This window comes from Methylophilus sp. E2MeOHC9 (genome assembly GCF_058744375.1).
Genome location: NZ_CP196024.1, coordinates 2,470,830 through 2,586,172 on the forward strand (window position 1 = coordinate 2,470,830; position 115,343 = coordinate 2,586,172).

Sequence of the window (115,343 nt, forward strand, 5' to 3'; positions counted from 1 at the left end):
AGCCTTCAGTGTATTGCCATTTTGTCGCGCCCACTTCCAGCACAGATCGCAGCTTGGCAGCATTCACTTCGGTTTTATCTTTCCAATAGGCTTTGATCGGCTCCCAAAATGGATTATCTATGCCTTCTTGGTAAGCGTTGCCATTTTGCACCACAATGGCGGTGATTTTCTCGGGATGTGCGGCCGCCAGGCGATAGCCAACCGGCGCGCCATAATCCTGCACATAGATGGCATATTGCGTTAAACCAAGCTCGGCGGTCAATTTATCGACCACGGATGCCAGGTTGTCAAAGCTATACTTAAATTTATCCATTGCGGGCTGCTCACTTTGGCCATAGCCAGGATAATCCGGCGCAATCACGTGGTAACGATCAGCCAGTTGCGGTATCAGGTTCCTGAACATATGTGACGATGTCGGGAAGCCATGCAGAAGCAACACGGTAGGTGCATTTTTAGGGCCTGCTTCGCGATAGAATACTTTGACGCCATCGATCACGACCGTGTGATAAGAGACAGCCGTTTCACTCTGTGCGGTTTGTGGTGCAGTTGTCGCCGCAGTTGCTTCATACACCGGCATGACGAATGTAGTCATTAGCGCAGCCAGTAAAACAGGCATTTGTACAGCGACCTTAAATTTTGTGTAGTTCATCATTTATCCTTTGTCATTGATATCGATCACCGAAAATTCGGTATGACACAATGTAACCGGATGCAGATTTAAGTAGCACTACTGGCAACTCAATTCACTGTTTCGCACAGTGTAATAATGATGGTTGAGACTAGCGAATAAAGCATAATCAGGGTCAATGGCTGATTAGAAATCCGACTTACAAGAAGGTTGCTGAATCGGCTTACACACCGGATAGATGCAAAACAACAAAACTGGCTGAATGGAAAGGAATCTATGCCGTTTATGACTGCCTCTCAGCTGCAGACCAGGAAGCAGTATAAAGAACCGGTCCTATTACCATTGGAGGAGTATGGCGCCATGGTTGATGAAAGCAAAGCCTAGGCGCTAAGCCTTAACTACAATCAGGCCGTTTGTTGCCCATACAGGCGCTGGTAAACACTGCCCACCTGATTGACCAATGTCTCGTGCTGACCTTCCTCGATAATACGCCCGGCATCAAACACCAATACACGGTCTGCTTCCTTCACAGCCGATAAGCGGTGGGCGATGATAATGGTGGTACGGCCACGCAAAAATGTGTGCATGGCGGCATGCAGCAACGATTCAGTATGCGTATCCAGCATGGAAGTCGCCTCATCCAGGATCACCACTTGCGGCTGCTTGAGCATGATGCGCGCAATCGCCAGCCGCTGGCGCTGGCCACCAGACAGCCGCACACCGCTACGCCCTAGCTGCGAGTCCAGCCCATCGGGTAGATCGCGGATAAACTGGGCTAGTTGCGCCACTTCCAATACCTGCCACAACGCGTCATCCGTATAAGGTTGTTGCATGGCCAGGTTCTGCCGCACGCTATCGTTAAACAGCATGGGGTGTTGCAGTACTACACCCACATGTTCGCGTATCTGCGCATAACCTAACTGTTCTATCGATTGCCCGTTAAACAGGATCTGGCCTTGATTGGGCGCATATAATCCTAGTAACAATTGCACCAAGGTAGATTTACCTGCGCCGGAAACCCCGACCAGTGCCACTTGCTCACCCGGTGCGATATCCAGGCTGACCTGATCAAGGATAGGGTCACCTTCGCCATATGAGAAAGTCACCTGCTTTAACGCGATGGCTGCTGGCTGCTGGTCATTAAAGCCTTGGATCAACGCCGGGTAATGTGGCTCTTCTTCGGCTTCAAGCACCTGGTTGATCCGCGCCAGCGCGGCTTTGGCGGCGTAATAAGAAAATTGCACGGTCAGTAGTTCCTGCACCGGCCCCATCATGAACCACAAGTAGCCGAATACCGCGATCATTTGCCCGACCGATAGATCAGAGAACACCACCATCAGCATGGCGACGGCGCGGAAAATCTCAAAGCCGAACAGGAAGACACCGAATGACAAACGCGATAAAGCATCTGATTTCCAGCCAGAAGCAGTCGCTGCTTCCCGCACAGCCTCAGCAGCCTGTTTGGCTTTTTCCAGGAAGCGCTTGTCGCTATTGCTGGCACGCAGTTGCTGCATGACTTCCAGGGTTTCGCTGACCGATTGGGAGAGTACTTCAAATGCGTTATTTTCGCGTTGCTTCCAAAGTTTGACCTTTTTGCCCAGCACCATGGTGAGCGCGATCACAAACGGATTTAGCAACAGGATAATCAGCGCCAGTTGCCAGTGCATCCATAGCAACACCACCGCCACACCGATCACGCTGAGTACGGCCACCAGCACCTTGGCGATGGTTTCACCCAGGAATTTATCCAGCGTTTCAATATCGGTGAGCAGGCGCGCTGTGATCTGCCCTGCCCCCAGGCTTTCATAGACTTGCATGCGGATACGCGAAAGCTTGTCTAACAGGGTTTGCCGCACCCCCAGGGTCACCTGCTTGGATAAACCGACAAAAATGCGCGTTGTAGCGACGCCGAGCAACACGCTGCCAAGGCGCAAACTAATAGTGAGCAAAGTGACGCAGGCAATGATGGCAATCGGCCCCATCCAATCCGCTGGCAACAAAAGCGCCATGGTTTGCGTGAGTTTACCGGGCTGCTTTAACAGGACCTCATCTACCAGCAATGGCATCAGCAACGGGATAGGCACCGCCACGGCAGCGCCGAAAAATGCCAGCCATTGCCCTAACCACAAGCGTTTTGACTGTAGCCTTAACTGCTGCCACAGGCCTGATAAAGTGATCATACGTCTGAAAGTTTATTTCTGTGCAGTAGTCAATACGCGCTGACGGCGGATTTCGTATAAAGCAATGCCGCTGGCGACACTGACATTCATGCTTTGTACCGAGCCAAACATCGGGATAGTGATCAATGCATCACAGGTTTCCTGCGTCAGGCGGCGCAAACCGTCACCTTCAGCACCCATCACCAGCGCGATAGGCCCTTCCAGCTTGGTATTGTGCAGTTCACTTGGGGCATCCATGGTGGTGCCGACCACAAACACGCCCGCCTCTTTCAGTTCGCGCATGGTGCGCGCAAGATTGGTCACTGAAATAAACGGCACGGTTTCAGCCGCACCACTGGCCACTTTACGCACTGTGCCATTCAGGCCAACGGATCTATCTTTGGGCGCAATAATGGCATGTACACCCATGGCATCCGCCACACGCAGGCAAGCGCCCAGGTTGTGCGGGTCCTGCACACCATCGAGGATCAAAAAGAACGGTGGTTCGTCGAGGTCAGAGTCAAGGATATCGTGGATATCTTTGTAAGGCATGGGCGTTTCTACCACCCTGGCAATCACGCCCTGATGGCGGCCATGCGCGCCTATAAAGCCATCCAGGCGGTTACGCTCGGATTGGATGACACGGATATTGTGTGATTTTGCCATCTCGAGCAAATCACGCATACGCGCATCTACCCGGTCTTGATCAATGATAATTTCCTGTATGCTGCTGCCATGCTGACGCATGCGACTCAACACCGCATGAAAACCAAACAGAATGCGGGTTTCTGACATAGTAACTCCTAATTAATTTTATTCTGAATTCAAACGCCAAGCACCGCGCAGAGGTGTTTCACGCGCGGAGGGAGTTGAATATTTCGCAAGGTTAAAGCACTAGCAATCACCTTGCGAAATGTACACAGGCGATATTATCGGGCTTTCGCCTTAGGTTTGCCTTTATTTTTTTGCACCGAGCGACGATTTTTTTCTTTTGCCGTGCGCGGTTTTCCAGCACCGTCTTTGCCTGAGCTTGTAGATGCTGCCGCTGGCCTGGCTTTGGGCGCCCCTTTACTACTGGCCCCTTTGCCCGATTTACTACCCGTATTAAAAGGGCTGGCAGGCCTGGCTCTGGCTTCTGACACCTGTGATCTTCTCAATGTAGAGGTTCCGGCTTCTGTCGGAGTATCACTTTCAGCAGCCTCACCAGATGCATCAGTTTTACCAGCCAGCGTAAAGTCGATGCGGGCGGTTTCCAGGTCTACACGGACGACTTTTACCGTCAGGCGGTCACCCAAGCGATAGCGCACACCAGTGCGTTCGCCCACCATCTCATGCCTGGCTTTGTCGTGGATAAAGTAATCATTACCTAAATCGGTGACGTGTAATAAGCCTTCCACATACACCTCATCCAGCGCTACAAACAGGCCAAAACTGGTTACACCAGCCACAGTGCCCGCAAACACTTCGCCGACTTTATCCTGCATGTAAAAACATTTCAGCCAGTTGGTGACATCACGCGTGGCATCATCGGCCCTGCGTTCCGTCATGGAGCAATGTGTACCCAATTGGTGCCAGTCTTTGGCCTGGTAACGTTTGCCCTCCACGACGGCCTTGATGGCGCGGTGCACCAGCAAGTCAGGGTAACGGCGGATAGGCGAAGTAAAATGCGTATACGCATCATAGGCCAGGCCAAAATGGCCGACATTATCCGGGCTATACACCGCCTGTTGCATAGAGCGCAGCATCACGGTTTGCAATAATTGCGCATCCGGGCGCGATTTAATGCGCTGCATCAGTTTGGCGTAATCCTTGGCCTGCGGCTTTTCACCACCGCCCACACCAAAGCCGAACTCGCCCATAAACAGGCGCAGCGCTTCCAGTTTTTCCGGTGTCGGGCCTTCATGGATACGGTACAAACATGTCTGCTCATTTTTCAGTAAAAAGTCGGCCGCGCAGACGTTGGCTGCCAGCATGCACTCTTCAATCAGCTTGTGTGCGTCGTTACGTACTACCGGCACAATCTTGTCTATCTTGCCGTTGTCATTAAACACCATCATGGTTTCGGTGGATTCAAACTCGACAGCACCGCGCTTTTCACGCTGCGTCAGCATCAATTTGAACACGCCGTTCAGGTTATTCAAATGCGGCAGCAACCATTGGTATTCTGCGGTCAGCGCAGGATCCTCTTCGTGTAGCAAGGCAGACACCTTGGTATACGTCATGCGCGCTTTGGATAGCATCACTGACGGGTAGAACTGGTATTGCTTGACCACGCCCAGCCCATCGATCTGCATGTCACAGACCATACACAAACGCTCGACCTCAGGGTTCAGTGAGCACAAGCCATTGGATAAAGCCTCTGGCAACATCGGGATCACGCGGCGTGGAAAATAGACAGAATTACCCCGGTCAAACGCTTCTTTATCCAGCGCATCGCCAGGCTGCACATAAAAACTGACATCGGCAATCGCGACTACCAGACGCCAGCCTTTGCCTTGCGGCTCGGCAAACACAGCATCGTCAAAGTCACGGGCGGTTTCACCATCGATGGTGATCAGCGCTAAATCCCGTAGATCCTTGCGGCCTTTGTAATCTTTGGGCTGGACCGTTCTTGGAAAATCTTCAGCCTGTTTAACTGCGGCCGGATTGAATTGATGCGGCAAATGGTGTTTGCGCAGGGCAATCTCAATTTCCATACCACTGTCGGCGTAGTTACCCAAAATCTCCACCACTTTACCCATAGGGCGGGAGTGTGAAGAAGGGTATTCGGTTAACTCAATCGTGACCACCTGGCCAACCTGGGCATCCATATCCAGGTGGTAAGGGATCAGGATATCCTGGCTGATACGTTTATCTTCCGCAGCGACTATGGTCACGCCCTGCGCGCGAATGACACGACCTACCAGGGTTTTATTGGCACGTTCCAATACTTCGACCAGCTTGCCTTCTGGGCGGCCTCTTCTATCCAGCCCGGCCAGTCGCACCATGGCGCGGTCCCCATGCATGACCATGGTCATTTCTTTAGGGCCCAGGAAAATATCTTCAGGGTGTTTGGTTTTATCGTCCGGCACCAAAAAGCCGAAACCATCGGTATGGCCGAACACCGTACCAGCGATCAAATGTATTTTATCCGGCAGGCAAAACGCGCCCTTGCGGTTGCGCATCAGTTGCCCGTCACGCTCCATCGCGCCCAGGCGGCGGTTAAAGTTATCCCGTTCATCATGGCTGATGTCGAGTAACAGGTAGATCTGGTCTGCACTCAGCGGAACGCCCTGATCAGACAGAAGTTGCAGCACTAGCTCACGGCTAGGTAACGGGGTTTGGTATAACTCTGCTTCACGTTGCGCCTGCGGATCGGTTGCCCGCAGAGGCGTTTTAGTTTTTCTGGTTGACAATATTAATTCTTCCTTTAAAATGCACAGCTTCTTTAGCCCAGGTGGCGGAATTGGTAGACGCGCTAGTTTCAGGTATTAGTGTTTAACGACGTGGAGGTTCGAGTCCTCTCTTGGGCACCATAAAGAACAAAACAATCCTTTGTTAGCAATAACTTAGGATTTTTTTGTTTTATGCTACCCGCAAAACTGTACGCATAAATTTCATTCCAACTGATTTGGTACAACATAAGCTCAGTTTATCACCATTTAGTTTTGAAGCAGATTTAACTTTCCAATTCCCGGCATTTCAGATATCTGCACCCAGCACTTTCATCGCATAATTATTTTTCGGTACTGGTACAGGTTAGAAAATAATGCAGCCGATTTCTGCTACAACATCCGGCGTCAGCGTAAATCAATTTTAATTAAATGTTCCTACATTAAACACGCTTTAAAAACGCTACAATTCACGCGCATGATTCCAGTGATTGTTAGCTAACCATGGACGATGTGTCTGCACGGCGCATTGCACATATCGATATGGATGCATTCTTTGCCTCCTGCGAATTATCGCAATACCCGGAATTGCGCGGTTTGCCTGTCGTCGTTGGTGGCCGTGCTTCTGATACACCGCAATTAAATGAAGATGGTACGCATGCTTTCTCACGATTGCGGGATTATGTCGGCCGCGGTGTGTTAACCACCGCCACTTATGAAGCCCGCGCGCTGGGCTTGCATTCGGCCATGCCCACCATGCGCGCTGCCAAGCTGGCACCAGATGCCATTCTGTTGCCGGTAAATTTCAATTTGTACCGTCGTTATTCCCGGTTATTTAAAGAAGCCATCCGCTCTGTCAGCCCGGTGATCCAGGATATAGGCATTGATGAGGTCTATGTGGACCTCGCTATGTTGCAAGAAGATTCGTTGACCATTGCGCAAAAGCTCAAGGCCGTCGTGTATGAGGCCACCAGCCTGACTTGTTCAGTGGGGATCGCCCCTAACAAGCTGCTGGCCAAGCTGTGTTCAGATATACAAAAGCCAGATGGCATTACCATTATCAGCATGGACGACCTGCCCACCCGCATCTGGCCGATGCCAGCGCGCAAGATCAATGGCATAGGCCCCAAGGCGAGCGCCAAGCTCGAGTCTCTGGGCATACAGACCATAGGCGAGATCGCCACACTGCATGAAGCATGGCTCACCCAGCATTTTGGGCAAAGTTACGGCAAATGGTTGTATCGGGTATCACGCGGGTTGGACGACAGGCCAGTGGTGACTGAAAGCGAACCTGTTTCCATGAGCCGCGAAACAACGTTTGAACGTAATTTGCACGCTGTGCGCGATAAACAGGCCTTGGGTGAGGCATTCACCCATTTGTGCGAACGGGTTGCCGATGATTTGCAGCGTAAAGGTTATGTATGCCGCAAAATAGGCATCAAGCTGCGCTTTGATGACTTTAAAACGGTCACCCGCGACCTTACCTTGCCTAAACCGGTGACAGATGCACAATCGATACGCCGCGCAGCGGGCAAATGTTTAACACGCATTGAGCTTGACCGCAGCATACGCTTGCTAGGGGTGAAAGCCAGCGGCCTGGAGCGGCCTGATGCGCAGCCCAGTAAAGCCTCTGAACAGTACGCGTTTAATTTTGATTAACCGGGATATTTCAAACACGCAGGCCTGTCTTTGCAATCACACCAGCCATACTTCAATGTGGCAAACCTTACCTTTTTAAACACCATTCTTTTATGCAACCGTTCTGGAGAACACCATGAAGTACTGGCTTTTTTTAGCAATCGCAATTATTTCCGAAATCACGGCTACATCCAGTTTAAAAGCCAGTGAAGGGTTTACCCGGGTGATCCCTTCCGTTGTGGTCGTCATCGGTTATGCACTGTCTTTCTATTTCCTGTCACTGACCTTGAAAGCGATTCCCATTGGTATTGCCTACGCGATTTGGGCCGGGCTAGGCATTGTGCTACTGGCGATTGTTGGCTGGGTATTTTATGGCCAGCAACTGGATTCTGCCGCCCTGATAGGCATCTCTTTTATCCTGACCGGCGTACTTATTATGAATTTATTTTCTAAAACAGTCTCTCATTCATAGAATAGCCACAAATCAACAATAACTTTTAAAGGAGAAATGAATGAAGGCACTATTCACATCATTTGTATTAATCGCTGGATTGATTCCTGCTGCCAGCCATGCAGCAGCAGAAACACTCAAACTGGAAGAGTCTGTCGAGATCAATGCCAAGGCAGAGACCGTCTGGGCCAATGTCAGCAACTTTGGCGACTTGGGCTTGTGGCATCCGGCCATTAAAACCACCCATATTGTGAGCGGCACCCCTAACCTGCCAGGCGCTATCCGTTTATTAACACTGCAGGATAATAGCCAGGTGAAAGAAGAGTTACTGACTTTTAGTCCGGCGCAAAAAACCTTTAGCTATAAAATATTAGAGGGCGTGTTGCCGGTAAGCAACTATCGTTCAACCATCACGGTGAAAGCGATATCAGACAGTAAAAGCAAAGTCACCTGGAATGGTGACTTCAAGCGCAAAGATCTTTCAGATAAGCCAGTCGCCAATCAAACGGATGATGACGCGATTAAAACCATGACTGTGGTTTACCGTTCTGGCCTGGATAATCTAAAGAAGATTTCTGAAGGCAGATAATCAGCTTTAGCTATTTTCATGGGCAAAACAAAACCCGGCAGATGTCTCTCTGCCGGGTTTTTCATATCTACAAAGCTAATGACAATTACAGGCCTAATTCACTCAAACCAGGATGGTCATCCGGACGTCGTCCCATTGGCCAGCGGAACAACCGCTCGCTTTCTTTGATTGGCAGGTCATTGATAGAAGCAAAGCGATTGATCATCAAGCCATCCGGGCCGAACTCCCAGTTTTCGTTACCATAAGCGCGAAACCAGTTGCCTGAATCATCTTTAGATTCATAGGCATATCGCACCGCAATACGGTTCTCAGTAAAAGCCCATAGCTCCTTGATCAAGCGATACTCCAGCTCCTTGTTCCATTTTCGCTCAAGAAATTGCTGTGCCTGCTCACGGCCTTTGACAAATTCAGCCCGGTTTCGCCATTGGGTATCCACAGAGTAAGCCAGTGCCACTTTGGCAGCATCGCGTGAATTCCAGCCATCTTCAGCCAGCCGCACTTTTTGGATGGCAGTTTCGCGGGTAAACGGCGGTACCGGTGGACGAATGGACGGGGTCGATGTCATATCTCTCTCCTAAAAATTAAATATCGTGTAACCCTGCGCTGACAGCTGCGCAATACTTGGCAAGCCCGAGGTGCCAGGCACACGGTTATCAGTGATCAGTTCAAAACCATGTTTCTCAGCGGCTTCGCGCGCACCGAATACATCGGCACAACCGCATGATACGCCAGCAACAGTGTCAGAAACAGCACTATACAAAGCATGCAAGGCATGGTCTTTCTGGCTGATCACCCCTGCCCAACGCGTAGCGGCACCCTGGAAATAGACCGCGACTTCGGTGCCTGTTTGCTTGAAATCATAGGCGGCGGCTAAACCGTTAAATGCACGTCCTAACGCTTCTTCCCCGCCATGGGTCGGGTCTGACAAAATAATAATGGCTGCTTTCATGTGGCTCTCCTGATTAACGGGTTGTATGCAATGTCGTTTGTTTGACGATTGCATTTTACAAACCCGCTCAGGCGCGAAAAACTACCCGCTGAGAAATTGATTATTTCGTTGGGCGCAACATAGCTATTTCAAACAATGTAGCTATTTCAAATTAGGGTGGTTGCGCAAGTCATGCACAATGCCATCAATAAAGGCACGCACTTTTGAAGAACCTAACTTATCTTCGCGGTGGACGACATGGATAGGCCACGGCGGCTCTTCGTATTCCTCCAGTATCAGGGTCAACGCGCCACGCTCGACCTCACTTTTCACTTGGTAAGAGAGTAAACGTGTGATGCCCAGCCCGCCGATGGCAGCGGCAAGGGCGGCGTCATTGCTGGATACAATCAGTTTTGGCTCCATGCGCAATTTTTCTGAGGTTTCTGCAGTGCCAAAACGCCATTCGATTTTAGTCGAGAGCGCGTTAGCCGAAATAATGGCGTGCGTGCGTAAATCCTCAGGCTGTTGCGGCACGCCATGTTTTTCAAGATAGGCGGGAGATGCGCAGAACACCTGGCGGACTTGACCCACTTTATTGGCACGTAAGGATGAATCCGGCAATTCGCCAATACGGATGGCGACATCGATGCCCTCTTCCACCAGATTGGTGACGCGATCCACAAAATGCGCGATGACCTTCACTTTGGGGTACTTTTGCATGTAAGCGATGATGCTGGGCATGACATATAAACGCCCAAACAACACGGATGCCGTCACCGTGAGCGTGCCGTGTGGTTCCGCATTGGCACCTGACACCGCCTCATTGGCTAACGCCAGACTGGCGAGGATGGCTTTGCTATCCTCATAATACTGGTGGCCGGCATCGGTTAAACGGATATTGCGCGTGGTGCGCTGGATCAGTTTCACGCCTAACAGTTCTTCTAGCGCCACAATGGCACGCGTGACCGCAGCAGGGGAAATATCCAGTTTTCGCGAAGCGGCGGCAAAGCCACCCTCTTCTTCCACCGTGACAAACACGCGCATAAGGTGAATCTGGTCTATGACTTTCTCCTGAGGGATGAATGTATTACGGGTTGGGTGTGCTCTTCGCTTTTGATTATTTCATAGAATGCAGCCATCAACAACGAAACGCGGCGAGCACGGCCCTGAGCATGACTGAGGTGTTTCATTCAACGCTGGCTTCGCACATAAAAAGACCAGCCACACATGCTGGCTTGAGCGCCATGCGTGACTGGTCGATGGTACATCTTGAGTATTAGAGCTGCTTTTAAAAACCGATGGAATAACCCACGTAACCCATGGGTTGAAAACGTGTTTTCACGATCGGGCTATCCGCCTGCTGGTTACCCAGACGGTTGGCAATCAGCCCGAAAAATACCGCCTGATCCGCACTGACACTGTAAATACCATTCACGCCGAGCTGTAGCTGAGTACCCGCTTTTGCCTGGTATGCCGGGCGATCTGGCCGTGCTTCATCGGCATCTACGCCAAAGTAATAATCATTGAATTTGCGGTTGTTCCATTGCACACCTACCAGGCCATTCACGCGGAAACGTTCTGACCTATAGAGGCTGCGGATAAATTGCAGCTGCACGTTTTGGCCGTTGCTGGCACCGCCAGCATCGAATCCCCACTGGGCATTGATAGTGCCCAACTCGGTCTGCCAGCGCAGCACTGGGCCAACGTCAACAGAAAAGTCCCTGTCATGCATGCCCTTGGTACGGCTGCTATCGCTGGCGTCCCAACCAAACCTGGCATCGGCGGACAAACCCAGGCGCAGGCGTTTGTCATCAGATTCCAGTAACCAGACACCGGCCTGCAAACCATTGATGTAAAAACGCTCGCCATAATTGGCATTGATCACCGGCAAAATCAATGCCCGCTGGTCTTTGGAACCTGAGGTTTTCGGGATCACGCCTACGCCTATGCCATACATATTTTTCTGCCGCGGCATGGCGGTTTCTGTTTGCCGGTCTATATTGCTTTCTGCCATCACACTGGTATTCATCAGTGCCATGCTGAAAATCCCCATGGCATGGGTAAATGATTTGATTGTTTTTTTACCTAACATGTTTAACGCCTTTTTGCTTTTAGATAGAGGATGACTGTCATTGTTTGATGGAGGCTGCTATACAGGTTTTGCCTGCCTGGATAAGCTGAAACTGTATAGCCATAAAATAACCTATACAAATGACGGTTTTGAGATGAAGAAGTTGCCTTTATTGATTAAGTGCATTAAAAAATATGGCAAAGATTAAGGTTGCTTGATAGCTTGCAGCAAATGACATTCGGAAAACAACTCGGCTATCCACTCGATAAATGCACGTACCTTGGATGAAAGATGCCGGTTTTGCGGATACAGCGCATTCATGGGAAAACCCTCTGCGACATAGTCTGCCAGCACGCTTTCCATCTCACCACTAGCTAAAAAGCCCTGCACCATAAAAGCGGGCAACTGGCAGATGCCCAGACCTGCCAGACAGGCAGAGACCATCGCATCCCCATTATTAATCGCCAGTTTACGGATGGTGGCGATCTCTTGGGTCACACCGTTGTGCGTGAGCAAAAATGGATACACTTTGCCAGTTTTTGAAGAAAAGAAATGCACGCCGTGATGTCGCGGCAAATCCTCTGGGCTGGCTGGTCTGCCGGAAGTATCAAGGTATTCAGGCGTGGCCACCAGCATGAATTGCATGGTACCCACGCGCCGGGCGACCAGGGTTGAATCCAGGGGGTTGCCTATGCGGATCACACAATCAACGCCCTCTTCCAGTAAATCGATGGGCCGGTCATCACAACCGATCTCCAGCTCGATATCCGGATAGCGTTTAAAGAAATCCGGCAAGGCAGGAATAATCACCAGCCGCCCTAGCGGTGCCGGCACATCCACCCGCAAGCGCCCTTTGGCATTCACCGTCGCCTGGTTCAAGGCCGCTTCTGTTTCTTCCAGCTCATTTAATAACCGGATGGCGCGCTCGTAGTAAGCCGCACCATCAGTGGTCACGCTAATGCGTCGCGTGGTTCTGTGTAGCAGTTTGACACGCAGGCGTTTCTCCAACGCCAGTACCTGTGCAGAAACGGTGGTCTTAGGCAGGTTTAATGACAGCGCGGCTTTAGTAAAGCTTTCCAGCTCTACCACGCGCGTGAATGCCAGCATAGTGTCAAAACGGTCCATAAATAGGCTTTTGTATTGGCTTGATTGTGCAATAAATTAACACAGTGATTGCATATTTAGGTTATTTATCTCAATTTTATATGCATTTATAGTGTTCATCAGATTGAAACAAACTTTCATTACAGACATTTAGGAGATTCTCATGAGCACAAAATTAGCAGGTAAAGTAGCTGTCGTCACAGGCGCATCCAAAGGCATAGGCGCAGAAATTGCAAAACGCTTCGCAAGAGATGGCGCTTCAGTGGTGGTTAATTATTTATCCAGCAAACAATGCGCTGAAAAAGTCGTTGCGGAGATTATCCAGGCTGGTGGCAAAGCGGTTGCGGTTGGCGGCAATGTGAGTGAAGCTGGCGAGGCGCAAGGCATTATAGACGCAGCCATCAATCACTTCGGCAAGCTGGATATCCTGGTCAACAACTCCGGCATCTATGAATTCGCTGCCATAGAAGAAATCACCCCGGAGCACTTCCACAAACAATTCGATATCAATGTCCTCGGCTTGTTATTAACGACCCAGGCCGCAGTGAAACATTTAGGCGAAGGCGCCAGCATTATCAACATCGGCTCTGTCATTAGCCGCTTAACGCCACCCGGCGCGGCTGTATACACCGCGACCAAGGGCGCTGTAGATGCCATTACCGGTGTCCTTGCGCGTGAACTGGGCCCACGCAAAATCCGCGTCAACGCTTTAAACCCTGGCCTGGTTGAAACAGAAGGCACACACACTGCGGGCGTCATCGGCTCAGAAGCTGAAACTGGCTATATCTCACAAACCCCATTGGGTCGTAGCGGCCAACCGAATGACATTGCCTCAATTGCTGCTTTCCTGGCGTCTGATGATTCGTACTGGCTGACTGGTGAGCAACTGCTTGCTGGCGGTGGCTTACGCTAATCAATAGAAAAACCATATAGAAAGACACACTGATGATCAACTTATATACATGGGCGACACCGAATGGCCGAAAAATCTCCATCATGCTTGAGGAGCTCGGCATCGATTATGCGGTGAGCCCGGTTGATCTGGGCAAGCTGGCACAATTTTCCGCAGAATTCAGTGCCATTTCGCCTAACAATAAGATCCCGGCTATTGTGGATACTGCGACAGAAAACGCGCCACTGGCTATTTTTGAAAGTGGCGCCATCCTGACTTACCTGGCGGATAAAAGCGGACAGTTTTTAGCAACACATGGCCAGGCGCGTTACAACGCGCTTGCGTGGCTGCATTGGCAGACTAGCAGTCTGGGGCCTATGTTTGGCCAATTAGGTTTTTTTGCTGTCAGAAGCCAGGAAAAAGCACCTCTAGCCATTACACGATTCACTGAAGAAGCGGATCGATTGCTGACCGTGCTGGAGACCCAGTTAGCAAGTCATTCTTATGTGGCGGGTGAGGATTACTCTATCGCGGATATCGCTTGTTATGCCTGGGTACTGGCTGCCACAACGTATCTTAAAACGGTGCTTGAGGATTCGCTAGCAACGAAACCCTCGATACAGCGCTGGTTGCAAGTGGTGGGTGATCGGCCAGCGGTGAAGCGTGGCATGGCTATCCCCAAACTTGAATAGTTTGCATGCTAGCTGCCATGTGGACGACCACCTTTCAATATTCAAAAACCCGGCAAGCCATTGCACTGCATGTGTTTGGCAAGCAGGAAGCCAAACTTCAAACACCCGTGGTGATTTATTTCCACGGCGGGCTGTTTAACTGCGGCAAGGTGGAAGACGCTTACGCGATGGCGAATGCCCTTTCTGAGCAAGCGGTGGTCTTATGTGTGGATTATCCATTGGCACCCTGTGTGCATTTTCCCGACACGATAGAAGTCGCCTTTGAAGCGCTGACCTGGGTCGCCAAGCATGCGCACGAGATAGGTGCCGATATGAAACGTGTGTTTGTTGCTGGCGAGCAAGCCGGCGGCAACCTGGCTGCAGTGGTGTCTATGTTATTTCGCGACAGAGGGATAAGTAGTATGCGCTTGTCTGGCCAAATACTGATTAACCCCATGCTGGATGCCTTGCAAACTTCCAAGTCTATGGGCGCCACCATGGACTCGCCTTGTAGGCGTGCCTGGGCAGACTATATTCAAGTGACCAGTAATGCCACGCACCCGTATGCCTCGCCAGTGAATTCGTGCAGGCTGGCGGGGCTGGCGCCGGCGCTGGTGATCACCAGTCATGAAAATCCCCTGCGGGACGAGGCGGAAGCTTATGCAGCAAAGCTATTGTTGGCTGGTGTGCCAGTGCAAGTGCAACGGCTGGACGATGGTGCTCAACGCCTGACGGCGGATGTACCCCCGGCTTTTCATGCCAGCTGCCAATTGATCAGGCATTTTATTAAAGGCTAAGGTGTTGATATTTAATTAGAAGATCAATGCATCAATACGCTTCTTGTACGAATATTCCTACAAGACTTTCAGAAAAAGCTGTATGGAGCAGCATTTGAGAAGCCAGCATTATTGAGCTTACATTAAATGCATTGCTACAAATTAAAAATGAGGGAGGATTAACCATGACACAATTCAAAGGATCGAACATCCAGGAACGGGCCAAAGGTAGCATTGCGATATCCTTGGCCGCCATTACCGCGGGTGCAGTTGCGGCCGCGCTGGTGATTATGTCGATTGGCTCAATTGTGACGATTATTTCTATCGGCACCTCTATCAACCCTGGCATGCAAGCCGCGACACCTTTAATAGAGACGACTCACGTCGCAGTGCTCACTACAAAAATGGATGTTGCTAATCAGGGGCATTTCCAGCAAGTTAAGAAATTGACCAAAAGAAATGAAAAGAGTTTCTATCTTGATGCAGTCCTGCGTGAAGACTCTCATCACATGCCTACGCCAACCAGTGAGCAACCCATACAGCAGCCTAAGCTGACCATCAAAGGCAATCACGTTTTTGCTTAAGTATTGAATATCTCAAAGGCTAACCCGGTGCAAAGGCTAGCGTCTTTAGTTTTAATGATCAGTTGCCTGTTAATGGCAGAAAGCCTGGTCGCGGGCGAAGTCAGCAAAACACCGCATGTCGCCTTTTCAAGCAAATTCCGTAGTGTCGATTACTTTTTTACTGACCGCGCTGAAACCGCAGCCATCGCCGATGGCGCCACTTATGACGTCGCTATCCGTGAAGTGGGTTGGGACCTGATTTCAGCCGTAGGCCGCGCCTGTAGCTCGGTCAAAAATATCCAGGCTATTTTTATTGACCGCATCAACTTCAAGGAACGTCATTCATTTGTAGTGCTGGGGGTATTGGCAGATCTTGAGTTTCTGGCATTTAATATTGATAGTGCCTTGCCTAACACCACCCTGAAAGAACTCATCAGCGCTTTCGAGCGTGAACATATTTCCGTCATCCGCCTGGCTGAAGCCAGCAGCGTCGAGCTGTTGATCGCAAACAAATAACTACACTTTTTGAACCCAGCCTAGATCGCATAGATATTAATCAGGCTGCGCTCTTGCGTATGTTCGCAGGTCTGGAAATGGATAAAGTAAGTTTGCCCAACCCTGATAAATTTAGTCGCATCTACCAGATCATCCAGCGTCAATATCGGGTTATCCCCCATGTGCGTCGGAATAGTGACAGTGGCATTAGACAAACTGAAGGTGATGCTTTCGGTGGTAATGCCACTCTCGCTGCGCTGCACGCTTTTGATTTTTGTTTTGGCGATCTGCTGCTGGCAATCCGGCATCACCTCTTCGAGATTGATCAAGGCAATCACAGACGATTTATCGGCTGCTGTTTTGGCAGGCTTGCCAGGCATTTTCTCAACATGCGTGCTGATGACACGAGCACTATCACTGGCAGCGGTTGTTAATGTGGCTACACTTAAAAGAGATAGGCATAAAGCGAATCTCTTTAAACGATGATGCTGAAGACCCGAGGAAAATACCATGGTTAAACCTTTTTTATCATTATTGTGATGTGTTGCAATTGAGCGCCACAGAGCATTTTTACTACGCTTATTCTCAGCTTCAATTTCCCATCAAGAGTTTACAATAAACACTTTAAAATTGTATGTGTAGCAATAATTTCTTCTGCCTGGAAGCAAGCTCAAAAGCCCTGAAATGGTGCAAAGTGCTTGAGTCATGAAGACTTTTAAGGCATTGTGGGCGATTAAATGCAATTGGTATGATCCAAATACATTGGGACAAATGAATGAGCAGCACGTATCACTCCGGAAAAGCATGTATTGAGCGAAAAAATACATCGTTCAGCAGAGGAGGCAGCACCTCCTTGCAATCAGCTTTTTTTCAAACAGGCATCATGGAAATCGGCAAACTGAATATTGTATTGATCGGTTTGATTTTCGTGATACTGATCGCCCTGATTTCAAAGGAAGAAGCCTCACCGCTAGCGAACCAGGCTGTACGAGTACAAACGGTCACCACGCCAGAAATCGCGGTGCTTGACCCGCAAGACACCATGCCTGAGGCGACAGCACAGATCGACCCACCTAAATCTGAATTTAAAGCGCCTTCCAAACCGCATAAAAAACATGAAACAACGGCCCCGGTAGTCGAACATCACAAGCAAACAGAACTAGTGGCGGGAAACCCTTCTACCAATGCAGAGCCTGCCCCTGACAATAGCACCAGGCAGGACACTGACCGCCCGTTGCAAAAAGAACCTTCCAAGAATATCCTGGTGTTTAATATCTGGAGTCTGTCTGAACTGAGGTTACGCAGCACTTTTACAAAGTTGATCAATGATGGCTCGGCGCCACCGGCGATTGTAGATTCCAGAAAAAGGGAATACCTGAATTTTGTGAATAAACGCACACACAAATGCGGCGAACTGCACAACAAGTTTGCCAGCAATATCAATACGGTAGAAAAACTGAATTTTAAAGACAAAGATGTAGAAGTACTGGAATGCCATACCTCGGAAAACATCACCGAATTGAATAAGTTAAACGATTCCGCACCCTACGACTCTTGAGTCTTGGGCAATACGCTTGCGCTAGCGTTCAAGTTTAAACGCGACACCCCACTTGTAAGCCTAGATTTTCTCGTGAAAGTTGGCCGCGCCTTTTTTCCAGTAAGCGGCGGCTTTCATGTGCTCTTTCGCTTGCCCTTTCTGCAGCAGGATATCCCTGGCCTGCAATGCAAACACATGCTCGCCAGCTACCCAACTAAATCCTTCACCCGCTGGCAATTCCAGTGCTTCTATCAGTCCAATGGCCTGCTGATGCGTCTCTACCCAAGTGATTTCGTGATGGTTTGCGGTTTCAAAGCGGCGACGGTCACTTTCATCATCGACCTGGATAAAAGCAATGACGTGCGCTTCTTTCGGCAGTTCATCTATCCTGCGTGCCAGCGCCGGCAGGCTGGAGGAATCTGCGACCAATAAATGCCAATCAAAATCTTTCGGGATCACCATCGAACCTTTGGGCCCTGCAATCACGGCGGTATCGCCTGGTTGCGCATTTTTAGCCCAATCCGAAGCATCGCCATGGGCATGCAATGCAAACTCAATGGTTAATTCTTGTGTCGCCGTATTAAAGCTGCGCGGCGTGTAATCTCGCCTGACTGTTTCACCTGCCACGTTGGTGAAAATGAATTTGATATGGTCATCAAACGACAGGCTATTGAACTGGGCAAGTAAAGGCCCGGTAAACACAATGGTTATAAACCCCTCACTGGTTTTTTCTACGTGCGACACCACTACCGGCCTTTGTTGCAGCTCAAACCTGACTCTTTCAAAGTTGCGTTCTTTCATGACAGTTTCCATAGCGTGTTATTTAGTTGATAATATCAACTATGATGAATAAAAAAGTAGACAAAGTCAACCATAATCCGGATGATAAGCACCAGGTGTTTGAAACCATCCATCGCCTGATGCATCACTTCCGTGCGCGCCAATACCGGTTTATCCAGGAAAGCGGCGTGGACCTGACGCATATGCAACATAAGGTGCTGGGATTTTTTGCCCGTCGTCCTGCAGCGACACTCAGCGATATGGTGTCGTATACAGGCAAAGACAAAGCGCAAATCGCCAGATTGATTACAGAAGTACGTAGTAAAGGATTGCTGGATGCCACACCGGATGCGTCTGATAAAAGAATATCCAGACTAAGCCTGACGCCTGAAGGCAACAAGGTGTTTGAGAGCCTTAAAACTTCAGAAAAGGAATTGTCTGAATTGGCTGTACAAGGATTATCTGAAGAAGAATACAAAACGTTGCTGATTCTGCTGGCAAAAATCAAAAGCAATATCGCAACCAATTAAAACTGGCCGCCCTCTTCAGCTACTTTGTCTTTCGCCGCTTTAAAAGCCATCCGTCCTGCGCTTCAGCAACAAGAAATACTTTCTCACCAACTGCTGAAAAATCAACACCTGGCAAACAGCTAATGTATTTGCATCAACATTTAGTCCCCGCCGTAAAGCTTGGCCACATTGATTTCATTCAGGAAAAACATGGCACGAAGTTTGATAAAGCTAACGGTTGGATTAGGGACAACCCTTTTCATTGAAGTAGTTTGAAAGAGAAATCATTTATGAAAAACGTATGGCGTGCCATTCAGTTTATTCCCGAATATAAAGGGAAAGTCGTTGGTGTCATTCTGGTGGGCACCGCGCTTGGATTTATCAATACCGCCACACCTTATATCTACAAATTTATCGTGGATGTCATTTCACGTATGTTTTCCGGGGCAATCACTCAGGCAGAAGCCACCTGGAGCGTGACTGTTTTACTCGGCGTGTTTTTCGCCTTGCGTCTGGGCGTCGTTATTTTTGGTGCGATTCAAAACAAACAGGCGGATGACCTGTGGCTGGACACCGTCAGCACCTTCCGCCAGCGCGTATTCGACAATATGACGCAAAAATCTATCGACTATTTCGAGAAGACCCGTGTCGGCGAAATCATGGACCGCTTTGGCACGATTACCAGCATTACCATGTGGCTATCGTCGCTCACTGAAGGCACGCTGTCAGGCCTTCTGCAAATGCTGTTTATCCTGACCGTTTTAGTGATTAAAGCACCGGTGATTGGCCTGATCATGACCGTGGTGCTGGGCATCAACTTCTGGATTTCATACCGGACAGTAGGCTGGACGCATAAACACCGCCGCGGCTGGCAAGCATTAGCGGGCCGGATGACAGGTTTACTGGCAGAAATGGTCGGCAATATCGCCACAGTCAGGAGCTTTGGCGGTGAGCCAGCAGTGAAACAACGCTATGACAACACACAAGCAGAGTGGCGCATCGTGCGCGACAACCTGCATAAAACGCAGTGGAAGTCTGAACAGGGCTTGAATGTCGTCAATACTTTTGGCGTATTTGCCGCCGTGGCACTGACAGTGAATGGCGCCCTGAAAGGCGCTTATACCACTGGTGACATTTTATTGGTATTAACCCTGAGCCAGAACCTGATCAGCACCATCGCCCCTATCTCACGCCAGGTAAACCAGGCCAGTGAAATCGAGAGCAGCGCCGAACGTTTGATAGAACTGCTGGATGTCGAGGCTGAACATCACGACAAACCTGATGCTATCGTCCTCAAGCAGCTGGAAACCATCACTTTCGAGAATGTCACCTTCCGTTACCCGGGCAAAGAGATCAGCGCCCTGCAGCAGGTGTCATTCCACATATCGGCCGGACAAACGCTAGCGTTGGTCGGCACCAGTGGCAGTGGCAAAACCACCATAGTCAAACTGCTGATGCGTTTTTACGACCCAACAGAAGGCCGCATACTGATCAACGGCATTGATTTGCGGGATTACCAGCAGCGCAGCATACGCGCTGTGATGGGCGTTGTGCTGCAAGATGTCGCCTTATTCAACGACAGCATAGGTGAAAACATCGCCTTTGCCCGCCCTAGCGCTACGACAGATGAAGTGATTGCCGCGGCCAAAGCGGCGCATGCTGATGAGTTTATCCTGCACCTGGACCACCAATACGAAACCCTGGTCGGTGAGCGTGGCATCAAGCTTTCAGGCGGCGAAAAGCAACGCGTCGCCATTGCCCGCGCCATCCTCAAAGACCCGCAACTGATCATCCTCGATGAAGCCACCAGCGCGCTGGATTCCGAATCTGAACACTTGGTCCAGCAAGGGCTGGAACAACTGGTTTCAGGCCGCAGCTCAGTGATTATTGCGCACAGACTCAGCACCGTGATGAACGCAGACATCATCCTGGTGCTGCAATATGGCCACGTGATCGAGAGAGGCGCGCATGCTGAGTTGCTCGCTGCCCAAGGCCTGTATGCCCGATTATTTTCCCTGCAATCCAAAAGCCATCTGGCAGTCGCCTAGGCCTTACTTCAACTTTAACTACGAATGGTGATCTCAATATGAGTATTTCTCTTTATCAAGTATCTGTCCCGGTATTTATCAAATTTCTCGGCAATCTATCCCTGATCCTGGATAAAGCTACTACCTTTGCCGCCGAGAAAAAAATAGAACAAAGCGTGTTACTCGAAACTCGCCTCTACCCGAACATGTTTACCTTTGGCCGTCAGTTACAACGCGTGGCTGACCACGCCACCAGCTATTCCGCCAGGTTGGCCGGACTTCCGCCGCCTGTATTTGACCTGCCATTAGCCAGCATTGCCGACTACCAAGCGTTGATCAAAGCCTCGATCGAGTTTTTGTCAGGCCTGGAAGCCAGCCAGATTGATGACCAGGAGCTCCGTGAAATCTCCATTCCACGTGGTACCGAGGTCAGAGTCGTGCAAGGCCAGACTCATCTGCTCAACAACATCTTGCCTAACTTCTATTTCCACCTGACCACGGCTTATGCGGTGTTGCGGAATATTGGAGTGGATGTGGGCAAACAGGACTTCTTGGGCAGATCTTAATCTGCAATTCCTCAGGCAAGCGCGCACTAAGGCACGCTTGCCCTGTCAGACATTCATATTGCGACTTGTGCTCAAGGGCCCGGTATGAAAACAGACAAAGCAGCTGATGATAAGCATGGACTGGCAAGAGCCATAGTACTTGCTGTTGTTTTTATATGGTTTTTCATTGGCGGCATTGCCCATTTTGTATTCACTGAGCTTGAGATGAAAATCGTGCCGCCCTGGCTGCCTGAGCATCGGCTGCTAGTGCTCATGAGCGGAGTATTCGAGTTAATAGGTGCAGTAGGGATTTTATTTACCCGCACGCGCCGTATTGCTGGCTGGGGGCTGATTGTTTTAACCATTGCTGTCACGCCTGCCAATATCTACATGTGGCAAAACCCCGGCCAGTTTCCCGAGGTGCCTTACTGGGCGCTCACCCTGCGCTTGCCATTGCAGTTAGTACTATTAACCTGCATCTGGTGGTCAACACGCGCTCCTGAAAACAGGGTGAGTGCCTAAAACGCCCCTATCAAAATACGTCTTTAAAAATTGGTAGGCCGACGGATTACTTTCTTATCTTAAATGCGCATTAAAAAAGGCAATGCTGCGTTGCCAGGCCAGTGTTGCAGCAGCTTCATCGAATCTTGGTGTCGTATCATTATTAAACCCGTGCTGTGTGCCTGGATAGATATGCGCTTCATAGGGAATATTGGCAGCCTTTAGCGCCTGCTCATAAGGTGGCCAGCTGGCATTTACCCTTTCGTCATTTTCGGCAAAATGGATTAACAGAGGCGACTTGATATTTGGCACTAATTCCAGCGGCGGTGCGCTGCCGTAAAATGGTACAGCGGCGGCCAGATTAAGCAAGCGCGTCGCCAAAAGATTAGAGATTCCGCCACCATAGCAGAAACCAATCACACCGACTTTACCATTGCTTTCAGGCAGCTGTTTCAACCAGTGGAAAGCAGCCACAAAATCTTCATGGGCTTTGGGTTGTTCCAGTTGCTTAAATAATTCACGCGCTGCGTCTTCATCACCAGGGTAACCACCGAGTGGAAACAAGGCATCGGGCGCAAATACAATAAAGTTTTCCAGCGCAATCCGGCGCGCGATATCTTCAATATGCGGGTTCAGGCCACGGTTTTCGTGAATTACCAACACCACGGGCAGTGTACCTTTTACCTCGGCCGGCTTGACCAGGTAGCCTTTGGCTTTGCCATAACCTTTGGGCGAATCAATCTCTACATAATGGGATTGCAGGCGTACGTCCTGGCTACCGACCTTCTGTGCATGTGCAAATTTCGGGTTCAATGCTTCCAGCAAGCCCACGGCGGTAAATGCACCCGCAAACCGCGTGGCTTTTGAGATGAATTCACGCCTGTCGATATCGCCGTGCACCAGCTTGTCGAACAAGCGCAGCACTTCAGGATGGAAGTCGTTTGCGGTGTATTTGAGGCTATTCGTCATTTAAGTGCTCCTTGATATCAAATCCATTATTTTCGGTATAAAGCAATGCCATAGAAATCAAGTTTTCAAACTGACCATTTCTTTTTTCGGCATTCACATGCAAGCCTTCTTTTACAAATCCAAAGCGCTCATACAGCCTGATGGCACGATAGTTGTGCTCCCTGACTGTAAGCTGGACTCTGGATAAACCTTTGTTCTTTGCCGCATCGAGTGCCGTCTGTATTAAACGCTTTCCCAGGCCCTGATTTCGGTGTGTTTCTATGATGCCTATCCCGAGTACGCCAACGTGCGCATAAATCGACCGATCCAAAGGGGTAATATCACACCAGCCAACCACTGTTTGCTTCTCGAGCAATACATAATGCGGCCAATGCCCGTTGATATTCCTTAGTACAAAGTCGCGTGTCATTTCAGCAGTAGGCGGCTCATTGAATGAGAGGTATTGTTGCTCCCTCACTACGCTGGAAACAGCCGCCGCAAAGCCTTCCAGGTGCTCTTCACTGATCGGTGAAATCAAATAGCGCATTGCATTAACATTGCCGATGATTGCTTATACATCTGCGGCTTCTATCTCAGACATGGTTAACAGTGTTCTCAATGTCACACCAGCCGCTTGCAGTGCAGCCGACCCGCCTGTCTCGCGATCAATCACGCATATGGCGTATTCCACCAACAATCCATCCGCATTCAGCAGTTTGATTGCATCCAAAATAGCGCCGCCACTGGAGACCACATCTTCTATCAAGACAAATCGCTTACCTTTTAATTCTGTGCCTTCTGCATAGCGGCATGTGCCGTACGCCTTGGCTTCTTTTCTGATGAATGCAGTGGGGAGCCCGGTCAACTGACTGAGTACGGTGACGATCGGAATTCCGCCTAACTCTAACCCTGCCAGCACTTCTGTATCAGCTGGAATCAGTGGCACTAGCGCTTGCGCGATGTCTTTCAGCAGCGTGGGATCGGCTTCGAACCTATATTTATCAAAATAGGTCTGGCTGCGTTTGCCTGACCTTAATAAAAAATCGCCGGATAATTGCGAGGTTTGTTTAATACGGCTTGTCAGACTCATTGCGTTTCCAGATGGTCAATAAAAAGCCCTCATGAAGCATAGGTTTCATGAGGGCTGGTATAGAACACTTAACTACAAAACACTTTAACTTAGGCAACCGCGCGTAAATTACCCGCACCCGCTTTGCCGCGTACCAGTGGCAAGACTTCTTCACCCACGCGGTAAGCTTCTTCCAGATGTGGCGTACTGGCCAGAATGAAGGCATCCGTGCCCAGTTGCACCAGTTCATCCAACCTTGCGGCCACGTTTTCGTAGCTGCCGACGATACCCAGGGTTTGGCCGCCACGTAGCAAGCTGAATCCAGTCCAGATATTTGGGGCGAGGATAAAGTCTTTGTAGCTGTTGATGGTCTGTGGCCGCAAACCACGTTGACGGCTTGCACCGACGGAATCACCGGCATTTTGCGCTTTGTAACGCTCCAGCACTTCCCTTGGGAGGTTATCAAAGCCACGGCTGACTTCACGCCATGCTTCTTCTTCCGTCGGTCTAGCCACGATGTCTACGCGTATAGAGCACTTGATCTTGCGGCCAAGATGGTCAGTACGCTCTTTTACACGGGCAAACTTGTCTTTGATCTGCTCGAACGGTTCCAGCCATGTCAGGTAGTAATCTGCATGTTTGGAAGCCGAAGCCAGCGCCGCGTCAGAAGAACCTGAGAAATAGATCTCTGGATATTCTTCTTTAGACAGCGGATCTGGCAAGCCGGCATCTTCTACCTGGTAAAACTGGCCGTTGTAAGAGAACGGGCCACCTGCCCAGATGCCTTTTAATACATCCAGGAATTCAGTGGTGCGGCCATAGCGGTCGTCATGTTTTACAGGATCTCCCCACCACAATTGTGACGGGCCACCGCCACCGGTGATTACATTGTATAAAGCGCGGCCGCCGGTTGCACGTTGTAGGCTGGCGGTCATGCGTGCTGCGGTGACCGGGTTAAGGAAACCGGGCTGAAACGGAATCATGAAGCGGAAGTTCTTGGTCTCGCGCGCCAGGAAGGCTGAAATTACCCATGGCTCATCGGTATTAGGGAAGGAAGGAATCAACCCGCCCTGAAAACCGGAGATTTCTGCGGCACGCGCGATTTCTGCCAGGTAATCGATATAGGTGAAGCCATCATCGCCACCGCCGCTCAAACCGCTCAGGGTCTGGTTATCATTGCCGGGGAACCAGTCGCCACGGAAAGGTGAACGGGCCCGGTGTGATGTGGGCTCGCCGTGGGTTGGAATTCTCCAGAAAACATCTATTGTCATTTTTATCTCCTCATTAATCCTAGGCAGCCTGCTTTTGTGCCGGATTGGTTAACTGGCGCACCAATGGCAAGACATAGCTGCCCACGCGGTAGGCTTCTTCAAAGTGCGGCACGGCGGCTAATACAAACTGCGTCACACCCAGGTTGGCATAAGCCGCCAGCGCGGCTGCGACTTCATCGTAGCTGCCGATTAAGGAAGCCTTGGCGCCGGTGAAGCTTTCGGCAAACCCTGGCCATAGCACAGCAGCAGCATCATCTTTAGGGGCGGCTGCATCGGTTTGAACGAGGAAGCGCTTGGCATCTTCCAGGGCTTCTTCACGTGTTTCGCGCGCCAGCACATCAATGCGTAATGCGAACTCAGGGTTTCCTTGGGTTGCTTTCTGGTATTGCGCGATCTGTTGCGCGATCACCTGGTGATCGGCGGCTTCCAGCACGTGTACATCCGCGTGTTTGGCCGAAAGTGCGACTTGCTCAGGCGAGGTGCCACTCAGGTAAACGCGTGGCACTTCACGGTTAGATAATGGGCCTTGAAAGCCGCCATCCTGCACCTCAAAAAAGCGGCCAACAAAGTTGAACGGGTAAGTCGTCAACACACCCTTGGCGACGGTGATGAACTCATCGATGCGCGCCAGGATATCTTCTTTAGGCACAAAGTCACCCAGCTGTTTGCGCGTATGCTCATCGCTGGTTCCTTCGGTAATGTGCCAGGCAAAGCGGCCACCGGTGTAGCGTTGAAAGCTCACTGCATTTTTTGCTGCGTATACCGCTGAACCCCTGGAGGCATCAAATTGGGTCAACAGGCGCAGACGCTGTGTGCTTCTTGCAATATAACCCGCCACTATCCAGGGCTCTTCACCATCCGGATTGTCCGGAATAAACACACCGGTAAAGCCGGAGATATCCGCTGCCTTGGTGACCTGGTGGATATAGTCATAATAGTTGAATGCGTTCTGGCGCGGGTCAGTCACGCCACTTCCAAATACCGGGTAATGCGGGTCAGAAGCCTCTCCGCGGCGTTGTTTAGTGGCATCGCCATAGCGTGCATCGCCAGAGGTAGGAAGCTGCCAATAAAATTGATTAGCCATTGTTTTCTCCTTCATGATGTCAGCACAAGTCTGTGCTTTTCAATTACGGGCTAAAGCATTATTTGCATTTTTCGTGCCAATATCAGCCCATACTAATCACTTGAGAAAGTAAAAATAACCTAATGAATTTAAAGGTCTTTTTAAAAATTTAATTTGCGGAATAATCAATGCGACGCACAAGCTGTTGCCTGAGCAACAACGACACCATCAAAGGTGTTGGTGAAGCAACTTTAGGGTTGCTGATAATCACGGGGGGTTAAACTGACTTACGCGCCACCAGATAGGCATAATCGCCCTGCCCGATGCGGTAGCTGTCCGCCACCTGGGAGAAGGCGCCTGATTCAATATCGCACTGCAAGCGCTGCAAGCCTGCAGCAAGCTCTGTGTCAGGACACAGTGACGCGAAAGAAGACATATTGGCGCGCACTGCAGGGTCGAGATATAGCGCAGGCCGTGCTTTGCCGGCATACAGAAACAGGTCCTCCAAAGCGTTGGTTACACAAAAAGGCACAATGCGTTCTATCTCGAACCCGGCAGACTGTAATGCAGCCGTCACCGCGGCCTCTGTCGGCATCTGCTCTATGGCTCGTTTCATCATTTGCGGAAAGTAATGGCAAAGCCAGTAGCCACGCATCTGCTTGGGAAAAGCCGTAAACAGCACAAAGCGGCCCTGCTGCATGACGCGATAGACTTCGCGGAAGGATTGTTGCAAATCTGCAAAGTGATGTATCGCCAGCGTGCATACGACGCCATCAAAAACACCATTCGCGTATGGCAACGCATTCGCCTTGCCTAATTGCCATTGGGTACGAGGATGACGTGATTGCGCTTGCCATGATCGCTGTGCCCTGGCCTGCCGTATCATGGTTTCGGAGATATCAACGCCGTGCCATGTGCCTGCCAGCGCCGCCAATGCCTGGGTGTAGCTGCCGCTGCCGCACGCCAGGTCCAGGTAATTGCCTTGCGCTTGCACAGCCAGCAATTCTGCCAGCGTGGCAGTGATGGCGGCATCCGCACAACGGGTCTGGCTATAGTTCAGCCCTATCGTGTCATACAGCGGCTGCATATGAATTTCTGTGACGATTGATAGCCAGCTTTAACGCCTCGGCCTGCACTCTCGCCGCTTCAGCAAAGTCCGCCTGTGCACTGGCATACAAGATACTTCTGGAAGCACTGATGACCAGCCCGGTGCCATCTGCGGTTTGGCCCGCCTGTACGATACTGCCGACATCGCCGCCTTGCGCCCCGGCGCCAGGGACTAAAAATGGCATATCACCCACAACCCCCCTTACCTTGGCGACCTGTTCAGGCCAGGTCGCGCCCATCACCAGCAGGCAGTTGTGATTAAAATTCCATTCTTTAGCAACCAGCTGCGCGATATATTCATATACTGGCTCGCCATTTGAACCTGCCTGCTGCAACATGACTTCCTGCAGTTGTGTAGCCCCTTCATTAGAGGTTTTGCACAAAACAATGACGCCTTTGTCCTGATAGTCCAGAAATGGCTTCACCGAATCAAACCCCATATACGGATTCACCGTAACGGCATCTACCTGATAACGGACAAACGCCTCTTTGGCATATTGTGCTGCCGTGCTACCGATATCACCGCGCTTGGCATCCAGGATGACCGGGATATGTGGATAACTTGATTTAATATAGGCGATCGTCCTCTCCAGTTGCTGCTCGGCGCCCAGCGCAGCAAAATAGGCGATTTGCGGCTTGTATGCGCACACAAGATCGTGCGTGGCATCAATGATCGCCTGGTTAAACCTGAATATATTGTCATCGCCTGACGCCAACGACTTTGGAAAGCGCTCGATATCCGGGTCTAAACCGATACAAAGCAGAGAATCGCTACTTTGCCAGGATGCTTGAAGCTGTTTAATAAAGCTCATTGATATGCTCCGTTACGGCCTTCAAGCTGTGCCAGACGCATGAAATATTTCGCCAGGGAAGGCATGATGGCAACCTTTGAATTTGCACGCATGGCGCTCCCCTCCGGCTTTTTACGCACTTTGTGAGTTACTCGTTAAAACTAAAAGTGCCTTCTGCCACAAACTGCTCTATCGCTTTTCTTGGCGTTGGTTGCTCACGCTCATGAAAGTCCTCTGGCAATACAGATTTATCGGCCTGTTTGCCTACGGCAATCAAGATCTCTACCTGGTAGCCTTCAGGCACGCCCAATGCTGCAGGAGCTGCCTCACGGTTGAAACCACCTATGGCACGTGTGCGCCAGCCGGATTGGTAAGCTTGAAAAGCGAGGCTGGCCCACGCAGCGCCTGCATCCAGGGAATGGTTTTTTAACGGGGATGGCGCTGTTTCGCCCTGGCGTACATGTGTTTTTTTGGAGACCAGTGCGATCAGCACGGCGGCGCGGTTGACCCAGCGCTGGTTATTTTCATTGAGCAATGCGAACAACCCATCCCAATGCTCTGAACCATTTTTGGCATAGATAAAGCGCCATGGCTGCGAGTTATTGGCAGAAGGCGCCCATCTGGCAGCTTCAAACAGGCTGCGCAAGGTGGTGTCATCTATCGCTTCGCCGGTATAGGCGCGGGGTGACCAGCGGTCTATGAAAATAGGTTCTATGGTGTGTTGTGCGTTTCTGCTTGTCGCTTGTGTCATGTCATTCTCCTGATGATTAATGAGGTGTTTGTGGGTTTGGGCCACTATTGATGTTAAGAGTACTGCTCCAGCCACCGCCTATGGCCCTGATCAGTGCAACGCTGGCTTGCAGTTGCCGGCCGTGGATGGCGATCAGGTTGCGCTGGTTATTGAGGGTATTGGTCTGCCAGGTGATGACGTTCAGGTAATCCAGCGTGCCGGCTTTATAGCGGTTGGTGGATTCCTGCAAAGCGTCACTGGAAGCCTTGATCGCATCCTGCTGAAACCCGGCTTGCTCAGAGAGCAGGCTGATGGCCGCCAGTTGATCTTCGACTTCCTGAAAGGCAGTCAGCACCGTTTGCCGGTATTGGGCAACGGTGGCATCGTAGCCAGCAATGGCGGCGTTGGTTTGCGCCTTGCGCAAGCCGCCATCAAACACATTGAGTGCAATCAGCGGCCCGATTGACCAGATGCGGCTGGGCGTGGAAATCAGGTTGCTGAAAGCATTACTTTGATAGCCTGCGCCGGCTGTCAAATTCAATGAGGGAAAGTACGCTGTTTTGGCAATGCCTATCTCGGCATTGGCTGAAGCAACGCGGCGTTCTGCCGCAGCGATATCCGGGCGCCTCTCGAGCAATGCGGCAGGCAGGCTGGCCGGTACCGAAGGTGGCGTCAGTTGCGCCTGCATATTAAACGGGTTGGCGATGATGCTAAGCTCGGCGGGGGCTTTACCTAGCAACAAGGCAATCGCATGCTCGCTTTGCGCACGTTGCAGCCGTGTTTCAGCAGCAACGACCAGCGTGTTTTTGTGTAAGGCATCGGCCTGGTTGACGTCTGTTTTAGTGGCAACGCCGGCACGATAGCGGTTGATGGTGACCTGCTTGGATCTATCCAGCGCTTTCAGGGTGTCATCCAGTAACACCAGTTGGGTATCCAGCACCCTTAGCTGAAAGTATTCTTGTACCAGGCTGGCAATCAGCGAGAGCTTGGTGACTTCAATATCGGCTTTAGTTGCCTGCAACGTAGCGTCACCAGATTCGATCTGTTTACGGATGCGGCCCCAGATATCCGGCTCCCAGGAAGCATTCAGGCTCAGGTTATACGTCTCAAGGATAGGGTCACTGCCTATGCGGATGGCGTTAGTACTGCGTTTGGCACGTGTGGCGGAACCGTTGGCAGTCACCGTTGGCCATAGAGCCGAGCGGTTGACAGATGAGGCCGCTGCCGCACGGCGGAAATTGGCTTCGGCCAATACCAGGTTCTGGTTGGCGGAGATGGCTTGCGTGACCAGGCCATTGAGTTGTGCATCCTGGTAGCTCTCCCACCAGGCAGTGCGTAGTTGTTCATCTGCGGGCTGGCCGCTTTTCCAGCCATTGACTGCATTGGCTTGTTTAAAGATTTCCGGAATGGCAACCGCAGGCTTTTCATACTCAGGCCACAGCGAGCATGCGCTAAGCAATAAAAAAGGGATCAACCCGATACGTTGTAATGGATGTTGCATATCAAGCCTGCTTTAAATGCGAATAGGGTTTAAGGTTAAAACGACGGATAAAGTAATGCCGCATGCGGTCCAGCGCCAGGTAGACGGTGGGCGTGGTATACAGCGTCAGCAACTGGCTGAACACCAGCCCGCCGACGACAGAAATGCCTAATGGCTGGCGGATTTCTGCACCATCGCCAGAACCCAGGGCAAGTGGCAAGGCACCCAGCATGGCGGCCAGTGTGGTCATTAAAATCGGGCGAAAGCGCAACAGGCAGGCTTGCAGGATAGATTCATAAGGTGAAAAACCGGATTCGCGCTCCAGCTGCAAGGCGCAGTCAATCATCATGATGGCGTTTTTCATGACAATGCCGGTCAGCAAAATGACGCCAATCAGTGCGATGATCGAGAACTCGGTATCGCACACCATCAACGCCAGCAATGCGCCTATGCCTGCAGAAGGCAAAGTAGAAAGTATGGTCAGCGGGTGGATAAAACTCTCATACAGGATGCCGAGCACGATATACACGGTGAGTAGCCCCGCCAGGATTAACCACGGCTGGCTATCCAGCGAGGCTTTGAACATTTTGGCTGCGCCAGAAAAAGTACCGTTCACGTTGTCAGGTGCGCCAATATGCTGGAAGGCCTGCTCAATGGCGGCGGTGGCTTGTTCCAGTGCAAAGCCTTCTGCCACATTGAAAGAAATAGTCGCAGCGACAAACTGGCCCTGGTGATTGACAGCCAAAGGGGCGCTTTTCAGGTGCCAGCGACTGATAGAGGATAATGGCACGCGGGTATTGTTAAGCCCTGCCAGGTAAATCTGATCCAGCGCCTGCGGCCCTTTGGTGAATTCCGGCGACAGGGTTAGCACTACGTAATACTGGTTCAGCGGCTCATAAATGGTCGAAATCAGGCGCTGGCTAAACGCATTATTCAACGTGGCATCCAGCTGCGCCGCAGTAATCCCCAATTGTGCAGCCGCCTGGCGGTCAACCTCCAGTTGCAGTTGTAAACCCTGGGTCTGGAAATCCGTGTTGACGTCCGTCAGCTCCGGCAGGCGGTTCATTGCCCCGCGCAATTTTGGGGTGATTTTTTCCAGCGTGGCAATGTCATCCGCCAATAAAGTGTACTGAAACTGGGCACCGCCCTGCCTTGCACCTATGCTGAGCTCCTGTTGCGACATCACCATCAGCGACACGCCAGGCACTTTCATTAATTTTGGCCGCAAACGCGCCACCACATCGGCGGCGGTCGCTTCGCGTTCATCGGCAGGCCGCAGGCTGGCAAACATGGTGCCGGTATTGGTCTGCCCGCCCCCGGCGCCGCCGGTATACTCATAATAGGTTTTGATATCCGGGTCTTGGCTGACGATACTCATCAGGCGGTCTATGCGTTTGCGGATTTCAGCGAAAGAAAGGCTTTGATCACCCTGGAAAGAGCCCTGCAAACGCCCGGTATCCTGCTGCGGGAAAAACCCTTTGGGAATAATGCGGTACAGATGCACATTCAACACAATCACGCCCAGCAGCAATATCAGCATCAGCCAGCCATGACGTAGCGTCCAGCCCAGCGTACGCCGATAAACCCTGAAAGGTAGATCAGCAAGGGCGGCAAACCAGCTTGGGGAGTCATTGCTGCCTTTTGGTGGATGCGGCTTGAGGAATTTCGCGCACAACATCGGCGTGGCAGTCAATGATACTGCCAGTGAGATCAGTACCGCGACTGACAAGGTAACGGCAAATTCACGGAACAAGCGGCCCAGAATGCCATCCATAAACAGCAATGGCACAAACACGGCCACCAGCGACAGACTCATAGCCAGCACAGTAAAGCCGACTTCTTGCATGCCCCTGATGGCTGCTTCTACCGGCGTTTCGCCTTTTTCCAGGTGCTGTATGGTGTTTTCCACGACCACGATCGCATCATCCACCACAAAACTGGCAGAAATAATCAGCGCCATTAAAGAAAGGTTGTTCAGGCTGTAACCCAGCAAGTAGATCACCGCCAGCGTACCAAGTAGCGACACCGGGATGGCAATGGTCGGGATCAGGGTCGCGCGGCCATTGCGCAGAAAGATAAACGTCACCAGGATCACCAGGCCAATCGAGATATACAGCGTATGCTGCACTTCGGTGATGGATTTCCTGACAGTGGTACTTCTATCAATGATCACATCCAGGTCGATCGCACTTGGAATCAGGGTTTTCAGTTTAGGTAACATGCCATGAATGGCATCCACCGTTTCTATCACATTGGCGCCGGGCTGGCTGAGCACGACCAGCATGACAGTGGCTTTACCATTGGCAGACCCTGCATTGCGGACTTCCTGTACAGAATCTTTCACCGTGGCCACGTCGGATAAACGGATAGGCGACTGCCCGCGATAAGCCACGATCAGCTGTTGGTAATCCACGGCGCGCTTGGCCTGGTCGTTGACTTCGATCTGCCAGGCGCGAGTGTCATTTTGAATCTGGCCTTTGGGCCGGTTCTGGTTAGAAGCGGCAATGGCGGTACGCAACTGTTCGAGGCTGACGCCATACTGGTTCAAGGCATTCGGGTTCACCTCCACCCGCACCGAACGCAAGGCGCTGCCATTGATACTGACCTGCCCTACCCCTTTGACCTGGGAGATTTTCTGGCCAAGGATAGAAAATGCATAGTCATATAACTGCTCTTTGGTATGTGTCGGCGAGGTCAGTGAAATTGCCAAAATCGGCGCTGCAGAGGCATTGATACGTCTATAGCTGGGGTTGGAGGGAATATTGCGTGGCAGCAAGGCACGCGCGGCATTGATCGCGGCCTGCACATCCCTGGCGGCGCCATCAATGTCGCGGTCCAGTTCAAACTGCAGATTGATACGCGTTGCGCCCTGGGTATTGGTAGAGGTCATTTCCTCTACACCGGCGATCCTGCCGAACGCGCGTTCCAGCGGCGTGGCGACAGTTGCAGCCATGGTTTCCGGGCTGGCGCCTGGTAAATTGGCGGAGACGTTAATGGTTGGGTAATCCACTTGCGGCAAGGCGGCACGTGGCAAGGCATTAAAGGCCAGCACACCGGGCAAGGCGATCGCCAGCGTCAATAATGATGTCGCTACTGGTCGCCGGATAAATACCGTCAGGAAACTCATGATTTTTCCAGTGGCGCGGCAGCGCCAAGCGCTGCTGGCGGATGACGTTTAAAACGGCGCGCCAGGCGATCAAAGCTCAGGTAGATCACAGGTGTGGTATACAGCGTCAATACCTGGCTGAACAACAAACCACCGACCATGACGATGCCTAGCGGCTGACGCAGTTCTGAGCCAGTACCCTGGCTGAACATCAGCGGCAATGCGCTCAGTAGTGCGGCAAAGGTAGTCATCAGGATAGGCCGGAAGCGCAACAATGCCGCCTGGTAAATCGCCTGTGGCGCCTGGCTGCCGTGCTGCCGTTCGGCATCGAGCGCAAAATCAATCATCATGATGGCGTTCTTCTGCACTATGCCTATCAGCAACACGATGCCGATAATGGCAATAATGGTCAGCGAATGGCCGCTGATAAACAGGGCCAGCAAAGCGCCGACGCTGGCAGAAGGCAATGTAGAAAGGATGGTGAGCGGATGCACATAACTCTCATACAGCACGCCCAGCACGATATACATGGTGATGATCGCCGCAATGACCAGCAGTAATTCATTATCCAGTGCCGCCCTGAAAGCCAGTGCCGCACCCTGGAATCCTAGTTGCACGGTGGATGGCAACCCCAATTTGGCGGTGGCAGATTCGATTGCATTGACCGCCTCACCCAGTGACACGCCACTGGCAAGGTTAAAGTAGACCACGGCCGCCGGGAACTGGTCTTGCCGATGCACTACGAGACTGCCTGAACCTTCACTCAGACGCGCAATGACTGACAGCGGGATGGATTCACCTGCGGCATTGGTCACATATAACTGTTCCAGTGCATGCACGCCGGTATCCTGGCTAGGATTGGCTTCCAGCACTACCCTGTACTGGTTGGTCTGGGTAAATATGGTAGAAATAAAACGCTGGCCATAGGCGCTGTACAACACGTCATCAATCGCCGCCATGCTGATACCGAGTCGGCTGGCTGCGTCTCTATCCACTTCGACATAGGCTTTCAGGCCCGCTGTCTTGTCGCTACTAGCAACATCGCTGAGTGCCGGTGATTTCTCCAGCGCATCGACCAGTTTAGGAATGCTTTGATGCAATACCTCAACATCCAGGCTGACGGCAGTCAACTGGTAGCTGGTGGGCCCGGTGCGGGTTTCCACGGTCAGATCCTGCACCGGCTGCATGCTGATACTAAAACCCTGATCGTCAGGCACATGCTGCTGTATACGCTCGATGATTTCCCGCACACGGGCTTTGCGTTGATCTATGGGCTTGAGCGCAATCAGCAATCGGCTTTCGTTCAGCGTTCTATTGACACCATCGACGCCTACCACCGAAGACACATTCGCCACATCCGGGTCCTGCAGAATACTTTCTACCATCGCATGGTGCTTTTCCGATACCTGCCGGAATGACCAGCTTTGCGGCGCTTCAATCACCGCCTGTATCAGCCCGTTATCCTGCGTTGGGAAAAACCCTTTCGGGATCCACCATACCAGCAGGAAAGTCAGTACTACTGTGATCAGCGTGACCGCCAACGCCAGTGGCTGGTGCGCCAACACCCAGCTTAGCGAACGGCCATAGTTGTTGGTGAGTGCGTTAAAACGTTGTTCTATCCATTGTTGCCAGCCCTTGCTGCGATGCGGATCCACCGGCTTTAACAAACGGGCGCTCAACATCGGCGTTAGCGTCAATGACACGATGCCTGAGATCAGGATCGCGATGGCCAAGGTACTGGCGAACTCCCTGAACAGCCGTCCGACGACATCCTGCATAAACAGCAACGGGATCAGCACCGCGATCAGGGAAAAAGTCAGCGAGATAATGGTAAAACCGATTTCACGCGAGCCATCCAGCGCCGCTTGCATGGGGCTGGCGCCCTCTTCGATATGCCGTGAAATATTTTCTATCATCACGATGGCGTCATCGACCACAAAGCCGGTCGCAATCGTCAGTGCCATCAAGGTCAGGTTATTGACGCTGAATCCGGCAAAGTACATCACGCTGAACGTACCCAGCAGTGACAAAGGCACCGCCAGACTGGGAATCAGCGTGCCGGACAGCGTGCGCAGGAACAGGAAAATCACCATGATCACCAGGCCTATCGCCAGCATCAGTTCAAACTGCACGTCGTGGATGGCACTACGGATGCTGGTAGTCCTATCCGAAATCACATCGATCTGGATATCCGAAGCGATGGTGGCTTTTAAATCCGGCAGCAACGACTGTACCCTGTCGACTACATCGATCACATTGGCGCCCGGCTGGCGCTGGATACTGAGCAGTATCACCGGCCGTTGATTGACCCAGGCACCCAAATAAGGGTTTTCGACATCATCAGTCACCTCAGCCACATCGCTTAAACGCACCGGCGTGCCATTACGGATAGCGATGATCTGCGTACGGTATTCACTGGCTTTTTTCAGCTGACTATTGGCATCGAGCGCAATCGACAGGAAAGTCCCATCGATATTGCCTTTGGCCTGATTGGAGTTAGAGGCTGCAATCGCCAGGCGTAAGGCTTCAAAGCTGATGCCATAAGCAGCGAGCGCTTGCGGATAGGCGCGTACACGCACCGCCGGGCGGTTGCCGCCACCGACGCTGACCAGCCCTACCCCGCTGACTTGCGAGATTTTTTGCACCAGCCGCGTTTCGACCAGATCCTGTAAATCGGGTAAAGATAAAGTCTCATCACTCACCGCGAGTGTCAGCACGGCAGCATCGGCCGGGTTGACCTTATTGAACACCGGCGGTGCGGGCAAATCTGTAGGCAGGTAGTTATCGGCGGCATTGATCGAGGCCTGCACATACTGTTCCGCCTCATCCAGGCTTAAATGCAGCGCGAACTGCAAAGTGATCACAGAAGCTCCGGCCGAGCTGGAAGAAAACATCTGACTGAGCCCGGTCATGGAACCGAATTGGCGCTCCAGTGGTGCCGTGACCGCCGTCGCCATCACATCCGGGCTGGCACCAGGGTACATGGTGACGACCTGTATAGTCGGGTAATCGACTTGCGGCAGCGCGGATTGTGGCAATAGCCGATACGCCATCAGGCCGGACAGCAGAATGGCGAGCATGAACAGCAGGGTCGCTACCGGACGCTCAATAAAGATTCGGGAGGGATTCATGATTTATCCCGGTTTACGAATGACGTACTCTGGATTCACCGCTTTTCGAGTGCTCTTGCTTGCCTTTGCCCTTGCCAGCGCCGGCGACGATCACTTTGGCACCATCGCGCAACTTGTCCAGGCCGCTAACCACCACGCGGTCGCCGGCATTCACACCTTTCAGCACCGCCACGCTATCGCCATCGGCCGGGCCGGTGGTGACAGGCTGCACATGCAGCTTGTCTTGTGCATCTACCAGGTAGACGAAATGTCCCTGGCTACCATGCTGGATAGCTACTTGCGGCAACACATTCACCTGTTGCAGGGTATTCAGCAATATTTTGATATTCACAAACTGGTTGGGGAACAAGGCGCTATCGGCATTCGCGAATTGCGCTTTCAGTTTGATGGTGCCAGTGGCGGGGTCAATCTGGTTGTCCAACGTCAGCAACTTGCCTTCCGCCAGCAAGCGGGTATTGCCTTTGTCCAGCGCTTGCACTTGCAGGCCATTCACTGCTCGTTGATCAATTAAACGACTGATCTCCTGCGCCATGTTTTCCGGCAAGGTAAACGTCACCGCGATCGGCGATATCTGGTTGATCACCGCCACCGTGTCTGCGGTCGTGATATTGTTGCCCGCATCGATCTGCCTGAGGCCTATCCTGCCACTGACAGGCGCAACGATTTTGGTATACGCCACCTGCAACTGCGCATTTTCCACCGCGCCGCTGTCTGAGAGCACTGTGCCTTTATACTGCTGCACCAGCGACGCCTGCGCGTCCACCTGCTGGCCGGCGATAGAATCCTGTTTTAACAGCGTCTGGTAACGGTCGAGGTCAGCCACGGCGTTAGCCAGCAAGGCTTTGTCTTTGATGTGCTGCCCCTGGATTTGCGACAGCTGCGCTTCAAATGGCCTGGCATCTATCCTGGCCAGCACATCCCCGGCCCTGACCAATTGCCCTTCCCTAAAATTGATAGACGTCAGCTGGCCGTTGACGCGGCTTTTCACGGCCACGGTGGCAAATGACGTCACTGTGCCCAGCGCCTGGTGATAAACATGAATCGTGCCCGGCTTGACCTGCTCTACAGCCACGAATAAAGGCTTGCCGCCTTTTTTGCCTGGGCCTTTATCGCCAGAACTTTTATCTCCGGCGCCTTTTCCTCCCGGACCTTTATCCGGGCCAGCTTCTGCTTGTGCAGGAGCCCCTTGCTCCGGATTGTTATTGCGCAACTCGCTCCAGCCTTTGCCTATGCCGGCAAATAATACGACCCCTGCCAGCACGATGAATATTTTTTTCTGCAATCGCATCTGCATCACACTTAATTAGATTTAGAGTTTTTATGATCTGGTTGGCTATCCCACCAGTACGTCAGTGCCCATTCCTGTGCGCCGTAATATTTAGGCAGCACTTGCGGGCGCTGTAAGCGCTGGTGGTAGATCAGGTAATGCTGCGTCAGGTAGCGCCAGGGGATCACATAATGACTGTGGGCCAGCACACGATCCAACGCATGGGCGGCAACCTCCAGTTCGGCCTGGCTATCTGCATTGAGCAGTTTTTGGATCAATGCATCGATCACAGGCGATTTCACACCGATGAAATTCTCCGAGCCAGGCACATCTGCCGCCTTGCTGTTAAAACTGCGCCATAATTCAGCGCCAGGCATGCGGCCTTCACGCAGGGCAATGGTCGTATAGTCGTAATCAAAGTCTTTCAACTGGCTGCGTGCCGTGGCCGCATCCGAGACGCGCTTAACCACCACAATGCCAAGCTTGCTCATATTCAGGTAGATGGGGTCCATATACGGGTTCTGGCCGCGTGCTGTGGTCACTTCGATCACAAACGGCTCGCCCTTGGCATTACGCAATACGCCATCGCGGTTATGCCAGCCCGCTTGCGCGAACAGATCCAGTGCCTTGGTCAGGCTGTTGCGGATACTGCCCGGCGGCTTGGTATTCGGCTGCTCAAACATGGGGCCGAAAACTTCAGCAGGCAATTGCTGGCGATAAGGTTCCAGGATTGCCAGTTCTTCCGTGCTGGGCAAGCCTTTTGCTGCCAGCGGGCTATAGGCGAAATAGCTGTTGACGCGGTTGAACTCGTTATCAAAGATCTTCTGGTTCATAAACTCAAAATCCATGGCGTAATTCAGGGCCAGGCGCACGCGCGGGTCCTTAAATTTTTCACGGCGCAAGTTCACGATCCAGCCGTTCATGGCGACCGGGTTCTGGTGAGCCACTTTCTCCTTGATCAGCTCGCCTTCGTCAAAGCGCTTGCCGATGTACTGGCAGCACCAGTAGCGCATTTTGTTTTCACTGAGGAAATCGAAATCCCCTGCGCGCAATGCGGCCACCATGGTGTCGGTATCTTTATAAATCCGGTAGACCACCCGCTCAAAGTTATAACTGCCCACGCGTGAGGGCACTTGTGCGCCCCAATATTGCGGGTTTCTGCGGTAAGTCACCGCCTGGCCACTGACCGCACGGTCTATCAGGTAAGGGCCGGAGGTGACCGGCACTTCGAGGCCGATCTTGTTAAAAGGCACATGTGTGCCATCCGCTTTTAATCCCCATTTGGGCGAAAAGATAGGCAAACTGCCGGCAACAAACGACAAGTCACGGCCTTTGCGCTTGAATTCAAAATGCACGGTCTGTGCATCAATCACCGTCAGCGATTTGATCTCTGAGAAATAAGCTTTAAAGCGCGGATTGCCTTCTTTATTGGTCAGCGTATCAAAAGAGTACTTCACCTCTTTGGCGGTGACCGGGTCGCCATTGGAGAACTTGGCCAGCGGGTTGATATGGAATGTCACGGCGCTGAAGTCAGGCGCCAGCTTGATATCATCCGCCAGCAAACCATACTGGGTATTGATCTCGTCCAGGCTATAGACCGTCAGCGTTTCAAACATCTGTTCAATCAGGCCAGGTGCCGGTTTACCTTTCAGGCTGAAAGGATTGAATTTATCAAAGCCGCTGTTCTGGCTGATGATGGCAAACCTGATCTGGCCGCCCTTGGGTGCTGCCGGGTTCACATATTCAAAATGAGTGAAATCCGCCGGGTATTTTGGCTCGCCGAACTGGGCCACCGCATGCGCTGCCAGTGCACTTTGGCCGGGCCATAAGATGCCAGACACAAAGGATAAAACGATTAGGAGCAACCACGGGTACGCAGTAGGGTTAGCAGGTTTATTGTTGTAACGATTAGTCATGAGAGTTCACTAGAGAGAAGCTTGTACCAGGGCTTGGGTATAAGGGTGATTTGGTTGCTGTATCACTTGTTCGGTATCACCGGACTCAATGATTTCGCCATCTTTCAGCACATATACGCGATGCGCCAGTGCCTGGATCACGGTTAAATCATGGCTGATCAGCAAATAGCTGAGGCCGAACTTTTTCTGCAAGGACACCAGCAGTTCCAGCACCTGTTTCTGGATAGACACATCCAGCGCAGAAGTCGGCTCATCCAGGATCACCACTTTGGGTGACAATACAAAAGCACGCGCGATGGCGATCCTCTGCCGCTGGCCGCCAGAAAACTCGTGCGGGTAAGAGTCCAGCACATTGGCGCTCAAACCGACCTCAGACAGGATTTGCACAATGCGCTCATAGCGCTGTTCTGCGGTTAATTGCGGGAAATGCAGCTCCAGCCCTTCACCGACAATCTGGCGCACGGTTTGCCTTGGCGAAAGCGAACCGAACGGGTCTTGAAACACCACTTGCAGCCTGGCTCTCAACTCGCGTTGCAGCCGTTTGCTCAGGCTGTACACCGGCGCGCCCTCCACTTCGATCGCACCTGACTTGACCTTGATTAAATTGAGTACCGCCTGTGCCAGTGTCGATTTTCCAGAACCGGACTCACCGACGATGCCAACGGTTTCGCCTTCACGCAACACGACGTCCGCACCATGCAACGCAGTAAACGCGTGTGACTCGAATAAGCCGCGCCAACCTTTTCTTGGCAGCGGATACTCTACCCGCAGTTGTTTCGCCTCGAGCAAGGTTTTAGCGTCGCTGGCCACCGGCAGCACATTCCGGACCGGGATACTGTTGATTAATTTAATCGTGTAAGGATGTTTGGGCTGCTTGAACAAGGTCTGCGTATCGGCGGTTTCCACCAGTTTTCCACGCTCCATCACGGCCACGCGGTGGGCAAATTTGCGCACCAGGTTGAGGTCATGCGTGATCAGTAAAATCGCCATGCCCTGGGCGCCGTCTTTACGGACTTCTTCTTCCTGGATATCAATCAGCAATTTGACGATACGCGCACGTATGGTCAGGTCCAGCGCCGTGGTCGGCTCATCGGCGATCAGCAGTTTGGGTTTGCATGACAAAGCCATGGCGATCATGGCGCGCTGGCGTTGGCCGCCAGATAACTGGTGCGGATAACTATTGATATTTTTCTCTGGCTGGCGGATACCGGTGCGCGTCAGCAATTCCAGCGTTTTCAGCCTTGCTTCAGCGCGCGACAACGCTTGGTGCGCCACCAGCGTTTCGATGATTTGTTCACCGATGGTGAACAGCGGGTTCAGCGCTGTCATCGGTTCCTGGAAAATCATGGCGATATCGGCACCGCGCACGCGCTGTATCTCTTGTTCGGACTTTTGCAGCAAGTCTTCACCTTGGAAGATGATCTTTCCACTCAGCTTGGCCGCTTCTACCAGCTTTAAAATGGATAAAGCGGTGACCGTTTTACCTGAGCCTGATTCGCCCACCAGCGCCAGCCGTTCGCCGCTCTGTATGGTCAGGTTGAGCTGCTCAACCACCGTTTTGTTTTCAAAACTGGCCGAGAAATTTTCAATCGATAATAATGGCTGAGTCATTACAGTGCCCCGCCTTGTCTGGCATCAGAGATCCTGGTATCCAGCGCATTACGTAGCGCCTCCCCGGTAAACGTCAGTAGCAGCAAGGTCAATACCAGTACGCTGAATGCTGAGACCGCAATCCACCACGCATCCAGGTTTTCCTTACCTTGCAACAGCAACTGCCCCAGGCTAGGCGCAGGCGCGGTCACGCCCAGGCCAAGAAAATCCAGGCTGGCCAGCGCCATGATGGCGGCACTCATGCGGAAAGGTAAAAACGTGATCACTGGCGTCAGGCTGTTAGGCAGAATATGCCGCCAGATAATCTGGAAATTGGAAAGACCAAGCGCGCGGGCTGATTTCACATATTCCAGCTGGCGGTTACGCAAAAATTCAGCGCGCACGTAATCCGATAAGGTGATCCAGCCGAACAGCGCCAGCAGGCCGAATAACAGCAGCAGGCTATGATCAAAAATAGAGGCAAAAATGATCAGCAGGTAAAGCTCGGGCATAGAGCCCCAGATATCGATCAGCCGTTGGGTAAACAGATCGACCTTGCCAGCAAAATAGCCTTGAATAGAGCCGAAAAAGATACCCAGTACCACACCCACCACGGTCAGCCCCAGCGCAAAGGTCACCGACACCCGAAAACCATAAATCAGGCGCGCCAGAATGTCATACCCCGCGATATCGGTGCCAAGCACATTTTCGTCATCGGGCCGCCCAGGGTAATGCTCGGCCTTGGAGAAGTAATTCAGCGTATCGTAATAATAAGGATTAGGCGGATACAGCGCAAAATTGCCGGGTTTGGCTAATTGTGCCTTGATGAACGGGTCATGATAATCGGCCTTGATCGGCAGGTTACCGCCAAATACCGATTCAGGATAATCACTCAGCAAAGGGAAATACCATTGCTTTTCAAAGCGCACGACCAGCGGCTTGTCATTGGAAATCACTTCCCCCGCCAGGCTGATGACATATAACACCACAAACACGATCAGGCTCCAGTAACCCAGGCGGTTACGCTTGAAACGTTGCCAGTTGCGGCGCGCAGGAGAAAGATGGGGGATAACTTGACTCACTTATGACTCCTGAGCATCAAACTTGATTCGGGGATCGACCAGCACGTAGGCAAAATCGCCCAGCAACTTGATCAGCAACCCGATTAAGGTAAACAGGTACAGCGTGCCCAGCACCACCGGATAGTCACGACTGTTGATTGATTCGTAGGAAAGCAGGCCCAGCCCATCGAGCGAGAATAAGGTTTCAATCAGCAGGCTACCGGTGAAAAACGCCGTGATAAAAGTCGCCGGGAAGCCGGTGATCAGCGGCAGCAAGGCATTCCTGAACACATGCTTCCACAACACTTGTCGCTCAGACAAGCCTTTGGCGCGGGCGGTCAGTACATATTGGCGACGGATTTCTTCGAGAAAAGTATTCTTGGTCAGCAGTGTTTTAAAGGCGAAGGTGCTGACCACCGAGGCGGTCACCGGCAATGTGATATGCCACAGATAATCTGTGACCTTGCCAAAGGTACTCAACTCCGCCCAGTTATCTGAAGTCAGACCACGCAACGGGAACACATCCCAGAACGAACCGCCGCCAAACAACACGATCAGCAACACCCCCAATACAAAACCGGGAATCGCATAACCGATCAACACCACCAAACTGGTGACAAAATCAAAAGTCGTCCCTGCCCGCACAGCCTTGGCCACACCTAAGGGCACGGCAATCAGGTAAGTCAGGATAAACGTCCAGAAACCCAGCGCGATTGAGACGCCCAGCTTGTCTTTAATCAGCTCTAGTACGCTCTGGTTACGGAAGTAGCTTTCACCCAGGTCAAACTGGGCATACTGCGTGATCATCTGCCAGTAGCGCTCCAGCACGGGCTTGTCAAAACCGTACAATTCAGTCAACTGCTCAACCTGTTGAGTATCTATGCCCTGCCGGCCACTGTAGCTCCAGCCGCCCGAACCTGAAGAACCATCCGTGCCTGAGCGGCCATCCTGCGAATCCAGCTGCGCAATCGCACTGTCTACCGGGCCACCGGGCACAAACTGGGTCACCAGGAAAGTGAGGGTCATCACCCCGACCAGGGTGGGGATCATAATCAGGAGGCGCTTTAATAAGTAATGCCACATATTGTTTTATTTTTCAGGTTGATGAATCAATCTAACTAGCGAATGACGGCTTGGCATACCTAGCTAGCCTGCATTGCTGCTGGCGTAATACTGCAGATTCCGTACCAACTGTGTAAAAGCGCGGTTTTTTTAAGGTAAATATCATTTAAGTTATTAATATCAATGACTTAATAAAACCATTGCATGATTTACTTAAATAAAAATAGCGGGAAGTCTGATGCGGGAACAACAGCGAGCACTGGTCGCTGTTGCAGGAAGGACATTTAAGCAAACATTCAGCATTCAGCAATCAGCAATCAGCAATCAGCGAGCGGATATAGAATAGATAGATATAATTGGATGAGATGCGTACATGACGCAGATTACGATATAAGTGAGATTGTCTTTCGCCTCTAGGCGAGTTACTTTTCTTTGCTTGCCCAAAGAAAACGTAACCAAAAGAAATGCACCCTAGCTTCCGCTTGTTTCCTGCGTTGCTCGTCCTAGGACTTTCATCCGTAACCGGACTCTATGTGGGCGTCCAACGAAACTCGCCCTAGCGGCTTGCACACCCAGCATGCCACCGCGGAACTCGAACAGCCGCTGGCCGAATACTCCCTCGCTGACTGCGCTACTCGGCGCGTCAGATAGGGGCCCGTTTAAAACCACCACGATGAAACTTCAGTTAACTGCAATGGGTTGAGGGCGCTCAGCAGTTGTGTAATCTAAGAACAACCCGCCAACAATCTTTCTGCTTAGCTTTTGATTTGTTTTATTCGCTGGTCGAGCGGGATGCCATATTAAGAGTCTCACCTCACTCACCGCGCAGTGTCTTTTCGGGTCCCCTATCTGACGCGCCGAGTAGCGGAGTCAAAATAAGGAGGAAGGGAGCGACTGTCTGAGTTCCGCGGTGGCCTGCGTTCTGTGCAGGCCGCTAGGGCGAGTTTCGCGACCGCTTATTTTGACGAGCAACGCAGGAATCAAGCGGAAGCTAGGGTGCCCTTTCTTTTGGTGTCTTTTCTTTGGGCACGCAAAGAAAAGACACTCGCCTAGAGGCGAAATAAAATGCCGAAACAGATCACCTAACCATCCAAAGAAATACCGACTAGAAATTCACAGACAGTGCATCACTCACACGGTGAGGCCCGACAGTTTTGACAAGCAAGGAAAAGTGACTAGCCTACAGGCGAAAGGCAATCCCACAATCAGCAGCTATGCATTTAAGCAACACACAGCCGGTTACGCTGTGACAGCTTATTGCGCTACCCCAAACCATATCCTGCGGATCAAGCCATCTTTTTGCACAAACTGGTGCCAGGCAAAGGCTGCCACATGCAAAGCCAGCAACCCTGCCAGCACATAGGCGGTGACCCCATGCCAGCCCATGATGGCATGCGCCAATTCTTTATCCACCGCAAACAATGGCTCCCAGTGGAATACAAATAAATTAAAGCCATGATTGAACGAGCTGGCCAGCAGCCCTACCCCTGGCACCACAAGAATCAGGGCATAAATAAAAATATGCGCATAATGGGCTAGTTTTACCTGCAATGGCGAGCCGGGCACATGCTCTGGCACAGCGGAACTCAGCCGCCAGTAGATCCTGAACAGCACCAGCGAGAACACGATTAAACCGAAGGATTTATGCGTGTTGTAAATCAGTTTGCGCAGCGGCGTCTTGGGTAAATCGGGCATGAAATAACCGATGATCAATAGCCCGATAATTAAAATCGCCAATGCCCAGTGCAGCAGGATGGCGGTGTTGTTATAACGTTGTGGTTTTGTATCAGACATGCATGGATCCTTTATCAAATGAAGGAAACACGTCAGTAATGTCTAGTCGGGCGAATTGCTGGGTTGCATTTCACCGCGCTCAGTCACTTAACTCCGTGTTTACTAAATACTCAGTGAGTGCTTTTTGTATATCAGGCATTGCTTTAAACACTTGCAAGGCCCCGGCTTCAGTCAATGCCTGTTCAGAAGTCGTGGCGGAATAGCCTATGACCTTCATACCAGCCGCAACCCCTGCCCTGACACCGGTTGCTGTATCTTCAATCACCAGGCAATCCGCCAGGTTCACCTCAAACTGCGCGGCGATTTTCAAGTAAATATCCGGTGCTGGTTTGGGTTTACCCAGGTCAGCAGCGCTGAAGATACGCCCATCAAAGTATGGAAGCAGCCCGGTTAAACTGAGCATTTTCTCTACCTTGCTGGCTTCGCTATTCGAGGCGACACAATATGGCACGGTTAACTGCCTGATGACATCCTCTACGCCCGCAATCGCCTTGATTTCTGCTGCCAATGCGACATCGCGTAACACTCTATAGGCGATTAAAAAATTCTCGTCCAGCAAGGTACCGTACTTCTGGTTAATCAGGGCCAAGCCTTGCGCTAGCGAAAGCCCGACATAGTTTTCAAACAACTCGCTGAGGGTAATCGGCACGCCCGCCTGATTCAGTGCCTCCATGAATACACGGTTTGAAATCGGCTCGCTATCAACTAATACGCCGTCGCAATCGAATATGACGAACGCTATCGTGTGTTTGGCTGCTGATTTCATCATTTGCTATTCGGGTTGGCTGGACGGTTCAATCCAAGATTATCTCTATAGGTGCCCTGCTGGTATTCTTTGCGGAAAATACCCCGGCGCTGTAATTCAGGCACTACTAGTCGGGTGAAGTCTTCAAACCCTTGTGGCAGCAAAGGCGGCACAACGTTAAAGCCGTCCGCGCCTTTTTCAACAAACCACTCTTCTATCAGGTCGGCAACCGATTTTACCGAACCGATGGCTTGCAAATGCCCACGCGCTACGCGGAACTTAAGCACCAGTTGGCGTATGGTCAGGTTTTCCCGGCGTGCCAGTTCCAGTTGTTGCAGGAAACGGCCTTTGCCGTTTTCAGAAGGCTGGTATGGTAAATCGGGCAAAGGCTCATCGAGCGGATACTGGCTTAAATCATAACCACCGAATTCAATATGACTGAAATCGACAGCCGATTGCAATTCGCCAAACTTATCCTGCGCCTCTTGGTCAGACTCGCCGACAACGACAGACAATCCTGGGGAAATCTTCAATTGATCAGGGTCACGGCCATATTTCGCCATTCGTCCTTTGACATCGGCATAGTATTCCTGTGCTACTTTGAGTGAGGTGGCAGAACAATATGTCATTTCTGCATGTTGGGCAGCAAATTCACGCCCGGTATCAGAGTTGCCTGCTTGCACAAAGACCGGATAGCCCTGGATAGGCCGTGGAAAATCCAGCAAACCTTCCGATTTGTAATACACGCCCTGCTTGTTGACCGGGTGGGCAGTTTCCGGCTGGAAATAGACGCCGGTTTGCTGGTCTGGGGCATCAAAAGCATCATCATCCCAACTATCCCACAACGCTTTAGTCAGGTCCAGGAACTCTGCCGCCCTTGCGTATCTTTCGTCATGCCCACGTGCGGCGGCAATGCCGAAGTTTTTGGCAGTGGCTTCGTTAAATGAAGACACGATATTCCAACCTGCACGGCCACCGCTTAAATGATCCAGCGAAGTGAATTCACGCGCGATGTTATAGGGATCAGAAAAGTTGATATTGACGGTGCCAACCAGGCCGATATGTTGTGTATGCGTGGCAATGGCAGACAGCAGGGTTAACGGCTCGAACTGGTAGCTAAGGCCACTGCGGCCGGTTTGCTGATCTACCGCTGCCGAGCGCCCGATAAAATCGGCGAGGAAAAAAGTATGGAACTTGGCATCTTCGGCCAGCCTGGCGGCGCGCAGCCACCAGGCAAGGTTAGGCCTGCCATCATCTTTGGAGCTAGGGTGGCGCCATCCGGCAGGATGGTGCCCGAACCGTTGGAAAAAGACATTTAAAATAAGTTGGCGGGGAGTGCTGGCCATGGTTGTTCCTGATGTAGTTTTAATTTATATGGGTATTCATGCAGACTGGCTGGATGGTAACTGATTGATGGCATTGATGGCCTGGCCCAGGCGCGCCTGAACAGAGATATCCTGCTCAAGCCGTAATACCGGGCAGGTGCGCCTGGCTAGCCACGCTTCATGTTTGGCCAGGCTGCGTCCTTCGGCGGGGCCTTCATCATATTGTGCCGCCCAAGCTAGAAATTCGGGATTGACCGCGCCATACATAGTGATTTCACGCTGGCGCAGCCGTTCAATGCGAATGCTCGCCGGGAGGTACAAAAACACAATCAGATCGAATGCATCTTCAATCTCCTGCCCCCAACCAACTACAGAACCGGATACCACAACGTCAGGTGCGGACTGCATATCTGCATTCAACAACGCCAGCCTGTCGGCTTGGGCACGTTTTTCCTGATACGGTGGCGTAGTCGGTTGCCAGAAATAGTGATCTGCATCCAGATGGCGCGAGGAAAGTGCCTGCGCTAACGCCTGCCCAAGGGTAGTCGTTCCACTGCCTGAAGCACCAGTGATATGCACTTTCATCGCGTCAGAGACATCGCGTTAAAGACTTAAGTCAGATGGATCAAGAACCTGTTTTGAGCTTGCCCGCAACAGGCGTATTCGGGTTTTGCGGCCGATTCAAGCCAAGGTTCTCGCGGTAGGTTTTGCCTTCATATTCTTTGCGGAATATGCGGCGGCGTTGCAACTCAGGCACTACCAGGCGAGTAAAGTCTTCCAGGCCTTTGATAGAGTATGGCGGTACCACGTTAAAGCCATCAGCCCCTTTTTCCACAAACCATTGCTCTATGGTATCGGCCACCGATTTCGCAGAGCCAATCGCTTGCAAATGGCCACGCGCCACGCGGAATTTAAGTACCAGCTGGCGTATAGTCAGGTTTTCGCGTCTGGCGAGTTCGAGTTGTTGCTGGAAACGGCCACGGCCATTTTCGCCCGGGTCATAATCCAGGTCAGGCAATGGGCCATCCAGTGGATACTTGGTCAAATCCTGCCCGCCGAATTCCAGCTCAGAGAAATCGACCAGGGCTTGCAGCTCGCCGTATTTGTCCTGTGCTTCCTGATCAGTCTCGGCGACCACCACATTGAGGCCAGGGGTGATCTTCAGTTGGTCTTCGTCCCTGCCATATTTCGCCATGCGTGATTTCACGTCGGCGTAATAAGCTTTAGCGACGTCAAGTGACGTAGCGGAGCTATAAGTCATCTCGGCTTCACGCGCAGCAAATTCACGCCCCGTTTCCGAGTTGCCTGCCTGTACAAATACCGGGTAGCCCTGGATAGGTCTAGGGAAATCCAACAGGCCTTCTGATTTGAAGTATTCACCTTTGAAATCGACCGGATGCCCAGAAGCCGGGTCATAAAACTGGCCGCTCTGGCGGTTAGGATGATCGAAAGCATCGTCATCCCAGCTATCCCACAGCGCTTTGGTCAACTGGATAAATTCGCTGGCACGCTCATAGCGTTCTTCATGGGTGATAGGAGCTTCGATACCAAAGTTTTTGGCTGTCACTAGATTGAGGGATGAGACCACATTCCAACCGGCACGGCCGCCACTCAAATGATCCAGCGAAGTGAATTGGCGTGCGACATTGTAAGGGTCAGAAAAATTGGTATTCACCGTGGCTACCAGGCCAATATCCTTGGTTTGCGCAGCAATGGCTGAAAGCAGTGTGAACGGCTCAAAATGAAAGTTGTTCGGATTTTTGACTGATTGTTTATCGATCACGCCTGAACGGCCGATAAAGTCAGCCACAAAAAAAGTATCAAACTTAGCCGCCTCGGCAATTTTTGCTGCACGTATCCACCATTGCAGGTCAGGACGCCCGTTTTCAGTCCAGGTCGGGTGTAACCAGCCCGCCGGGTGGTGTCCATAACGTAACAAAAATACATTCAGGGCTAATTGTCTTTTTTTGCTTTGACTCATCATCAACACTTTCAATAAAAAGTCGGGCGCAAGAAAAACTTGCCCCGACATAAGGTAAAAACTTCACCAACGTATGGCGTTAAGCTGCCTTTTGTTTGTCTTCTGTTTTTAACAGATCAGCAATAAAACGGCCTGTGTACTGCTTGGCTTTTTCTACCAGGCCAGTACGTTTCCACTGCACTTCCAGTGCGCCAGGCGTGTAGTCTTTGGCACCGCCAACTTGTTCAGCCAATGACTGGAAGCGTGCCGCTTCTTCGATCAGCAACACCAGTTGTGAGGTGCCGATAATGCCTTTACCCCAGATATTGGCGCCGCCGTTTGATTCCAGCAATGCTGGCGGTGGTGCCAGTTCAGGGTGGTTATCCAGGCGCTCGGAAATAATAGACAGGATGCTGCGGGTGCGATCCAGGTGGTTAGGGATCTCGCGAGCCAGCAAATGACGTTGTGCAGCCACGTACAGGATAGGGAAATTGATTTGTGCCAGTGACCACGCCGCCAGGTATGGCGTGTGTGCGTGGATCACGGTATCCGCATCAATGCGTGACTCTTGCAAGATATGGTCTTTCTTTTCAGAGAAAGTATCGATGCTGACCACCGGGTCACGTGATCTTTCCCATGGCCATGGGAAACGGATGTTCAGCAGCTTGTCCTGGCCTGGGATCTTATGTGTGATGTGGTAAGTCCAGGTGGCAGACAAAGTGCCGGTTTCTTTCAAAAAGTTGAAGGAATGCAAAGCATCGGCCTTAGCCTGCTCCACATACTTCACTAATTCTGCTTCGGTAAAAGTATCGCTCATGATAAGTCTCCTTTTTAAGATGGTTATGCAGCTTGCGCTGCCGCAAAAACGGTAAATTCGGGTTGTTGCTTGACCAGTTGTGCTGCCCTGGCCAGCGGTGCCGGGTCTATCCAGTCCTGGATATCAAAATCCTGTTTCACATAGCCCCAGTCACGCAGGAAATTCTTCTGGATCTCCAGCCCTTTGACATACTGGTTGCTCAGCGCAGGTGTAAACGACAGGTGTACATTGGCACCGTGAGAGGCAATCACTTCGGCTTCACTGCTACTCTGGTTTTCTGGTGCCAGCAGTTGCACCACTTCTTGCGGATGGGTGGCTGCCCAGGCGGCAGTACGCAACAATACCGCCAGGTAACGATCCACCACATCCGGATGTTTCTGCAGGAAAGCGCGATCAACAGTGACGGGCCTTGGCGTGCCATTGTTGACGCGTACAAACGGGTCATGATGCTCATTAATATTGATCAGCTGACGGTAGCCAGGCGTATTCGCCAGGCGCACACCGCGGGCAAAGCGCACAAAAATCGCATCGACGCGGCCATCATTCAGCGCTTCGAGTTCAACATGCTTGTATTCGGAGCGCTCACGTCTTGGGCCGTCGGTCAGGTCATAGCTTGGGGCAGCGATATCTACCCATTTCGCATCGGCAGGCACCAGGCCATACAATTCAAAGGCAGTCGCAAACCCGTGCTGCGCGGCACCGCGCTGGAAATCAATCACGGCATCCGCATGGTTAGGGATACCAACGCGCTTGCCTTTAAGATCCGTGACGGAATGAATGCCACTGTCTTCGCGCACAATGATGCCCTGATATTCATCCAGCCAGGTGATGCCCACCACCACGGTATCGTGCCCCTGGCCTTTAGCCCAGATAGGCGGAATATTGCCGCCTTCCCTGAACATGCCGGACTGTTTGTGGTGGAAATGCGAATTCCTGACTTCCAGGCTTTCAGAATCACGCAATGAATGCAACTGCGTGCCATTGCCTGCGAATTCCTGCTGTAACCATTGTTGACGGATAGCCAGTGCGGAAGCCGTTGCCGCGCCGCAGCGGGTGTACCATAAATTGACTGACTGATTCGAGACTGAAGAATGTTGACTCATACCCTACCCCTTTAATCTTGCCTGAATGTGAACTGTATAAACATCAATACATTGGCAAACGGCATGCCAACTCTTTTGTAGCCGTTTTTACCCAGGCTGATGCATCAGGTATGTGATTGATATTTAATGAATATTGCTGGCTGGCAGCTCTCTGTCTTGAATGAAAAAGCAAGCGTATGCATCAACATCTTGCTGCTGGCCTGGCAACAGCAAGCGCCTGTTTTGTTGCTGCCGCAACAAAAAACCCGGTAAACAGGCTGGTATGCCATTTGCTCACACCCTTCCACAAACTCAATCTCAATCCACAGAAAGAATCGCCATGCCAGCACTCGCAGAAAACACCCTGAAACAACTGTTCACCGAAGCACACACTGAACATCACTTTAGTAATGCCAGTGTTTCAGATGAAGTCATCCATCAGTTATACGAGTTAGCCAAACTTGGCCCGACCGGCTTTAACGCACAGCCGGCCAGGTACCTGTTTATTCGCAGCCAGGCACAAAAAGAGAAACTGGTCGCGCATGTGTCTTCCGCCAATCGCGAGAAAACCCTGGCAGCGCCGATCAACCTGATCGTGGCCTATGACACGCAGTTTCATCATGAACTGACCGAGCAGTTTCCTGCCTATGATGCGCGCAGCTTTTTTGAGAAATCCCCGGCCTGGATAGAACCAACCGCTAAACTCAACGCGGCACTACAAGCCGGCTACCTGATTATCGCAGCGCGCGCACTCGGATTATCGGTCGGCCCCATGTCCGGTTTTAACCCTGACCAGATCGATGCGACGTTTTTCCCCGACGGTCAATACAAGGCTTTTTTGCTGTTGAATATCGGCTATCTTGATCAGGAATCGACCCAGAAACGCGGGCCGAGATTGTCGTTTGAAAAAGCCGTAAACATTTCTTAAAAGTGTTTATTCAGCAACATTCCGGCAAAACAGTTATCCCGTGTAATGTTGCTGACAAAACAATTCATCGTTTACAAACCATTGCTGATTAATTTATAAAATTCATTTAAATCATATAGTTAACAAACTATATTTTGATTGGCATGATTCATGCCCTTGAGCTTGCAACACTTTTATAAGTGCTTCATCTCAAACTCAAGGGAACATTATGAAAAGAACGAGTCACAGTATCGGCGCAGAACAGCCGAGAAATCTATGGAAATTAAGAACGGTTAAAGTCGCCGTGCTGAGTGCCTTTGCAGGGTCACTGGCACTGAACCCGGCCTGGGCTGCCGAAGAGGAAAAAGTCGTTGAAGGCCAGGAAGCGCAAGTTTCAGAAACTGCAGTCAGTGCTGAATCCAACAAACCTGCTGAAGAAACCCAGGCACAAGAATCTTCACTCGGTAGTGTGACCGTGACTGCAAACAGACGTAAAGAAAACGCGCAAAAGATCGCCACACCGATCACGGTGCTCAAGGGCAAAGACTTACTGCAACAAGGCGTAGGCCGTTCATCACAAGAGATCTTCAACTATGTGCCAAACGCGACTGCGGTCGGTCAACAGCACGGCCGTCCACGCTGGTGGATACGTGGTATCGGCGCAGGTCAACAACAACAGGATCTGGCCAGCCCTATCGGTTTCTACCTGGATGATGTGTATATCAGTAACGCCAACGCGACTGGTTTCCCGCTGTTTGACCTCGAGCGCGTAGAAGTGTTGCGTGGCCCACAAGGCACCAAATACGGAAAGAACACCACTGGTGGTGCAGTGAATATCATCTCGCAAAAACCTTCATTGAAAGAAGGCAAGACAGATGATTACGTCAAAGCTGAATATGCTTCTTACAATGACAAGATTGTTCAGGGTGGCGTCAATATTCCTTTGGTCGACGATAGACTGGGTGCACGTATCTCTTTCTATAACGAAGATACCGATGGCCGTTTCCGCAATCTGTACAAAGGCACTAAAGATGGCGGCCTGCAAGATGGCGCATTACGCGGCCAGTTGCTGGGCAAGATCACCGATGACTTTGAAGCATTGCTGAACGTACATTACCGCAAATATAAAACCGATGGTGCTATCACTAACACCAACAGCTACCGAGCAGATGGCGTGTTGCGTGGTACTTACAGGCCCAGCACAGGTTATAGCGATGTCAGCACCAACGCCGATAACTGGACTGATTCCTCACAAACGGGCGCAAACCTGAACCTGAAATGGAATGTGGGTAAACTGGCCTTTACTTCTATTACAGGTTTCGAAGGCTTTAAGAACGAAGGTTTAAGTGACGGTGATAACTCACCACTTGAATTTTCCCGTAGCCACACAGATAGTCAATCACGCCAGGTTTCACAGGAGTTCCGCATTACTTCGCCGCGTGAAGACCAATGGAACTGGCTGGGTGGCGTGCACTTGTTTAAAGAGACGCTAGACTTATCTAGCCAGAATGCAAAATTGCCATCCGGACTAGTTGCAAACTCAAATACAGCCGACTCTGGCACGTCAGTGACCTACAATGAAACAGATCTTAAGCATGAAACAACCAGTTTCTCAATATTCGGCAACACGACATATAACTGGACCGATGACTTTGCAACTTCGGCAGGTTTAAGCTGGAGCCGCGAGAAAAAAGACTATGATTTAAACCGCAGAGGTACTGCTCCTGGTGGTATTAATGGTAGCTTCTCAAACCTGGCTCAGTGGTGGAACACATTTATCCCATCTGGTGCAGGATTTACGCCAGCAGGTACATTAGCCTCAGGCACGTTTAACACCAGCGACTCAGCCACATGGAATCGCTGGAGTTATGACTTTACGCCTGAATACAAGTTAAGCCCAAGTGACCGCGTTTTCTTCAAATATGCGCACGGTATCAAATCCGGCGGCTTCAACACCGCTGCGACCAACCTGGCCGCTGTCAACACGGTGAAACCGGAAGAACTTGATTCCTATGAAGTGGGTTACAAGTCCGAGTGGTTAGCTGGTCGCCTTAACTTTAACGCGACTGCGTTCTACTATGACTATCAAGATGTTCAAGTCAATGTGGTTGGGCAGAATGCTTTGGCTGGTCAAACTGTGTCTTACCTGCAAAACGTGGACAAGGCCAAGACTTACGGTCTGGAACTGGAAATTCAGGCATTGCCAACCAATGACTGGTTTATCAGTGGCAGCCTGGGCTTATTAAGCACTAAGTATGAAGATGCCGAAATCCTGAATAACGGTGGTAACTTTGATGGTAACCGTCTGGTACGCTCACCTAACGTGACAGCTAACATCCTGACTAACTACACTTTCCACGTGGATAACGGTGCCAAAGTTGTCTTAGGCGCAGATGCACGTTACGTTTCTCAACAGTATTACTATGTAACGCCACAAGGATTCGATGCTCAAGGCGTTAACCGTACTGGATTAGAGCAAGGTGGCTTCACCATCGTCAATGCACGTGTTTCATATGTCACACCAGGCAACAAGTACACGCTGACAGCGTATGCCAACAACCTGTTCGACAAAGAATACTTGCAGCACTCAACACCGTCATACAGCACAACCCAAAACATCTTTGGCGACAACGTCATCCAGGGCGGGGTCAGAATTGTCGGTGCTTCATTCACCGCTGCATTCTAATCGCTTTACCCTAGTGATAGCGCCAGGGCACCTCGTGTGTTCTGGCGTTTTTTGATATAGACCATTCTTAAAGGAGCGCCTGTTGAAGTCCTACATAGAGACCGAAATCGAGGGGCAGACGCAAGCCGCGTCACGCTTTGCTCATTTCCAGCGCACACACCCACTCATACGATGCCTGACACTGTACGCGTACATGCCATGGCAATTCAGCATCACTGCCCTGCTATTCATTTTGGTGAATGCCGGCATGGCCTGGCAATTATGGCTGGTTGGCCAGGTGATCCAATCGATACATATCGGCGAATTCATTACGCGTAATGCCCAGGGCATACTCGACTTTTCTAACGCCCGCTATTGGCTCACGCTGTTGATCGGCGTCGCTATTGGCCGGGCGGTATTGCAATACATAGGCGGCGTGATGTCGCTGATCATCGGCCAGGAACTACTGTACATATTGCGTGAGCGCATTCTGTATCAGGTGCAAAGGCTGGACCTCGCCTATCACTGGCAACATGGCATAGGCGAGATCGTCACGCGTACCACTCGCGATGCCGACAAAGTGCGCGATGCGCTGATTAACTTCTGGCGCCAGGTGTTCGAAGCCACCATCTGGGTATTGATCTCGGTGACCGTGCTCAGTATTTACCACCCGCTGATAGGCATAGGCACGCTGCTGCTGGTCGTCGCCGGCATGCTGCTGTTTATCAAGCACACCAATGCACTGGTGTTGCTTGATCGTGAAGTGGGCAACGCCTATGACCAGGTCAACCAGGAGCTCAGCGAAGGGGTGAACGGCATCCGCGTGATCAAGGCTTTTGGCCTGGAAACACAACGCACACTGCATTTTACCGGCCTGGTGAATACCTTTGTCACGCATGCACGCGCCGCATTGGCTTACGCCGCAAAAAGAATCCCCTTACCGCAGATTGTGATCGGCTTCAGCCAGGTATGGATCTTAGCCCTGGGCGCTTACCTGGTCAGCAAAGGCGCATTGAATGTCGGCCAGCTGGTGGCTGCATTATTGATCGCCAACGCGCTGGTATTCAGGGTGGAAGGCATAGGCAGGGTCATGCAGGTATTTGCCGATGCACGTGCGTCCGCCGCCAGAATCTGGGAACTGCTGGATGAACAACCGAAAATCCTTTCCGGCAAGGTAGAGATACAACCACAGGCACTGGGCTTTCGCTTGCTGGATATCACCACCAAAGCGCCCAACAGCGACAAAGCGATCCTCCAGCATTGCAGCCTGGAAGTCAGCCCCGGCGAAACCATCGCCATCGTCGGTGCCACCGGTGCCGGCAAAAGCTCGCTGGCAGGCTTACTCCCGCGCCTGCTGGATGCCGCACAAGGCAGCGTCGAAATCGGCTCCGCCTGGGCTGGCTGGCATGATGTGAAGACGCTGGACCTGCATCAACTACGCAAACTGGTACATGTGGTGCCGCAGGAAAGCTTTTTGTTTTCTGACACGCTGGCTGCCAATTTACGCCTGGCAAAACCAAACGCGACCGATGAAGAACTGCTAGAAGCGCTGCACCTTGCCGCTGCTGGCGAAGTGCTGGAAAAGCTCAGTGATGGCCTGCACACCAAGATTGGTGATCGCGGCATTACCCTGTCTGGTGGCCAACGCCAGCGCATCAGCCTGGCGAGGGCATTTTTGTCTGAGCCTTCTATCCTGGTGCTGGATGATTCCACCAGTGCGCTGGATGCGATCACCGAACGCACGGTATTAGACAATATCCGCCATTTGCGCGAGCACACCGGTAAAAACATCACCGTGCTGATCATCGCCAGCAAACTTTCCACCATTCTGCTGGCCGACCGTGTCGCCATGCTTTCTGAAGGAAAGATTATTGCAGAAGGCACGCATGAGTCGCTGATCAAGGCAGACTCTTCTTCTGGCGCTAGCTGGGCTTACCGGGATTTAGTTGGAGTTCAACATGGCTGAAAAGTTAAGACAAGAACGCGCACTCAATGATATCGAGCTCGAACAGGCGCTCGCAAAAAAAAGCCTGGACCGCAATATGTTCTGGCGCCTGTTACCGCTGTTAAAGCAGGTATGGAAACAAGTCTCCACCGTTATTTTGCTTGAAGCGGTACTGGTGGGCGTGATTTTCATCCGGCCGTGGTTTTTGCGCGAGGTGATAGACAACGGTTTTATCCAGACGGCGCAAGGCGTGCTGCTCAATACGCCATTGCTGACCTGGATGAGCATAGGCATGGCCGTGAGCTGGATAGTGCGTTTTGGTATTTCCGGGCTATCGCAATACCTGTCCGGCAGTGCCGCGGTGCACATCCTCAACAGCTTGCGCGTGCAGGTGTTCGCGCACCTGCAACACCTGAGCATGCGCTATTTTGACCAAACCAAAGCGGGCCGTATTATCTCGCGTGCTGACCGCGATATCGACGCACTGGAGCCATTGCTGATCCAGGGGCCACCAGAGCTATTATCTGCCCTGCTACGCTTTGTCGTAGCGGCCGTCGCCTTATGGTGGATTTCACCCAAGCTGCTACTCGCTTTAGCGAGCATCGTGCCGGCCTTGTTTGCCGCCACATGGTTATTCAAACGCATCTCAGAAAAAAACTGGGCCAAAGTCGCTGAAGCCAGGGCGCGATTTACCGCACACCTGGTGGAAACCGTCTCTGGTGTGCGCATCATCAAGCAAACCGTGACCGAAGCGGATAACGCGCACCGTTACCGCAGCCTGTTGCATGACTTCAACACCACGCTGATCAAAGGCAACATCCGCACCAGCTGGTTTTTGCCCTTCACCCAGATATTGAGCACTGTAGGCATGGCGTTTTTGCTTGGCACTGGCGCGCTTGGTATTGTCGAACAGGAATTAACCGTTGGCCAGATTGCGCAAAGCCTGTTTTACGTGCAATTGTTCTTAGGCCCGTTGCAGGAGTTGAATGACTTGTTTGAACGTTATTCCACCGGCGCATCTTCAGCGCAGCGTATCTTTTTGCTGCTGGACACCGAGCCTGAGATTGTTGACCCGCCGCAGCCACAGCTGCCACCAGTGAGTGGACATGTCGCATTCAACAATGTGCATTTCAAATACAACCCGGATGCCGCCAAACTGGTGATACAGGGGCTAAACCTTGAGATTCCGGCAGGCCAGGTATTGGCGATCGTCGGCCCGACCGGTCATGGCAAAAGTACCATCGTCCAGTTATTAACGCGTTTTTATGAAGTCAACCAAGGTGAAGTGCTGGTCGATGGTGTCAACGTCAAAGATTACCAGCAAACCGTGTTACGCCGTAAGGTAGGCCTGGTGTTACAGGATAACGTACTGTTCAGTGGCAGCGTGCTGGATAACCTGCGCCTGGCCGCGCCTGAAGCCTCAGACGAAACACTGATTCAAGCGGTAAAAGAACTAGGTGCTGATGAGATCCTGGAAAGATTGCCACAAGGTTATTACACCGAAGTCGGCCCGTTGGGTGCTTTCCTGAGCCATGGTCAACGGCAACTGGTGTGCATCGTCAGGGCATACCTGGCTGACCCGGCCATTCTGGTGCTGGACGAAGCCACTTCTGCGGTGGACCTGCACACGGAAAGAAAGATCCAGAACGCATTCAGGCGATTAAGTGAAGGCCGCACTGCCATCATCATCGCCCACAGGCTGTCGACTATCCGCGATGCCGATGCGATTGCCGTGATCAGGGATGGCCAGATCGTTGAAAAAGGCTCGCATAGCGAACTGATTGCGCTGCATGGCCATTATTCCGGATTGTATAAAGCCTACCAGGAAGCCTCGGAGGCGAGCGTGACTGCCTGATGCTGGCAGAACAACAGTTGCCCTGGGACGGATGTTGCTGGATAAACAAGAAACTGGCTTGCAGGAAGTCAAAAATAGCCTATCTCATTGATTATTAATAATGAAATAGACTGGCATGCTTCCTGCAATATAGCTAGTTCCAAACTAATTTAACTCATCAGGAGAGATGATATGTCTGCACAAGACAAGATTGATAGCATTTGGTACACACGCTGCCCGGTGCCTACCCCATTGGGACTGGCTGCACGTGAAGGCTGGATCAGCCAGGAATTTGCACAAGATGGTATTACCATCAACACCTTGCAAGAAACGCAAGACCCGGAATTGCTGGAGTCACATTACGATCACCGCTTGCCACACTCTTTCCGCCAGGGCGGTAACGTACCGGCCATCTGGGCAAAATCCAGAGGCACGGATACTAAAGTGATCGGTTTGAACTGGGTAGATGAAGCGCAACTGATCGTCACCCTGCCAAACTCAGGCATTACCACACCAGCTGACCTGAAAGGCAAACGCATTGCGGTGCCAAAACACGTGATCAGCATTGACCATCAACGTGCCAGCGCTTTGCGTGGCATTGTGGTGACGCTGGAAGTCGGTGGCCTGACACCTAAAGATGTCGAGCTGGTTGATGTTGCAGTTGAAAAACAACCACCAACCATAGGCTGGCAATCAGGCAAGCGTGCTGCTTACGCTGCGGAATATGCCGCCCTGAAAAACGGCGAGGTAGATGCGATTTTCGTTAAAGGTGCCCGCGGTTATGAAAGCGCCAATGAGCATGGCGTGACGATTGTCTACGATGTGCGTCAGCATCCGGACCCAAAAGTCCGCGCCAACAATGGCGCGCCACGCCCAATCACAGTGGATGCCGCTTTGCTGCGTGACCGCCCTGACCTGGTAGTGCGTTTCTTAAGCCAGATCGTAGAAGTGTCTGACTGGGCTGCCAAGCATGAAGCGGAAACCGTGGCTTACATTGCCAAAGAATCCGGTTCTACTGATGAATGGGTACGTAAAGCCTATGGCCAGGACGTGCATCTGCACCAGGGCACAGACCTGAACCCTGAATCCATCGCAGCGCTGGAAGGTTATAAAAACTTCCTGCTGGAATGGGGCTTCATCAAGGAAGATTTTGATGTTCAGGCCTGGATAGACCCATCAGCATTGGCTGAAGTGCAACGCCTGAATAAAAAAGCTGCTTAATTTTTAGCACTCATGTGGCAGTTGCTCAAGGTGCGCCTTGGCACCTGCCACTTTTACTTTTAACAGACAAAGAATGATACAGATCCCCAGCCCTATCGATTTAAAAGACCCTGCCACTGCTGCAGACTGGGCACAGTCTGCCCTGGCCAAACGCCCATGGCGTCCCGAATTTTTCCAGGCTTTTGCCGACACTATCCTCAAGCATTTCCCGACTGGCGCCGTACGTATTCTCGAACTAGGTTCAGGGCCAGGCTTTCTTGCCGATTTTTTATTGCAGGCATTGCCGAAAAGCCAATACGTGGCGCTGGATTTTTCTGCCGCCATGCATGCGCTGGCCAGGAAACGCGTGGGCCTGGGTAGTGAACATATCCATTTTCTGGAAAGAGACTTTCTCACACCCGACTGGTCGCAAGGGTTAGGCGTGTTTGATATCGTTGTCACCATGCAAGCCGTGCATGAATTGCGCCACAAAACCCGCGCCAGCACCTTGCACCAACAGGTAAAAAGCCTGTTACAGAGCGATGGTTATTATTTACTCTGCGACCACCATACCGATGACGGTGGCATGCAGAACACTGAGCTTTATATGTCCGTCGCTGAGCAACAATCCGCCTTGATCGCTGGCGGGTTCAGCCATGTCGAGCTGATCCTGAACAAGGGTGGCCTGGCATTGCACCAGGCGCACTGTCATGCCTAAGCAACGGCATCCCCATTCATACAAAAAACTACATTCTAAGGAGCATTACGATGAGTTTAAGATTAGGTGATATCGCCCCTGATTTCACACAAGATTCCAGCATAGGCCCGCTCTCATTTCACGAGTGGCTGGGCGATAGCTGGGCCATATTTTTCTCCCATCCGGCCGATTACACGCCGGTGTGCACTACCGAACTGGGCGCCACCGCCAAACTGGCAGGTGAGTTCAAAAAGCGCAATGTGAAAGCGATTGCCCTGTCAGTCGACCCGGTAGAGTCACACCATGGCTGGATCAAAGATATCAACGAGACCCAGTCTACCGAAGTCAACTTCCCCATTATTGCGGATGCTGACCGTAAAGTGTCTGAGTTGTATGACCTGATACACCCGAATGCCAGCGCAACCGCCACGGTCAGATCAGTGTTTGTGATAGACCCGAACAAGAAAATCCGGCTGACACTCACCTACCCTGCCAGCACTGGCCGTAACTTCAATGAACTGTTGCGCGTGATTGATTCATTGCAATTGACCGAATACCACAGCGTGGCCACGCCAGCAAACTGGGAAGACGGCCAGGACGTGGTGATCCTGCCCTCCATCACTGATCCAGAGGTGCTCAAAACCAAGTTCCCCAAAGGGTTCAAGGCAGTGAAGCCTTATTTACGCCTCACACCGCAACCGAATAAATAACACCCAAAGGTCCGGCGTCACACCCGGGCCTTTCATCTAATGACGGAATAACTTCATGCGCTTGTCCATCCCATTATTGATCGCAGCCCTCATGTTAACCAGCCTGTCCGCACAGGCCGCTGAACCGGTTACGGTGACTACGCCTCGCGGCGCACCCATCACTGTGGTCGCTAACTTGCCTGAAGGTCCGGGGCCGTTTACCACCGTCATCCTGGGGCCAGGCACTGGTACCATGAAACAAAAAATCAATGAAGTCGTCGAACGCGAACTGTTAAAAAACAATATCGCCGTCTATCGGTTTGAATGGGCATTTTATGTCAAAGACAAAAACAGCAAACCTTCCGACACCGACCGCACACCCGAGATCGAAGATTTTTCTACCGTCATCGCCCTCGCTAAAGCTGACAAACACGTAGATCCTAAAGCCATTATCATCGGCGGAAAATCGCGTGGCACCGTGATTGCCTGGCAGATCCTGCGTAATGACCCCACTTTAAAAGGCATCTTACAGCTCACGCCAGTGTGCAGCAAAGAAGGATTCACCGCTGACCAGCTTTACCCTGACCTCGCCAGCGAACGCAGGCCCTCGCTCTGGATAGCTGGCGATGCTGACTCAGCGTGTAATATCAATACGCTGTATGGTTTTCTGGCACATGCTGGCGGCCCGGCCAGAGCGGCGATTGTGATTGGTGACCACGGCTAAGCCGGCGATACAACCAGCCATTTAACAGCAGCGTTTGCGACAGACTTTGTGAAGGCTTTAGGCAGGGATAAACACTAAAGTTGAATTGTCTCCTGCGCTGAAAAATCGTATATTGAATACGTCTAAAACCTAAATAAAATAACTTGGACAAAAAAAAGGTCCGGGGTACAGGCCCGGACCGTTCAAGCACTACACTGGATTTTGTTGTTTTAGTCTTCGATTCTGAACCCGACTTTAATCGTGACCTGGAAATGCGCTAACTTGCCATCTGCAATATGCCCACGCGTTTCTACCACTTCAAACCAGTTGAGGTGATTCAGCGTTTTTGCTGCGCGTTCAATCGCATTCTTGATCGCATCATCACTGCTCACGGTAGACGAACCTACCAGTTCAACCACTTTATAGATATGCTCTGACATCGTTTTATCCTTTTATACAATTGAAGTTGTTTGCCTGCGACTTTATTGTACTGGCTGCCAGACGCGTCCGGGGGGATTCTGGCTGGGGTTGCCTTCAATCCTGATCAATTTGGCCGGGCCGTCACGTCTGGGTGAGTGGATCTCATTTTCGTTATAGACGCGCACATTGCCAGGTTTGAGTTCAATGGAATCACGCAGCTTGACCGTGCCTTGTTTACCTGGCTCGCCGGGTTCAATCACATCCCAGCCATCCATGGTAGTGACGCCTGCTACCTGACCATAAATCGCCCAGGAAATACCATGGTCATGCGGTGGTGCTTTCCTGGCTTCCTTGAAAACATGCCCCAAGATGGCAAAGCCAAGATCAGCATCTTCGTACAATACCCGGCGTTGTGGTTGTGCATCATCCAAGTATTCGCTTGCAAATGCCTGGTCGGAGACCACGTCCTGCAAATAAACGCGGACACGCTCGCGACCTGCCGGACCGTTGTCTTCCAGCAAAAAATTGCGCACCTGTTGTGCGACAGCATCAATAGTAAAAGCCATGCTTACTCCAGATAAAAATGGTTGTGGAGCGTGCTTGTGCACTGGCTCCACATGATAATTACGCCGCCAGCTTGCCGCCCTGCTCATTGGCAAGTAATGCTTGCAAGGCTTTTTGCGCATCTTGGATAGGTCTGTGGTCTACCCAGGCATCAAAATCAAAGTCTTTATCCAGGATGCCATAGCTCAGCAAAAAGTCTTTCTGCTGACGGAACAACTCCAGGCGTTCTGCGGACAGATCGGGCGCCAGTGAAAGATGGAAGCCATTGCGATAAGCCGCAGCCACGCCTTCCGCCGTACCGCCAGTTTCGTTTTGCAGGATCTCATGCACACCGGCCAGGTTGGTTTTCGCCCATTCCGCAGCACGTAATGTCTGGGTCAGGAAACGCACCACCACATCGTAATGATTTTCCAGCAGGTAACGATGGACGGTCACGGGGCGTGGCGTACCGTTGTTCACGCGGAAACGTTTTTCCGGCAAGGTGTCCAGGTCGATACCCACTACCAGGCCTTGATCGCGCGCGCCATCCTGGGCAGCAGCACCCTTGACATAAATGGCATCGACTTTGCCTGCCAGCAAGGCATTAAAACTGGCTTGCCAGCCACCGTAGCGACGGCCGGTGGCACTGACTTCGTTTTGGCCGACTTCGACCAGCTGGACATCATCCAGCGTCAGGCCGACTGAGGCCAGTGCGCCTTTGTAGCCATGCAGGCTGCTGTGGCGCGTGATGGTACGGCCACGTTTGTTTTCAGTGATATCTTTAGCATTGTAGCCAGGCAATGCCAGGCGTTTGCCTTTCAGGTCTTCCGGCTTGCGGATATTGGAATCCGGGCGGACGATAATGGACTGTGATTCTTCGATCCAGGTCAGGCCGATCAGCACGGTATCAGCGCCTTGCGCTTTGGCTGGGATGGCAAACAAGTTGCCGCCTTCGCGGATCAGGGTTTGCAAGCCATGATCATAATGGTGATGCCTGAAATCGGCACTGTCATCATCCTGCAAAGCGCGCAGGCGGACATTGTCTTTGGTGAATTCATCCTGCAACCAGCCAAGATTGAACGCAATGCCGGAAGCCGTAGGTACACCGCCCTGGCCATTGCCCGCACAACGGGTGAACCAGAGCGTATTGTCAGGAAGCTGTTGTTGATTACTCATAATACATTCCTTTGATTAATTAAAATTTGTAGTGACCGACCAACCGGTATGACACTGTTATCAACAGCGATTGGTGACTGCTTGTTTGTTAACCTGGTGTCAGCAATCAGGATCTGACTTACATGACCTTGCCACACCGTTATGCACACGTTTTGAAACAATCGCTTGTTCAACAGTGCATCAACTTAACAAATCAGTATGTATATCTGCAGGAAATATGCCAAATGCAAAGAAATTTAAATACCCTATAAAAATCAATGTATTACATGACACTGCACTCATCAACCAATTTTGCGCTGTTTGACTATGAGCAAAGCGCTGATGGGCTTGCAACAGTTGAATGTTACTAATCAGCATCAATACTTTGCGCTGCTGGCGCCAGGAAAAAGCTTAATTGTTCAGATTGAATGCCACTGGTACCGTCACCACGGCATCTACCGCCACGCCCTTGACCAGCGGCGGATAAAACTGCCAGCGGGCGACCGCCGTGAGCGCCAGCCAGGCCAGCTCTTCGTTGTTGTTTTTCAGTGCGTGCGGAAACTGCAGCGAGCCTTCTTTATCGATATAAAACTCGACCAGCACAGTACCGGTCACGCCTTTATCAGCCAGCTCGGGCGGATACACCGGCGGCGGAGTGTAAAAAGGTTTAGGCGCATGATCCAGGCTGGTGACCGGCGCAATAGCAGGCTGGGATTTTCTCAACTCGTCCAATATGCGCAGACCATGCTCACTAATGGCGATGTCATGCGTGCCGTGCTGGGTGAATATCCTTTTGATGTTGAAAGCCGACCAGGAGAACTGTTTATTCTTGCGCGCCTGGAAAAAAGTGGAGGATGCAAGCATGGCCTTGAGTGCCTGGCCAAATGCCGGTTCTGAACTTTCAACGACATTCAGTTGTTTGGGGGAGCCTGCAGGGTCTATCACCACAGTCACGGTCGCCGTGCCTCGCACATGATCCTTGAGTAACTCGAGTGGATAAACCAGCGGCGCGACCAGTTTGTCTGCTGGCGGATAATCGTATTGCAACATCTCCGGCTCTGTAGTGCTGGCTTTTTTAGGATAAGGATTCTGCGAAGGAAGATTATCGGGCAGGCCGCTAAGCCTGAATGGGAAAGAATGCACGATAGGCGTAGGCACAGGCTGCCCCTGGACCAGGGCGGCTTTTACCGTTGCCTGCTTGAGGCTACGGATAGCAGACTGTTCGAACAAGGGGTGATTCGATTGAATCACTTCAATGCTTTTTAACTGGTTGCTCTCAGTCACATCCATAGCCACCAAAACTTTGCCTTGGCTGCCATATTTGCTCAAGGTGGCAGGGTAAACACCAGGCTTGATAAAGGTGATGACCGCTGACTTCGCCACCTCAGTCGGCACGTGGCAATTTTTATACTCGCCTTCGTAACGAACGCCGTTTGGCCAGCTGGTGACACCTGCCTGCGGGCAGCCTTTTTCAAAGTTGCCTTCAAAGCGGCTTCCGTCAGGCGAAGTGTGTATGCCGGGGCCATGCGGCAGGTTATTGAAAAAAACCGCCTCCAGGCGTACGCCGTGGTTGCGACCGTTAAAATATTCAATCACCCCCTTGCCTATCAGCTTGCCCTGTATAAAAGGGCCGCTATAGGTGGTTTTGTGGATGCCGTCCTCAAACACCTTGAGCACCCCTACCCCGTCCAGGTAGCCATCTTTACAATCGCCGGCCCACTCTATGCTATCCAGTGGCTGTTTAAAGCGTGCATAGAACTTGCAGCCTTTGTCATCGCTGAGCCAGACATCTTTCACTTCATCTGCCGCATGGCTGAGCCCTATCCACATCAGCAGTATCTGCACGATTAGCACTTTTTTCATCTCAAACCCCATATGACGGTCTACGCATCATTTCAGCAATGCAAGCGGATGTTGGCTGTTTCCTAAAGCTGCTCCCCGGCTTCATAAGCGTGGTACAGATCGGCATATTTGCCATTGTTCTGGATCAGTTGTGTATGCGGGCCCAGCTCTGCGAGTTCACCATGGTGAATCACCGCAATCAGGTCGGCATCGCGAATCGTCGCCAGGCGGTGGGCGATGATGATGGCAGTGCGGCCTTCACATAAGCGCCTGAGGGCATGCTGGATACGCCGCTCGGTCTGAATATCCACCGCAGAAGTCGCTTCGTCGAGGATCAGGATAGTAGGGTTGGCAAGATAGGCGCGTAACAGGCAGACCAGCTGGCGCTGGCCATGGCTGAGGTGGGAGCCCATGGCACCGACTTCGGTATGGTAACCATGCGGCAAGCGGCTGATCAGGTCGTCAATACCCAGTTCGGCAGCCGCTTGCTCAAACTCGGCCTGTTGTGCGTCAGGCTTGGCCAGTTTGAGGTTGTCTATGATGGTGCCACTGAACAAGACGTTATCCTGCAGCACCACACCCACATGCCGGCGCAGGTTACGCTGCGTCAACTGCCTGATATCAAAGCCATCGATCAATACCTGGCCCTGCTGCACATCATAAAAACGTGTCAGCAGCTGGATCAGCGTGCTTTTACCATGGCCGGTCGGCCCGACAATCGCCAGCACCTGTCCGGCTGGTACGGTAAGGTTGAGGTGCTTGATGACCGGTTTGGAATGGTCAGGCAAGTAGGAGAACAATACGTTTTTAAATTCCACTTCGCCTTTAATCGTGTCCAAGCGGATGGCATCTGCTCTATCCAGCACCTCTGCCTGCGTATCCAGCAGCAAAAAGATGCGCTGTGCAGAGGCAACGCCATTGGTGTAGCGTTCTACCAGGTCACCCAGCTCCTGCAACGGACCTAAAAACATATAGACATAAAACAGGCTGGCGGCAAACTGGCCTAGGGTTAAGTGGCCCAAGGTGACTTCCTGCCCACCAGCCACTAACAACAACATCAGGCCGAGGATGGTGAGCACGCCGGTAAAATGCGTGAACCAGCCAGACGCGATATTGCTTTGCACCAGCGAGTGAATAAATGCATCGACCAGGCCGCGGTAACGTTTGAGGTTGCTGTCTTCCTGCACGGTCTGCTTGATGATACGCACCCCGGCCACGGTTTCGACCAGGTGCGCGGTAAAGCGGGCGCGGTTCTCGGCCACACGCGCAAAATGGTGGCCCGAAAGCCGCCGGAACAGCATGCTAGACAGGATCAGCAAAGGAATCACCAGCACCAGGTGGTAGAACAAGGTCGGCGACACCCATAGCAAAATCGAAGCCGCCATCACGAACCTGAGCAAGGCAGAAAATATTTCCGGCGGCCCCTGGATCAGCAACGGTTCCAGCGCATCGATATCGCGGTCTATACGCGAAATAATGCGGCCGGACTTGGTCCGGTCAAAATAAGCGACGCTGAGTTGCTGCACATGGCTGAAAAGATTGACGCGTAACTGGTTAAGGATGCGGATAGCGGCGGTGCCGGAAAAGTATTGCGACAGCCCGGCGAACACAAAGCGTGCGCCCCACATCGCGGCCAGCCCGACCAGCGCCCAGGCGACCACCGGCCAGTCAATGCCGACCACCAGCTTCTGCGAAGCAGCCGCCACGCCTTGTGTCTGATATAACAACCCGTGATCAATGGCCTGCTGGATAAAATACGGCCGCAGGAAGACGAAGCCGACCAGGATGATTTCCATCACCACTGCGGTCAGGATGTAGTTTCTGACCGGCTTGAGCAGCGGTAACAACCGCCAGAACATATTGCGGTTCAACTGTTGGTTGGCGAGCTTTTCTTCCAGCTCGATATCCGACAGCACTTTCAGATTGGTATTACGTTCAACGGCCATCATCCAACCCCATTAATTCACGATAGCGTGTGTTGTTCTCGACCAGTGCCGTGTGTTTGCCAGCCGCCACAATATTGCCCTCGGACAGGAAAAGCACTTTGTCCGCCAGCAGGATGGTCGACAGTTTGCTTGCGATCACCAGCACGGTGGTTGCCTTGTCCTGTTTTTTCAAGGCACGGATATTGTTCAGTACATTGCGTTCGGTCACCGCATCCAGCGCGCTGGTGGCATCATCCAGTACCAGTATGCGTGGCTGGCCTAACAGCGCGCGCGCCAGGCAGACCCGTTGCCGTTGACCACCTGAAAGCGTCACGCCGCGATCACCGATCTTGGTTTCCAGCCCATCGCTTAAACTGACTAAGAGCTCGGAAGCACTGGCCATTTCCAGCGCCCACTCCAGCTCGTCTTCGGTAGCTTCTGGGGCCGTTAAGCGCATATTGGCCGCCAGCGTGTCCGAGAACAGGAAGGCCTCCTGCGGCACTGTATGTACCTGCTTGCGTAAACTCGCCAGGTCCAAGTCTTTGACATCGATCCACTGCCCAGCATCTCCCGCAATCGCTACTGCGCCATGTGTGACATCGGCCAGACGCGGCACCAGCCCGGCGAGTGTACTTTTACCGGAGCCGGTAGTGCCTACCAGTGCCACAATCTCACCGGCATTCACTTCAAAGCTACACGCATTCAAGATAGGGTTGCCGCCTTCTGGCGGGTGCACGGCTACCTGGTCAAAACGCAAGGATAAGGGGCCATCCGGCAAGGCAATCGTGCCTGATTTAATGTCGGGTTCAGCATCCAGTAAATCCCAGATTCTGGCGGCGGAAGAACGCGCGTCAGCAAAAATCTGCATGACACGGCCTACACCTTCTACCCTGAACACCAGGGTATTCACCATCAGCAACGCGGCGATCAACTGGCCAAGATTCAGCACATTGGTATATACCAGGTGACAGCCAAAGCCCAGCACCCACACTTGCCCCAGCGCGACCACGAATTGCGGCAAAGGGATACGCGAGGTATAAAACGTCAACGCGGCAAACGCATGTGACATAAAGCTTTGCACATGCTGCTCAAACTTGTTGATACGGCTGGATTCCAGCGCAAACGCCTTGATCACGCGCACGCCATTCACGCCTTCGGTCAGGTCCTGGTTCACGGCATCGTAGGCTTCCCCGACTGCCCTATCCAGTTTGACCAGGTGTTCGGTTTGCAACAGCAGGATGCCAAAACCGGTCAGGCACAGAATTAACGGTACCACGCCTAACCAGAAGTCATACCAGAACAAGAACCCCATGGCGGCGGCGATGACCAGGCCGGTATCCACCACCTGCCGCCAGAAGCTGATCAGGGCATCCCGCAATTTATCGGAATCACGCGTGGTACGCGTCACCAACTCGCCAGCACCATGCGCCCAGTGATAACTTTGGTCTAGCCGCTGTACCTGGATCAGGATGCGCTCGCGGATATGGCCGATCAGGTTTTGCTGGATGATCAGGGACAGCCAGCCGACAAAATACATGATCAGGGCGCGCCCCAAGGCCACAGCCACAATGATCAGCAGCCAGTGCCAGGCGGCTTCACTGTTCAGCGTGCCACTGGCCTCCTGGTAAATGGCTTTGCCATGCTGCACATCATCAATCGCTTTCGCGATCAGGCCTTGTTGCAGGGCAAGCATGAAATTGGCGGCGGCAAACAGGCCAGTACACAGCCAGAACCTGATTGGGGTTCTGCGATACAGTAGTAAACAGCGGATAAGCGGATAGTGTCTAAGACTCAAAACGGATCAATTCTGGAAAAACTAGCGGTGGAGACTGAGTACTGGCGCTTTGAGCGTATCAAGCGGCGCAGGATCTACCCAGTCCATGATGTTGAAATCCTGCTTGAGGAAACCATACTCAAACAAGAAGTTTTTGAACACTTCCAGACCTTTGATGGCGTGTTCAGATAGTTCCAGCCGCAACTGCTGGTGTACGTTGGCGCCATACACGCGCTGCACCCAGGGCTCTGCCCAGCCGGTTTCTTTGGCGATCAGCTGCACGGTTTCTTGCGGATGTTTTTTTGCCCAGTCGCCTGCCTTGACCACGTGCCGCAAAAAGCGGCTGACCAGGTGCGGATACTGCTCTATGGTTTCAGCATTGACAGTCAGTGGCCTCGGCGTGCAATTGCTGATCCGGATAAAACTATCCGGGTGGAAGCCTAGATCAAATACGACCTGCGCGCCCAGCAGATGCGTCACCTCGGCGCCACGCACATCCTTGACGTAAATGGCATTGACCTGGTGTTTCACCAGGGCATACAGCTCATTGACATAGCTATGCCTGCCCTGCCCCCAATCCGGTCCGCCGGTGCCCGGGTTCGGTTCTATCGGCGTATCAAGCAAATCGACCACTTCAACATCTTTCAGGCTGAGGCCGACGGTATCCAGTGCCACCACGAATGCACGCAGTGCAGAAGCCCGTTGGTGATCTATGCTGACATCATGCTTGGGGATGCCGATGCGGCAACCTTTCAAATCCTTGATGCTACGCAGTTTGGAATTGGGCAGGCTGATGATGGACTGGTATTCGTCCGTCCATGTCAGGCCTATCACCCGTGTTTGCTGTCCGCTGGCCCTGGCCCAGATGGCGGGCACACTACCGCCCTGCCGGAATGAATGCGGCAGGTGGTGATCAAAATGGGACTGGAAATCAGCCGGGCTAGCAGATTCACGTAAGGACTGGATAGGAATGCCATCCGGCGCAAATTCTTTCGCTATCCAGCCGCTCTGGATCGCCAGGCTCAGGGGCGTAGGCACTGCGCAGCGGGTATACCAGAGCGCTTCAGGCTGATGATGTGTAGTTGGGGTAGACATTCTTATTATTGTGCGTAGCTATTTTTATGGTGTCTCGCGTGCCTGGCAGGCCGCGAATTAACGGGTATTACGCCATTTGAACAAACTGTTCCCCGCCACTTTGATTACCAGTGACATCAGGTAACCGAGTATGCCGATGACAAAAGTCACAATGATCAGGATATCCATCCTCGAAGCTTCTTGTGCATTCATCATCAGGTTGCCCAGCCCGGCGCCTGCCGTGAATAACAGTTCGCTACCGATAGTGGATAACCAGGCAAAGGCCAGCGCCAGTGAGAAACCGGTGAATATTTGCGGCAGTGAAGCGGGCAGGATGATTTTGCTGTATACCTGCCATTGGCTCAGTTTGTAGACCTGGCCGACTTCACGGTACTTGCCATCTACCTGCAACATACCTTCAAACGTGGATAGCACCACCGGGTAAAACGCAGACAGGCTGACGACGATCAGTTTTGATGTATCGCCATTGCCAAACCAGAGCGCAAATAGTGGCACCAGGCCTAGTAACGGCACTTGCCTGATAGCGTGATACACAGGCGTGATCAGGATATTGGCGACGCGTGATACGGCCACCAGTGAACCGACGATAAACCCGGCACTCGCGCCTATGAGTAAACCGGTCAATGCCCGCACCACACTGGCAGATACGTTAGCCATTAACTCACCACTTTGCCATAACTGGCTGACGGCGGCCGCGATCTGGCTCAGTGAGGCAAACGCGTAGGCATGGTTGGCATCCAGCCGTGACATCCAGTCCCAGGCCAGTACAATCAGCAGCGGCAATACCCAGCCGCGCCAGTCAGGAATCCATTTAGTCGATAGAAAATTCATGGTGTTAGCTTATGTTCTCAAATTGCGATGCCAGGGGATCAGGCGTAATTCGCCCCATTTAAACAGCTTGTCTATGCTGAAACCGACCACGCCGGTGATCACCACGCCGACCATGACGACATCAAGCCGGAACATTTCCCTGCCCAATTGCATCATCTGGCCGATACCACTGTCGGCGGCCAGCAATTCGGCAGCGACTAAAATAGTCCATGACCGGGAGAATGCGATCCTGAGCCCGGTGAACACTGGTGGCGTAATGGCAGGGATAATCAGTTTGCGGTACAAGGTTGTTTTTGGTAGCTGGTAAATACTGGCCACTTCAAAATAACTTTTTGAGACGCCTTTTGTCGCTTCATACGCGGCCAGTGCCACCGTTAACGAAGCCGCCTTGAATACAATAATGACCTTGAATATCTCATCGACGCCCAATAACAGGATCAGGATAGGAATCAAGGCAATGGTCGGCACCTGGCGCAAGCCCTGGAACAGCGGCAAGGCAAACGCTTCCACACGTGGTGAAATCGCCATCCAGATACCGAACAGCACGCCGACCACCGCCCCCAGGCTGAACCCGATCAGCAAGCGATTGAAACTTGCTTTCAGATGCAGGAGCAATTCGCCGTTATCACTCAGCTCACCCAGCGTGGCGAACACCTGCTGCGGCGTGACCAGGATATCGTCAGAATAGTAGCCTGCGTTTGATACCCACCACCAGATGGCAAGCACCAGCAGCGGGGAGATCAGGAAAGGTAATACATACTTCCATTGGCGTGTCATGTGACTAAAACCTCAAGCCTATCTGTTACTCAGCCTGCGTCAGCACAGCCACGCGTGAAATACCTGCGCGTTCGATCGCTGCCATGACTTTGGCGACTTTTCCGTAATTCACGGCTTCGTCCGAGCTCAGGTGCAAGGTCACATCCGGGTTGCTATCGTGGATACGCTTGAGCTCAGGCTCTATGGTTTCCAGCGGATATTCCTGCTTGTCGATATACAGCTTGCCAGCAGCATCCACAGACACCGTCACCGGCTTTTTCTGCTCGGTGGTCTTGGTGGCTGAGGTCTTGGGCAAGTTGACCTGAATCGAATTGGTCATCAATGGTGCCGTCACGATAAACGCGACCAGCAATACCAGCATCACATCGACCAATGGCGTGACGTTGATTTCACTCAATACGTCATCATCGGCATTTGTAGAAATAGCCATTATGCAGTTGCTCCTTTGAGGTTACGCACGACAGAAGCTGAAGCAGATGCAGAAGACACGAACTCACCCGGCTTGGTCGCATCTGCCGCTTTTTTGAAAGTCACTCGGCGGGAAACCTTGATCAGGTCTTCAGCAAAATCATCCAGGTTGTTGCTGCTGGTTTTCAGGCGACGCAGGAAGAAGTTATAAGCCAGCACCGCAGGCACCGCCACAGCAATACCAATCGCAGTCGCTACCAAGGCCTCACCGATCGGGCCTGCAACCACTTCCAGGCTGGCAGTGCCCAGTTTGCTGATATCGGTCAGCGCATGCATGATGCCCCATACCGTACCCAGCAAGCCGACGAACGGTGCCGTACTACCGATACTGGCCAATACCACCAGGCCAGCTTCACGCAATACACGCTCTTTTTGAATCTGCTGGCGCAATGCGCGCTCCAGCACTTCCTGGCGGTCACCGCTATGACGCAAGTCATCGGCAGATTCAACATCCAGGTCTTTCAGGGTTTCAAAGCCCACTTGTGCCACGCGGTAAGCCGGGCCGTTGTGGCCTTCTAATGTCGCAGCTTCCTGCAGGCTTTTAGCGCCCCAGAATGCGGCCCTGAATTTAACGTTCTGTTTGCGGATCAGCCATACCTGGAATGATTTGGCCAGGATAATGGTCCAGGTGACACCAGAAGCGATCAGCAAGGTGATCAATACGCCAAGCACCACTGGAGATGCACTTTGATAGGTTTCTAAACTAAACATGGTATTTCCTTCTCTTTCAAATTAAAAAATTACTGCAGCTTGAATTCAACCGGGAATGTCGCCCAACCTTCAACAGGCGTATTCCCACGTTTTGCCGGGGTGAACGCCCAGCGTTTCGCTGCAGCAACCGCAGCATCATCCAGTACGCTATGCCCACTGGACTTCTTAACTTTTACATCCGCAGGCTTGCCGTTTGGCAGCACTTTCACCCGCAAAATCACCGAGCCTTCCCAACCCTGGTCGGCAGCAAAATCCGGATACTCAGGGTCAGGGTTATTCAAATGGCCGACGCCGCCTTTTGCTTCTACCAGTGGCTCCTCTTTGACGACCGGAGCAGGTGGTGGTGGCTCTGGCGCCGGAGGCGCTGCCACTACCGGGGCAGTGCTTTTCGGCGCTTCGGTGTTTTCCTGGATTACGATGTCATTCGCGCTGATATTCTGCGATGCCGGTGCGGTCCTCAATGCTGGCGGTGGCTTGGCAGCCTGCGGCGGAGGTTCCACGCGTTTCACTGGCGGTGGCGGCGGTTTTGGCGGCTCAATCACCGGGGGCGGCACGACCTCTGGTTTCACAAATTCAACAATGACTTCCTTCTTTTTCGGCTTGACGATACTAGGCTCGTTCAATGCACTCAGAAATCCGGCGATACCCAGCACATGCACCACCACTACTGCGGCAATCAGTGTGGCCAGCTTTTTACGTGGGATCACATGCTCCACCGCATTCAGGCTGGTCACCAGTCGTTCAGATAACCTCTTAAAATCCTCTCCTGTTGCAACCAGCTGTTTTCTGCTACGACTTTTATCAGTCAGTGAATCCCAAATCGTGGAATGCTCGGCAGGCGATTTCAGTGCCGTTGTTGACATACAAACTCCTAATAACTCTAACTAATCTCAATGAAATCACTCAACACATCGTCCTTGATGTGCTGAAATTTCGCTGAAGCCCTATGCCTAGGTCTGGGCAAGTCGACTTCAACGATACGTTTGATACGGCCGGGGTTGGCTTCCATCACCACGACACGGTCACCCAGAAACACGGCTTCTTCCACATCATGGGTCACCAGGATAGAGGTGGTGTCTTCTGATTCCCACAGGCGTTGCAGCTCTTGTTGCATCTTGAGCCTGGTGAGCGCATCCAGCGCACCAAAAGGCTCATCCAGCAGCAATAGTCTTGGTTTCAACACCAGTGCCCTGGCAATCGCAACCCGTTGCGACATACCGCCAGAAATCTGGTGCGGATAGGCATCGGCGAAACCGCTTAAGCCTACCAGTTCAATCTGGTGCGCCACACGCGCCTTGATTTCAGCCTGGCTCAAGCCGGATGACTCCAGCGCCAGTGCCACGTTCTGCTGCACCGTCAACCACGGGAACAGACGGTGCTCCTGGAACACCAGGCCACGATCCAGGGAAGTCCCTGAAACGTCATCACCCAGCCAGACGATGCTGCCGTCATAAGACGTATCCAGGCCGGCGATCAGGCGCAACAAAGTGGATTTGCCGCAACCGCTGCTACCAACGATGGAAATAAACTCGCCTTTGGCGACCTGCAAAGAAAAATCCGACAACACCTTGAGTGACTTGCCATTCAGCTGGAAGGATTTGGAAACACCTTCAACAGCCAGCACTGCGGCTTCACTTGCCAGGGACAAACGATTGGAGCTACCTGATGAACCACTTGGTTGCGCAGCTGGAGCTGAGGCAGGATCAAGATCAGTCAGACTCTCTTGATCAATGTAATTTAAAGCGGCTTTGGTCCTACCCATGTTTATTCCTGTACAAAATAACTAGGTATCTATACGCAAACCCTGTGCCAAGTTTAAAATTATTATTTTTATATTTAAAAACAACAAGTTATAAATATTTCAGCAGAATATGGATAGCAAGGATGTTGACTATGAATCATTTGAATGTGAACTGTTGCTGGCACAGCAACAGACATAAAAAAACAGATGGCGGGAAACCATCTGTCTAGGGAGTGATTGCCCGGAGGCAATAAAATGTTATTGTTTTGCAGCTATCTGGGATGGCGCCCAGAAAGTTTCTAAATTCAATTCTTTGAGTGCTTTATCGACAAAAGTCGAGTTCAGCAACTGGTTGATATCGATATCCTTGCGGATCAAGCCTGATTCACGCGCATAAGAGGCAGCACGCTTATAGTGATCTACCAACGCCTGGTCATATAGTGGTGACCAGCGATCACGCCAGCTGACGACATCATCCTCGTAATCACGCCTGACCACGCTTTCCGGCTGCACCAGGCTGGCATAGTCTTTCAGGTAGGTTTCCTTGTGTGCTTCCTGCGCTGCCCAGTGGTTGGCTTTGATAAATGAAGTCACGATCGCCTGCGTTAATTCCGGGTACTGTTGCACGAACTCATTACGTGCCCACAAGCCGCCCATCAGTTTCCAGTCCGGCGGGGCCGTTTTGGTAGACCAGATGATTTTGCCTACGCCTTTATCCACCAGGTTGTAAGCATCGCTCAGGGAATAGAAAGCATCCACAGAGCCACTTGCCAGCGCAGCTGAACCGACTTGCGGATTGACGTTGACGATTTTGAAGTCAGTCAGCTTGAAGCCGTTCTTCTGCACCAGGTTGGCAAAGGCGATCTCCCAAGGGCGGCCTCTATGCAGAGCAATGCGCTTGCCTTTCAGGTCGGCAATGGTCTTGGCTGTTGAGTTGGCTGGCACCACTAAATAAGAGTTACCGCTGCGGCCCCATGGCGCCACCAGTTGTACGCGTGGTTTGGAGCCATTGAGGATGATCGGTGGCAAATCGCCATAAGCGGCAAAATCAATGGTTTTGTTGGCAAACGCTTCGTTGACGATAGGGCCTACCATAGCTGTGGCTGCCGGCACCCATTCGACTTTCACGCCGCGCTTGGCCAGTTCTGCATCGAGGCCGGTTTCAGTCACCAGTTCGGTGCTGCCCAGGTAACGCGTTTTGCCATTGACGTTGTAAGCAACGGTGGCAATGCGGACGACTTTGGGTTCATTGGCAGCTGGCTTGGCATCTGCGCTATTGGCATCGGAGACGCTGATGAAAGGCACCAGTACCGCTGCTGTAAAAACCACTTTTAAAAATTTAATCACACTTACTCCTATAAAACATCAGGTCATCAACGTTTGCGCTGACGACCTTTATCAACATTGCGGCGTTCAGCAAGCTTTAAGCCACCGCTGCATATTTATGCAGCAATTGCTCGGCTTCACGCAAAGGCCTGTCATCGACCCAGCTGTCCAGGTCAAAATCCTTGTCGAGCAAGCCATGTACCAGCATGAAGTTCTTTTGCTGCCTGAACAGTTCAATGCGTTCTTGCGATAAATCAGGCGCCAGTTGCAGATGAAAATCTTCACCATAAGCAGTGGCAACGCCTTCTTCACCCGAGCGGGTTTCTGATTCCAGGATATCGCGCACACCTTTAAGGTTGTTTTTGGCCCAGTCTGCGGCACGCAGGGTCTGGTACAGGAAACGCACCACCAGGTCAAAATGGTTATCCAGCAGATCCTGGTGCACAGTGATAGGCCTTGGCGTGCCATTGTTCACACGGGTAGATAGATCCGGATAGCTATCCAGGTCTATGCCGACCACGGCACCTACGCGTTTGGCTGCATCCACTGCTGAAGCGCCTTTCACGTAGACCGCATCCACCTCGCCTGCCACCAATGCATCCAGCCCGGCCCACAACTCACCGAGGCCGTTACGGTTGCCACGGCCGGAAGCCACTTCCACCAGCTTCACATCGTCCAGTGTCAGCCCGGCGATCTTCAGCGCGCCTTTATAGCCTTGCAGGCTCATACCGCGCGCGATACTGCTGCCACGCACGTGGCTCTGGATTGGGTGATCAATGAACTCAGGCAAAGCCAGGCGCAAGCCTTTTAAATGTTCCGGCTGCGTGATGCCACTGTCTGGCCGCACCAGGATGGCTTGCCATTCATCGATCCAGGTCAGGCCTATCAGTTTAGTAGGCGCGCCCTGCGCTTTAGCGGCCAAAGCCAGTAAATTGCCACCTTCACGGATCAGGCTGTTCAGGGCATGATCGTAATGATGTTTGGATAACTCTTTAGGCGCTTCTTGCAAGGTATTGATCTGGATATTGTCGCGGGCGAACTCTTCAGTCAGCCAGCCCAATTTATAGGCCAGCCCGGTAGCAGTTGGCACTGGGCAGCGTGTAAACCAGATTTGATCAATGGTTTGTGAGGCTGTATTTTGCGAAACAGGATTTTGCTGAACGGTCACGATGGTTTCTCCGGCTATGACAGTGAATTACAGATCAGAAGGACGCAACAGGCCTTCTGCCTGGGCCTGGTCATACAGTTTGGCCATCTTCCATTGCTGCTTCAACACACCTGGGCCGTAGTCACGCGAACCGCCCAGCGCCTCTGCCAGTGTCTGCAATTTGGCGCCCTCTTCGAGCAACAAAGTGAACTCAGCCAGCTTGCGCAGGCCTTGCTTGCCCCATACTGTGGAACCGCCATTGGCTTCCAGAATAGCTGTGTGATGTGGATTGATCGCGATCTGGTCCAGGATAAAGTCCACTTCCTGCTGACGACGGTCTATATAGATAGGCAGTTCTTTGATCAGGTTAAAGCGTTGCACCGGCACATAGCGAATCGGCAATGTGCGGTGTGTTTGCGCCCATGCACCCAGGTAAGTAGAGTGGATATGCGAAATGGTGGTCACTTCAGGATGTGCCTGGAATAATTTCAAATAGCGGTTAACTGCAGCGCCATTGCCTTTACCTGAATAAACCACGCCATCAAAACCAGCCACCAGGGCTTCTAGCGGTTTATTCTTGTTAAACGGGCCTGGATCATTGACGATGATCAGCTTTTCCTGGCCTGGTACTCTATGCACAAAGCCAACAGTACCGTTGGCTGTAATGGTGTCAGTTTCTCTGAATACTTCGAAAGCCAGTTTGGCCTCAGCCACTGTCTCTGCAATATAAAGATCCAAATCGATTTCTGTATTTAATGTTGCAACCGTCATGTCTAACCCTTTCTTATTTGGTCTGGAATTTCCTCGCTAGCTTATTTGCAAGTTATATGCCATATTGAAAAATAAGAAATTAACGGTTAATAATCAGACTGTTACATAAATATTCGTGCATCATCAGCGCAAAAAACCTGTGTTGCAAATGCAACAAGTGTTTAAATCAACACAGTGAATTGTTGAATTATCGTATGGGGTACATACCCTTACACATATAACCAGTTCGCATATAAATATAATTTATAGAACTTTGACTTCTTAATGATAAATACATTATATTGACACGCCTGTTAAGTGAGGAAGTCAATTATGAGCGCACAACGCTGGGATATCCGTGATTCGTACACTGAACGTGTCGATCATGTGATCACTCACCCTAACCCATCCGCTGTCAGTTTATCTGTACGTGCCAGCGCATTGGTCTTCAGCGATCCAAAATCGCAAAACCTGCTTTCCCTGATCGAAAGAATTGCCACCAGCAATGCCACGGCATTGATCATAGGCGAGACTGGCACCGGGAAAGAACTGATTGCGCGCCATATCCATTCGCTCAGCAATCGGAAAAACGGCCCATTCCAGGCCATTAATTGCGGCGCGTTCTCAGAAACGCTGGTTGAGAGCGAGCTCTTCGGCTATGAAAAAGGCGCTTTCACCGGCGCGAATATGTCCAAGATCGGCTGGTTTGAAACAGCCAATGGCGGTACCTTGTTCCTGGATGAAATCGGTGATTTACCGCAATCGACCCAGGTGAAATTACTGCGCGTGCTGCAAGAGCGTGAAGTCGTCCGTGTCGGCTCCAGAAAGCCTATCCCGATTGATGTCAGGCTGATTGCCGCCACCAACGTGAACCTGGAAGAAGCGGTGAAAGCCGGGCGCTTCCGCGAAGATTTGTACTATCGCATCAAAGTCGTGCCGGTGGAACTGCTGCCATTACGCGAACGCCGTGGCGATATCCTGCCGCTGGTTGAACACTTCCTGAATGTTTACCGCAGCAAATTGAATACGTCCGAGCATAAACTGTCACCGGAAACGATTTCATTGCTGATGGAATACCCATGGCCGGGCAACATCCGCGAGCTAGAAAATGTGATCCACCGCGCGGTGCTGGTGAGTATGACAGATACCTTATCGCCCAAAGACCTGAACTTACCGAAGATCAGCTTTAGTGCCTCCCAGGTGATCACGGATGAACATTATTCTGTGGCGACGCCAGCGACTGGCAAGATCAGTTATGAGCAGCAGAGCTCACTGTATAAGCTTGAAAGCGTGCTGGAAGAGTTGTTTGAACAAGGGGCCGATAATCTCTATGAACTGATTAATGGCACCACGGTGAGCAAGGCGTTTGAGCACAGTAAAAACAACCAGGTGCATACCGCCAAATTGCTGGGCATCAGCAGGAATATCCTGCGTGCCAGGTTGAAAGAACTCAACCTGATCGCTTAAAACCTGCTCAAGCAAAAGCGATGGCTATTAAAAAAGGGGATGAATATCCCCTTTTTTATTGATCGTTGCCGGACGTTCAGGCAACCAGCGTTTCAGGTAAGTGCTGTTTGATTAACACCCCTGCTTGCTCCAGTGCCTGGTCGATGCGTTGCTCGATTAGCGGGCTTTCCAGCTGATAATCCTTAAACTCGATATCCTTGGCATAAATCGTGGTCGGGATGGTATAGATGCCAAAAAAGCTGGCCAGGCTACGCAGGTGAGACTCTAGCACCAGGGCATGATGGTCACTGCCGCCAGTCGCCACCAGAATCGCTACTTTTCCTGTCAGTTTCTTCGGGTCAACCAGATCAAAGAAGTGTTTGAGCAAGCCTGTGTAAGAGGCTTTATATACCGGCGTACCAATCACAATCAGGTCTGACTGGTGCAGCTTGTCATATGCCTGGGTCAACGCTGGCGGAAAGTTGTTGAAAGAGACTGTAGGCCCCAGATCAGCAGTCAGTTTAGAAATATCAATCACCTCACCCGGGCTATGAAATTTCTGGCTAGCCCTTGCCACGACAGCATCCACCAATGAAAGTGTTCTCGAAGGTGCTGTGATATTTCCGGATACCCCAATAATTCTTGGCATTTCAATTTTCCTGTTTTAAACAATGTCACATTAAGATTAGCAAATTAAATGCCATATTTTTATATGTTTAAAATCAATGACTTATTATTTTAATGTTGCCCTACAAACATGTGCATTCGCATAAAATGTTGAATATCACACACTCGCTACCATAAAAAAAGCTGTGTCCGCGGACACAGCTTCTTGAATGAACGAATGGACTGCTAGTGTGAATCAGCGATTATTGAAGAATCCAATATTCACGACCTTGTCATTCACGAAAGTCAATTCGGTTTCTTTGTAGGTGTTTTTGTCATCATATCTGACGATATTCTTGAAGTACCACATTTCAACCTGTACTGGTTTGCTGTTTTGTTCGCCCTTGCCCATGCCTGCGATCATGTTGCCGGCATTGGTCGGTTTGACTGATTGCTGTTTTTTAAATGGCTGGCCAAGCTTTTCCAACACCACTTTTTTGGATTTTCCGCTAAAGCCATTGATAAAATCGTTTTCGTTATACGCTTTGCCTGCAAACGCCGAACTAGCGCTGAATAACACGGCCAGGGCAATGATCACGGCCGACATTTTTGAGTAAAACTTCATGTTTATTTCCTGTGTCCCAAAATCAACTATATTAAAAATTATTCTATTTGTGAAAGTATAACTGTTTATAAGGCATTTCGGTTGACTGCAACCAGGCAAAAAACCACTCCGCGTGCCAGTTACAGCGCCAATTGCAAGCCATCGTAACCGACCACCACATTAGCAGGCAGCGTTGCCTGTAAGGCGTGGTATTCCAGCTCATGTGTCATATGGATCAACACATTGCGTTTTGCGCCTATGCGGCTGATCAGTGCAAGTGATTCACTCCGGCTGACATGGGTGGGATGTGGGGTTTCACGCAGGCAATCGATCAGTAATACATCCACCCCCTGCAACCATTGGTAGGAAGATTCCGGAATGGCGGAGACATCGGTCATGTAGACCAGGTTGCCGATGCGATAGGCATAGATGCGTATCTTGCCGTGCATGACCGGGATGGGGATGACCTGCACCCCTGCGGCTTCGAAAGGGCTTTCCACCGTGTAGGCGGCCAGCACAGGCAGATCCCAGTAATGACTGGGGTCACGCAAGGTGTAGCCAAACTTGTCCTGGATATGGCTGATGGCTTCCGGGTAGCTGTAAAGCGGAATCTGGCAGCGGTTGATCTGGCAGAACGCCCGTAAATCATCGATCCCGTGCAGGTGATCAGCATGCGTATGTGTGTAGAGCACAGCATCGACCCGCTGCATGTTCTCACGCAGCGCCTGCTGGCGTAAATCCGGCGAGGTATCAATCAGGATCACGCGACCATCATCCAGCGTCACCATGCTGGAGCAACGGCTGCGTTTATTGCGTGTATCACTGGAAACACAAGTAGCGCAGGTGCAGCCCAAGGCTGGCGTGCCTGCACTAGAACCTGCTCCCAGTATGGTCAGTTGCATGGCTGCGCGTGATTAAACAGCGTGAAAAAGTTGCGGGTAGTGGCATCCATGACGTCTTGCAATGGGATATCCCGTAAACGGGCGATCTCTTCAGCCACATGGCGCACATAGGCGGGCTGATTGGTTTTGCCGCGGAACGGGATAGGTGCCAGGTAAGGCGAATCTGTTTCAACCAGCATGGATGACAACGGCACTTTCTGCGCGACTTCTTTTAATGCCACGGCATTCTTGAAAGTGACGATGCCTGAAAACGAGATATAAAAACCCATGGCGATGGCCGCTTGCGCGACTTCCCAGCTTTCGGTAAAACAGTGCATGACGCCGCCGACTTCGGCAGCGCCCTCTTCCTGCATGATACGCAGCGTGTCTTCCGCCGCATTGCGGGTATGAATGATCAGCGGTTTGCCCGTAGCCCTGGCAGCGCGGATATGGGTGCGGAAGCGTTCACGCTGCCAATCCAGACTGCCGGTGAGCCTGAAATAATCGAGGCCGGTTTCACCAATCGCGACCACGCGCGGGTTATCGGCCAGCGAAATCAGCTGTGCAACGGTTGGCTCTTCGATATCTTCATAATCCGGATGCACACCGACTGAGGCATAAATATTCGGGTACTGCTCCGCAATCGCCAATACTTCGGGAAATTTATCCAGCGTAACGGATACACATAGCGCATGCCCGACCTCATTGGTCAGCATGTCGGCCCGTAACTGATCCATATTCTGGACCAGTTCGGGGAAATTAATGTGGCAATGCGAATCTACAAACATGAAAAATCCATTAGTGTTGCTATAGGTAATGCTTTAGGTGTGGGCGTTAGAGACTATAGGCTAAATCGTATGGGTAGGCCGGCTTGATTTCAATGCAGCCCCCAGAATAGTCTCGATACGTTTTTTCGCCTCCACACCCCCATCTTTGTCGCTGAACTGTATGCCTATGCCTTGTGGTTTATTATTCACCGCTTGCGGCGTGATCCAGATCACCTTGCCTACAATTTTCAGTTTGTGCGGGTCATCCAGCAAGGTCAGCAACATAAATACTTCTTCGCCCATTTTGAAAGGTTTGCTGGTCGGGATAAATAATCCGCCACCTTTGACAAACGGCATGTAAGCCGCAAACAAGGCAGCTTTCTCACGAATCGCCAATGACAGCACCCCGGGTTTGGCGGGCCCGGCAGGGTTAATCGTCGCTGGTGGTTGTGTGTCTGTCATGCATGGGCTCCTGGGGTCTCTCGGCCTGAATGTTCGTCAGTGCCGATCAGCCAAACATTTTCTTGTATTGGAGCAATAATTGCTCCAATTGCAGCTCCTGGTTCAACGGGTGCTGTGCAGTCATTTTAAAACGATTCAATTGTTGTTGAAATGCCAGCAGGCGCGCTAATTCCAGTTTGGATGCAAGTGTTTGTAAAGTCGCAGATTCCGCCGGGTGGTAGCGTAATGGCAGCTCGTGCCGCGACAGCCATAAATCCAGCAACCATTTCTGCAACACCTGGATGGCGGCTACCATGCCCTGCTTGATCAGGATACCGCCAGCCAGCGCAATATCCATTGCCGCGCCGCGCGACAGGTGCGGGCTCCATTGCTGGTACCAGCCATACCAGTCGAGGTCATCCTGCAGCACGGTAGTCGGTGCACCGCCACTATAGTGCCACACCCAGTCCGCCTGGGCGATGGATTGCGCCTGCAACCACTGCAAGCCCTGCTCATGGCTAGGCACTGGCATATCCACCTGCATGCAGCGGCTTAAAATGGTCGGTAACAGCGCCTGGCGCTGATGCGAAACCAGCAAGAACTGTGTGCGCTGCGGTGGTTCTTCCAGCAGTTTCAATAAGGCATTAGAAGCGGCGATATTCATGGCTTCCAGCGGATGGATCAGCACGACGCGCATGCCGCCCACCTGATGACTGGTCAGCGCCAGGTAATCATGCAAGGCGCGAATCTGGTCAATGACGATCTGCTGCCGCTTGCGGGTTTTCTTTTTGGCACTGTCTGCCACGTCATCATCTTCAGGCGTGATTTCGCGAAAATCAGGATGCGCCCCTTCTGATAACCAGTGACACGACTGGCATTGCCCGCAGGCAATCCCGTTTTGTTGTGGCTGCGCGCACAACAGGCCTGCCGCCAGCGTCTGCGCGAATGCAAGTTTGCCTATCCCGGTTTTACCATGAAACAGCAAAGCGTGATGACGCCCCTCGCCGGCATGCACCCAATGCGCATACAGTGATTCTTGCCATGGATATATATTACTAATCATAAAGATAGAATAATTTCTTCAACTGATTTCTTCACTTCTTGCAATGTACGGTTTGCATCAATCACGCGGAAACGCTGTGGATATTCTGCCGCACGCGCAAGATATTGGGTACGTAACCTGGCGAAAAATTCAGCGCCTTGCGCTTCAAATTTATCCGGTGTGCGTGCGCCAGCCAAACGTTGCAGGCTGACTTCCACCGGCACATCAAACAGGAGGGTGATATCCGGCTGCAAATCACCCTGCACCCAGGTTTCCAGCGCCTGCATTTTTGCTAGCGGCAATCCACGTGCACCACATTGATAAGCATAGGAAGCATCGGTAAAGCGGTCAGACAATACAATGGCGCCACGTGCCAGTGCCGGCAGGATAACCTGCTGCAAATGCTCTGCCCGTGCAGCAAACATCAGCAGTGACTCTGTTTCTACATGCATCTCCTGATGCAAAAGCAACTCACGCAACTGTTCGCCCAAAGGCGTACCACCAGGCTCGCGCGTAGAAACGACTTCACGCCCGGATGATGCCAGCAATGCCAGTATGGTAGGAATATGCGTGCTTTTCCCCGCGCCGTCCATACCTTCCAGAGTGATAAACAAACCTGCCATTACTTACATTCCCACATTATTCATGTTCCTGATCATTACCGGTTTAGTGCTTTTTTAACTGATAAGCGCGCACAGCCTTGTTGTGTTCTTCCAGCGTGCTGGTAAACACATGCCTGCCCTGTCCATTGGCCACAAAATACAACGCTTTTGTGTTGGCAGGATTCAGCGCCGCCTGAATGGAAGCCAAACCCGGCAAGGCAATCGGTGTCGGCGGCAAGCCATTGCGAGTATAAGTGTTATACGGCGTATCCGTGAGTAAATCGCGCCGCGTGATATTGCCATGATAACGGCTGCCCATGCCATAAATCACGGTAGGGTCAGTTTGCAAGCGCATGCCCAGTCGCAAGCGGTTGACAAATACCCCGGCAATCTGCGGGCGCTCGACTTCAACCCCGGTTTCTTTTTCTACGATAGAGGCCATTACCAATGCCTCGTACGGGGTTTTGTAAGGCAAGCCTGACTGCCGGGTTTCCCAGGCAGCAGCCAGGTACTGCTTCATTTTCTGGTAAGCTCGTTTATACATCTCTGTATCACTGCTTTGGCTATCAATAAAATAGGTGTCGGGGAAAAACCAGCCCTCGGGCTCGGTGGTTTCACCACTAACCAGTTGCATTAATTCCATATCTGAAAGATTGAGGGTTTCATGCCTGATACCCGGCATCTGCGCCAATTTTTGGCGGAAATCGGCAAAGGTTTTGCCTTCTGTCAGCTGTAATTTGAACTGGTCGAACGTGCCATGTTTCAACAGGTCTATCAGGCCCAGCACTTGCAGCGGCGCGTTCAAGGCATAATCGCCTGCCTGCAGTCGGCTGCCACTACCCGTCAGCTTCACTACCAGCAGGAAACTGTAAGGTTCTTTCAACACGCCCGCCGTGACCAGCTGGTCGGCAATCCCGCGCACACTGGCGCCAGCCGGGATCTGCATGCCTATGGTTTCGGAAGCCATGGGTAATGGCCTGATCATATAAATAACTATCCAAAGCGCCAGCGCCAGTGCGGATGATCCCAGAATCGCCAGCCCGTATTTAAAACTTTTCTTAAACATAATGCCTGATAAACAATTTTCTAATGCGTCACATACTGCAACTGTGACCTGAGTTCTTTTGCCCAGTGATTGGTCGCAACCGCCTGGTCGTCAATGTGAGATACCTGCAACACACCATAGACGCTGTTAACGATGACAATGGCCTCTGCATTCAGCACATCATCCATGGTTAATGTGGTGACCAGCACTGTCTGGCGTTGCGTTTTATACCAATCCAGTATTTTTTGCCGCATCACCCCGGCCACGCCACAACTCTCCAGCACTGGCGTCATCACCACGCCATCTTTGCGGATAAACAGGTTACCGCTCACCGCTTCAATCACATGGTCATGATAATCGCGCAGCAAACCGTCAAAAAACCGCGGGTCTTTCAGTTCGGCGCGCGCAAGGACGTTTTCAAGGCGGTTTAAATGCTTGATACCTGCCAGTAAAGGCTGATGCGCCAGCCGCGTCTGGCAGCGATACAAGGCGACTCCGCTGGCATAAATCTCAGGCGGATAATTCGGTAACGGGCTTTGTATCAACACCCGCGTCGGCTCACTCACCGCCGGTGGCGCATAGCCACGAGCGCCCTCGCCTCGTGTAATGATGATCTTGAGGATACTGAACTGCGTTTCCTCTTCGCTGGCCGAGGCCATAAAGTACTTGAATTCCTGCATCAGCAACTCGGCTGAAGGGCACACGATCTGGATTTTGCTACAGTCGGCCACCAGGGTTTGATAATGCAAAGGCCAGTCCTGCAACTCGCCGTTGAGCAAACGCATGGTGCGGAAAACACCGTCGCCATAGGCAAAGCCGCGGTTGGTGGGCGCAATGCCATTGACCAGTTTGCCGTTTACACAATAGCGGACAGTATTCATGTTGAGAGGAGAAAATGGGTGTGCCTGAATAAGGCTGAAACCTTACCATAAAACCGCCGGAACCACGCACCCAAAGGCAGAAATCGGCCGCAGAAAGTCCACGGGAAAACCCTGAGTACAAATTTCGTACAAAGAATTAAACAATTTTCTAAAGTTTAATGTACGGATGCCGTTAACAGGTTAAGCGGTATTGTATCTGCACTTTAACCGGAGGCATGCATGTCACTTTCCAGCATCCAGACTAACCTGGCGGCAATGATCAACAAGGCTTACAGCGCTGACACCAGTGCTGCCCCGGCATCGGTGAGCACAGCCGCCGCCAATAGTGCTGAAAAAGAATCTACACCTGCTAAAGAAACCAAGGTGGACAATCCTGCCTCAGCCAGCGCGCAAGTCACACTAGGTCAATCCGGCAACACGACAGAGATTTATACCGCGCAAGGCCTGTTACAGCAAATGCGGCAAATCCAGTTGAGCAATACCATGCTGCTGTTTGGCAATAACGAAGAAGACAATGAAGACAGCAGTGGCCTGCTCGGCATGATGGACAGTGATTCAGGACCTGAAGGCGCAAGTGAAGACTGGACAGATACCATTAGCAAAAACCTTGAGCAAGCTGCTGTGATGGTTGAAAAAGCCAAAAACACCTCGATTAAAACCATGCTGGGTGGCTAAGCAGATGCAAAAGCCATGAGTAGTGTTGCCGCCAAAAATGGATCAACACTGAATGTCGGCGATATTCAGCCCTAAGCTTCCACCTTCACAAAACTACCTTTTACTTTATCTGCCAGCAAGGCAAGCAAATCTGCCGATTTAAGTGCCAGCGCATATCCAAGCACGCCACTGCCGATCACCACTGTTTCATACTGTGCAACGCTGTCATCCACCAACACACGCAACGCTTGGGGCAACGCAATCGGTGGCACAGCACCCACCACATAGCCAGTGGCCTCAGGCACTTCGTCATACTCAGCCATGCGGCATTTGCGCTCATTCAGATGCGCGCGTAGCAAAGCCCAGTCTGCACGACCGCCACCCGCCAGCGCCAGCAAGCTAAAACCGCTATTTTCGCCTTTGAATACCACGCTGCGTACCACTGATTGTGGCTGCAATCCTTGGGCAGAAAGTAATTCTTCAAGGTTGCGGATGGGTTTTTTATCTTCACTCAGCGGGATGGCTATCACCTGAAAAGTAATGCCTTGTTGTTGCAGCAAGTCAGTCACAGCAGATTGAATAGTTGTGGTCATGGCAATATCCAGTGAATATAAAATACTTTAACTAATTAAATTAAACTATTGATATTTAGTATATTTATCGTTACTACCCTTGCATTTTTCTACCGGATACTTTTGTGCATTCAGGTCAATCTTGGCATTGGCCGCAGCAATCAGGTCTATGCCGCAGACTTCAGCAATACGCATCAAATAGACGAAAGTATCGGCCAGTTCATGCCCGACTTTTTCTTTGGTTGCTTGATCCAGCTGGCGGCTTTCCTGTTCAGTCATCCACTGGAAATGCTCCACTACTTCTGCCGCTTCTACGATCATGGACATGGCCAGGTTTTTCGGCGAATGAAACTGCGCCCAGTCGCGCTCTTCAACAAAGCTATTCACTCGCGTCCGCAACGCATCAATGGAGTCTGGCATGTTCTCACCTATGGCAAAAGTTAAACCTGCGGCGTTGTGCAGGCGTGGTCTATCCTATTCGGCTTGTTTACCTGCAGCCGGTTCAGGTTTATCGCGGCGGTTACTGCCCGCCACCATTTTGATTTCAAACAAACGGCATTCCAGCGGGCCATTAAACAATGGCGTTTTTTTACTGGGGCTCAGGCGCATCAGTTTAGGCATACGCAAGTCATTAGTCAGGAAATAAGTATTCCAGCCGCTGAATTGCTGCTTGAGCGTAACTGCCATTTGCGGGTATAGCTCGGCCAATGTTTCATCCTCACCAATACGCACGCCGTAAGGTGGGTTCGCGACCAATACGCCGCTCTCGGCTGGCGGGGTGAGCTTGGTGAATTCGACATGGCTCAGTTGCACGGCTTCGCTCCAGCCCGCCATTTCCAGGTTCTGCTTGGTGACACGCACGGCGCGCAAATCCATGTCTGAACCATAGATTTTCTGGAAGCTGATCGGTTTGACGGCCTTAGCCGCTGCATTGCGGATCTTCTTGAAGGTATCAGATTCAAAGTTTTTGAGTTTCTCAAAACCAAAGTTGCGGTTCAGGCCTGGCGCGATATTGAGCGCCATCATGACTGCTTCCTGCAAGAAGGTACCGCTGCCACACATGGGGTCCAGCAAAGGCTGCCCTGGTTGCCAGCCTGCAAGTTTCAGAATCCCCGCTGCCAGGTTCTCACGCAACGGCGCTTCAATGGTGTTTTTACGGTTGCCGCGTTGATACAGCGGGTTACCCGAAGTATCCACATACAGCAGAAAACGGTCGCTGGTCAAATAGACATGTACCCTGACATCCGGCTCGCGCGTGTCGATATTGGGACGGCTATTGACCGCCTGGCGGAATTTATCGCAAATCGCGTCTTTTACCCGCAAGGTAATAAACTCCAGGCTTTTCAATGGGCTGCGCACAGCGGTGACTTTCACCATCATGGTGTATTTCACGTTGAACCAGTTCGGCCAGTTGACCTTGAGCGCACCCTGGTAAATGTCTTCTTCGGTGGCGTATTGGCCATTGCCAACCTGCATGAGGACACGGGTCGCCACACGCGAATGCAGGTTGATCTGGTAACACACGCCCAGGTCACCGCTAAAGCTGGCACCGCCATCGGTAGGCTTGATGTCGTTTGCGCCGCTGAGCTTGAGCTCTTCGACGAGTAGTGTTTCCAACCCACGTGGGCAGGTGGCAAAATAATGGTTACGCATGTTTTCTCTGATTTTCTAGTTGAATATCAACTTAATAGTTGGGCAAAGTGAGCGGCTATTCGCCAGCCACTGTCATTAATCTCTGCCCAATGTAAAACTTTTACCGTCATTAGGGTTTGCACCCTGCAGGCGGTCGATTAAATCCAGGAACTGGATCGCATGCGTTTGCATGGCTTCCTGCGCACGTTTGCGCAAGGTGATCAGATCAGGCATGGCCAGTTCAGGCTGAAAGCCAAACACAATGATATTACCGGGCTTGCCGGTGGGCATCATCAGCACGCGCTGGTCAAAGGTTTGTTCTATGCGCTGCATATAGATATCAAACTTTTTGTCCGAGCCCCATAGATTAATCGCGAACAGGCCATCCGGCGTCAGGGCTTCTGCACAGTCATCAAAGAAAGCCTGCGTGCAAAAATCAGGTGGCAAGCCATTGCTGCCGAACGCATCCATCATCAGCCAGTCACAACCGCCCGGATGCTGCTGGATGTAGGCGATACCATCGCCTTCGACTATGGTCAGGCGCTCGTCATCTTGGGGCACGAAGAAATGGCTGCGCGCGACCTGGATGACCTGCGGGTTGAGTTCGATCACGGTCTGGTGAATCTGCGGGCAGGCTTTCCAGACATATTTGGCTATCGAGCCGCCGCCCAGGCCAACCAGTATGGTATTGCGGATATCCGGCTTGAACAACAGGCTGCTCAACATGCCCCAGGAATAAGCCAGCACCAGCGCAAACGGGTCTTTGACCTTCATGCTGCTTTGAATAGTGGGCGAACCAAGATGCATGGAGCGCACGCCATCGACTTCGGTGACTTCTACCATTTCCAGGTCAGAAATGGCTTTATGGATTTTACGGTTTAGCTTGAACATTATGCGCTTTCCACTACATCGATAGGCGTGCCGTCAGCTTCTGCGGCTATGGTATCGGGTGCATCTTCTTCAATCACTCGCAGAAACTTGCATTCCAGTTCCATCAGCAAGGTATCAATCTTGTGCACGGACAATTGCACTTTGCTGCCCGGCTTGAGGACTGGCAAGGCATGTACTTTGGTCATATACGGCAAGCCATTCAGGCGCACCAGGTTTTCGCGCCAGACGGTCGCTTCCACTTCCTGGATATTTTCCTGGACCAGGTATTGCAGGCACCAGTAGCGTTCCATGCGTGTCTGGAACTCGTTATAAGCATTATAGGTTTGATCAAAATTGCGCATATGACCGACGATCTCATCGCCGTGCGCTGCATACACAGGTGCTTGCATGGTCAATACGCTGATGATCTGGCGCTGGTTGATCAAGTCTACCGCACGTCGTAATGGCGAAGTACACCACGCGTATTGCGCCACGCCTAGGCCCTGATGGCCTTCGGCTTTGGTGGTCATATACACTTTGCCGCCATTTTGTGCCCGGTAAATGCCGGACACTTCATGCTCAGCCAGCAATAAACCCCATTGGCTATTGGCGGCTATCATCAGCTCGGCCACCAACTTATCCATGGGTGAACCACGTTGGCGATTGATGATACTGACAATGCCATCGGTGACGTAGAAATTGTAATCCACCGGTTGCGGCTTGGTCGGATCATATTTGCCACGCGCCTTTTCCAGGCTTTCCGCAAAGTGGAACAGGTACACCAGCGGCTGCCACAACGGGTGGCCGCTATCGGTTTCCAGCGTGTTTTCGTTAAAGTAAGGCTCGAGGGTGTCATGCCGTAAGTTATGCGCGATCAGCACGCGCTCTAAACGGCTATGTTGTTGCACGATACTGTAATCTGCCGCTACTTCAAGGTACAGTGACAAAGCGGGTTTGGTTTCACCGGCATCCAGGCTGAACGGGCGGATGGCGGTTTCCGGCAACATGGTGATTTTATGCCCTGGCATATACACCGTAGACAGCCGCTTCATCACCTCAGCATCCAGCGCCTCGCGCGGTGTGATACCCAGTGCAGGCGCGGCAATATGGATACCGACCTGTGTATTGCCATTTGGCAAGCGTGTCACCGATAACGCATCATCAATTTCTGTGGTCGTGCTGTCATCAATACTGAATGCCTGCACCTCAGATAAGGGCAAATCGTCCGGCAACGCCGCCAGTGCAAACTCAGGGAAAGCCGTACCATGCGCAAAATACTCGCGCAAAAAAGCGCCCAGGTGGTAATCATGTATGGAAGGGATGGCTCCTGCCTCATGCAGCACTTGCACCGGTAACTTTTTAAGCTCGGCAGCGGCTTGCTCCAACGCTTTCCATTCCATGGCGTTTTTATCAGGCGCGTACAGCAATTGGTCCAGCTTGGCCGACACACTATCAGGCAATTGCTTGGCGGTGAGTTGCGCGGTCATCAGATGCATCAACTCGGCTTGCTGGCGTTTCTTTTCCACCCCTGCCAGCGCCGCTTTTAATGTTTCATCCGGCGCTGCTTTGTATTGCCCTTTACCCTTGCGGTAAAAATACATGGGGGAACCGTGTAGCTTGATGGCAATCGCCGCAGCTTGCTGGCGGCTGGGTTTACCACCATAGTATTCTTCAGCCAGTGTTTCAAAGCCAAACTCAGACTCGCCACAGCATTCCCACAAAAAATCGGTGTCCAGTGTTTCCGCCTCAGCCTGTGCAGCTTCAAGGAAACCCGAAAGACTGCCTTCAAACCGCATCAGGACATTGGCCGTTTTGATTTTGCTGCGTTTGCCGCTGCTGGCCTCGACTTGCATGCTGCTATCAGCCTCGGACATAATGGAAGCGACCTTGAAGCCACCGTCTTCTTCGTAAAAAACATTCATTGCGGGAGATTTTGAGTGTGGATGACACACGGATAGAATTCAAAACGCTATTTTACCCGAGAAGCATGTACTTTTCTGGCAGAGATTGAACTTTAGCCCTTTGCCTTGACTAAATGAAGCCTGGCCCCAATTAAGTATAGCCATGAAGGAAAGATAGTCTCTAGAATAACTATGATGAAACCACTTGTTTTTGATAATCGCTTTATACGCGAGCTACCCGGTGACCGCGTCACTGACAACTTCACGCGCCAGGTCAGTGACTGTTTATGGTCAGCCGTGCAGCCTACGCCCGTCAAGCAACCTACCCTGCTGGCATATAGCCCGGAAGTCGCTGCCATGCTGGGCTTGAGCGATGCGGATATGCATGACCCCGAGATGGTACAGACACTGGGAGGCAACGGTGCGCTACAAGGCATGTTTACCTACGCCACGCGTTACGGCGGCCACCAGTTCGGGCATTGGGCGGGCCAACTCGGCGATGGCCGCGCCATCTACCTGGGCGAACTGGTACACCAGCAGCAACGTTTTGAGTTACAACTGAAAGGCGCTGGCGAAACGCCCTATTCGCGGAAGGCAGATGGTCGCGCGGTGCTCCGCTCCAGCCTGCGCGAGTTCCTGTGTTCTGAAGCCATGCATTATCTTGGCATCCCCACCACCAGGGCATTAAGCCTGGTAACTACCGGTGACCCTGTGGTACGGGATATGTTCTACGACGGCAACCCTGTATTCGAGCCTGGGGCGATTGTGTGCAGGGTAGCGCCATCATTTATCCGCTTTGGCCATTTTGAAATACTCGCCAGCCGCGATGAATTACCGTTACTCAAGCGTTTTATCGGGTTCACCATAGACAGGGATTATGCCGACTGGTGGCCAGGCACAGGTTTGCTGCTAGATGTCGACAACCCCGGACAGGGCATGATAGAAGCCTGGTTCAGCGAAGTTTGTGCCCGCACTGCCATCATGGTGGCGCACTGGATGCGCGTAGGTTTTGTGCATGGCGTGATGAATACCGACAATATGTCTATCCTGGGCCTGACCATAGATTATGGCCCTTATGGCTGGGTAGATAACTTTGACCCTGGCTGGACGCCGAATACAACCGATGCACAAGGCCGCCGTTATTGCTTTGGCCGCCAGCCTGATATTGCGCGCTGGAATCTGGAACGGCTGGCAGAAGCGCTTGCGACAGTACTGCCGGAGACTAATGGCTTGTCACAAGGATTAAACCACTTTGATACAGTGTACTTTGACGCTCTGACACACTCCCTGGCGGACAAATTCGGTTTGGATAGCTGGCAGGCAGGCGATGGCGAGTTGATCAACGATATTTTTGAGTTGATGCAACGGGCAGAGGTCGATCAAACTTTGTTCTTCACCCACCTCAAGCAGCTGGATATTGCGCAGCCACAACTCTCGGTGCTGGAAGAAGCCTTTTACACCGAGCAAGGCTATAAGCAGTTTGGTGAAGATATACAACAATGGTTGCAGCGTTACAGCCAGCGGGTGCAGCAGTCGCCCCTCCCTGCGGAACAACGCCAGCAGCGCATGGCAGCCAGCAACCCGATATACGTATTGCGTAATTACCTGGCCCAGGAAGCGATAGACCTGGCCACACAAGGAGACAATTCACGGCTGCTCACCCTGCTTGAAGTGTTGCGTCACCCTTACACCGAGCAGGCAGGTATGGAGGCTTTTGCAAAAAAACGGCCTGACTGGGCACGGCATAAAGCCGGTTGCTCCATGCTGTCGTGTAGCTCATAATTAATACTATGCTTACCGCCGAACAATTAATGACTGACGCAGGCCTGCGTCCTACCAAAGCCAGAACTGCCGTTTTAAACACGCTGCTAAATTCCACCACTGCGCTGAGCCACACCGATATCCTGGCTGCGTTGCAAGGGGTGGAGATAGACCGTGTCACCGTCTATCGTGTGCTGGACTGGCTATTGGAAAACACACTGATCCATAAAATCTCCAGCGATGACCGCGCCTGGAAATTCCAGCTCAATGCGCCCAAACGTAACTACCGCAGCGTAGAGACAGGGCGCAACGATCACCTTGGCCTGTTGAATAACCACGGCCACGCCCATTTGCACTGCCAGCAATGCGGCACTGTCTTGTGCATCCACGAGTTGGCGGCGCATATCCCGCAATCCTTATTTGATACCTACCAGGTATCAAATATTGAGATCAGCCTCAAAGGCCTGTGCCTGGAATGCCAGAAGTCTTAGCGTTGCCCGTTTTGTAATCTCCAGTTCTTCACCCTCGTTGTTGGAAAAATCAATAATTGCAACTTAGTTGCAATTAAAATGACATTCACTTAAAATGCAACAAAATTGCATTGCAACAAAGTTGCGCCAGAATGTTAACAACCACTGAACTCCTCTCCATGCCTGAAGACGCCTATATGAACGAGGCGCAACTGGCTTTCTTCAAACAACTGCTTGAATGGCAGCTGGACACACTGCAAGCCAATTTGCTGTCAACCAGTGAGCATCTCCACGACCATCAGGAAACACCAGACCCGGCCGACAGAGCCACCCAGGAAGAAACCCACGGCCTGGAGTTGCGGGCGCGCGAGCGTGAACGCAAACATATTAAAACCATACACGCTGCGCTGCTACGCATCGCACAAGGCCAATACGGCTATTGTGAAGAAACCGGCGAGCCTATCGGCCTGGCGCGCCTGATAGCCAGGCCCTCCACCAGGTTATGCCTGGAAGCACAAGAGCGTCACGAACGCCGCGAACGCCAATTCAATCATTAAGCCCCGCATGAAGGAACACCCCATGAAAAAACTCCCCGTCACAGTACTCTCCGGTTTTCTCGGTGCTGGCAAAACCACCCTGCTCAACCATATCCTCAATAACCGCGAAGGCAAACGGGTAGCGGTGATAGTCAATGATATGTCCGAGGTGAATATAGACGCGCAACTGGTGCGTAACGGCGGTGCCGAACTATCCCGCCAGGAAGAGAAACTGGTGGAAATGAGCAACGGCTGCATCTGCTGCACCCTGCGTGAAGACCTGCTAGTCGAAATCACGCGGCTGGCAAAAGAAAACCGTTTTGATTACCTGCTTATAGAGACCACAGGGGTTTCGGAACCCTTACCTATCGCTGAAACGTTTACCTTTGCCGATGAGGATGGCACGTCACTCGCAGATGTTGCACAACTGGACACCATGGTCACGGTCGTCGATGGCTATAACTTCTTTAAAGACTATAGCTCACAGGCATTGCTCAGTGAACGTGGTGAATCGTTGGGCGAAGAAGACGAACGCACTGTGGTTGACTTGCTGGTAGAGCAAATCGAGTTTTGTGATGTGCTGGTGCTCAATAAAACCGATCTGATGACACTGGATGAAATCGCACAACTGGAGGGCATCCTCAAAGCACTGAATCCACGTGCTCAAATTCTGCACAGCAGCTTTGGCAAAGTGCCGCTCAACCGCATCATGCATACCGGCCTGTTCGATTTTGACCAGGCCGCCGAAGCACCCGGCTGGTTACACGAATTACGCGGCGAACACGTGCCCGAGACTGAAGAATATGGCATTTCCAGCTTTGTGTATCGCGCGCGCCAGCCTTTCCATCCGCAACGCTTATGGCAATGGCTGAATACCGAATGGCCAGGCGTAATGCGCTCCAAAGGCCGTTACTGGATAGCCTCACAACCCGAATTCTGCGCTATGTGGTCGCAGGCAGGCGCTGTCACCAGAACCGAACTGGCGGGCATATGGTGGGCGGCAACCCCTAGCCATGATTGGCCACAAGATGCCGAAAGCCAGCAATACATACGCTCTCGCATGCAAGGCCCCTATGGTGACCGCCAGCAGGAATTAGTCATCATAGGCATGGGCATGGACCAAGCCGAATTGACGGCAAAATTCGATGCCTGCCTGTTGACAGAAGCGGAAGCTGGAATGGGTATGCAAGCATGGAGTGCGCTGCCAGACCCTTTTCCACGTTGGTCTGGCAACCAGGAAGCCGCACATATGCTGGCCGAGGCGGCCGTTTAAACCATGCTGATGTCTGCGCAAATGCGAACCGATGTGGCGGCCAATATGGCCCCCATGCCTATGGGAGAACTCGATTTCAACCCTATGGCCTTATTGTCTATTTTTGAGCCCTCACAACAAGTCACTGTCGTTATCAGGCCTAAGCAAACGCAGTTATCTGGCTATTTGCAGCAAGTCAGCCATCGGCTGGGCGCCGGTTACAGGATGACACTGCGGCAAACGCAGATTAGCCCTGCGCAGCTGGATAGTGAAATGCGCCTGCCCGATGCCGCAGGTAAAGACTCTTTGCTAGCTGATATCAGTGCACTGGCCAGCGTTTATGCCGAGCTGATGGACTGTCCCAAGGTGGGCATCCGGCTGGAAGTCGTGTCACGCGCCATGTGCCCGAAATTCCATATTGACCGCACCGGCATCCGCCTGCTTTGTACCTATTCAGGGCCAGGCACCGAATGGCTGGAAGAAGCGTTTTGCAACAGGAGCGCGCTAGCCAGCCACTATTCAAACCAGGAGGACTTTCACCAGGCCTTGATCGTGCATCCCAAAGGCATACACCAGGCACCCGAGCAAGCACTGGTGCTACTCAAAGGCAGCCTGTGGCAAGGCAATCAACAGGCCGGTGCCATACATCGTTCCCCACATTTATCAGTTGCAGCGACACGCGTTGTGCTGGCATTGGATGCGATCTGGTAACCCTGTTTCACATCAAGCGTAGCGTCACAAAAAATACGCATTACACCATCAGAAGAGAGGATATATTTTGAAAACTAGAACTTTAGAAAACAAGCGATCGCTTAAACATCTGTATACGCAATATTCATTAAAATGGAGTTTAAAAGTAGGAAAACAATTAAAGACACTGAACCTGGTAAAAGCCATTCGCTTAGCCAATGTCAAACCATCCATTTTCCGGCGCTGGGTATCCGGCACATTGGCAGCCCCCGCCAATATCTTGGATAGGATCAAGAGCGAAGCATTTGCAACTTCGCGGAGAAAACACCGGAAGCAACTCAATCAGCACAAAAATCCGCAAATAAATGAAGCAAGCATGATCGCGAGCCTGCAATGGAAGCACATGATCTTTGATGAATTAAGGATAGCGGCAAAACGCAGATTCTGTTTTAAATTAAAAAAATTATATCGTTAGCCGGCATTACATTAAAATTCGAGGCATGCCGTCTTGCCAGCATTCACGCTTTAATTACGCATATATCCAGGGAAGAAATCATGATGCAACAAAAAAAGATTGCCAGCCTGCTGGCACTCCTGTTGTTACCTGCTGTGTCGGCCTATGCCGAAGAAACAGTGGCATTAGAAAAAGCAAACGAAAGCAGCAAACAAAAAAACAAGGCAAAAGAAATCGTCAGCGTAGAACTGGATAGCGTCATTATCATGGGCAAAAAGGAACAAGTTTCCGCCACCGATAAAAGCCTGGCTGGTTCTGTCGATGTCATCACCCGCGATGAACTGGAATACGAACATGTGACCGATACCCTGGAGTTGTTCAGCAAAACACCGGGCGTGGTGCTCTCGCGCTACAGCCAGGGCATTGTGAATACTGAAATCTCTATCCGCGGCTTCAGTGGCGATGGCGAAACACCGAACGCCAAATTGCTGGTAGATGGCATTCCCTCCAACCTGTTTTCTGGCTTGAGCGAACTGGATTACCTGTTCCCGACCAATATCCAGAGCATACAGGTGTTCAAAGGCACCAGCGATGCGACGACTGGCCTGTTTGCCACTGCCGGTAATTACAAGGTTGAAACACGTAAAGATGCAGGCAAGCAATTGCAATTTGGCTATGGCAGTTTCAATACCCGTGAAATGCAAGGTTATTTTGGGGAGAAGCAGCATAACTTCACCCAGAACTATGCGATCGGCTACCGCAAAGGCAATGGTTTCCGTGATCATACCGAAAATGAAAAGATCGCCTTATCCGGGCGCTGGCAACTGGATTTTGATCAGTCGACCCTGGCTTTGAGTGCCAAATACGGCAAATACAACTCGCCGGAAGCGCCTGGCTATATGCCTAAGGCACAGGCGCGGACTAACCGGACCGGTGTCGCGCCTAATGCATTGAATGACAGTGGAGAAAAAGAAACCAAGCACCTCAGCCTGCATTATGACTATTTCTTTAATGATGATGTGGATCTCAGCCTGAAAACTTATTGGCAGAATTTCGACCGTGAACGCAATGTGCGTTTTGTCGGCTCGCCAAATGTCGAGAATCGGCTGGACGAGCAGACATCTACCGGCTTGATTGCAAAATTAAACTGGAAGATCAACCCGCAATGGGGCTTTGAAACTGGCTATGACATCGAACATCAGGAAGTCAGCCAGTTTAACCAAAGGCTAAATGCAGCAGGTGTGAACGTCATTCGCACAAAAGCTGACTACGACTTCACTGCGCAAGGCATTTATGCCAAATTGGAAAATACGCCGGTTGACTGGCTGCGGTGGAACTTTGCGCTGCGCGCAGACAGGCTGACTGCAAAAGCGAATGAACCGATTATTATTGGTACGAATGCAGCCCCTACCAGGCAGATCAATACAGATCTGTATGATTCGCCTACGATAGTACAACCCAAATTCAATGTTTTTGCCAACCTGAGCGCGCAGCAAACCCTGTTTGCCAATGCCGGTCGCGGTTTCCAAACCCCGACTGGCATTAACCTGAACCAGTTCGATGCCGCCACTGGCGCAAGGATTCCTTTGGATGTCGCCGTGAATGATGGCTGGGAACTGGGGCTTAAAAGCGCATGGCACAATGCATTGAATACCCGTGTTTCATATTGGCAGCAAAAAGCCAAAGATGAGTTTATCAATATTGATGGTTTCCGCCGCCCTTTAGGCTCCACCCTCAGGCAAGGCCTTGATGCCAGTTTCGACTATCAGTTAAATGACTACTTCAGTTTCTGGGGTAACGTCTCTAAGGTATATGCCAAAATCGAAGAGCCTAACCCGCAAAATCCCGGATTTAAAGGGCATAGCATACGTGGCATCCCCGATCATACGGCCTCGTTAGGATTACAGTTTACGCCTAACCCTGACTGGATCGCCCGCTTGCATATAGACCGGCAAGGGGCGTATTACGTCAACGAAAGCAATAACGGTGGCAAATATGGCGCTTATACCCTGACCAGTGCCAATATTGATTACAAAACCAATTGGGGCCGAGTCAGCTTGCTGGCCAACAATATTTTCGATAAATACTATGAATACGTGTACGACTTCAGCAGTACCGGTGCTTTAAACCAGCTCAATTTCGCACCGGGTGCAGGACGTAACTTTATGCTTACCGCAACAGTGGATTTCAAATGACTGTATTACTGTCGATTCAACAACTCAGCCTGCGTTTTGCCGGGCGTGAAATACTTAAACAGCTTGATTTCAGCTTACTGGCGGGAGAAGTCGTCTCGGTACTGGGCAGTAACGGCGCGGGCAAATCCACCCTGCTCAAAAGCATACTCGGCTTACATACCGCTGCGCATCAAACAGGCACCATCCAGATTGCAGGCGTGGACCTGGCACAGTCACGCCACCAGGCGCTCTCGCAACTGGCTTATGTGCCTGAGCAACCAGCGGTCTATGGGCACCTGTCCGCGCTTGAAAATATCCGTTACTTCCTGAGCCTGGGCGCTATCAGCCAAACCGCAGAGATCGATATCTGCCTGACCATGGCGGGCTTGCCGCAACATGCCTGGCACCGGCCTTGCAGTGAATACTCCAAAGGCATGAAACAAAAAGTGATGCTGGCATTTGCACTGGCAAAACAGGCCAAACTGTTACTGCTGGATGAACCTAACTCAGGGCTGGACCCGCAAGCAACAGAAGAGTTAAACCAGTTGATTGTGCGTTGCAAAGAGCGTGGCATGGGCATCTTGGTCGTGACGCATGACGTATTATCAGCGATGGCGTTTTCAGACCGCTTGCTGATGCTGGCCAACGGACAGTTACAGCCAGTCACCATAAACCAGTCTGCACTGACACTGGATAGCCTCAAACGACTGTATCAGGGGCAGGCATGACTTCACTGGTTTGGAAAATCGCCAGCAACGAATGGCACCGCTTGTGGCGCGCGCGCATACCAGCGCTGCTGATGCTGATATTAATTGTGTTATGGGCCATTGCAGCCCTCGCCGCCCATCACCACTGGCAAGACCACGCCCATACGGTAGCAGAAGTCACGCAACGCAGCCAGCAGGACTGGCAATCACAACCTGACCGCCACCCGCACCGGGTATCCCATTTTGGCGATTTTGTGCCCAAGCCGTTGCATCCGCTTAGCGTCATCGAACCTGGCATCCTGGATCAATCAGGGCACCTGGTTTACCTAGAAGCGCATCGCTTGAACAGTGCCAATTTTAATCCGGCCACAGAGGCGACCAGCCTGGGCAGGTTTCCGCTGATCACCCCGGCCATGATAGTGCAATGGTGGATGCCACTGTTTTTGATCATGATCGCTTATGCCACCATCACCGCCGAGAAGATCACCGGCATATTGGCATTCATGCGCGGCAACGGCACGCCGGTGTGGATGATTGCAGCAGGTAAATGGCTGGCGTTGTTCCTGCCACTGTTTACGCTGCTGTGTCTGCAAGCCTCACTGACACTGGCATGGAGTTGGGGCAGCGAGCAGGCCTTGTTACGCTTATCGCTGATGCTATTGGCGCAAGCGATGTATATCGCGGGCTGGTGCATGCTGGTGATCGTGGTGTCGTGGTTCAGCCGCCAATTGCATGGCGCTTTGCTGACCTTGCTGCTGTGCTGGGTATGCATTTGCATTATTTTTCCGCGCGGATTAGCCAACCTGGCACAAATAACCTACCCGACCCAACCACGCACCGAGGCCGAACATCACGCAGAAGTCAAACTGAAGACCCTGGGCGATAGCCATAACCCGGACGACCCGCATTTTGCGGCATTTAAAGCAGGCATCCTTAAAACATACCAGGTCACAACGGTGGAGGATCTGCCAGTCAACTACCACGGACTGTTGATGCAGGAAGGCGAACGCTTAACCACTGCTGTATACCGTGAGCAGCAAGCCCTGCACGATGTGCAACTCAACAGGCAAAATGCCAGCATCCGGCATTGGCTGTGGCTCACACCTGCCCTGGCACTGCAATATGTGCAGATGGCCAGCAGTGGAAACGACCTGGCGCATCACCAGGCGTTTATCCGGCAAGCGGAACACCGCCGTTACCAATTGATTCAATACCTAAATCAAATCCACACCTTGAAAGTCAACCAGCACGATGATAAAAACACACGCGTGTCTGCCGACTTCTGGAAGAAAGCCCCGCGCCCGGCCATCACCCTGGCGCCAGTGACAGTGAGCCGCCGCAGCATTGAAGCCGCGTTACTGGTATTGATGGCGTGGATACTGATCCCGGGCGTATTGCTGATGAAAGTAGCCCAACGCACATGAAACAAGAAATCCTCTTATTACTCAAGCAACGCAGCATACTGATACTGTTATTGCTGAACCTGTTGCTGACAGGATTTAGCTTACTGAATGGCTGGCAGAATATCAGCCATATCCAGGCGCAAATCAATCATGCCAAACAAGAGGAAACACTGCGCAAGCAGGATTACCTCAAGCAGCACAGCCAGCATGCTTCACTCGATGTGGGCGAAGTGGGCTATTACGTGTTCCACAACGTTTACCACAGCCCGGACGAATGGAGTTTTATTGCACTGGGTAACCGGCTGGTGACGCCTTATGTGCAACGCATACGGCTGCTGGGCTTGCAGGGACAGCTTTACGATGGCGAGTCACATCATCCTGAATATGTCATGCTGGGTGGTTTCGATTATGCATTCTGGCTGGTGTTTTTTGCACCTCTGCTTTGTATCGCACTGCTGCATGACCTTAAAGCCAGTGAACATCAGGCGCAAAGACTGCTGTTTTTGCAGAGCCTGACTGCCCGACCAGTACGCTTCTGGTATCAGCGCGTGATTTCCCGTTGGCTATTGATCGCACTGACATTTTCGTTGCCCGTTATCGCATTTACGGCCATGCATCACCTCTCCCTGGCCCCACTGCTGCAAGTGCTGACCATTACGCTGCTCTATACCCTGCTGTGGACAGCGCTATGTGCGGCCTTCAGCCTGCGCCTGCGTGCACTGAATGCCAATCTGAACGCACTCGCTTTAACCAGCCTCTGGTTATTGTCCTGTATCGTGTTACCCAACCTGGCGCAGCTCTGGTTACATCACCGTTACCCGGTGCATGATGGCAGCCAGATCGCCTTGCAACACCGGCAGGCGGTGCATAGTGCCTGGGATTTACCCAAAACCGACACGCTGACACCGTTTTATGCGCTGTATCCACAATGGAAAAATACCCCGCCAGTCACCGACCGCTTCCATTGGAAGTGGTACTACGCTTTTCAACATATGGCCGATGTGAAACTGGCGCCCCAAGTCACCGCACGTGAACAAGCGCTCAGGCAAAGAGACCAGTCTACCGGTTTGCTGGGCTACTTTTTACCGGCAATATCGGTGCAACGCAGCCTGGAAGACATCGCGCATAGCAATGTCTCCGACCTGCTAGCCCATAGACAACGTATCACGGCCTTCCACACATTATTGCGGCATGACGCCTACCCTTATTTGTTTGAGGAAAAACCTTTTACGCCTGAATCCTTTCGTCAGCTGCCCGCGTTTGAAGATGCAAAAGAATAGCCGAAGCATCCGCTTTAACCTACATTCAAACTACGTAAAATCATGAGCCGTTTTTACGTGATCGCCTCAGGGTCATTTTGAAACGGCGGCGTATAGTGGAAGTCATACAAGTACATCACTGAGATGCACTTAATAACCAAAAGGAGATTATCATGTGGACTAAACCAGCTGCTACTGAAATGCGTTTTGGCTTTGAAGTGACGATGTACGTCATGAACAAATAATTCAGCGCTTGTATCACACAAGTTCAAGCTGAATAACGAAAACCCGCCGATGGCGGGTTTTTTATTGCACTTTCTATTGCACGATAGTTATTACACGATAGACAGTGAATCACCCGGAACCTTATGCCAAACAAGCTTACTAAAAAACAATGGCTTGCCAATGCGATATTCGCTAGTACAATTTAGCCAAGGCATTCCATCATCTGTTTATATTCCCGGAGTCATACATGCAAGTAAAAAAGCTCTCTGTTAAACCATTCGTTATTTCCTCTATCATGACTGCCCTGGTCATGGCGACACTGATGGTTGCAACCTATAGTCAATCAGCCTCTGCGCGCAGCATCTTGCCAGAACAAAATGACGCGGCAGCTGCCCGCGATGCGGTTGGCGATTCCATGAGCAAGCTGGAAGACCTCAACAAGCGCATCAAATCCCAAGAGGCGGTGATTGCCAGGGAACAGGAAAGACTACAGCAATACCAATCTGAAAAAGCGCAGACTGAACAAGACCTTGAATCCAGAAAAGCCATATTTGAGCAAAAATCAAAAGTGCTGGATGAAGCCTGGAAAAGCCGCAGTAACTATTAACAACTCAGCCTAGCTTTACCCTTGTGAGTCTTTCACACCCATCCTGATCAAATCATCCATTCACCACCGCCTGACCCAAATCACGTGTGCAAGTTAGTTGATTTGGGTCAATACCTGCTTTACCTGACGCTCCTACAATGCCATCAAGTTCAATGCACTAGATGGAGTGATCACAATGAAAAAAACCGCAATCAGTTTAATGTTGGCAGCTTTGTTACCTGCCATGAATAGCCATGCCGAACAAGGCGATTGGGTGGTGCGACTGCGCGCCACCAATATCAGCCCGAATGAAAGCAGTGACCTCGGCAAGTACGTGAATAAAAACGTGGCGGCTGGTGCCATGTCGAATGGCGCAGAGTTAAAAGTCGACAACAATACCATTCCAGAACTCGATATCAGCTATTACTGGACCAAGAACATTGCGACTGAGTTGATCCTGGCGCTCGGTTCCAAGCATGATGTCAGTGTCTCCAAAGAACCAGGCGCTGTGGTGCCTAACCAGAAACTGGGCAGTATAGATGCCTTGCCGCCAACACTGACCGTGCAATGGCACTTTAACCCTGACCAGACCTTTGACCCGTATGTCGGTGCCGGCATCAACGCGACATTCATGCTGGACCGCAAGCTGGAACTGAGCCAGGGCCCGCTGGCCGGCACGGATATCAAGATCGACAGGAGCAGTTTTGGCCCGGCATTACAGGCGGGCTTTGATATCAATCTGCAAGATGGCTGGCTGTTGAACGCAGACGTGAAATACCTGTGGCTGGATACTGACGTGAAATTGAAAACCGCGGGTGGCTGGACCAAGATCGACTCGCTGGATGTGAATCCATGGGTATTGAGTATCGGCGTCGGCAAACGCTTCTAATCTTAAAGTCTCTTCCCTGGAGTATTAAAGCTCCATTTGGCCTCTGATACTTTGCTGTATCAGAGGTTTTTTTATGCAGCGCGCACTCAACTATTCAAGTTAAATCGCGCGGCAAGACTGGTCAGGTTCAGCTGCTCCAGTAGTTGCTGGCCACGCTCCAGAGCGCTGCGTTTACGCTGGCCGGTGAATTTAGCAATGATCAATTCATTTTTCATGGAATGCTCCCAGCCCACCAGTTCGGTCACGGTCACCTGGTAGCCATGCGCTTCCAGTTCAAGGCAGCGCAGCACATTGGTGACATGGCTGCCAAATTCACGGGTATGAATCGGATGCCGCCAGAGCTCGCCTAACAATGTTTTTGCAAGCGACTCGGCTTTGTGCAAGCGCATGGTCTCAGCCACTTCTGCCTGGCAGCAAGGCACCAGCACCATATATTGCGCCTGTTTTTGCAGGCCAAACTGGATAGCGTCGTCGGTGGCGGTATTACAGGCATGCAATGCGGTGACAATATCCACCTTGGCGGGTAATTGCTGTGATCGCATGGCGTCAGCCACGCTCAACGGCTCAAACTGCATGCGCTCAAACCCGCACTCGCTGGCTAACTGGCGTGACTTTTCTATCAGCTCGGCGCGGTTTTCAATGCCGATCACCTGGCCGCCAGCATGCTGCTTGAGCAATAAATCATACAAAATAAAGCCCAGGTATGACTTACCCGCGCCATGATCCACCAGCACCGGATCAGGCTGCGCACTCATGACCGTCTGCATCAAGGGCTCTATGAAATTGACCAGGTGATACACCTGCTTGAGTTTGCGGCGGCTATCCTGGTTGAGCTTGCCGTCCCGCGTCAGGATATGCAGTGCTTGTAATAATGGAATGGATTGGCCCGGTTTCACCTCGGGTGGCAATATCGTTTTGACCATGCGTCCTACTGCTTTAAAATAGCAATATGGTAGTGTAGCAGCATAGACGTGTGGCTTGCATCTGTCGTTTACCGCTTTTACTTTTCGGGAACTCATGCGTTTTTTTGCTGACTACCCTATCAGGTAGCTGAATCTTAAGCGCTACGCGCTTTCAGGTTTTACTTAGACATCTGGCAATTTATACACACTTGCAGACTGTATTCAATTCGCCGAATTCGTACTCATTCAAATTTAATAAGGGAGTATCAATGTTTTTCAATGTAGTCAGCAAGGCCCTTAATAAAAATAGATTAAAACCCCTTTTGTACAGCGTAGCTGCGTTAATCACATGTTTTTCAGGCACCTCTTTTGCAGACAGTGTCTGGCTCAAAAATGGCGACAAGATCACCGGCACCCTGGTGGTCAAGATCACAGATAAAGTGGTGATCAATACCAGCTATGCCGGCGAAATCAAATTGAATTGGGCAGATATTCAAAGCATAGACGCCGAAAAATCCTACACCATGATGCTGTCTGACCAGACTGTCGTGACTGGTTACTTGAAACATGGCGAGAACGGGCAGGCCATTCTGGATGAAGATGGTAAAACAGAGTTAATCGATACCGAACTGGCAGAAATCCAATACATCAACCCGACCAAAGACCTGATAGGCGAAGGCTATGTCTGGACGGGTAACCTCAATCTGGGCGGCACTTTCAACAACGGCAATAGCAAAAACCGCAATATGCAGTTTAACGGCGAATCGATCACCCGCGGCCTGGAAGACAGGTATACGGTGCAAGGCTACGCCTACTGGGCGCAAGATAATGATGAGCAAACGCAGAATAACCTGCGCGTACGTGGCCAGTACGATCACTTCTTCACTAAAAAATGGTTTACTTACTTAAATACCATCCAGGAAAAAGACCGTTTCCGTGATATCAGGTTGCGCAGCACCTACGGTGTCGGTACCGGTTACCAGATATTCGAAGGTGAAAAACTGAACCTGTCGCTGGAAGGCGGTGTGTCCTGGATCAAACAGGATTACTATGACGAAACCGACGAGAACCACGGCGCATTGCGTTGGGCGGTCAACTACAACCAATATCTGTTTGATTCATTTGTGCAGGCCTTCCACAGACACGAGGTGTTATACACCCCGCGCGCGCCATCGCAAATCCTGCTTTATAGCTCTACCGGCTTACGCTTTCCGTTTATCCTGGGCCTGAGCGCGACCACCCAGCTTGATTACAATCTGGATAGTCGTCCGGCGGATGATAGAAGAAAAGGCGACACCCGCGCCTTGTTCACATTGGGATATACCTGGAAGTAAGTTTCAACACTATTGCTAAATTTAGCGCGTTAGGCGCTTGAATGTTAAAATGGCCAATCATCGCGTTGGCCATTGCAACATTCGCAATCAGAAAACATGTGCCGTAGCGATAGTTGAAGTACGGCACTGCACGTAAAACCGTATTTTTTTGATTGAGAGATGGAGCAAAAATATGGCGATACAATGGTACCCGGGACACATGACCTCAGCCCGCAAAAAGGCAGAAGAGACCCTGGAGCATATCGATATTGTGATTGAAGTACTGGATGCACGCGTGCCTGCGGCCAGCCACAATCCCATGATTGAAGACATGCGCAACTTCCGCCAGCGCCCCAATCTCAAAATCCTGAACAAGGCTGATCTGGCCGACCCGCAGATCACCCAGGCCTGGCTGAATTACTTTAACAGCCTGCCCAACACCAAAGCAGTGGCGCTTTCATGTAAAAAAGCCGGTGACGCTAAAAAGATACCGGGCTTGTGTCGCCAACTGGCACCACACCGTGGCTCGCCGCTCAAACCTTTACGCATGATGATCATGGGTATTCCTAACGTCGGTAAATCCACCCTGATGAACGCCCTGCTCAACCGGCGCGCGGCTAAAGTCGGTGATGAGCCTGCGGTGACAAAAAGCCAGCAACGCTTCGACCTCGGCGATAACCAGAGCATTACCGATACGCCAGGCATGATGTGGCCCAAGATCGAGCATGAATCAGATGGTTATATGCTGGCAGCCAGCCATGCCATTGGCCGTAATGCCGTGATTGATGAAGATGTGGCGGAGTTCCTGGGTAACTTGCTGCTAAAACAATACCCGGCACTCATCAACACCCGTTACAAACTAGATGCCATGAAGCTGGATGTACAACAGATAGATGGTATAGACCTGTTGCAGGCGATTGCCAAACGCAGGGCTTACAAGCGTAATGACGGGCAATGGGATATGGAGCGTACGGCGATGGCGTTTCTGACTGATTATCGCGGCGGCGCGATCGGCAGGGTCAGCCTGGAATCCCCCAAGAGCCGTGCAGAGATGATTGCACTGGCAAAAGAGAAGTCGAAAACTACCAATGAACAGCCAGAGACGACAACAGAAGCTGATGCGCCGTAAGGTTTATTGAAACGTAAACTAAAGAGTTTAGTTACGAAAGCTATCGCAAATTAAGCAATCACGCTGGCATTACGCTTCACAGGTTTACCTGTGGCAGGTGGTTGCGTCATCAATAATTCAATATTGCTTGCTACACGGTTGCGGCCATTTTGCTTGGCCTTATACAGATTCTGGTCAGCCGCCGCAAACATGCTATCCAGTGCATACCCCACCGTTTCAGAACTCACTGCCCCGACACTGACTGTACACTTGATGGCGTGAGTATCTGCACTCATGCTTTCAACGCCCGCAATACTGACTGGTGTGACTTCTATGGTTCTGCGGATACGCTCGGCCAGCACCATGGCTTCCTGCTCACCGGTATTAGGCAGCAAAATGCAAAACTCCTCACCGCCGTAACGACCTATCACATCCCCACCACGTAACGCACCACGTATATTACCGGCACAGGATTTCAGCACCTCGTCACCCACCAGATGACCGTAGACATCATTTACTTTTTTGAAGTAATCCAGATCGATTATCAACATGCCCATAGACAGGCTAATCCGCTGTGACACTGCCTGCATGCGGGTAGCGGCTTCTTGCAATCCCCTGCGGTTCAAGACACCGGTTAAGCCATCCAGGGTAGCGATCGCCTGCAATCCGGCCTGAGTACGTACATTCATCACCAGCAATAGCAAACTGGTGGCGATAGTGAGGACCAGCATAATCGCGGTGGTCAGATAGGCATGTACCGGCCAATGGATAAATGTGACCAGCGCCATCTCATCGGCTAATGCGACCTCAATCGCAAAGAGTGCCAGCATCAGGCTGATGCCGCCAAACAGGCTACAGCACAGCCAGAAGACTTGCGCGACAAAATCTTTGCCATGGCCGGCCAGGCTACGGCTGCCATAAGAGAACACCCAGACCAGCACGAGCAGATTAGAAAGAATGACCCATTTGTCGGCCGCATGCATATTCAGCATAACGGCATTACAGGCAAGCAATGTCGTCATCACCAGCAAAGTCCGATAGCGATAGACACGGTAGCCACGCAGCATGCGTATGCCATTGACATAGATGCTGACGCCCAAGGCAAACATGGTCATTGAAGTCGCGACATACACACTGCGCTGGCCATGATCAGACGTTATCAGGGGGATAAAATAGATGCCCAGGCCCAGGCCCATCATCAGCAGGCCGCGCACCCAATGCATAATCAGTGATTTCTGCTGGTAAGCGCCAAAAATCAACAGGACCACAACCAAAGTAAAGGTGAGGCCGATTGATGATAGAATGACACTATTGAGATCTAGCACAGGGAAGGTCAATGTTTTAGTTTACCTGATAAGGCATAATACTATGGTATCGCGACTATACCCATATAAGTTAAGGGGTTAAATAGTCCATACAGGCTAATTCCTCTCCTTTGATTGTCTCCAGCAAACAGTAGAAGTTCCATGCAGCATCTCTTAAACCCTCCTCAGCGCGAAGCGATTCATTACCTGGACGGCCCATTACTGGTGCTCGCAGGTGCCGGCAGTGGCAAAACCCGCGTCATCACGCAAAAGATCGCATACCTGGTGAACGAGGCCAATTACAAAGCCTCGCAGATTGCCGCCATCACCTTTACCAACAAAGCCGCGCGCGAGATGCAGGAGCGTGTTGCTCCGTTGCTGGAAGGTAAAAGCGGCAAAGGGCTGACCGTCACAACCTTCCACTCCCTGGGCCTGCAAATGCTGCGCCAGGAAGCCGCCCTGCTCGGCTACAAACCCCAGTTCTCCATTCTGGACTCCTCGGATAGTTTTAAAATCCTCAGCGATATCCTGGCGACCACAGATAAGCAATTGCTACGCAAAACGCAATGGCAGATTTCCGGCTGGAAGAACGCGTTTGTAAACCCGGACCAGGCCAAGTCGCAGGCCGACGAAGAGTTAACCCATGCTGCCGCACGCGTTTACCAGCTCTACCAGCAAACCTTACGCGCCTATCAGGCAGTAGATTTTGATGACCTGATCAAAGTACCGGTAGAACTGTTTGACCAGCACAGCGAAACACTGGATAAATGGCAACGCAAACTGCAATATTTGCTGATCGATGAGTACCAGGATACCAATGCCTGCCAGTATCGCCTGATCAAGCAGCTTACAGGCGTACGCGGTCAATTTACGGCAGTGGGTGATGATGACCAGGCCATTTACGGCTGGCGCGGCGCCGACGTCGAAAACCTGCGCCAGCTGACTAAAGACTTCTCCAAACTCAAAGTCATCAAGCTGGAACAGAACTACCGTTCAACCGTGCGTATTCTGCGTGCCGCCAACAGCGTGATTGCCAATAACCCCAAACTGTTTGAGAAAAAACTGTGGAGCGATCTCGGCACAGGTGAGCTGATTCACGTCACAGCCACGCAAAGCGAAGAGCACGAAGCCGAAACTGTACTGATGAAGTTGCAGGCGCATAAATTCGAGCATAGAACGACGTATAAAGATTACGCCGTGCTCTACCGCAGCAACCATCAGGCGCGTGTGATGGAAAAATTCCTGCGCAACCAGAAAATCCCCTATACGATTTCCGGCGGACAATCCTTCTTCGATAAAACCGAAATCAAGGACATCACCAGCTATCTACGCCTGATCGCCAACGAGGATGATGATCCGGCATTTATCCGCGCAGCCACTACGCCGAAAAAAGGCATAGGCAACACCACCCTGGAAAGATTGGGTGAATACGCCAGCGCACACAAACTGTCATTGTTTGCTGCGGCGTTTGAAGGCGGTTTCCAGCACGATATCGGAGCGAAACAACTGGATGACCTGCTCACTTTCTGCCGCTATATCCAGAACCTGCAAACCCGGGCTGTGAAAGACCCTGCCAACGAAGTGCTGAACGACCTGCTGAATGCCATCCAGTACGAAACCTACTTATACGATGGCGAAGAAGCACGCGCGGCCGAGTCACGCTGGAGCAATGTACTCGAATTTGTCGCCTGGCTGAGCAAGAAAGGCGAAGCCTCAACTGAATACGGCAACGAATCTCCCGGCAAAAACCTGCTGGAACTCACGCAACTGGTCGCCCTCATCACCATGCTGGAAGGCAAAGATGGCGAAGAGCAAGACGCTGTCAAACTCTCTACCCTGCACGCCTCCAAAGGCCTGGAATATGGCCATGTATTCCTGATCGGCTGTGAAGACGGCATCCTGCCACACCGTGAATCCATCGATAACGACCAGATCGAAGAAGAACGCCGACTCATGTACGTAGGCATCACCCGCGCGCAAAAATCACTGAATATCACCTGGTGCAAAAAACGTAAACGCGCTGGCGAAATGCAAGCCTGCGAACCAAGCCGGTTTATTGCAGAACTACCAAAGGATGACGTCAAACACTTTGGCAACCCGTTCAACAGCAACGGCGAGCCCGCCAGTAAAGATTATGGAAAGAGTAAGATGGCGAATATCAAGGCGATGCTAAATAAAAGCCAAGGGAGTTAGCAAACTGCTGGCAGTGTAAAGTTATTTACATGAAGTGGCATCAACCTTATGTATAATTCCAGCTATCAGGCATTTGGTTAAGTTCAGATATCAATCCTTAACAGATTCTCCATTAATAATTATTAAAATGAACAAAATAGCAATCATTGGGCTGGGGTATGTCGGCCTTCCACTGGCGGTTGAGTTTGGCAAGTTACGTCCTGTGGTGGGTTTTGATATTAACTCTCACAGAGTGGATGAATTAAGCAACGCAAAAGACAGCACGCTTGAAGTTTCCCCTGAGCAATTAAAAGAAGCAACGCTTCTTGAGTACACGACAGATCAGTCCAAACTGAAAGAATGCTCAATTTTCATAGTCACCGTCCCAACACCTATCGACAGTGCGAATCGGCCTGACCTGACACCACTTGAGAAAGCCAGCGAGACGGTTGCCAAGGCGTTATCTAAAGGCAGTATCGTTATTTACGAATCTACCGTTTATCCTGGATGTACCGAAGAAGTGTGTGTCCCCATTCTGGAAAAATTTTCCGGATTAACTTTTAATCAAGACTTTTACTGTGGCTACAGCCCTGAACGTATTAATCCGGGCGACAAGGTCAATACCCTTACAAAAATCAAAAAAATCACCAGCGGCTCTACGCCGGAGATTTCAAAAAAAGTAGATGAGCTTTATCGCTCAATTATTACTGCAGGCACCTACCCGGCCACCTCCATCAAAGTCGCTGAAGCGGCCAAAGTGATTGAAAATACGCAACGCGACTTGAATATCGCGCTGGTCAACGAGTTATCAGTTATTTTCAATCGTTTGGAAATAGATACGCTAGAAGTGCTTGAAGCCGCAGGCAGCAAGTGGAATTTCCTGCCTTTCAGGCCAGGCATGGTTGGTGGACACTGTATTGGTGTAGACCCATATTACCTGACGCATAAAGCAGAGCAAATTGGTTATAACCCGCAAGTCATTCTTGCAGGCAGAAGAATCAATGACAATATGGCCAGATATGCAGCCAGAAATGTCATCAAGCTGATGGTAAAAAACGGCATTGATGTTTCAAAAAGTAAAATAGCCGTGTTAGGCATTACATTTAAGGAAAACTGCCCGGATATCCGCAATAGCAAAGTAATTGACCTGATCAGGGAACTGGAATCCTGGGGTGTTGAAGTTATCGTTGCTGACCCATGGGCAGACGCTCAAGAAGTGGCTCATGAATATAGCATTCAGCTCACCGCTTACAATGAACTCAAGCATGTTGATAGCGTGATTGTAGCCGTCGGTCATAACGAATACCGAAAACTTGAACCCGCTGAACTAAGAAACCTCTGCATTCAGGAGAATCCGGTGTTAGGTGATATTAAAGGACTTTATTCGAAGGAACAGAGCCAGCGCTCAGGCTTCACCCTATTCAGGCTATGACCCAATATGCACACGCCCATTATTGATCAAAAAGTCCGTTTTGCCCTGGTTGGCTGCGGTCGCATTTCAAAAAATCATTTTGAATCCATCAAGCAACTGTCAGCGCAAGCTGAATTAGTGGATATATGCGACATTGACCCCGTTGCACTCAAGGCTGCAGCGGACGAAACAGGCGCGACTCCGCATCTGAATTTGCACGCCATGTTAGTCACTACAACGGCGGATATCATTATATTGACTACGCCTAGCGGTTTGCATGCTGACCAGGCGGTCATATGCGCAGCAGCTGGCAAACATGTCATTACCGAAAAGCCCATGGCTACCCGCTGGGAAGATGGCAAACGCATGGTAAGAGCCTGCGATGAAGCTGGCGTACATCTGTTTGTTGTCAAACAGAACCGCCGTAATGCGACCTTGCAATTATTGAAAAGCGCAATGGAAAAACAGCGTTTCGGTAAAATTTACATGGTGAATGTGAATGTGTTCTGGACCCGCCCGCAATCTTATTACGACCAAGGCGGCTGGCGCGGCAAATGGGAGTCTGATGGCGGCGCTTTTATGAACCAGGCCAGCCATTATGTCGATTTATTGCAATGGCTGATTGGGCCTCTGGAAAGCCTGCATGCGTACACGGCCACTCTTGAAAGAAAAATTGATGCCGAAGATTCCGGCGTGCTTAGCCTGAAATGGCGCTCAGGTGCGATGGGGTCAATGAATGTGACCATGCTCACCTACCCTAAAAACTTTGAGGGCTCGATCACCATTCTGGGTGAAAAAGGCACAGTTCGCGTGGGTGGCGTGGCAGTCAATGAAATCCAGCACTGGGAGTTTGCCGAACCTGATCCGGAAGATGCAAAAATCCATGACAGCAACTATCAGACCACATCCGTATATGGTTTAGGTCACCCCATGTATTACGAAAATGTCATCAAGGTCATGCGTGGTGAAGCTGCGCCGGAAACCGACGGCAGAGCGGGATTGCAATCGCTTGAAGTATTGATTGCTGCTTACCTCTCCGCCCGTGATGGCAAACGTGTTGGCTTCCCCCTGGATTACTAACCTATGGCTGTTTCTATTCATGCAACAGCCATTGTTGATGAAGGCGCAAGCATAGGCGAAGGCACTTCCATCTGGCACTGGGTACATGTTTGTAGCCAGGCGCGCATCGGCAGTAGCTGCTCATTAGGCCAAAACGTATTTGTCGGCAACAAAGTGGTCATTGGCAACAATGTGAAGATCCAGAATAACGTCTCGGTATACGACAATGTCACGCTGGAAGATGACGTATTTTGTGGACCAAGCATGGTATTCACCAATGTCTACAACCCGCGTTCATTTATCTCAAGAAAAGATGAATACCGTAATACCCTGGTCAAACGCGGCGCAACCATAGGTGCAAACGCAACCATCGTTTGTGGCGCAACCATTGGCGCTTACGCATTTATAGGTGCAGGCGCCGTCATTAAAGACAATGTAGCCGACTTCGCCTTAATGGTAGGCGTACCCGCCAGACAAATCGGCTGGATGAGCAAACATGGTGAACGCATTCCCCTGCCCTTGTCCGGCGATAGTGAATACACCTGCCCCCATACCGGAGAGCAATACAAACTCAACGGCAACAATCTAGAATGTATTGAAAAATGACCATTCCATTTATTGATCTCAAAACACAATATCGCGCGCTGGAAACTCAAATCCAGGCAAGGATCAACCGTGTTCTCGAGCATGGACAATACATCATGGGCCCGGAGGTCGGCGAGCTGGAACAAAAGCTTGAAGAGTTCACAGGGGCCAAACACTGCATTACCGTTGCTTCAGGCACAGAAGCACTGCTGATCAGCCTGATGGCGTTGAATATTCAACCAGGTGATGAAATCATCACCACACCGTTCACTTTTGTGGCTACCGCAGAAGTCATCGTGTTACTTGGTGCCATACCCGTCTTCGTCGATATCGAACCAGACACCTGCAATATAAACGCATCTCTTATTGAAGCACGCATCACGGCCAAAACCAAAGCCATCATGCCAGTCTCCCTGTATGGACAACCGGCGGATATGGATGAGA

Annotated in this window: 110 protein-coding genes and 1 tRNA gene (2 of these 111 cut by a window edge); 45 read left to right on the forward strand and 66 right to left on the reverse strand. The window is 51.5% G+C overall.

Features of this window, described 5'->3' with window-relative positions; genetic code table 11:
- From ACSSVF_RS11915 to rnr, 4 genes are all read right to left on the reverse strand, one after another.
- Positions 1 to 652, reverse strand: the 5' portion of a protein-coding gene (locus ACSSVF_RS11915; protein ID WP_492403672.1) for an alpha/beta fold hydrolase. It extends 350 nt beyond the left edge of the window; the window shows 652 of its 1,002 coding nt (coding positions 1-652); the start codon lies at positions 650 to 652; its stop codon lies beyond the left edge, outside the window.
- A gap of 380 nt (positions 653 to 1,032) precedes the next feature.
- Complete coding sequence (locus ACSSVF_RS11920) at positions 1,033 to 2,808, reverse strand: ABC transporter ATP-binding protein (RefSeq protein ID WP_492403674.1); 1,776 nt, start codon at positions 2,806 to 2,808, stop codon at positions 1,033 to 1,035.
- Between the two features lie 12 nt (positions 2,809 to 2,820).
- Complete coding sequence (gene rlmB / locus ACSSVF_RS11925) at positions 2,821 to 3,582, reverse strand: 23S rRNA (guanosine(2251)-2'-O)-methyltransferase RlmB (protein ID WP_492403676.1); 762 nt, start codon at positions 3,580 to 3,582, stop codon at positions 2,821 to 2,823.
- Between the two features lie 134 nt (positions 3,583 to 3,716).
- Positions 3,717 to 6,182, reverse strand: a complete 2,466-nt coding sequence (gene rnr, locus ACSSVF_RS11930; RefSeq protein WP_492403677.1) for a ribonuclease R — start codon at positions 6,180 to 6,182, stop codon at positions 3,717 to 3,719.
- Positions 6,183 to 6,217: 35 nt separating this feature from the next.
- On the opposite strand from rnr, the gene ACSSVF_RS11935 reads away from it, so the two are divergent.
- The 4 genes from ACSSVF_RS11935 to ACSSVF_RS11950 all read left to right on the forward strand — a co-directional run bounded on the left by ACSSVF_RS11935 (position 6,218) and on the right by ACSSVF_RS11950 (position 8,836).
- A tRNA-Leu gene (locus tag ACSSVF_RS11935) sits at positions 6,218 to 6,302 on the forward strand.
- 360 nt (positions 6,303 to 6,662) lie between these two features.
- Complete coding sequence (gene dinB, locus ACSSVF_RS11940) at positions 6,663 to 7,817, forward strand: DNA polymerase IV (RefSeq protein WP_492403679.1); 1,155 nt, start codon at positions 6,663 to 6,665, stop codon at positions 7,815 to 7,817.
- A 115-nt stretch (positions 7,818 to 7,932) separates the two neighbouring features.
- Complete coding sequence (locus ACSSVF_RS11945) at positions 7,933 to 8,268, forward strand: DMT family transporter (protein ID WP_492403681.1); 336 nt, start codon at positions 7,933 to 7,935, stop codon at positions 8,266 to 8,268.
- 40 nt (positions 8,269 to 8,308) lie between these two features.
- The gene (locus ACSSVF_RS11950; RefSeq protein ID WP_442586323.1) at positions 8,309 to 8,836 is read left to right on the forward strand and encodes an SRPBCC family protein; all 528 of its coding nucleotides are present in this window, start codon (positions 8,309 to 8,311) and stop codon (positions 8,834 to 8,836) included.
- Positions 8,837 to 8,921: 85 nt separating this feature from the next.
- On the opposite strand, the gene ACSSVF_RS11955 is transcribed toward ACSSVF_RS11950, so the two are convergent.
- The 5 genes from ACSSVF_RS11955 to ACSSVF_RS11975 form a co-directional block, all read right to left on the reverse strand.
- Positions 8,922 to 9,401 carry a nuclear transport factor 2 family protein gene (locus ACSSVF_RS11955; protein WP_492403684.1) on the reverse strand — a complete coding sequence of 160 codons (480 nt, stop codon included), beginning with the start codon at positions 9,399 to 9,401 and terminating at the stop codon, positions 8,922 to 8,924.
- A 9-nt stretch (positions 9,402 to 9,410) separates the two neighbouring features.
- The gene (locus ACSSVF_RS11960) at positions 9,411 to 9,785 is read right to left on the reverse strand and encodes a DsrE family protein (protein ID WP_492403686.1); all 375 of its coding nucleotides are present in this window, start codon (positions 9,783 to 9,785) and stop codon (positions 9,411 to 9,413) included.
- A 141-nt stretch (positions 9,786 to 9,926) separates the two neighbouring features.
- On the reverse strand, positions 9,927 to 10,808 hold the full coding sequence (locus tag ACSSVF_RS11965) for a LysR family transcriptional regulator (protein ID WP_492403688.1): 882 nt from the start codon (positions 10,806 to 10,808) through the stop codon (positions 9,927 to 9,929).
- Positions 10,809 to 11,052: 244 nt separating this feature from the next.
- Entirely contained in the window at positions 11,053 to 11,856 is an 804-nt protein-coding gene (locus tag ACSSVF_RS11970; protein ID WP_492403690.1) for a MipA/OmpV family protein, read from the reverse strand.
- A 183-nt stretch (positions 11,857 to 12,039) separates the two neighbouring features.
- The gene (locus tag ACSSVF_RS11975; protein WP_492403691.1) at positions 12,040 to 12,960 is read right to left on the reverse strand and encodes a LysR family transcriptional regulator; all 921 of its coding nucleotides are present in this window, start codon (positions 12,958 to 12,960) and stop codon (positions 12,040 to 12,042) included.
- A 142-nt stretch (positions 12,961 to 13,102) separates the two neighbouring features.
- Here ACSSVF_RS11975 and ACSSVF_RS11980 point away from each other — a divergent pair, with 142 nt between their 5' ends.
- The 5 genes from ACSSVF_RS11980 to ACSSVF_RS12000 all read left to right on the forward strand — a co-directional run bounded on the left by ACSSVF_RS11980 (position 13,103) and on the right by ACSSVF_RS12000 (position 16,357).
- Complete coding sequence (locus ACSSVF_RS11980; protein ID WP_492403692.1) at positions 13,103 to 13,852, forward strand: glucose 1-dehydrogenase; 750 nt, start codon at positions 13,103 to 13,105, stop codon at positions 13,850 to 13,852.
- A 32-nt stretch (positions 13,853 to 13,884) separates the two neighbouring features.
- Complete coding sequence (locus tag ACSSVF_RS11985) at positions 13,885 to 14,523, forward strand: glutathione S-transferase N-terminal domain-containing protein (RefSeq protein ID WP_492403694.1); 639 nt, start codon at positions 13,885 to 13,887, stop codon at positions 14,521 to 14,523.
- A 5-nt stretch (positions 14,524 to 14,528) separates the two neighbouring features.
- On the forward strand, positions 14,529 to 15,299 hold the full coding sequence (locus ACSSVF_RS11990; RefSeq protein WP_492403695.1) for an alpha/beta hydrolase: 771 nt from the start codon (positions 14,529 to 14,531) through the stop codon (positions 15,297 to 15,299).
- Positions 15,300 to 15,463: 164 nt separating this feature from the next.
- A complete protein-coding gene (locus tag ACSSVF_RS11995; protein WP_492403696.1) occupies positions 15,464 to 15,862 on the forward strand; it encodes a hypothetical protein in 399 nt (132 codons plus the stop codon).
- 72 nt (positions 15,863 to 15,934) lie between these two features.
- Positions 15,935 to 16,357 (forward strand): hypothetical protein, encoded by a 423-nt coding sequence (locus ACSSVF_RS12000; RefSeq protein WP_442586313.1) that lies wholly within the window; start codon positions 15,935 to 15,937, stop codon positions 16,355 to 16,357.
- Positions 16,358 to 16,377: 20 nt separating this feature from the next.
- Here ACSSVF_RS12000 and ACSSVF_RS12005 read toward each other — a convergent pair whose 3' ends face one another.
- Positions 16,378 to 16,716, reverse strand: coding sequence for a hypothetical protein (locus tag ACSSVF_RS12005; RefSeq protein WP_492403699.1), 339 nt, complete (start codon positions 16,714 to 16,716; stop codon positions 16,378 to 16,380).
- Positions 16,717 to 17,219: 503 nt separating this feature from the next.
- On the opposite strand from ACSSVF_RS12005, the gene ACSSVF_RS12010 reads away from it, so the two are divergent.
- Complete coding sequence (locus ACSSVF_RS12010) at positions 17,220 to 17,894, forward strand: hypothetical protein (RefSeq protein ID WP_492403700.1); 675 nt, start codon at positions 17,220 to 17,222, stop codon at positions 17,892 to 17,894.
- A 60-nt stretch (positions 17,895 to 17,954) separates the two neighbouring features.
- Here ACSSVF_RS12010 and ACSSVF_RS12015 read toward each other — a convergent pair whose 3' ends face one another.
- A complete protein-coding gene (locus ACSSVF_RS12015) occupies positions 17,955 to 18,674 on the reverse strand; it encodes a siderophore-interacting protein (protein WP_492403701.1) in 720 nt (239 codons plus the stop codon).
- Positions 18,675 to 18,715: 41 nt separating this feature from the next.
- Here ACSSVF_RS12015 and ACSSVF_RS12020 point away from each other — a divergent pair, with 41 nt between their 5' ends.
- The 4 genes from ACSSVF_RS12020 (at position 18,716) to ACSSVF_RS12035 (ending at position 22,256) form a co-directional block, all read left to right on the forward strand.
- On the forward strand, positions 18,716 to 19,183 hold the full coding sequence (locus ACSSVF_RS12020) for a MarR family winged helix-turn-helix transcriptional regulator (protein WP_492403702.1): 468 nt from the start codon (positions 18,716 to 18,718) through the stop codon (positions 19,181 to 19,183).
- Between the two features lie 269 nt (positions 19,184 to 19,452).
- Positions 19,453 to 21,210, forward strand: a complete 1,758-nt coding sequence (locus tag ACSSVF_RS12025; protein WP_492403703.1) for an ABC transporter ATP-binding protein — start codon at positions 19,453 to 19,455, stop codon at positions 21,208 to 21,210.
- Between the two features lie 38 nt (positions 21,211 to 21,248).
- Positions 21,249 to 21,755, forward strand: a complete 507-nt coding sequence (locus tag ACSSVF_RS12030; RefSeq protein WP_492403704.1) for a DUF1993 domain-containing protein — start codon at positions 21,249 to 21,251, stop codon at positions 21,753 to 21,755.
- 84 nt (positions 21,756 to 21,839) lie between these two features.
- Entirely contained in the window at positions 21,840 to 22,256 is a 417-nt protein-coding gene (locus ACSSVF_RS12035) for a DoxX family protein (protein ID WP_492403706.1), read from the forward strand.
- 54 nt (positions 22,257 to 22,310) lie between these two features.
- On the opposite strand, the gene ACSSVF_RS12040 is transcribed toward ACSSVF_RS12035, so the two are convergent.
- The 23 genes from ACSSVF_RS12040 to ACSSVF_RS12150 form a co-directional block, all read right to left on the reverse strand.
- Complete coding sequence (locus tag ACSSVF_RS12040) at positions 22,311 to 23,204, reverse strand: dienelactone hydrolase family protein (protein WP_492403707.1); 894 nt, start codon at positions 23,202 to 23,204, stop codon at positions 22,311 to 22,313.
- Entirely contained in the window at positions 23,194 to 23,730 is a 537-nt protein-coding gene (locus ACSSVF_RS12045) for a GNAT family N-acetyltransferase (RefSeq protein WP_492403708.1), read from the reverse strand. The genes ACSSVF_RS12040 and ACSSVF_RS12045 overlap by 11 nt, the downstream gene beginning before the upstream one ends.
- A gap of 24 nt (positions 23,731 to 23,754) precedes the next feature.
- Positions 23,755 to 24,273, reverse strand: coding sequence for an orotate phosphoribosyltransferase (gene pyrE, locus ACSSVF_RS12050; protein WP_492403709.1), 519 nt, complete (start codon positions 24,271 to 24,273; stop codon positions 23,755 to 23,757).
- An 89-nt stretch (positions 24,274 to 24,362) separates the two neighbouring features.
- Positions 24,363 to 25,523, reverse strand: coding sequence for an LLM class flavin-dependent oxidoreductase (locus ACSSVF_RS12055; protein ID WP_442586302.1), 1,161 nt, complete (start codon positions 25,521 to 25,523; stop codon positions 24,363 to 24,365).
- Positions 25,524 to 25,542: 19 nt separating this feature from the next.
- Positions 25,543 to 26,607, reverse strand: coding sequence for an LLM class flavin-dependent oxidoreductase (locus ACSSVF_RS12060; protein ID WP_492403711.1), 1,065 nt, complete (start codon positions 26,605 to 26,607; stop codon positions 25,543 to 25,545).
- 256 nt (positions 26,608 to 26,863) lie between these two features.
- Complete coding sequence (locus ACSSVF_RS12065) at positions 26,864 to 27,673, reverse strand: class I SAM-dependent methyltransferase (RefSeq protein WP_492403713.1); 810 nt, start codon at positions 27,671 to 27,673, stop codon at positions 26,864 to 26,866.
- Positions 27,657 to 28,505 (reverse strand): orotidine-5'-phosphate decarboxylase, encoded by an 849-nt coding sequence (gene pyrF, locus ACSSVF_RS12070; protein ID WP_492403715.1) that lies wholly within the window; start codon positions 28,503 to 28,505, stop codon positions 27,657 to 27,659. Before pyrF ends, ACSSVF_RS12065 begins: the two co-directional genes overlap by 17 nt.
- A gap of 127 nt (positions 28,506 to 28,632) precedes the next feature.
- Positions 28,633 to 29,235, reverse strand: a complete 603-nt coding sequence (locus tag ACSSVF_RS12075) for a nitroreductase family protein (protein WP_492403717.1) — start codon at positions 29,233 to 29,235, stop codon at positions 28,633 to 28,635.
- Between the two features lie 16 nt (positions 29,236 to 29,251).
- Positions 29,252 to 30,715, reverse strand: a complete 1,464-nt coding sequence (locus ACSSVF_RS12080) for an efflux transporter outer membrane subunit (RefSeq protein ID WP_492403719.1) — start codon at positions 30,713 to 30,715, stop codon at positions 29,252 to 29,254.
- Between the two features lies 1 nt (position 30,716).
- A complete protein-coding gene (locus tag ACSSVF_RS12085; RefSeq protein WP_492403720.1) occupies positions 30,717 to 33,821 on the reverse strand; it encodes an efflux RND transporter permease subunit in 3,105 nt (1,034 codons plus the stop codon).
- On the reverse strand, positions 33,818 to 36,931 hold the full coding sequence (locus ACSSVF_RS12090; RefSeq protein WP_492403721.1) for an efflux RND transporter permease subunit: 3,114 nt from the start codon (positions 36,929 to 36,931) through the stop codon (positions 33,818 to 33,820). The genes ACSSVF_RS12085 and ACSSVF_RS12090 overlap by 4 nt, the downstream gene beginning before the upstream one ends.
- 13 nt (positions 36,932 to 36,944) lie before the next feature.
- Positions 36,945 to 38,219, reverse strand: a complete 1,275-nt coding sequence (locus ACSSVF_RS12095; protein ID WP_492403722.1) for an efflux RND transporter periplasmic adaptor subunit — start codon at positions 38,217 to 38,219, stop codon at positions 36,945 to 36,947.
- A gap of 11 nt (positions 38,220 to 38,230) precedes the next feature.
- A complete protein-coding gene (locus ACSSVF_RS12100) occupies positions 38,231 to 40,114 on the reverse strand; it encodes an extracellular solute-binding protein (RefSeq protein WP_492403723.1) in 1,884 nt (627 codons plus the stop codon).
- Between the two features lie 9 nt (positions 40,115 to 40,123).
- Complete coding sequence (locus tag ACSSVF_RS12105) at positions 40,124 to 41,725, reverse strand: ABC transporter ATP-binding protein (RefSeq protein WP_492403724.1); 1,602 nt, start codon at positions 41,723 to 41,725, stop codon at positions 40,124 to 40,126.
- On the reverse strand, positions 41,725 to 42,786 hold the full coding sequence (locus ACSSVF_RS12110) for an ABC transporter permease (RefSeq protein ID WP_492403726.1): 1,062 nt from the start codon (positions 42,784 to 42,786) through the stop codon (positions 41,725 to 41,727). Before ACSSVF_RS12110 ends, ACSSVF_RS12105 begins: the two co-directional genes overlap by 1 nt.
- Complete coding sequence (gene yejB, locus ACSSVF_RS12115) at positions 42,787 to 43,815, reverse strand: microcin C ABC transporter permease YejB (RefSeq protein WP_492403728.1); 1,029 nt, start codon at positions 43,813 to 43,815, stop codon at positions 42,787 to 42,789.
- Positions 43,816 to 45,081: 1,266 nt separating this feature from the next.
- A complete protein-coding gene (locus tag ACSSVF_RS12120) occupies positions 45,082 to 45,621 on the reverse strand; it encodes a cytochrome b (protein ID WP_492403730.1) in 540 nt (179 codons plus the stop codon).
- Between the two features lie 79 nt (positions 45,622 to 45,700).
- Complete coding sequence (locus tag ACSSVF_RS12125; RefSeq protein WP_492403732.1) at positions 45,701 to 46,390, reverse strand: HAD family hydrolase; 690 nt, start codon at positions 46,388 to 46,390, stop codon at positions 45,701 to 45,703.
- Complete coding sequence (locus ACSSVF_RS12130) at positions 46,387 to 47,712, reverse strand: LLM class flavin-dependent oxidoreductase (RefSeq protein WP_492403733.1); 1,326 nt, start codon at positions 47,710 to 47,712, stop codon at positions 46,387 to 46,389. Before ACSSVF_RS12130 ends, ACSSVF_RS12125 begins: the two co-directional genes overlap by 4 nt.
- Positions 47,713 to 47,748: 36 nt before the next feature.
- Positions 47,749 to 48,276, reverse strand: coding sequence for an AAA family ATPase (locus tag ACSSVF_RS12135; RefSeq protein ID WP_492403735.1), 528 nt, complete (start codon positions 48,274 to 48,276; stop codon positions 47,749 to 47,751).
- Positions 48,277 to 48,316: 40 nt separating this feature from the next.
- A complete protein-coding gene (locus ACSSVF_RS12140) occupies positions 48,317 to 49,675 on the reverse strand; it encodes an LLM class flavin-dependent oxidoreductase (protein WP_492403736.1) in 1,359 nt (452 codons plus the stop codon).
- A gap of 76 nt (positions 49,676 to 49,751) precedes the next feature.
- Positions 49,752 to 50,468: a class II aldolase/adducin family protein gene (locus tag ACSSVF_RS12145; RefSeq protein WP_444701673.1), complete on the reverse strand. Its 717-nt coding sequence runs from the start codon at positions 50,466 to 50,468 to the stop codon at positions 49,752 to 49,754.
- 23 nt (positions 50,469 to 50,491) lie between these two features.
- The gene (locus ACSSVF_RS12150) at positions 50,492 to 51,571 is read right to left on the reverse strand and encodes an ABC transporter substrate-binding protein (RefSeq protein WP_492403737.1); all 1,080 of its coding nucleotides are present in this window, start codon (positions 51,569 to 51,571) and stop codon (positions 50,492 to 50,494) included.
- A 126-nt stretch (positions 51,572 to 51,697) separates the two neighbouring features.
- Here ACSSVF_RS12150 and ACSSVF_RS12155 point away from each other — a divergent pair, with 126 nt between their 5' ends.
- The 9 genes from ACSSVF_RS12155 (at position 51,698) to ACSSVF_RS12195 (ending at position 62,211) form a co-directional block, all read left to right on the forward strand.
- A complete protein-coding gene (locus ACSSVF_RS12155) occupies positions 51,698 to 51,823 on the forward strand; it encodes a hypothetical protein (protein WP_492403739.1) in 126 nt (41 codons plus the stop codon).
- Positions 51,824 to 51,890: 67 nt separating this feature from the next.
- Positions 51,891 to 52,478, forward strand: coding sequence for a malonic semialdehyde reductase (locus tag ACSSVF_RS12160; protein ID WP_492403740.1), 588 nt, complete (start codon positions 51,891 to 51,893; stop codon positions 52,476 to 52,478).
- A gap of 208 nt (positions 52,479 to 52,686) precedes the next feature.
- Complete coding sequence (locus ACSSVF_RS12165) at positions 52,687 to 55,143, forward strand: TonB-dependent receptor (protein ID WP_492403741.1); 2,457 nt, start codon at positions 52,687 to 52,689, stop codon at positions 55,141 to 55,143.
- A gap of 82 nt (positions 55,144 to 55,225) precedes the next feature.
- The gene (locus tag ACSSVF_RS12170) at positions 55,226 to 57,088 is read left to right on the forward strand and encodes an ABC transporter ATP-binding protein (RefSeq protein WP_492403743.1); all 1,863 of its coding nucleotides are present in this window, start codon (positions 55,226 to 55,228) and stop codon (positions 57,086 to 57,088) included.
- Positions 57,081 to 58,922 (forward strand): ABC transporter ATP-binding protein, encoded by a 1,842-nt coding sequence (locus ACSSVF_RS12175; RefSeq protein ID WP_492403745.1) that lies wholly within the window; start codon positions 57,081 to 57,083, stop codon positions 58,920 to 58,922. The genes ACSSVF_RS12170 and ACSSVF_RS12175 overlap by 8 nt, the downstream gene beginning before the upstream one ends.
- Positions 58,923 to 59,093: 171 nt before the next feature.
- Positions 59,094 to 60,122 (forward strand): ABC transporter substrate-binding protein, encoded by a 1,029-nt coding sequence (locus ACSSVF_RS12180; RefSeq protein WP_492403747.1) that lies wholly within the window; start codon positions 59,094 to 59,096, stop codon positions 60,120 to 60,122.
- A gap of 73 nt (positions 60,123 to 60,195) precedes the next feature.
- On the forward strand, positions 60,196 to 60,819 hold the full coding sequence (locus tag ACSSVF_RS12185) for a class I SAM-dependent methyltransferase (protein ID WP_492403749.1): 624 nt from the start codon (positions 60,196 to 60,198) through the stop codon (positions 60,817 to 60,819).
- A 50-nt stretch (positions 60,820 to 60,869) separates the two neighbouring features.
- Positions 60,870 to 61,508, forward strand: a complete 639-nt coding sequence (locus ACSSVF_RS12190) for a peroxiredoxin (protein ID WP_492403751.1) — start codon at positions 60,870 to 60,872, stop codon at positions 61,506 to 61,508.
- Between the two features lie 55 nt (positions 61,509 to 61,563).
- Entirely contained in the window at positions 61,564 to 62,211 is a 648-nt protein-coding gene (locus tag ACSSVF_RS12195) for an alpha/beta family hydrolase (protein WP_492403752.1), read from the forward strand.
- 209 nt (positions 62,212 to 62,420) lie between these two features.
- Here the strand turns inward: ACSSVF_RS12195 and ACSSVF_RS12200 are convergent, their stop codons facing one another.
- From ACSSVF_RS12200 to ACSSVF_RS12275, 16 genes are all read right to left on the reverse strand, one after another.
- On the reverse strand, positions 62,421 to 62,630 hold the full coding sequence (locus ACSSVF_RS12200; protein ID WP_379030282.1) for a dodecin: 210 nt from the start codon (positions 62,628 to 62,630) through the stop codon (positions 62,421 to 62,423).
- A gap of 42 nt (positions 62,631 to 62,672) precedes the next feature.
- A complete protein-coding gene (locus ACSSVF_RS12205; protein WP_492403755.1) occupies positions 62,673 to 63,176 on the reverse strand; it encodes a hypothetical protein in 504 nt (167 codons plus the stop codon).
- Positions 63,177 to 63,234: 58 nt separating this feature from the next.
- Entirely contained in the window at positions 63,235 to 64,329 is a 1,095-nt protein-coding gene (locus tag ACSSVF_RS12210) for an ABC transporter substrate-binding protein (protein ID WP_492403756.1), read from the reverse strand.
- A gap of 390 nt (positions 64,330 to 64,719) precedes the next feature.
- On the reverse strand, positions 64,720 to 66,171 hold the full coding sequence (locus ACSSVF_RS12215) for a TonB family protein (protein ID WP_492403758.1): 1,452 nt from the start codon (positions 66,169 to 66,171) through the stop codon (positions 64,720 to 64,722).
- Between the two features lie 62 nt (positions 66,172 to 66,233).
- Entirely contained in the window at positions 66,234 to 68,099 is a 1,866-nt protein-coding gene (locus ACSSVF_RS12220; protein ID WP_492403759.1) for an ABC transporter ATP-binding protein, read from the reverse strand.
- Positions 68,086 to 69,870, reverse strand: a complete 1,785-nt coding sequence (locus ACSSVF_RS12225) for an ABC transporter ATP-binding protein (protein ID WP_492403761.1) — start codon at positions 69,868 to 69,870, stop codon at positions 68,086 to 68,088. The genes ACSSVF_RS12220 and ACSSVF_RS12225 overlap by 14 nt, the downstream gene beginning before the upstream one ends.
- Positions 69,871 to 69,891: 21 nt before the next feature.
- Complete coding sequence (locus tag ACSSVF_RS12230; protein WP_492403764.1) at positions 69,892 to 70,944, reverse strand: ABC transporter substrate-binding protein; 1,053 nt, start codon at positions 70,942 to 70,944, stop codon at positions 69,892 to 69,894.
- Between the two features lie 57 nt (positions 70,945 to 71,001).
- A complete protein-coding gene (locus ACSSVF_RS12235) occupies positions 71,002 to 71,775 on the reverse strand; it encodes an ABC transporter permease (protein WP_492403766.1) in 774 nt (257 codons plus the stop codon).
- 9 nt (positions 71,776 to 71,784) lie between these two features.
- Positions 71,785 to 72,552, reverse strand: a complete 768-nt coding sequence (locus ACSSVF_RS12240; RefSeq protein ID WP_492403767.1) for an ABC transporter permease — start codon at positions 72,550 to 72,552, stop codon at positions 71,785 to 71,787.
- A gap of 25 nt (positions 72,553 to 72,577) precedes the next feature.
- The gene (locus ACSSVF_RS12245; protein WP_379030309.1) at positions 72,578 to 72,982 is read right to left on the reverse strand and encodes an ExbD/TolR family protein; all 405 of its coding nucleotides are present in this window, start codon (positions 72,980 to 72,982) and stop codon (positions 72,578 to 72,580) included.
- The gene (locus tag ACSSVF_RS12250) at positions 72,982 to 73,731 is read right to left on the reverse strand and encodes a MotA/TolQ/ExbB proton channel family protein (protein WP_492403769.1); all 750 of its coding nucleotides are present in this window, start codon (positions 73,729 to 73,731) and stop codon (positions 72,982 to 72,984) included. The genes ACSSVF_RS12245 and ACSSVF_RS12250 overlap by 1 nt, the downstream gene beginning before the upstream one ends.
- Before the next feature lie 29 nt (positions 73,732 to 73,760).
- Positions 73,761 to 74,594 (reverse strand): energy transducer TonB, encoded by an 834-nt coding sequence (locus ACSSVF_RS12255; RefSeq protein ID WP_492403770.1) that lies wholly within the window; start codon positions 74,592 to 74,594, stop codon positions 73,761 to 73,763.
- A 17-nt stretch (positions 74,595 to 74,611) separates the two neighbouring features.
- On the reverse strand, positions 74,612 to 75,493 hold the full coding sequence (locus tag ACSSVF_RS12260) for an ABC transporter ATP-binding protein (RefSeq protein WP_492403772.1): 882 nt from the start codon (positions 75,491 to 75,493) through the stop codon (positions 74,612 to 74,614).
- A gap of 237 nt (positions 75,494 to 75,730) precedes the next feature.
- Positions 75,731 to 76,819 (reverse strand): ABC transporter substrate-binding protein, encoded by a 1,089-nt coding sequence (locus ACSSVF_RS12265; protein ID WP_492403774.1) that lies wholly within the window; start codon positions 76,817 to 76,819, stop codon positions 75,731 to 75,733.
- 76 nt (positions 76,820 to 76,895) lie between these two features.
- Complete coding sequence (locus ACSSVF_RS12270) at positions 76,896 to 77,966, reverse strand: ABC transporter substrate-binding protein (RefSeq protein ID WP_492403775.1); 1,071 nt, start codon at positions 77,964 to 77,966, stop codon at positions 76,896 to 76,898.
- Between the two features lie 27 nt (positions 77,967 to 77,993).
- Positions 77,994 to 78,716: a class II aldolase/adducin family protein gene (locus ACSSVF_RS12275; RefSeq protein WP_492403777.1), complete on the reverse strand. Its 723-nt coding sequence runs from the start codon at positions 78,714 to 78,716 to the stop codon at positions 77,994 to 77,996.
- A gap of 312 nt (positions 78,717 to 79,028) precedes the next feature.
- Between ACSSVF_RS12275 and ACSSVF_RS12280 the strand changes: the two genes are divergently transcribed.
- Positions 79,029 to 80,162 carry a sigma-54 interaction domain-containing protein gene (locus tag ACSSVF_RS12280; RefSeq protein ID WP_492403779.1) on the forward strand — a complete coding sequence of 378 codons (1,134 nt, stop codon included), beginning with the start codon at positions 79,029 to 79,031 and terminating at the stop codon, positions 80,160 to 80,162.
- A gap of 76 nt (positions 80,163 to 80,238) precedes the next feature.
- Here ACSSVF_RS12280 and ACSSVF_RS12285 read toward each other — a convergent pair whose 3' ends face one another.
- The 9 genes from ACSSVF_RS12285 to pabC form a co-directional block, all read right to left on the reverse strand.
- On the reverse strand, positions 80,239 to 80,790 hold the full coding sequence (locus ACSSVF_RS12285) for an NAD(P)H-dependent oxidoreductase (protein ID WP_492403781.1): 552 nt from the start codon (positions 80,788 to 80,790) through the stop codon (positions 80,239 to 80,241).
- Between the two features lie 213 nt (positions 80,791 to 81,003).
- Entirely contained in the window at positions 81,004 to 81,372 is a 369-nt protein-coding gene (locus ACSSVF_RS12290; protein WP_492403783.1) for a hypothetical protein, read from the reverse strand.
- Positions 81,373 to 81,491: 119 nt separating this feature from the next.
- Positions 81,492 to 82,253, reverse strand: a complete 762-nt coding sequence (locus ACSSVF_RS12295) for an MBL fold metallo-hydrolase (protein WP_492403785.1) — start codon at positions 82,251 to 82,253, stop codon at positions 81,492 to 81,494.
- Positions 82,244 to 83,020, reverse strand: coding sequence for a TatD family hydrolase (locus ACSSVF_RS12300; RefSeq protein WP_492403787.1), 777 nt, complete (start codon positions 83,018 to 83,020; stop codon positions 82,244 to 82,246). The genes ACSSVF_RS12295 and ACSSVF_RS12300 overlap by 10 nt, the downstream gene beginning before the upstream one ends.
- 60 nt (positions 83,021 to 83,080) lie before the next feature.
- Positions 83,081 to 83,461 (reverse strand): PilZ domain-containing protein, encoded by a 381-nt coding sequence (locus tag ACSSVF_RS12305; protein WP_492403788.1) that lies wholly within the window; start codon positions 83,459 to 83,461, stop codon positions 83,081 to 83,083.
- 46 nt (positions 83,462 to 83,507) lie between these two features.
- Entirely contained in the window at positions 83,508 to 84,503 is a 996-nt protein-coding gene (gene holB, locus ACSSVF_RS12310) for a DNA polymerase III subunit delta' (RefSeq protein ID WP_492403790.1), read from the reverse strand.
- The gene (gene tmk / locus ACSSVF_RS12315; RefSeq protein WP_492403791.1) at positions 84,500 to 85,105 is read right to left on the reverse strand and encodes a dTMP kinase; all 606 of its coding nucleotides are present in this window, start codon (positions 85,103 to 85,105) and stop codon (positions 84,500 to 84,502) included. Before tmk ends, holB begins: the two co-directional genes overlap by 4 nt.
- Before the next feature lie 43 nt (positions 85,106 to 85,148).
- A complete protein-coding gene (gene mltG / locus ACSSVF_RS12320) occupies positions 85,149 to 86,150 on the reverse strand; it encodes an endolytic transglycosylase MltG (protein ID WP_492403792.1) in 1,002 nt (333 codons plus the stop codon).
- A gap of 20 nt (positions 86,151 to 86,170) precedes the next feature.
- A complete protein-coding gene (pabC, locus tag ACSSVF_RS12325) occupies positions 86,171 to 87,010 on the reverse strand; it encodes an aminodeoxychorismate lyase (protein ID WP_492403793.1) in 840 nt (279 codons plus the stop codon).
- Between the two features lie 219 nt (positions 87,011 to 87,229).
- Here pabC and ACSSVF_RS12330 point away from each other — a divergent pair, with 219 nt between their 5' ends.
- Positions 87,230 to 87,685 (forward strand): hypothetical protein, encoded by a 456-nt coding sequence (locus ACSSVF_RS12330; RefSeq protein WP_492403795.1) that lies wholly within the window; start codon positions 87,230 to 87,232, stop codon positions 87,683 to 87,685.
- A gap of 71 nt (positions 87,686 to 87,756) precedes the next feature.
- Here the strand turns inward: ACSSVF_RS12330 and ACSSVF_RS12335 are convergent, their stop codons facing one another.
- The 5 genes from ACSSVF_RS12335 to ACSSVF_RS12355 all read right to left on the reverse strand — a co-directional run bounded on the left by ACSSVF_RS12335 (position 87,757) and on the right by ACSSVF_RS12355 (position 92,660).
- Complete coding sequence (locus tag ACSSVF_RS12335; RefSeq protein ID WP_492403797.1) at positions 87,757 to 88,257, reverse strand: aminoacyl-tRNA deacylase; 501 nt, start codon at positions 88,255 to 88,257, stop codon at positions 87,757 to 87,759.
- A 45-nt stretch (positions 88,258 to 88,302) separates the two neighbouring features.
- Positions 88,303 to 88,656, reverse strand: a complete 354-nt coding sequence (locus ACSSVF_RS12340) for a nucleotide pyrophosphohydrolase (RefSeq protein ID WP_492403799.1) — start codon at positions 88,654 to 88,656, stop codon at positions 88,303 to 88,305.
- 54 nt (positions 88,657 to 88,710) lie between these two features.
- The gene (locus ACSSVF_RS12345) at positions 88,711 to 89,889 is read right to left on the reverse strand and encodes a THUMP domain-containing class I SAM-dependent RNA methyltransferase (protein ID WP_492403801.1); all 1,179 of its coding nucleotides are present in this window, start codon (positions 89,887 to 89,889) and stop codon (positions 88,711 to 88,713) included.
- Positions 89,890 to 89,964: 75 nt separating this feature from the next.
- Entirely contained in the window at positions 89,965 to 90,759 is a 795-nt protein-coding gene (locus tag ACSSVF_RS12350) for a polyamine aminopropyltransferase (protein ID WP_492403803.1), read from the reverse strand.
- Positions 90,759 to 92,660: a ribonuclease catalytic domain-containing protein gene (locus tag ACSSVF_RS12355; RefSeq protein ID WP_492403805.1), complete on the reverse strand. Its 1,902-nt coding sequence runs from the start codon at positions 92,658 to 92,660 to the stop codon at positions 90,759 to 90,761. Before ACSSVF_RS12355 ends, ACSSVF_RS12350 begins: the two co-directional genes overlap by 1 nt.
- 171 nt (positions 92,661 to 92,831) lie before the next feature.
- Between ACSSVF_RS12355 and ACSSVF_RS12360 the strand changes: the two genes are divergently transcribed.
- The 13 genes from ACSSVF_RS12360 to ACSSVF_RS12420 all read left to right on the forward strand — a co-directional run bounded on the left by ACSSVF_RS12360 (position 92,832) and on the right by ACSSVF_RS12420 (position 105,045).
- Positions 92,832 to 94,421 (forward strand): protein adenylyltransferase SelO, encoded by a 1,590-nt coding sequence (locus tag ACSSVF_RS12360; protein ID WP_492403806.1) that lies wholly within the window; start codon positions 92,832 to 92,834, stop codon positions 94,419 to 94,421.
- A gap of 8 nt (positions 94,422 to 94,429) precedes the next feature.
- Positions 94,430 to 94,891 carry a Fur family transcriptional regulator gene (locus ACSSVF_RS12365; protein WP_492403808.1) on the forward strand — a complete coding sequence of 154 codons (462 nt, stop codon included), beginning with the start codon at positions 94,430 to 94,432 and terminating at the stop codon, positions 94,889 to 94,891.
- A 131-nt stretch (positions 94,892 to 95,022) separates the two neighbouring features.
- Positions 95,023 to 95,427 (forward strand): RNA polymerase-binding protein DksA, encoded by a 405-nt coding sequence (gene dksA, locus ACSSVF_RS12370; RefSeq protein WP_492403810.1) that lies wholly within the window; start codon positions 95,023 to 95,025, stop codon positions 95,425 to 95,427.
- A gap of 22 nt (positions 95,428 to 95,449) precedes the next feature.
- Positions 95,450 to 96,679 carry a zinc metallochaperone GTPase ZigA gene (gene zigA / locus ACSSVF_RS12375; RefSeq protein ID WP_492403812.1) on the forward strand — a complete coding sequence of 410 codons (1,230 nt, stop codon included), beginning with the start codon at positions 95,450 to 95,452 and terminating at the stop codon, positions 96,677 to 96,679.
- A gap of 9 nt (positions 96,680 to 96,688) precedes the next feature.
- Complete coding sequence (locus ACSSVF_RS12380) at positions 96,689 to 97,369, forward strand: DUF1826 domain-containing protein (RefSeq protein ID WP_492403814.1); 681 nt, start codon at positions 96,689 to 96,691, stop codon at positions 97,367 to 97,369.
- A 67-nt stretch (positions 97,370 to 97,436) separates the two neighbouring features.
- On the forward strand, positions 97,437 to 97,823 hold the full coding sequence (locus ACSSVF_RS12385; protein ID WP_492403816.1) for a hypothetical protein: 387 nt from the start codon (positions 97,437 to 97,439) through the stop codon (positions 97,821 to 97,823).
- Positions 97,824 to 97,903: 80 nt separating this feature from the next.
- Positions 97,904 to 99,997: a TonB-dependent receptor gene (locus ACSSVF_RS12390; protein ID WP_492403818.1), complete on the forward strand. Its 2,094-nt coding sequence runs from the start codon at positions 97,904 to 97,906 to the stop codon at positions 99,995 to 99,997.
- Positions 99,994 to 100,704 (forward strand): ABC transporter ATP-binding protein, encoded by a 711-nt coding sequence (locus tag ACSSVF_RS12395; protein WP_492403820.1) that lies wholly within the window; start codon positions 99,994 to 99,996, stop codon positions 100,702 to 100,704. The genes ACSSVF_RS12390 and ACSSVF_RS12395 overlap by 4 nt, the downstream gene beginning before the upstream one ends.
- Complete coding sequence (locus ACSSVF_RS12400) at positions 100,701 to 102,107, forward strand: DUF3526 domain-containing protein (protein ID WP_492403822.1); 1,407 nt, start codon at positions 100,701 to 100,703, stop codon at positions 102,105 to 102,107. Before ACSSVF_RS12395 ends, ACSSVF_RS12400 begins: the two co-directional genes overlap by 4 nt.
- The gene (locus ACSSVF_RS12405) at positions 102,104 to 103,366 is read left to right on the forward strand and encodes a DUF3526 domain-containing protein (protein ID WP_492403824.1); all 1,263 of its coding nucleotides are present in this window, start codon (positions 102,104 to 102,106) and stop codon (positions 103,364 to 103,366) included. The genes ACSSVF_RS12400 and ACSSVF_RS12405 overlap by 4 nt, the downstream gene beginning before the upstream one ends.
- A gap of 152 nt (positions 103,367 to 103,518) precedes the next feature.
- Positions 103,519 to 103,590 carry a pyrroloquinoline quinone precursor peptide PqqA gene (gene pqqA / locus ACSSVF_RS12410; RefSeq protein WP_081624291.1) on the forward strand — a complete coding sequence of 24 codons (72 nt, stop codon included), beginning with the start codon at positions 103,519 to 103,521 and terminating at the stop codon, positions 103,588 to 103,590.
- A gap of 227 nt (positions 103,591 to 103,817) precedes the next feature.
- On the forward strand, positions 103,818 to 104,177 hold the full coding sequence (locus ACSSVF_RS12415) for a hypothetical protein (RefSeq protein ID WP_492403826.1): 360 nt from the start codon (positions 103,818 to 103,820) through the stop codon (positions 104,175 to 104,177).
- Between the two features lie 175 nt (positions 104,178 to 104,352).
- Positions 104,353 to 105,045: an OmpW/AlkL family protein gene (locus ACSSVF_RS12420; protein WP_492403828.1), complete on the forward strand. Its 693-nt coding sequence runs from the start codon at positions 104,353 to 104,355 to the stop codon at positions 105,043 to 105,045.
- A gap of 86 nt (positions 105,046 to 105,131) precedes the next feature.
- On the opposite strand, the gene ACSSVF_RS12425 is transcribed toward ACSSVF_RS12420, so the two are convergent.
- Positions 105,132 to 105,968 carry a class I SAM-dependent methyltransferase gene (locus ACSSVF_RS12425; RefSeq protein WP_492403830.1) on the reverse strand — a complete coding sequence of 279 codons (837 nt, stop codon included), beginning with the start codon at positions 105,966 to 105,968 and terminating at the stop codon, positions 105,132 to 105,134.
- Positions 105,969 to 106,216: 248 nt separating this feature from the next.
- Between ACSSVF_RS12425 and ACSSVF_RS12430 the strand changes: the two genes are divergently transcribed.
- Entirely contained in the window at positions 106,217 to 107,281 is a 1,065-nt protein-coding gene (locus ACSSVF_RS12430; protein ID WP_492403832.1) for a DUF481 domain-containing protein, read from the forward strand.
- Between the two features lie 172 nt (positions 107,282 to 107,453).
- Positions 107,454 to 108,389: a ribosome biogenesis GTPase YlqF gene (ylqF, locus tag ACSSVF_RS12435; RefSeq protein ID WP_492403833.1), complete on the forward strand. Its 936-nt coding sequence runs from the start codon at positions 107,454 to 107,456 to the stop codon at positions 108,387 to 108,389.
- A 50-nt stretch (positions 108,390 to 108,439) separates the two neighbouring features.
- Here ylqF and ACSSVF_RS12440 read toward each other — a convergent pair whose 3' ends face one another.
- Positions 108,440 to 109,693: a GGDEF domain-containing protein gene (locus ACSSVF_RS12440; RefSeq protein WP_492403835.1), complete on the reverse strand. Its 1,254-nt coding sequence runs from the start codon at positions 109,691 to 109,693 to the stop codon at positions 108,440 to 108,442.
- A 141-nt stretch (positions 109,694 to 109,834) separates the two neighbouring features.
- Between ACSSVF_RS12440 and ACSSVF_RS12445 the strand changes: the two genes are divergently transcribed.
- From ACSSVF_RS12445 to ACSSVF_RS12465, 5 genes are all read left to right on the forward strand, one after another.
- Positions 109,835 to 111,865 carry a UvrD-helicase domain-containing protein gene (locus ACSSVF_RS12445; RefSeq protein ID WP_492403837.1) on the forward strand — a complete coding sequence of 677 codons (2,031 nt, stop codon included), beginning with the start codon at positions 109,835 to 109,837 and terminating at the stop codon, positions 111,863 to 111,865.
- A 127-nt stretch (positions 111,866 to 111,992) separates the two neighbouring features.
- The gene (tviB, locus tag ACSSVF_RS12450; protein ID WP_492403838.1) at positions 111,993 to 113,276 is read left to right on the forward strand and encodes a Vi polysaccharide biosynthesis UDP-N-acetylglucosamine C-6 dehydrogenase TviB; all 1,284 of its coding nucleotides are present in this window, start codon (positions 111,993 to 111,995) and stop codon (positions 113,274 to 113,276) included.
- 6 nt (positions 113,277 to 113,282) lie between these two features.
- Positions 113,283 to 114,335, forward strand: a complete 1,053-nt coding sequence (locus ACSSVF_RS12455; RefSeq protein ID WP_492403839.1) for a Gfo/Idh/MocA family protein — start codon at positions 113,283 to 113,285, stop codon at positions 114,333 to 114,335.
- 3 nt (positions 114,336 to 114,338) lie between these two features.
- Complete coding sequence (locus tag ACSSVF_RS12460; protein ID WP_492403841.1) at positions 114,339 to 114,920, forward strand: acyltransferase; 582 nt, start codon at positions 114,339 to 114,341, stop codon at positions 114,918 to 114,920.
- A protein-coding gene (locus ACSSVF_RS12465; RefSeq protein WP_492403843.1) for a DegT/DnrJ/EryC1/StrS family aminotransferase crosses the window boundary here: on the forward strand, positions 114,917 to 115,343 show its beginning. Its footprint extends 671 nt past the window's final position; only the first 427 of its 1,098 coding nucleotides appear in the window; the start codon lies at positions 114,917 to 114,919; its stop codon lies off the right edge, out of view. The genes ACSSVF_RS12460 and ACSSVF_RS12465 overlap by 4 nt, the downstream gene beginning before the upstream one ends.

Excerpts from the sequence above, each read along its gene's own strand:
- ACSSVF_RS11960 (WP_492403686.1), bottom strand. The coding sequence starts at position 9,785 with ATGAAAGCAGCCATTATTATTTTGTCAGACCCGACCCATGGCGGGGAA.
- ACSSVF_RS12145 (WP_444701673.1), bottom strand. The coding sequence starts at position 50,468 with ATGAGCGATACTTTTACCGAAGCAGAATTAGTGAAGTATGTGGAGCAG.
- pabC (WP_492403793.1), bottom strand. The coding sequence starts at position 87,010 with ATGAATACTGTCCGCTATTGTGTAAACGGCAAACTGGTCAATGGCATT.
- ACSSVF_RS11990 (WP_492403695.1), top strand. The coding sequence starts at position 14,529 with ATGCTAGCTGCCATGTGGACGACCACCTTTCAATATTCAAAAACCCGG.
- ACSSVF_RS12330 (WP_492403795.1), top strand. The coding sequence starts at position 87,230 with ATGTCACTTTCCAGCATCCAGACTAACCTGGCGGCAATGATCAACAAG.
- ACSSVF_RS12305 (WP_492403788.1), bottom strand. The coding sequence starts at position 83,461 with ATGACAGACACACAACCACCAGCGACGATTAACCCTGCCGGGCCCGCC.
- ACSSVF_RS11950 (WP_442586323.1), top strand. The coding sequence starts at position 8,309 with ATGAAGGCACTATTCACATCATTTGTATTAATCGCTGGATTGATTCCT.
- ACSSVF_RS12060 (WP_492403711.1), bottom strand. The coding sequence starts at position 26,607 with ATGGCTAATCAATTTTATTGGCAGCTTCCTACCTCTGGCGATGCACGC.
- ACSSVF_RS12235 (WP_492403766.1), bottom strand. The coding sequence starts at position 71,775 with ATGAATTTTCTATCGACTAAATGGATTCCTGACTGGCGCGGCTGGGTA.
- ACSSVF_RS12180 (WP_492403747.1), top strand. The coding sequence starts at position 59,094 with ATGTCTGCACAAGACAAGATTGATAGCATTTGGTACACACGCTGCCCG.
- ACSSVF_RS12125 (WP_492403732.1), bottom strand. The coding sequence starts at position 46,390 with ATGATGAAATCAGCAGCCAAACACACGATAGCGTTCGTCATATTCGAT.
- dinB (WP_492403679.1), top strand. The coding sequence starts at position 6,663 with ATGGACGATGTGTCTGCACGGCGCATTGCACATATCGATATGGATGCA.
- ACSSVF_RS11975 (WP_492403691.1), bottom strand. The coding sequence starts at position 12,960 with ATGGACCGTTTTGACACTATGCTGGCATTCACGCGCGTGGTAGAGCTG.
- ACSSVF_RS12290 (WP_492403783.1), bottom strand. The coding sequence starts at position 81,372 with ATGAAGTTTTACTCAAAAATGTCGGCCGTGATCATTGCCCTGGCCGTG.
- mltG (WP_492403792.1), bottom strand. The coding sequence starts at position 86,150 with ATGTTTAAGAAAAGTTTTAAATACGGGCTGGCGATTCTGGGATCATCC.
- ACSSVF_RS12045 (WP_492403708.1), bottom strand. The coding sequence starts at position 23,730 with ATGCGCTATTTGATTTCACCGATCAGTGAAGAGCACCTGGAAGGCTTT.
- ACSSVF_RS11965 (WP_492403688.1), bottom strand. The coding sequence starts at position 10,808 with ATGCGCGTGTTTGTCACGGTGGAAGAAGAGGGTGGCTTTGCCGCCGCT.
- ACSSVF_RS12425 (WP_492403830.1), bottom strand. The coding sequence starts at position 105,968 with ATGGTCAAAACGATATTGCCACCCGAGGTGAAACCGGGCCAATCCATT.
- ACSSVF_RS12455 (WP_492403839.1), top strand. The coding sequence starts at position 113,283 with ATGCACACGCCCATTATTGATCAAAAAGTCCGTTTTGCCCTGGTTGGC.
- dksA (WP_492403810.1), top strand. The coding sequence starts at position 95,023 with ATGTTAACAACCACTGAACTCCTCTCCATGCCTGAAGACGCCTATATG.
- ACSSVF_RS12365 (WP_492403808.1), top strand. The coding sequence starts at position 94,430 with ATGCTTACCGCCGAACAATTAATGACTGACGCAGGCCTGCGTCCTACC.
- ACSSVF_RS12030 (WP_492403704.1), top strand. The coding sequence starts at position 21,249 with ATGAGTATTTCTCTTTATCAAGTATCTGTCCCGGTATTTATCAAATTT.
- ACSSVF_RS12360 (WP_492403806.1), top strand. The coding sequence starts at position 92,832 with ATGATGAAACCACTTGTTTTTGATAATCGCTTTATACGCGAGCTACCC.
- ACSSVF_RS12010 (WP_492403700.1), top strand. The coding sequence starts at position 17,220 with ATGGAAATCGGCAAACTGAATATTGTATTGATCGGTTTGATTTTCGTG.
- ACSSVF_RS11980 (WP_492403692.1), top strand. The coding sequence starts at position 13,103 with ATGAGCACAAAATTAGCAGGTAAAGTAGCTGTCGTCACAGGCGCATCC.
- yejB (WP_492403728.1), bottom strand. The coding sequence starts at position 43,815 with ATGATCCCCACCCTGGTCGGGGTGATGACCCTCACTTTCCTGGTGACC.
- ACSSVF_RS12230 (WP_492403764.1), bottom strand. The coding sequence starts at position 70,944 with ATGTCTACCCCAACTACACATCATCAGCCTGAAGCGCTCTGGTATACC.
- ACSSVF_RS12285 (WP_492403781.1), bottom strand. The coding sequence starts at position 80,790 with ATGCCAAGAATTATTGGGGTATCCGGAAATATCACAGCACCTTCGAGA.
- ACSSVF_RS12215 (WP_492403758.1), bottom strand. The coding sequence starts at position 66,171 with ATGAAAAAAGTGCTAATCGTGCAGATACTGCTGATGTGGATAGGGCTC.
- ACSSVF_RS12300 (WP_492403787.1), bottom strand. The coding sequence starts at position 83,020 with ATGTTTGTAGATTCGCATTGCCACATTAATTTCCCCGAACTGGTCCAG.
- ACSSVF_RS12005 (WP_492403699.1), bottom strand. The coding sequence starts at position 16,716 with ATGCCTGGCAAGCCTGCCAAAACAGCAGCCGATAAATCGTCTGTGATT.
- zigA (WP_492403812.1), top strand. The coding sequence starts at position 95,450 with ATGAAAAAACTCCCCGTCACAGTACTCTCCGGTTTTCTCGGTGCTGGC.
- ACSSVF_RS12250 (WP_492403769.1), bottom strand. The coding sequence starts at position 73,731 with ATGTTTAGTTTAGAAACCTATCAAAGTGCATCTCCAGTGGTGCTTGGC.
- pyrF (WP_492403715.1), bottom strand. The coding sequence starts at position 28,505 with ATGAGCTTTATTAAACAGCTTCAAGCATCCTGGCAAAGTAGCGATTCT.
- ACSSVF_RS12255 (WP_492403770.1), bottom strand. The coding sequence starts at position 74,594 with ATGTCAACAACGGCACTGAAATCGCCTGCCGAGCATTCCACGATTTGG.
- ACSSVF_RS12160 (WP_492403740.1), top strand. The coding sequence starts at position 51,891 with ATGCCAGCACTCGCAGAAAACACCCTGAAACAACTGTTCACCGAAGCA.
- ACSSVF_RS12445 (WP_492403837.1), top strand. The coding sequence starts at position 109,835 with ATGCAGCATCTCTTAAACCCTCCTCAGCGCGAAGCGATTCATTACCTG.
- ACSSVF_RS11945 (WP_492403681.1), top strand. The coding sequence starts at position 7,933 with ATGAAGTACTGGCTTTTTTTAGCAATCGCAATTATTTCCGAAATCACG.
- ACSSVF_RS12460 (WP_492403841.1), top strand. The coding sequence starts at position 114,339 with ATGGCTGTTTCTATTCATGCAACAGCCATTGTTGATGAAGGCGCAAGC.
- ACSSVF_RS12140 (WP_492403736.1), bottom strand. The coding sequence starts at position 49,675 with ATGATGAGTCAAAGCAAAAAAAGACAATTAGCCCTGAATGTATTTTTG.
- tmk (WP_492403791.1), bottom strand. The coding sequence starts at position 85,105 with ATGGCAGGTTTGTTTATCACTCTGGAAGGTATGGACGGCGCGGGGAAA.
- ACSSVF_RS12155 (WP_492403739.1), top strand. The coding sequence starts at position 51,698 with ATGAATATTGCTGGCTGGCAGCTCTCTGTCTTGAATGAAAAAGCAAGC.
- ACSSVF_RS12020 (WP_492403702.1), top strand. The coding sequence starts at position 18,716 with ATGATGAATAAAAAAGTAGACAAAGTCAACCATAATCCGGATGATAAG.
- ACSSVF_RS12135 (WP_492403735.1), bottom strand. The coding sequence starts at position 48,276 with ATGAAAGTGCATATCACTGGTGCTTCAGGCAGTGGAACGACTACCCTT.
- holB (WP_492403790.1), bottom strand. The coding sequence starts at position 84,503 with ATGATTAGTAATATATATCCATGGCAAGAATCACTGTATGCGCATTGG.
- ACSSVF_RS12065 (WP_492403713.1), bottom strand. The coding sequence starts at position 27,673 with ATGCAGCCGCTGTATGACACGATAGGGCTGAACTATAGCCAGACCCGT.
- ACSSVF_RS11955 (WP_492403684.1), bottom strand. The coding sequence starts at position 9,401 with ATGACATCGACCCCGTCCATTCGTCCACCGGTACCGCCGTTTACCCGC.
- ACSSVF_RS12415 (WP_492403826.1), top strand. The coding sequence starts at position 103,818 with ATGCAAGTAAAAAAGCTCTCTGTTAAACCATTCGTTATTTCCTCTATC.
- ACSSVF_RS12195 (WP_492403752.1), top strand. The coding sequence starts at position 61,564 with ATGCGCTTGTCCATCCCATTATTGATCGCAGCCCTCATGTTAACCAGC.
- tviB (WP_492403838.1), top strand. The coding sequence starts at position 111,993 with ATGAACAAAATAGCAATCATTGGGCTGGGGTATGTCGGCCTTCCACTG.
- ACSSVF_RS12220 (WP_492403759.1), bottom strand. The coding sequence starts at position 68,099 with ATGATGGCCGTTGAACGTAATACCAATCTGAAAGTGCTGTCGGATATC.
- ACSSVF_RS12150 (WP_492403737.1), bottom strand. The coding sequence starts at position 51,571 with ATGAGTCAACATTCTTCAGTCTCGAATCAGTCAGTCAATTTATGGTAC.
- ACSSVF_RS12260 (WP_492403772.1), bottom strand. The coding sequence starts at position 75,493 with ATGGGTAGGACCAAAGCCGCTTTAAATTACATTGATCAAGAGAGTCTG.
- ACSSVF_RS12420 (WP_492403828.1), top strand. The coding sequence starts at position 104,353 with ATGAAAAAAACCGCAATCAGTTTAATGTTGGCAGCTTTGTTACCTGCC.
- ACSSVF_RS12100 (WP_492403723.1), bottom strand. The coding sequence starts at position 40,114 with ATGACTAATCGTTACAACAATAAACCTGCTAACCCTACTGCGTACCCG.
- ACSSVF_RS12240 (WP_492403767.1), bottom strand. The coding sequence starts at position 72,552 with ATGACACGCCAATGGAAGTATGTATTACCTTTCCTGATCTCCCCGCTG.
- ACSSVF_RS12295 (WP_492403785.1), bottom strand. The coding sequence starts at position 82,253 with ATGCAACTGACCATACTGGGAGCAGGTTCTAGTGCAGGCACGCCAGCC.
- ACSSVF_RS12075 (WP_492403717.1), bottom strand. The coding sequence starts at position 29,235 with ATGACACAAGCGACAAGCAGAAACGCACAACACACCATAGAACCTATT.
- ACSSVF_RS12040 (WP_492403707.1), bottom strand. The coding sequence starts at position 23,204 with ATGACGAATAGCCTCAAATACACCGCAAACGACTTCCATCCTGAAGTG.
- ACSSVF_RS12130 (WP_492403733.1), bottom strand. The coding sequence starts at position 47,712 with ATGGCCAGCACTCCCCGCCAACTTATTTTAAATGTCTTTTTCCAACGG.
- rlmB (WP_492403676.1), bottom strand. The coding sequence starts at position 3,582 with ATGTCAGAAACCCGCATTCTGTTTGGTTTTCATGCGGTGTTGAGTCGC.
- ACSSVF_RS11985 (WP_492403694.1), top strand. The coding sequence starts at position 13,885 with ATGATCAACTTATATACATGGGCGACACCGAATGGCCGAAAAATCTCC.
- ACSSVF_RS12210 (WP_492403756.1), bottom strand. The coding sequence starts at position 64,329 with ATGAGTAATCAACAACAGCTTCCTGACAATACGCTCTGGTTCACCCGT.
- pyrE (WP_492403709.1), bottom strand. The coding sequence starts at position 24,273 with ATGAGTCTGACAAGCCGTATTAAACAAACCTCGCAATTATCCGGCGAT.
- ACSSVF_RS11920 (WP_492403674.1), bottom strand. The coding sequence starts at position 2,808 with ATGATCACTTTATCAGGCCTGTGGCAGCAGTTAAGGCTACAGTCAAAA.
- ACSSVF_RS12015 (WP_492403701.1), bottom strand. The coding sequence starts at position 18,674 with ATGAAAGAACGCAACTTTGAAAGAGTCAGGTTTGAGCTGCAACAAAGG.
- ACSSVF_RS12000 (WP_442586313.1), top strand. The coding sequence starts at position 15,935 with ATGGCAGAAAGCCTGGTCGCGGGCGAAGTCAGCAAAACACCGCATGTC.
- ACSSVF_RS11970 (WP_492403690.1), bottom strand. The coding sequence starts at position 11,856 with ATGTTAGGTAAAAAAACAATCAAATCATTTACCCATGCCATGGGGATT.
- ACSSVF_RS12380 (WP_492403814.1), top strand. The coding sequence starts at position 96,689 with ATGTCTGCGCAAATGCGAACCGATGTGGCGGCCAATATGGCCCCCATG.
- ACSSVF_RS12085 (WP_492403720.1), bottom strand. The coding sequence starts at position 33,821 with ATGAGTTTCCTGACGGTATTTATCCGGCGACCAGTAGCGACATCATTA.
- ACSSVF_RS12345 (WP_492403801.1), bottom strand. The coding sequence starts at position 89,889 with ATGCGTAACCATTATTTTGCCACCTGCCCACGTGGGTTGGAAACACTA.
- ACSSVF_RS12275 (WP_492403777.1), bottom strand. The coding sequence starts at position 78,716 with ATGACGGTTGCAACATTAAATACAGAAATCGATTTGGATCTTTATATT.
- ACSSVF_RS12350 (WP_492403803.1), bottom strand. The coding sequence starts at position 90,759 with ATGTTCAAGCTAAACCGTAAAATCCATAAAGCCATTTCTGACCTGGAA.
- ACSSVF_RS12190 (WP_492403751.1), top strand. The coding sequence starts at position 60,870 with ATGAGTTTAAGATTAGGTGATATCGCCCCTGATTTCACACAAGATTCC.
- ACSSVF_RS12035 (WP_492403706.1), top strand. The coding sequence starts at position 21,840 with ATGAAAACAGACAAAGCAGCTGATGATAAGCATGGACTGGCAAGAGCC.
- ACSSVF_RS12055 (WP_442586302.1), bottom strand. The coding sequence starts at position 25,523 with ATGACAATAGATGTTTTCTGGAGAATTCCAACCCACGGCGAGCCCACA.
- ACSSVF_RS12105 (WP_492403724.1), bottom strand. The coding sequence starts at position 41,725 with ATGACTCAGCCATTATTATCGATTGAAAATTTCTCGGCCAGTTTTGAA.
- ACSSVF_RS12185 (WP_492403749.1), top strand. The coding sequence starts at position 60,196 with ATGATACAGATCCCCAGCCCTATCGATTTAAAAGACCCTGCCACTGCT.
- ACSSVF_RS12405 (WP_492403824.1), top strand. The coding sequence starts at position 102,104 with ATGAAACAAGAAATCCTCTTATTACTCAAGCAACGCAGCATACTGATA.
- ACSSVF_RS12095 (WP_492403722.1), bottom strand. The coding sequence starts at position 38,219 with ATGCGATTGCAGAAAAAAATATTCATCGTGCTGGCAGGGGTCGTATTA.
- ylqF (WP_492403833.1), top strand. The coding sequence starts at position 107,454 with ATGGCGATACAATGGTACCCGGGACACATGACCTCAGCCCGCAAAAAG.
- ACSSVF_RS12120 (WP_492403730.1), bottom strand. The coding sequence starts at position 45,621 with ATGTCTGATACAAAACCACAACGTTATAACAACACCGCCATCCTGCTG.
- ACSSVF_RS12080 (WP_492403719.1), bottom strand. The coding sequence starts at position 30,715 with ATGCAACATCCATTACAACGTATCGGGTTGATCCCTTTTTTATTGCTT.
- ACSSVF_RS12090 (WP_492403721.1), bottom strand. The coding sequence starts at position 36,931 with ATGAATCCCTCCCGAATCTTTATTGAGCGTCCGGTAGCGACCCTGCTG.
- ACSSVF_RS12400 (WP_492403822.1), top strand. The coding sequence starts at position 100,701 with ATGACTTCACTGGTTTGGAAAATCGCCAGCAACGAATGGCACCGCTTG.
- ACSSVF_RS12245 (WP_379030309.1), bottom strand. The coding sequence starts at position 72,982 with ATGGCTATTTCTACAAATGCCGATGATGACGTATTGAGTGAAATCAAC.
- ACSSVF_RS12205 (WP_492403755.1), bottom strand. The coding sequence starts at position 63,176 with ATGGCTTTTACTATTGATGCTGTCGCACAACAGGTGCGCAATTTTTTG.
- ACSSVF_RS12355 (WP_492403805.1), bottom strand. The coding sequence starts at position 92,660 with ATGAATGTTTTTTACGAAGAAGACGGTGGCTTCAAGGTCGCTTCCATT.
- ACSSVF_RS12280 (WP_492403779.1), top strand. The coding sequence starts at position 79,029 with ATGAGCGCACAACGCTGGGATATCCGTGATTCGTACACTGAACGTGTC.
- ACSSVF_RS12430 (WP_492403832.1), top strand. The coding sequence starts at position 106,217 with ATGTTTTTCAATGTAGTCAGCAAGGCCCTTAATAAAAATAGATTAAAA.
- ACSSVF_RS12200 (WP_379030282.1), bottom strand. The coding sequence starts at position 62,630 with ATGTCAGAGCATATCTATAAAGTGGTTGAACTGGTAGGTTCGTCTACC.
- ACSSVF_RS12175 (WP_492403745.1), top strand. The coding sequence starts at position 57,081 with ATGGCTGAAAAGTTAAGACAAGAACGCGCACTCAATGATATCGAGCTC.
- ACSSVF_RS12025 (WP_492403703.1), top strand. The coding sequence starts at position 19,453 with ATGAAAAACGTATGGCGTGCCATTCAGTTTATTCCCGAATATAAAGGG.
- ACSSVF_RS12395 (WP_492403820.1), top strand. The coding sequence starts at position 99,994 with ATGACTGTATTACTGTCGATTCAACAACTCAGCCTGCGTTTTGCCGGG.
- ACSSVF_RS11995 (WP_492403696.1), top strand. The coding sequence starts at position 15,464 with ATGACACAATTCAAAGGATCGAACATCCAGGAACGGGCCAAAGGTAGC.
- ACSSVF_RS12165 (WP_492403741.1), top strand. The coding sequence starts at position 52,687 with ATGAAAAGAACGAGTCACAGTATCGGCGCAGAACAGCCGAGAAATCTA.
- ACSSVF_RS12390 (WP_492403818.1), top strand. The coding sequence starts at position 97,904 with ATGATGCAACAAAAAAAGATTGCCAGCCTGCTGGCACTCCTGTTGTTA.
- ACSSVF_RS12335 (WP_492403797.1), bottom strand. The coding sequence starts at position 88,257 with ATGACCACAACTATTCAATCTGCTGTGACTGACTTGCTGCAACAACAA.
- ACSSVF_RS12340 (WP_492403799.1), bottom strand. The coding sequence starts at position 88,656 with ATGCCAGACTCCATTGATGCGTTGCGGACGCGAGTGAATAGCTTTGTT.